General features: G+C 41.0%; 77 protein-coding genes, 1 tRNA gene and 5 pseudogenes (1 of these 83 cut by a window edge). 48 read left to right on the plus strand and 35 right to left on the minus strand.

Annotated features, from left to right (window positions below; all coding sequences use genetic code 11):
* Nucleotides 1-899: 899 nt before the first annotated feature.
* A complete protein-coding gene (locus AB5935_RS00845; RefSeq protein ID WP_007831847.1) occupies nucleotides 900-1,100 on the minus strand; it encodes a hypothetical protein in 201 nt (66 codons plus the stop codon).
* Nucleotides 1,101-1,260: 160 nt separating this feature from the next.
* Nucleotides 1,261-2,934, minus strand: coding sequence for a long-chain fatty acid--CoA ligase (locus AB5935_RS00850; RefSeq protein ID WP_007839880.1), 1,674 nt, complete (start codon nucleotides 2,932-2,934; stop codon nucleotides 1,261-1,263).
* 105 nt (nucleotides 2,935-3,039) lie between these two features.
* On the opposite strand from AB5935_RS00850, the gene mtaB reads away from it, so the two are divergent.
* From mtaB to AB5935_RS00865, 3 genes are all read left to right on the plus strand, one after another.
* Entirely contained in the window at nucleotides 3,040-4,356 is a 1,317-nt protein-coding gene (gene mtaB / locus AB5935_RS00855; RefSeq protein ID WP_368327310.1) for a tRNA (N(6)-L-threonylcarbamoyladenosine(37)-C(2))-methylthiotransferase MtaB, read from the plus strand.
* Nucleotides 4,357-4,362: 6 nt separating this feature from the next.
* A complete protein-coding gene (locus AB5935_RS00860; RefSeq protein WP_007831850.1) occupies nucleotides 4,363-5,388 on the plus strand; it encodes a glycosyltransferase family 2 protein in 1,026 nt (341 codons plus the stop codon).
* An 86-nt stretch (nucleotides 5,389-5,474) separates the two neighbouring features.
* On the plus strand, nucleotides 5,475-6,356 hold the full coding sequence (locus AB5935_RS00865) for an SPL family radical SAM protein (protein ID WP_007839884.1): 882 nt from the start codon (nucleotides 5,475-5,477) through the stop codon (nucleotides 6,354-6,356).
* Between the two features lie 147 nt (nucleotides 6,357-6,503).
* Here AB5935_RS00865 and folB read toward each other — a convergent pair whose 3' ends face one another.
* Entirely contained in the window at nucleotides 6,504-6,872 is a 369-nt protein-coding gene (folB, locus tag AB5935_RS00870; RefSeq protein WP_007831854.1) for a dihydroneopterin aldolase, read from the minus strand.
* Nucleotides 6,873-7,033: 161 nt separating this feature from the next.
* Here folB and AB5935_RS00875 point away from each other — a divergent pair, with 161 nt between their 5' ends.
* Nucleotides 7,034-10,006, plus strand: a complete 2,973-nt coding sequence (locus tag AB5935_RS00875) for an AsmA-like C-terminal region-containing protein (protein ID WP_038612483.1) — start codon at nucleotides 7,034-7,036, stop codon at nucleotides 10,004-10,006.
* 91 nt (nucleotides 10,007-10,097) lie between these two features.
* Here the strand turns inward: AB5935_RS00875 and AB5935_RS00880 are convergent, their stop codons facing one another.
* A complete protein-coding gene (locus AB5935_RS00880; RefSeq protein WP_007839895.1) occupies nucleotides 10,098-12,644 on the minus strand; it encodes an adenosylcobalamin-dependent ribonucleoside-diphosphate reductase in 2,547 nt (848 codons plus the stop codon).
* Nucleotides 12,645-12,987: 343 nt separating this feature from the next.
* Between AB5935_RS00880 and AB5935_RS00885 the strand changes: the two genes are divergently transcribed.
* Nucleotides 12,988-13,728 carry an NADPH-dependent oxidoreductase gene (locus AB5935_RS00885; RefSeq protein WP_007831862.1) on the plus strand — a complete coding sequence of 247 codons (741 nt, stop codon included), beginning with the start codon at nucleotides 12,988-12,990 and terminating at the stop codon, nucleotides 13,726-13,728.
* An 88-nt stretch (nucleotides 13,729-13,816) separates the two neighbouring features.
* On the opposite strand, the gene dnaA is transcribed toward AB5935_RS00885, so the two are convergent.
* The 3 genes from dnaA to AB5935_RS00900 form a co-directional block, all read right to left on the minus strand.
* Nucleotides 13,817-15,223, minus strand: a complete 1,407-nt coding sequence (gene dnaA / locus AB5935_RS00890) for a chromosomal replication initiator protein DnaA (RefSeq protein WP_007839898.1) — start codon at nucleotides 15,221-15,223, stop codon at nucleotides 13,817-13,819.
* A gap of 337 nt (nucleotides 15,224-15,560) precedes the next feature.
* Nucleotides 15,561-16,448 (minus strand): MlaD family protein, encoded by an 888-nt coding sequence (locus tag AB5935_RS00895; protein WP_007839900.1) that lies wholly within the window; start codon nucleotides 16,446-16,448, stop codon nucleotides 15,561-15,563.
* A gap of 19 nt (nucleotides 16,449-16,467) precedes the next feature.
* Nucleotides 16,468-17,697: an N-acetylmuramoyl-L-alanine amidase gene (locus tag AB5935_RS00900; RefSeq protein ID WP_007846174.1), complete on the minus strand. Its 1,230-nt coding sequence runs from the start codon at nucleotides 17,695-17,697 to the stop codon at nucleotides 16,468-16,470.
* A 156-nt stretch (nucleotides 17,698-17,853) separates the two neighbouring features.
* Here AB5935_RS00900 and AB5935_RS00905 point away from each other — a divergent pair, with 156 nt between their 5' ends.
* A complete protein-coding gene (locus tag AB5935_RS00905; RefSeq protein WP_007839904.1) occupies nucleotides 17,854-18,813 on the plus strand; it encodes a transporter in 960 nt (319 codons plus the stop codon).
* Nucleotides 18,814-18,904: 91 nt separating this feature from the next.
* Here AB5935_RS00905 and AB5935_RS00910 read toward each other — a convergent pair.
* The 5 genes and pseudogenes from AB5935_RS00910 to AB5935_RS00925 all read right to left on the minus strand — a co-directional run.
* A pseudogene (locus AB5935_RS00910) lies at nucleotides 18,905-20,013 on the minus strand (MalY/PatB family protein); the annotation flags it as partial.
* A gap of 16 nt (nucleotides 20,014-20,029) precedes the next feature.
* Nucleotides 20,030-21,085, minus strand: coding sequence for an alpha/beta hydrolase (locus AB5935_RS00915; protein ID WP_007831946.1), 1,056 nt, complete (start codon nucleotides 21,083-21,085; stop codon nucleotides 20,030-20,032).
* Between the two features lie 117 nt (nucleotides 21,086-21,202).
* The gene (locus AB5935_RS28400; protein ID WP_117543152.1) at nucleotides 21,203-21,436 is read right to left on the minus strand and encodes a multidrug transporter; all 234 of its coding nucleotides are present in this window, start codon (nucleotides 21,434-21,436) and stop codon (nucleotides 21,203-21,205) included.
* 68 nt (nucleotides 21,437-21,504) lie between these two features.
* Entirely contained in the window at nucleotides 21,505-21,759 is a 255-nt protein-coding gene (locus AB5935_RS28405; protein ID WP_373873994.1) for an MATE family efflux transporter, read from the minus strand.
* Between the two features lie 473 nt (nucleotides 21,760-22,232).
* Complete coding sequence (locus AB5935_RS00925) at nucleotides 22,233-23,102, minus strand: alpha/beta hydrolase (RefSeq protein WP_007831950.1); 870 nt, start codon at nucleotides 23,100-23,102, stop codon at nucleotides 22,233-22,235.
* 266 nt (nucleotides 23,103-23,368) lie between these two features.
* Between AB5935_RS00925 and AB5935_RS00930 the strand changes: the two genes are divergently transcribed.
* Complete coding sequence (locus AB5935_RS00930) at nucleotides 23,369-25,036, plus strand: hypothetical protein (protein ID WP_008672072.1); 1,668 nt, start codon at nucleotides 23,369-23,371, stop codon at nucleotides 25,034-25,036.
* A gap of 911 nt (nucleotides 25,037-25,947) precedes the next feature.
* On the opposite strand, the gene AB5935_RS00935 is transcribed toward AB5935_RS00930, so the two are convergent.
* On the minus strand, nucleotides 25,948-28,161 hold the full coding sequence (locus tag AB5935_RS00935; protein WP_038610641.1) for a DUF262 domain-containing protein: 2,214 nt from the start codon (nucleotides 28,159-28,161) through the stop codon (nucleotides 25,948-25,950).
* On the minus strand, nucleotides 28,127-29,944 hold the full coding sequence (locus tag AB5935_RS00940; protein WP_007853725.1) for a DUF262 domain-containing protein: 1,818 nt from the start codon (nucleotides 29,942-29,944) through the stop codon (nucleotides 28,127-28,129). Before AB5935_RS00940 ends, AB5935_RS00935 begins: the two co-directional genes overlap by 35 nt.
* A 697-nt stretch (nucleotides 29,945-30,641) precedes the next feature.
* Between AB5935_RS00940 and AB5935_RS00945 the strand changes: the two are divergent.
* Together AB5935_RS00945 and AB5935_RS00950 are read left to right on the plus strand one after the other, a co-directional pair.
* Nucleotides 30,642-30,961, plus strand: a pseudogene (locus tag AB5935_RS00945) (helix-turn-helix domain-containing protein).
* Between the two features lie 3 nt (nucleotides 30,962-30,964).
* A pseudogene (locus AB5935_RS00950) lies at nucleotides 30,965-31,333 on the plus strand (type II toxin-antitoxin system HipA family toxin); the annotation flags it as partial.
* A 43-nt stretch (nucleotides 31,334-31,376) separates the two neighbouring features.
* Here the strand turns inward: AB5935_RS00950 and AB5935_RS00955 are convergent.
* Nucleotides 31,377-31,769 carry a YdeI/OmpD-associated family protein gene (locus AB5935_RS00955; protein WP_038610639.1) on the minus strand — a complete coding sequence of 131 codons (393 nt, stop codon included), beginning with the start codon at nucleotides 31,767-31,769 and terminating at the stop codon, nucleotides 31,377-31,379.
* 23 nt (nucleotides 31,770-31,792) lie between these two features.
* Entirely contained in the window at nucleotides 31,793-32,620 is an 828-nt protein-coding gene (locus AB5935_RS00960) for a GIY-YIG nuclease family protein (protein ID WP_007831972.1), read from the minus strand.
* A gap of 123 nt (nucleotides 32,621-32,743) precedes the next feature.
* On the opposite strand from AB5935_RS00960, the gene AB5935_RS00965 reads away from it, so the two are divergent.
* The 5 genes from AB5935_RS00965 to AB5935_RS00985 all read left to right on the plus strand — a co-directional run bounded on the left by AB5935_RS00965 (nucleotide 32,744) and on the right by AB5935_RS00985 (nucleotide 39,773).
* Entirely contained in the window at nucleotides 32,744-32,953 is a 210-nt protein-coding gene (locus tag AB5935_RS00965; RefSeq protein ID WP_007831974.1) for a helix-turn-helix domain-containing protein, read from the plus strand.
* A gap of 90 nt (nucleotides 32,954-33,043) precedes the next feature.
* Nucleotides 33,044-35,746, plus strand: a complete 2,703-nt coding sequence (locus AB5935_RS00970) for a DEAD/DEAH box helicase family protein (RefSeq protein ID WP_038610637.1) — start codon at nucleotides 33,044-33,046, stop codon at nucleotides 35,744-35,746.
* 4 nt (nucleotides 35,747-35,750) lie between these two features.
* Entirely contained in the window at nucleotides 35,751-37,169 is a 1,419-nt protein-coding gene (locus AB5935_RS00975) for an N-6 DNA methylase (protein ID WP_368327311.1), read from the plus strand.
* Between the two features lie 3 nt (nucleotides 37,170-37,172).
* Entirely contained in the window at nucleotides 37,173-38,303 is a 1,131-nt protein-coding gene (locus AB5935_RS00980) for a YhcG family protein (RefSeq protein ID WP_038610632.1), read from the plus strand.
* Nucleotides 38,304-38,348: 45 nt separating this feature from the next.
* On the plus strand, nucleotides 38,349-39,773 hold the full coding sequence (locus AB5935_RS00985) for a restriction endonuclease subunit S (protein WP_195302114.1): 1,425 nt from the start codon (nucleotides 38,349-38,351) through the stop codon (nucleotides 39,771-39,773).
* Here AB5935_RS00985 and AB5935_RS00990 read toward each other — a convergent pair.
* A complete protein-coding gene (locus AB5935_RS00990) occupies nucleotides 39,768-40,346 on the minus strand; it encodes a restriction endonuclease subunit S (RefSeq protein ID WP_038610626.1) in 579 nt (192 codons plus the stop codon). The two genes, AB5935_RS00985 and AB5935_RS00990, sit on opposite strands and share 6 nt — an antisense overlap.
* Before the next feature lie 36 nt (nucleotides 40,347-40,382).
* Between AB5935_RS00990 and AB5935_RS00995 the strand changes: the two genes are divergently transcribed.
* Nucleotides 40,383-41,186, plus strand: a complete 804-nt coding sequence (locus tag AB5935_RS00995; RefSeq protein ID WP_007839924.1) for a tyrosine-type recombinase/integrase — start codon at nucleotides 40,383-40,385, stop codon at nucleotides 41,184-41,186.
* A gap of 30 nt (nucleotides 41,187-41,216) precedes the next feature.
* Here the strand turns inward: AB5935_RS00995 and AB5935_RS01000 are convergent, their stop codons facing one another.
* Nucleotides 41,217-42,632: a restriction endonuclease subunit S gene (locus AB5935_RS01000; protein WP_134771370.1), complete on the minus strand. Its 1,416-nt coding sequence runs from the start codon at nucleotides 42,630-42,632 to the stop codon at nucleotides 41,217-41,219.
* A gap of 89 nt (nucleotides 42,633-42,721) precedes the next feature.
* Between AB5935_RS01000 and AB5935_RS28410 the strand changes: the two are divergent.
* From AB5935_RS28410 to AB5935_RS01030, 7 genes and pseudogenes are all read left to right on the plus strand, one after another.
* Nucleotides 42,722-42,838: pseudogene (locus AB5935_RS28410) on the plus strand (sugar O-acetyltransferase); the annotation flags it as partial.
* A gap of 1,673 nt (nucleotides 42,839-44,511) precedes the next feature.
* Nucleotides 44,512-47,343 carry a fimbrillin family protein gene (locus AB5935_RS01005; protein ID WP_038610623.1) on the plus strand — a complete coding sequence of 944 codons (2,832 nt, stop codon included), beginning with the start codon at nucleotides 44,512-44,514 and terminating at the stop codon, nucleotides 47,341-47,343.
* Nucleotides 47,344-47,455: 112 nt separating this feature from the next.
* Complete coding sequence (locus AB5935_RS01010) at nucleotides 47,456-47,725, plus strand: PqqD family protein (protein WP_007831996.1); 270 nt, start codon at nucleotides 47,456-47,458, stop codon at nucleotides 47,723-47,725.
* Between the two features lie 7 nt (nucleotides 47,726-47,732).
* Nucleotides 47,733-48,848, plus strand: a complete 1,116-nt coding sequence (locus AB5935_RS01015) for a nucleotidyltransferase family protein (RefSeq protein WP_007831998.1) — start codon at nucleotides 47,733-47,735, stop codon at nucleotides 48,846-48,848.
* 7 nt (nucleotides 48,849-48,855) lie between these two features.
* Nucleotides 48,856-50,508 carry an ABC transporter ATP-binding protein gene (locus tag AB5935_RS01020; protein WP_007831999.1) on the plus strand — a complete coding sequence of 551 codons (1,653 nt, stop codon included), beginning with the start codon at nucleotides 48,856-48,858 and terminating at the stop codon, nucleotides 50,506-50,508.
* Nucleotides 50,492-51,406 (plus strand): hypothetical protein, encoded by a 915-nt coding sequence (locus AB5935_RS01025; RefSeq protein ID WP_007846231.1) that lies wholly within the window; start codon nucleotides 50,492-50,494, stop codon nucleotides 51,404-51,406. The genes AB5935_RS01020 and AB5935_RS01025 overlap by 17 nt, the downstream gene beginning before the upstream one ends.
* A complete protein-coding gene (locus tag AB5935_RS01030; protein ID WP_007846233.1) occupies nucleotides 51,375-51,842 on the plus strand; it encodes a S26 family signal peptidase in 468 nt (155 codons plus the stop codon). The genes AB5935_RS01025 and AB5935_RS01030 overlap by 32 nt, the downstream gene beginning before the upstream one ends.
* Nucleotides 51,843-51,869: 27 nt before the next feature.
* On the opposite strand, the gene AB5935_RS01035 is transcribed toward AB5935_RS01030, so the two are convergent.
* Complete coding sequence (locus tag AB5935_RS01035; protein WP_007832006.1) at nucleotides 51,870-53,030, minus strand: exo-beta-N-acetylmuramidase NamZ domain-containing protein; 1,161 nt, start codon at nucleotides 53,028-53,030, stop codon at nucleotides 51,870-51,872.
* A 53-nt stretch (nucleotides 53,031-53,083) separates the two neighbouring features.
* On the opposite strand from AB5935_RS01035, the gene AB5935_RS01040 reads away from it, so the two are divergent.
* Nucleotides 53,084-53,620: an HD domain-containing protein gene (locus tag AB5935_RS01040; protein WP_007832008.1), complete on the plus strand. Its 537-nt coding sequence runs from the start codon at nucleotides 53,084-53,086 to the stop codon at nucleotides 53,618-53,620.
* Between the two features lie 90 nt (nucleotides 53,621-53,710).
* Nucleotides 53,711-56,446: a putative LPS assembly protein LptD gene (locus AB5935_RS01045; protein WP_007846236.1), complete on the plus strand. Its 2,736-nt coding sequence runs from the start codon at nucleotides 53,711-53,713 to the stop codon at nucleotides 56,444-56,446.
* A gap of 88 nt (nucleotides 56,447-56,534) precedes the next feature.
* On the opposite strand, the gene AB5935_RS01050 is transcribed toward AB5935_RS01045, so the two are convergent.
* Together AB5935_RS01050 and asnA are read right to left on the minus strand one after the other, a co-directional pair.
* Nucleotides 56,535-57,197: a uracil-DNA glycosylase gene (locus AB5935_RS01050; RefSeq protein WP_007839956.1), complete on the minus strand. Its 663-nt coding sequence runs from the start codon at nucleotides 57,195-57,197 to the stop codon at nucleotides 56,535-56,537.
* Nucleotides 57,198-57,312: 115 nt separating this feature from the next.
* Nucleotides 57,313-58,353 (minus strand): aspartate--ammonia ligase, encoded by a 1,041-nt coding sequence (asnA, locus tag AB5935_RS01055; protein ID WP_007832012.1) that lies wholly within the window; start codon nucleotides 58,351-58,353, stop codon nucleotides 57,313-57,315.
* Nucleotides 58,354-58,555: 202 nt separating this feature from the next.
* Between asnA and AB5935_RS01060 the strand changes: the two genes are divergently transcribed.
* From AB5935_RS01060 to nagA, 14 genes are all read left to right on the plus strand, one after another.
* Nucleotides 58,556-58,627 (plus strand) — tRNA-Arg (locus AB5935_RS01060).
* A gap of 310 nt (nucleotides 58,628-58,937) precedes the next feature.
* Entirely contained in the window at nucleotides 58,938-62,213 is a 3,276-nt protein-coding gene (locus AB5935_RS01065) for a SusC/RagA family TonB-linked outer membrane protein (protein WP_038610619.1), read from the plus strand.
* 19 nt (nucleotides 62,214-62,232) lie between these two features.
* On the plus strand, nucleotides 62,233-63,735 hold the full coding sequence (nanU, locus tag AB5935_RS01070; RefSeq protein ID WP_007839964.1) for a SusD family outer membrane lipoprotein NanU: 1,503 nt from the start codon (nucleotides 62,233-62,235) through the stop codon (nucleotides 63,733-63,735).
* A gap of 132 nt (nucleotides 63,736-63,867) precedes the next feature.
* Nucleotides 63,868-65,508 carry a sialidase family protein gene (locus tag AB5935_RS01075; RefSeq protein ID WP_007832015.1) on the plus strand — a complete coding sequence of 547 codons (1,641 nt, stop codon included), beginning with the start codon at nucleotides 63,868-63,870 and terminating at the stop codon, nucleotides 65,506-65,508.
* A gap of 3 nt (nucleotides 65,509-65,511) precedes the next feature.
* Nucleotides 65,512-67,518 (plus strand): family 20 glycosylhydrolase, encoded by a 2,007-nt coding sequence (locus tag AB5935_RS01080; protein ID WP_007846241.1) that lies wholly within the window; start codon nucleotides 65,512-65,514, stop codon nucleotides 67,516-67,518.
* 1 nt (nucleotide 67,519) lies between these two features.
* A complete protein-coding gene (locus AB5935_RS01085) occupies nucleotides 67,520-68,185 on the plus strand; it encodes a GDSL-type esterase/lipase family protein (RefSeq protein WP_007832017.1) in 666 nt (221 codons plus the stop codon).
* Nucleotides 68,182-70,245: a GDSL-type esterase/lipase family protein gene (locus tag AB5935_RS01090; protein ID WP_038610616.1), complete on the plus strand. Its 2,064-nt coding sequence runs from the start codon at nucleotides 68,182-68,184 to the stop codon at nucleotides 70,243-70,245. Before AB5935_RS01085 ends, AB5935_RS01090 begins: the two co-directional genes overlap by 4 nt.
* Nucleotides 70,246-70,271: 26 nt before the next feature.
* Nucleotides 70,272-72,839: a beta-mannosidase gene (locus AB5935_RS01095; protein WP_007832019.1), complete on the plus strand. Its 2,568-nt coding sequence runs from the start codon at nucleotides 70,272-70,274 to the stop codon at nucleotides 72,837-72,839.
* A gap of 16 nt (nucleotides 72,840-72,855) precedes the next feature.
* Nucleotides 72,856-75,180, plus strand: a complete 2,325-nt coding sequence (locus tag AB5935_RS01100) for a family 20 glycosylhydrolase (protein WP_038610613.1) — start codon at nucleotides 72,856-72,858, stop codon at nucleotides 75,178-75,180.
* Nucleotides 75,181-75,274: 94 nt separating this feature from the next.
* Nucleotides 75,275-76,402: a cyclically-permuted mutarotase family protein gene (locus tag AB5935_RS01105; protein ID WP_007832021.1), complete on the plus strand. Its 1,128-nt coding sequence runs from the start codon at nucleotides 75,275-75,277 to the stop codon at nucleotides 76,400-76,402.
* Nucleotides 76,399-78,453, plus strand: coding sequence for a family 20 glycosylhydrolase (locus AB5935_RS01110; protein WP_007846244.1), 2,055 nt, complete (start codon nucleotides 76,399-76,401; stop codon nucleotides 78,451-78,453). Before AB5935_RS01105 ends, AB5935_RS01110 begins: the two co-directional genes overlap by 4 nt.
* 26 nt (nucleotides 78,454-78,479) lie before the next feature.
* Nucleotides 78,480-80,732, plus strand: a complete 2,253-nt coding sequence (locus AB5935_RS01115) for a GH92 family glycosyl hydrolase (protein WP_038610610.1) — start codon at nucleotides 78,480-78,482, stop codon at nucleotides 80,730-80,732.
* Nucleotides 80,733-80,734: 2 nt separating this feature from the next.
* Nucleotides 80,735-83,239 carry a beta-galactosidase GalB gene (gene galB / locus AB5935_RS01120; RefSeq protein ID WP_038610607.1) on the plus strand — a complete coding sequence of 835 codons (2,505 nt, stop codon included), beginning with the start codon at nucleotides 80,735-80,737 and terminating at the stop codon, nucleotides 83,237-83,239.
* Between the two features lie 174 nt (nucleotides 83,240-83,413).
* Nucleotides 83,414-84,577, plus strand: coding sequence for an N-acetylglucosamine-6-phosphate deacetylase (nagA, locus tag AB5935_RS01125; protein WP_008672042.1), 1,164 nt, complete (start codon nucleotides 83,414-83,416; stop codon nucleotides 84,575-84,577).
* Nucleotides 84,578-84,661: 84 nt separating this feature from the next.
* Here the strand turns inward: nagA and AB5935_RS01130 are convergent, their stop codons facing one another.
* Together AB5935_RS01130 and AB5935_RS01135 are read right to left on the minus strand one after the other, a co-directional pair.
* Nucleotides 84,662-85,348, minus strand: coding sequence for a response regulator transcription factor (locus tag AB5935_RS01130; protein WP_038608128.1), 687 nt, complete (start codon nucleotides 85,346-85,348; stop codon nucleotides 84,662-84,664).
* A 28-nt stretch (nucleotides 85,349-85,376) separates the two neighbouring features.
* On the minus strand, nucleotides 85,377-86,810 hold the full coding sequence (locus AB5935_RS01135; protein ID WP_038610604.1) for a sensor histidine kinase: 1,434 nt from the start codon (nucleotides 86,808-86,810) through the stop codon (nucleotides 85,377-85,379).
* A 171-nt stretch (nucleotides 86,811-86,981) separates the two neighbouring features.
* Here AB5935_RS01135 and AB5935_RS01140 point away from each other — a divergent pair, with 171 nt between their 5' ends.
* Together AB5935_RS01140 and AB5935_RS01145 are read left to right on the plus strand one after the other, a co-directional pair.
* Nucleotides 86,982-87,848, plus strand: coding sequence for a GLPGLI family protein (locus AB5935_RS01140; protein ID WP_038610601.1), 867 nt, complete (start codon nucleotides 86,982-86,984; stop codon nucleotides 87,846-87,848).
* Nucleotides 87,849-87,852: 4 nt separating this feature from the next.
* Nucleotides 87,853-90,513, plus strand: coding sequence for a carboxypeptidase-like regulatory domain-containing protein (locus AB5935_RS01145; protein ID WP_038610598.1), 2,661 nt, complete (start codon nucleotides 87,853-87,855; stop codon nucleotides 90,511-90,513).
* Nucleotides 90,514-90,571: 58 nt separating this feature from the next.
* Here the strand turns inward: AB5935_RS01145 and AB5935_RS01150 are convergent, their stop codons facing one another.
* The 4 genes from AB5935_RS01150 to AB5935_RS01165 all read right to left on the minus strand — a co-directional run bounded on the left by AB5935_RS01150 (nucleotide 90,572) and on the right by AB5935_RS01165 (nucleotide 93,369).
* A complete protein-coding gene (locus tag AB5935_RS01150; RefSeq protein ID WP_007832030.1) occupies nucleotides 90,572-91,249 on the minus strand; it encodes an ATP-binding cassette domain-containing protein in 678 nt (225 codons plus the stop codon).
* Nucleotides 91,246-92,175, minus strand: a complete 930-nt coding sequence (locus AB5935_RS01155) for a hypothetical protein (RefSeq protein ID WP_038610595.1) — start codon at nucleotides 92,173-92,175, stop codon at nucleotides 91,246-91,248. Before AB5935_RS01155 ends, AB5935_RS01150 begins: the two co-directional genes overlap by 4 nt.
* A gap of 77 nt (nucleotides 92,176-92,252) precedes the next feature.
* The gene (locus AB5935_RS01160) at nucleotides 92,253-92,393 is read right to left on the minus strand and encodes a hypothetical protein (protein ID WP_007832035.1); all 141 of its coding nucleotides are present in this window, start codon (nucleotides 92,391-92,393) and stop codon (nucleotides 92,253-92,255) included.
* A 301-nt stretch (nucleotides 92,394-92,694) separates the two neighbouring features.
* A complete protein-coding gene (locus AB5935_RS01165) occupies nucleotides 92,695-93,369 on the minus strand; it encodes a hypothetical protein (protein WP_038612477.1) in 675 nt (224 codons plus the stop codon).
* 351 nt (nucleotides 93,370-93,720) lie between these two features.
* Here AB5935_RS01165 and AB5935_RS28415 point away from each other — a divergent pair, with 351 nt between their 5' ends.
* Nucleotides 93,721-93,840, plus strand: a complete 120-nt coding sequence (locus AB5935_RS28415) for a hypothetical protein (RefSeq protein ID WP_007832045.1) — start codon at nucleotides 93,721-93,723, stop codon at nucleotides 93,838-93,840.
* Between the two features lie 43 nt (nucleotides 93,841-93,883).
* Complete coding sequence (locus tag AB5935_RS01170; RefSeq protein ID WP_323755032.1) at nucleotides 93,884-94,510, plus strand: HU family DNA-binding protein; 627 nt, start codon at nucleotides 93,884-93,886, stop codon at nucleotides 94,508-94,510.
* A 271-nt stretch (nucleotides 94,511-94,781) separates the two neighbouring features.
* On the opposite strand, the gene AB5935_RS01175 is transcribed toward AB5935_RS01170, so the two are convergent.
* Genes AB5935_RS01175 through AB5935_RS01185 form a run of 3 tightly spaced genes read right to left on the minus strand, consistent with a single transcriptional unit; the run spans nucleotide 94,782 to nucleotide 100,386 of the window.
* The gene (locus AB5935_RS01175) at nucleotides 94,782-96,161 is read right to left on the minus strand and encodes a TolC family protein (RefSeq protein WP_032940612.1); all 1,380 of its coding nucleotides are present in this window, start codon (nucleotides 96,159-96,161) and stop codon (nucleotides 94,782-94,784) included.
* 32 nt (nucleotides 96,162-96,193) lie between these two features.
* Nucleotides 96,194-99,319, minus strand: coding sequence for an efflux RND transporter permease subunit (locus AB5935_RS01180; protein WP_038610592.1), 3,126 nt, complete (start codon nucleotides 99,317-99,319; stop codon nucleotides 96,194-96,196).
* A complete protein-coding gene (locus AB5935_RS01185; RefSeq protein WP_038610589.1) occupies nucleotides 99,319-100,386 on the minus strand; it encodes an efflux RND transporter periplasmic adaptor subunit in 1,068 nt (355 codons plus the stop codon). The genes AB5935_RS01180 and AB5935_RS01185 overlap by 1 nt, the downstream gene beginning before the upstream one ends.
* A gap of 163 nt (nucleotides 100,387-100,549) precedes the next feature.
* Between AB5935_RS01185 and AB5935_RS01190 the strand changes: the two genes are divergently transcribed.
* Nucleotides 100,550-101,428 (plus strand): helix-turn-helix domain-containing protein, encoded by an 879-nt coding sequence (locus AB5935_RS01190; protein ID WP_038610586.1) that lies wholly within the window; start codon nucleotides 100,550-100,552, stop codon nucleotides 101,426-101,428.
* Between the two features lie 65 nt (nucleotides 101,429-101,493).
* Nucleotides 101,494-102,258, plus strand: a complete 765-nt coding sequence (locus AB5935_RS01195; RefSeq protein ID WP_038612475.1) for a TIGR02757 family protein — start codon at nucleotides 101,494-101,496, stop codon at nucleotides 102,256-102,258.
* Between the two features lie 175 nt (nucleotides 102,259-102,433).
* On the opposite strand, the gene AB5935_RS01200 is transcribed toward AB5935_RS01195, so the two are convergent.
* From AB5935_RS01200 to AB5935_RS01220, 5 genes and pseudogenes are all read right to left on the minus strand, one after another.
* Nucleotides 102,434-104,422: a glucosamine-6-phosphate deaminase gene (locus tag AB5935_RS01200; protein ID WP_038610583.1), complete on the minus strand. Its 1,989-nt coding sequence runs from the start codon at nucleotides 104,420-104,422 to the stop codon at nucleotides 102,434-102,436.
* A gap of 3 nt (nucleotides 104,423-104,425) precedes the next feature.
* Nucleotides 104,426-105,217, minus strand: coding sequence for a glucosamine-6-phosphate deaminase (nagB, locus tag AB5935_RS01205; protein WP_007840041.1), 792 nt, complete (start codon nucleotides 105,215-105,217; stop codon nucleotides 104,426-104,428).
* A gap of 46 nt (nucleotides 105,218-105,263) precedes the next feature.
* Entirely contained in the window at nucleotides 105,264-106,499 is a 1,236-nt protein-coding gene (locus AB5935_RS01210; RefSeq protein WP_007832066.1) for an MFS transporter, read from the minus strand.
* An 18-nt stretch (nucleotides 106,500-106,517) separates the two neighbouring features.
* Nucleotides 106,518-107,713: pseudogene (locus tag AB5935_RS01215) on the minus strand (AGE family epimerase/isomerase).
* A gap of 12 nt (nucleotides 107,714-107,725) precedes the next feature.
* The gene (locus AB5935_RS01220; RefSeq protein ID WP_005839718.1) at nucleotides 107,726-108,640 is read right to left on the minus strand and encodes a dihydrodipicolinate synthase family protein; all 915 of its coding nucleotides are present in this window, start codon (nucleotides 108,638-108,640) and stop codon (nucleotides 107,726-107,728) included.
* A gap of 305 nt (nucleotides 108,641-108,945) precedes the next feature.
* Between AB5935_RS01220 and AB5935_RS01225 the strand changes: the two genes are divergently transcribed.
* The 4 genes from AB5935_RS01225 to AB5935_RS01240 all read left to right on the plus strand — a co-directional run.
* On the plus strand, nucleotides 108,946-110,151 hold the full coding sequence (locus AB5935_RS01225) for an ROK family transcriptional regulator (RefSeq protein WP_005851321.1): 1,206 nt from the start codon (nucleotides 108,946-108,948) through the stop codon (nucleotides 110,149-110,151).
* A 114-nt stretch (nucleotides 110,152-110,265) separates the two neighbouring features.
* Entirely contained in the window at nucleotides 110,266-110,901 is a 636-nt protein-coding gene (locus AB5935_RS01230; RefSeq protein WP_007840043.1) for an RNA polymerase sigma factor, read from the plus strand.
* Between the two features lie 207 nt (nucleotides 110,902-111,108).
* The gene (locus AB5935_RS01235; RefSeq protein WP_007832075.1) at nucleotides 111,109-112,191 is read left to right on the plus strand and encodes a FecR family protein; all 1,083 of its coding nucleotides are present in this window, start codon (nucleotides 111,109-111,111) and stop codon (nucleotides 112,189-112,191) included.
* 148 nt (nucleotides 112,192-112,339) lie between these two features.
* Nucleotides 112,340-115,343, plus strand: partial view of a TonB-dependent receptor gene (locus AB5935_RS01240; RefSeq protein ID WP_368327312.1) — the 5' portion only. Its footprint extends 734 nt past the window's final position; the window shows 3,004 of its 3,738 coding nt (coding positions 1-3,004); it begins with the start codon at nucleotides 112,340-112,342; its stop codon lies beyond the right edge, outside the window.

Consider the following 115,343-nt stretch of genomic DNA (forward strand, 5'->3'; position numbering starts at 1 on the left):
AAAGTATAATGATGCTGAAAAAGCCCGGTTCGTAAGAGCCGGGCTTTTTCTTTTTAATATGTTTGATTTATTAATTCAATCGTTTCTTTTATAATTTTTTGAGGAGTGGTAAAAGGATTTTCGTCAAAAGTGTTTGGCATAGTGAGGATCAGTTGTTTGATATCATATTCTTGTATCCTAGCTACCCATATTTTATAAATATTGTTATAATTTTTATGAATATTATAAATGGTTAGGTGAGAGAAGTAGCGGGTTATATAATCTTGTTTGTATTTATAATAGTCTTTGTTGTCCTCAGTTATTTTTCTACATCCTTTTATAGGTTTGTAAAAGTTTTGAAATGAACTCTTTGTCAGGTATCTGTTGCATCAATGCTGAACTTTTCAGTACTTCTAGCACATCTTCCGAATATTCACAATCTTTTACGCAAAAGGAGAATTGGCATTGTTTTTTAAAATAGAAGCTTTAGTTGTTTGAAGTGAATCCTGTTTTACGTTAGCAATCGGAAGAAACTGATTTCATTTAAATACGCGACTTCGGTCTGATTGATACTTTTCAAATTTTCTTCTAATTCCATTTTTATCATTTGCATACTTTCTTTTATCTGCTTTTCTTGTGAGGAATTGCTTATGAAATCAGTTCGGCAAGAGTGATAAATACTCCAGTGATAACAATAGATAATTCACGGAAATAGTTTCCCAACTTCCAGTTTTGAAGTGTTTCTTTTAGATTTGTCTTTTTCATATCCTGTTTTTGTTTGTGGTTTGAGAAACAAAAGTAGATAATTTGTATTGCAAAACGATGGAATATTGGCAGAAAAGGGAGGAGTAAAGACATAAAAAAAGTCTGTTGCGCTTTCGCACGGCAGACTTTCAATTCTCTCTAGAGTTCGTACTGAATCATTCAGCTTTAGTAGAGTCACAGCAAGCAGCTGTAGAGTCACAAGCAGCTGAATCTGCTACAACTTCTTCTACAACAGCAGCTTCTTCTACTACTGCAACTGAATCAGTTGCTTCTGTGTTGTTGTTAGCAGCTTTGTTTCCGCAAGATGCGAAAGATACAGCTGCGAAGGCTACGAACAAAAATACTAATTTTTTCATTTTCTTTGCTTTTTAAATCTGTAATACTAATGTTGCTTTCTTAAAACGATGCAAAGGTATACACTTTTTCAATACGTTGTACCAAAAAGAACAACTTTTTTTCTAGTTTTTTATGTTATACAACCTATTTTGCTGATTAGTAGCATGTTTTATAACATATTTATTCTTCAGTAATGCTGTTATATAAGAATCGTTTGATGCTTTTTTTGGGAGTTTTTTCGAACTCTGTAGGATAAAGTTGTATTTTACTCACTTGTTCATAATTTCCTACCAGTTTATTCAGATTCTTCAAGTTTTCATCCATTACTGTTTTTAGGTTTTCGGGGGTATTGAGTCCCAGACTGTCCAGACTTTCATAATCAGGATATACTAAAGCTACCAGTTTCTTGTTGCGCTCTATGATTAAACTTTCTAGAACGAATGGCATATTATTTAGTTTGGATTCTATCTCTTCAGGAAAAATATTCTGTCCATTAGAACTCAGAAGCATGGTTTTACTACGGCCTCTTATATAAATGAATCCGTTAGCATCTATTGTACCTAAATCGCCTGTTTTCAACCAACCATCTTCGGTAAATACCTCACGGGTAGCTTCTTCATTCTTATAATAACCTTTCATTACGTTTTCACCACATACCTGTATTTCTCCAGTAATGTTATAGGGATCATCCGAGTCGATACGGACTTTCATGATATCCAGTATCTTTCCGGCAGAACCAGGTATAAATTCATTCCATGGAGCATAACTGATCAGTGGGGCACATTCGGTCATTCCGTAACCGATGGTGAACGGAAATTTTATTTTGTAGAAAAAATCGGTGACTTCCGGGTTCATGGCAGCTCCACCGATAATGACTTCTTTAAAACGTCCGCCTAATGCGTCAATCAGTTTTTTGCGAATTTGTGCATAAATCTGGTTGTCTAGTAAAGGTATGTTAAGCGCCCATTTCATGCTGCGTTTGTTAATGAGCGGCTGAATTACATTCTTATAAATTTTTTCTATAACCAATGGTACTGTAATAATAAGGTTGGGTCTTACTTCCTCAAAAGCTTTCATCAATATTTTGGGAGAAGGTGTCTTTCCTAATAAGGTGACATGTGTACCGACAGCAGTAGCGGTTAGAAAATCAAAAGCACATCCGTATGCATGGGCCAAGGGAAGGAAGGAAAGTACTTTTTCTCCTTTCTTTAAAAGTTCTGTACGGATACCAAAGGTAACGTTTCCTGCCAGATTATTGCCCGTAATCATTACTCCTTTACTGAATCCGGTAGTTCCTGAAGTATAATTCAGTAACATGACCTTCTCGTTGGAGAGTTCTGTGTAATTGATATTTTCCTTATAGAAGCCTTTGGGGAAGTTCTTTCTCATAGCTGCATCAATATTCTTCATGAATTTTTGGACGGTTTCACCGTCACGTTGATGCAGGCATCTGAAATCCGTTAGAGAAAATACAGCGCGTAATCCACTTAATGCCTCTTCTTCCAAATTTTCCCAAATATTATCGCTGGTAAACAGAAATGTGGATTCAGAATGATTTACAATATGATGGACATCATTTGGCTTGAAGTCTTGTAAAATAGGAACTACAATAGCTCCGTATGTAACAGTTGCCAAATAAGCGATACACCAACGGGAGGTATTCTTACCTATAATAGATATTTTATCGCCACGGCGCAGGCTGCAATATTGGAATAATAAGTGTATCTTAGCTATTTCTTCCGCTACTTGTCCGTATGTAAACGTGGTATCTTCACCATAATCTGTGTAACAGGGCAGATCCCAGTTTTCTTTGAAGCTATTCTCATATAGCTTGATAAAGTTTTCTTTTATCATTGCACAATTTTTGATGTAATGTGCAAAAATAAGCATAATTATTGGTATTCTAAAGAATTTAAGCAGAATAATATGTACCTTTGCTCGCTAATTAGATAAAAAGGTATGATTGATACGATAATTTTCCAGGATAAAACGGCTGTTTATTATACATTAGGCTGCAAATTAAACTTTTCAGAAACTTCAACCATCGGTAAAACACTGAAAGAAGCAGGTATACGTACAGCACGTAAGGGTGAGAAAGCTGATATTTGTGTTATTAATACTTGCTCTGTGACCGAGGTTGCGGATAAGAAATGCCGTCAAGCCATTCATCGTTTGGTTAAACAGCATCCGGGTGCCTATGTAGTAGTGACGGGATGCTATGCCCAGTTAAAACCTGACCAGGTGGCTAATATAGAAGGTGTGGATGTTGTTTTGGGAGCTGAACAAAAAGGAGAGTTGATGAATTATCTCGGAAATTTGGAAAAGCATCCTCAAGGTGAGGCGATTACGACAGCTGCAAAAGACATACGTAGTTTTTCACCTTCGTGTTCTAGAGGTGACCGTACTCGTTATTTTCTGAAAGTGCAGGATGGTTGCGATTATTTCTGCTTTTATTGTACAATTCCGTTTGCTCGTGGGCGTAGCCGTAACGGACGTATTGAAGAGATTGTGGAACAGGCACGGCAGGCTGCTGCTGAGGGAGGAAAAGAAATTGTTATTACTGGGGTGAATATTGGAGACTTCGGAAAGACAACCGGTGAAAGTTTCTTTGATCTGGTAAAGGCTTTAGATCAGGTGGCAGGGATTGAACGTTATCGTATCTCGTCTATTGAACCCAACTTGTTAACGGATGAAATAATAGAATATGTGTCACGTTCACGTGCATTCATGCCGCATTTTCATATTCCTTTGCAGTCGGGCAGCGATGATGTGCTGAAATTGATGAGACGTCGATATGATACCGCATTGTTTGCTTCCAAGATACGCAAAATTAGGGAGGTCATGCCGAATGCGTTTATTGGCGTGGATGTAATTGTGGGAACACGTGGTGAAACAGAGGAATATTTTGAAGATGCTTATCATTTTATTGAAGGGCTTGATGTGACGCAGTTACATGTTTTCACTTATTCGGAGCGTCCCGGTACGCAGGCCTTGAAAATAGAGTATGTAGTGAGTCCTGAGGAGAAACATCGCCGTAGTCAGAGATTGTTGGTTTTATCTGATGAGAAGACAAAGGCGTTCTATACCTCTCATATAGGAAAAGAAGCTTGGGTATTAATGGAAAAATCTAAGGTTGGCACTCCTATGCATGGATTTACTGATAATTATATCCGGGTGGAGATGGACCACGATGATCAATTGGATAATCAGTTGATTCGTGTAAGAATGGGAGGCTTTAATGAAGAGGGTACAGCGTTGAAGGGTGTTTTAGTCTGAAAAGAAATGAAAAGGGTGTCTGTTGTCATATTGAATTGGAATGGGGTAGATATGCTCCGTAAGTTTATGCCTTCTGTTATAGATAATTCAGTAGGAGAGGGGATTGAAATTTGTGTGGCTGATAATGCGTCCTCTGATGGGTCGCTTGAAATGCTTCGTACTGAATTTCCTGTAGTCCGTTTGATTGAGTTGGATCGAAATTATGGCTTTGCCGAAGGATATAACCGGGCTTTGGCGCAAGTTGATGCAGAATATGTAGTTTTACTGAATAGCGATGTGGAGGTTACTTCGCATTGGTTGGAACCTTTGTTGGATTATATGGATACCCATTCCGGAACAGTTGCCTGTCAACCTAAACTGTTAAGTTGGCATAATAAGGAATATTTCGAATATGCCGGAGCGTCGGGGGGATTTATTGATCGATATGGATATCCTTTTTGCAGAGGGCGTATTTTTGATGTTGTTGAAAAGGACTGCGGACAGTATGATACGGTAACGGAGGTGATGTGGGTAACGGGGGCCGCTCTTTTTATCCGGTTGGCTGATTATCGTGAAGTTGGAGGGTTGGATGATCATTTTTTTGCTCACATGGAAGAAATTGACTTGTGTTGGCGTTTGCGCAGCCGGGGAAAAAAGCTTGTCTGTATTCCGCAAAGTGTGGTATATCACGTAGGAGGGGCTACGTTGAAAAAAGAAAATCCGAGAAAGACTTTTCTGAATTTCAGAAATAATCTGTTGATGCTTTATAAGAATTTGCCGGATAAGGAGTTAGAACATGTACTTTTTATACGTGGTATACTGGATAGAGTAGCTGCCCTTGTTTTTTATCTGAAAAAGGATAGAGCGAATGCGCGTGCTGTAATGCAGGCGAGGAGAGAATTTGAGGATATAAGATATTCTTTTGCTGCTTCTCGTATAGAAAATATAATGAAGTCTACAGATGAAATGATCCCGGAACGGACTCATTTTAGTATTCTTATGAAATATTATTTGTTGGGTAAAAAACATTTCTCTCAGTTGAAACTTTTTTAAATTGCTTCTCTTTATATTTCTTTTTATAGCATTATTCCCGTATCTTTGTTTGGTGAAATTGGATCAAAAAAGAAAAGGAGCTGTAAATGAATGTTCATGAGGTGAAATCTATTGAAACAAAGTCTATTCTGTCACGTTTGAAAAGTAAAGATAATTATTGGGGTATTGCTTATAACATGAATTTGTATAGAGGGTGCCAACATGGTTGCATTTATTGTGATACACGTAGTTGTTGCTATGGTATTGGTGATATTTCTCATATTTCTGTAAAGAAGAATGCTTTGGAATTACTGGATCATGAACTGGGAACGAAACGTGGAAAAGCGACCATTGGTACAGGCTCAATGAACGATCCTTATATGCCGTTGGAAAAACAGATGAAGCTGACTGGAGGTGCGTTGGAACTTATTGCCAAACATCGTTTTCCTGTTCATGTGATAACAAAGAGTAGTCTTGTGACTCGTGATGCCGATTTATTGCAGGATATAGGGCGCACTTATGCTGCCGTTAGTTTTACTATCACTACAGCGGATGACGAGATGGCGCGAAAACTGGAGCCTAACGCACCGACCTCTTCCGAGCGTTTTAAGGCGATGAAGATATTGTCCGATCGGGGTATATATACAGGAGTGGCATTGATGCCTGTTTTGCCTTTTATAAATGATTCTATAGAAGATATTGAGGAAATAGTGGAGAAGGCTGCCGAAGCGGGAGCGTCCTATGTGCTTCCTTTGTTTGGGGTAACTTTAAGACGGGGCTCCCGTGATTATTTTTATGATAAGGTAGAGCAGATTTTTCCAAAGATGGCCAAGCGATATAAAACTTATTTTGAAGACCGTTCTGAATGCACTTCTCCTAATGCACCCTATTTGAATGAGGTCTTTTATCGCAGAATAGAAACATTAGGAATCAGTGCTACCATGAAATTCTATCATTCTGAAGGAAGAAAACAACTTTCTTTATTTTAGTAAGTAGAGCCATGAACATTGTCTGCATATTCATTATTATTGGTTTGTGTTGTTATTTGCATGATAGTATATTTGCGTTTTAAGAGGTAGGCATACAATAGGGTAAATTTTTAATTAAATGACTGGATGTTTGTCAGATAATTTTTTTCATCGTGTATAATGTACTTCTACTCCAACATTTCTGCAATCACTTCCCATAGGCGGATTTTCTTTTGATAACCGGATGATTATTTCCTGAATAGTTGGAAATTCACTAAATAGTCTTTGCCCTATGCGTTCACAGACATGTTCTAAAAGTTTGGATGAAGCTTTCATTTCTTTTTTGACAACTGCATATATATCAGCATAACTTACGGTACCTTTCAGTTCGTCTGTTTGTGCTGCATGGGTGAAATCAGTTCTTAGTTTTAAATCAATTATAAAATTAGCTCCTACTATTGTTTCTTGTGGATCGACTCCGTGGTGAGCGAAAAACTTGGCACCTTCCAAATAAATATACATAGATGTTGCTTTCATATTTTTTCAGTTTGAAAAACAAAAGTAGAACTTTCACTTCATATCTCAAAATTAAAAATTATTGTTCTTGTTTTCTTTTTTATCTGTTTTATTGGTCTATTTTATAGTATTAACACGAAATAGAGTCGATGGCATGGGTGTTTTCATTAATTTCGCATAATATGGAAAGAAGGATTCGTAAATTAATAAGGGTAAGTGCCATTACAGTGGGAGCCTTGCTGTTTACTGCGTTTGTGGTAGTGGCTTTTGTGATTAACTATGTATTTACATCAGATAAATTAACTCCAGTAGTGTTGAATGTTGCTAATCGTTTACTGGATGCTGATTTGAAGATAGAAAGAGTCGAATTGACTTTCTTTTCTACTTTTCCTCAATTTGGGTTAAAAGTTGATGAAGGTTTTTTGGTTTCTAAGGTCTTGAACGATAGTCTTCCACAAAAAACTGATTCTTTATTGGCATTTAAAGAATGTGTGTTGACAGTAAATCCTTTGGATTATTTTTTGAAAAATAAGATTAGTGTCCATAATCTATCTTTGAAGAATGTTGCTGTTTATGCTTATCGAAATAAAACAGGTAAGGCAAATTGGGAGATTGTGAAAACTTCTTCGGATACATTGGCTGTGGAAAAAGATACTATTCCACAAAATAAATTTGATAGCGAGATAGATATCCGTCAGGTTGAATTAGAACATGTCAATTTGATTTTTGACGATCGTAATATAGAGGTTTATTCACGTATAGATGATGCTGATTTGCGCCTAAAACTGGCGTTGACAAAAGGAGCTTCTTCATTGGGAGTAGAATTTGAAAATAAAAATATTCTTTTTTGGCAGCAAGGTGAATTATTGATTAATAAAGTAGCCGTTTTCTTGCAGACTGATATTGAGGTAGACAGGTCTACGGCATTGTGGACATTGAAAAATACAGGGTTGACTATAAATGGTATCCGGATGGATGTAAACGGTGAATTAAGACGTGATACAGTTACAAAAACGGTGGGTATGAACTTGAAATATGGATTACATGCACCTTCCATGGAAACCGTTATGAATATGATTCCCGAGGCTTATGTGAAACGTGGACAAATTTCGGCAAAAGGTGAGGTTAAAGTTAATGGAACATTGGAAGGTAATTATGGAAACAAGCAGCTTCCGGCGATATCATTGAATATAAAGATAAATGATGCATCCGCCCGATATGAAGGACTTCCTTATGGTATTGATAATTTTACGGCTGATTTTGAATCGTATATTGATTTGATGCGTCGCAACCCTTCTTTTTTGAACTTGAAAATTCTTCATTTTGAGGGAGTACATACTAAGATTCTAGCAGATGCGAAAGTGGAGGATTTATTGATAGATCCATTTATAACGCTTCATACTGAATCTACTGTTGACCTGGATGCTTTAGCTAAAACCTTTCCTTTGCAGGAAAGTGTAACTATCCGCGGTAAATTAGATGCGGGTTTAAACTTAAAATGCCGTCTCTCTTCTTTGAAAAAACAGGATATTGGGCGTATCAGGTTAGGTGGAAGATTGGCTTTAAAGGATTTTGAATTAAAAGATACTGCAAAGAATTTTAATTTTTTAGGTAATGCCGATTTAAAATTCAGTGATAGTGAAACTTTGCAAGCTGAATTGGAAATCAGAGAAATACTATTGAATAGTAGGAAATTATCTTCAGAGATAGATCGGATGAAAGCGAAGGTTGTTTCAACCAATCCTCAAGATACCACAAAGATTGTTACTTTACAATGTGAATTGGAAATGAATAAATTGCGTGCGAATATAGGAGATTCGCTCAAAATATATAGTGGCAAGACTACTGGAACTGGCGAACTTGCTCCGAAGGAACAAAATCCGGCGATGCCGATGATTAATTTTTCCATGCGTACGGATTCTCTTTTCTTTAATGCTAACGAAACGAAATTAGCATTAGGCGTGGCAGGCATAAAAGTGAAATTAGAAAAGAAAAATGATTCGTTATGGACACCTCGGGGGATTATCGGTTTTGATAGGTTGTTGGTACGTGCTCCTGAATTTGGTTTACCTCTGCGAGTACGTAAGACAGCTGTAACAATAGATGGTCCGAGAATAACATTAAGAAATGCTTCTTTGAAAATAGGGCATTCAGATATGGTTGCTACCGGGGAGGTAATAGGATTATATCGTGCGATGGCTAAAAATGAAATTTTAAAAGCGCGTTTAGCAATATCTTCTGAGATGATTGATTGTAACCAATTGATTAATTCATTCTCTTTATCTGAAGATTCAGCATCTGTGGCGGTGACAAATACAGTGCCTCCAACAGAAATGAAGCTGTTTGTGTTGCCGGGTAATTTGGATTTTGAATTACAGACAGATTTGAAAAAAGTAGTGTTTGAACAGGTGGAATTTGAAGATGTGTGTGGAAAGGTGGATTTGAAAAATCGTACATTACATTTAAGGAATTTGGGAATGCGTGCATTAGACGCTGATATGAAGGCCGTTATGGTATACCGTGCGGATTCAGTCAGAGGAGGATATACAGGCTTTGACTTTAAAATTAGGGATATAAATATAGCTAAGCTGGTAGATTTTATACCTTCAATGGATACCATTGTACCTATGTTGAGATCTTTTAAAGGAAGGGTTCAGTTTGATGTGGCTGCAGAGGCACGTCTGGATTCAAATATGAATATTCGTATACCTACTTTACGTTCGGCCATGCATATAAAAGGGGACAGCTTAGTATTGATGGATGGTGAAACCTTTGCCGAAATATCAAAGATGTTGATGTTCAAAAATAAAAAGAAGAATGTATTTGATAATATTTCGGTTAATATAGTTGTCAATGACGGTAGTGTTCTTGTTTATCCATTTCAAGTGTCTATAGATCGTTATAAAGCTGCTATAGGGGGAGAGCAAGGGTTGGATATGAATTTTAAATATCATATATCCATTTTGAAGTCACCCTTGCCCTTTAAGGCCGGAGTGAATATTTCCGGTAATCTGGATAAGATGAAAATACGCGTAGGTAAAGCTAAATATAAAGATGATGTGACTCCTGCTGCCATTCATAAAGTAGATAGTACGCGTATGGATTTGGGAAGGCGTATTGTGGAACGGTTTCACCGTATTGTAGGGGTGAGATAGAAAAAGAATTTACTTGGTTTATATAAAAAGCTCCTTCATGACTTTCGTGAAGGAGCTTTTCTTTTGTGTTGTTACATTATATAATAAACCATTATCCACATCTTGATGTGCCACAAGTCTTGCAGATCAAGCATCCTTCTTGATATACGAGAGTTTCGTTGCCGCAATTGGGACATTTTTGTCCTTCAGCACTAGTACCATCTGTTACATATTTTTTCAGTGCTCGTTCTACACCGTTTTTCCATGTGTTAATGTTTTCACTGTCAAGTTGCAGAGAATCTACCAGTTTGATAACACGATCAATAGGCATCCTCCAACGAAGTACACCCGAAATTAATTTTGCATAGTTCCAATATTCCTTGTTGAACTTTTCGGACAAACCTTCAATGGTTGTTTTATATCCACGTTTGTTTTCGAACTGGAAATCATATCGTTTGTTGCCTTCTTCATCAATGTTTTTGATGATGCGTCCGGTAGTGACTGATTTGGGCAATGAAATACCTTCTTCATCATCTTGCAGACCAGTAAAGATCTCGTATGGATGTCCATCCAACAAGCCTACAAATGCGACCCATTTTTCTTTGTTGTTTTGGAAGCGTACTACTTCCGCTTCCAGTACTTTGGGGCGCACTTCTACTACCGTAGGTGGTTTGCAAGGAGGAAGTTCTTCTTTTTTGTCTTTCTTGTCCTTTTTGGTAGAAAGTAAAACTCCAGAGCGAGAGCCATCACGATAAACGGTACATCCTTTACATCCTGAACGCCATGCCTCTACATACAAGCGGTTTACCAATGCTTCATCTACGTCATTGGGCAAATTGATAGTTACACTGATTGAATGGTCAACCCATTTTTGGATGCGTCCTTGCATTTTTACTTTCATCAGCCAGTCTACATCATTTGATGTGGCTTTATAATAAGGTGACTTTTCTACCAATTCATCAATCTCTTCTTGCGTATAACGCTTGGTGGGATCGTAACCGTTTACTGTCATCCATTCCACAAATTTATGGTGGAATACAATATATTCCTCAAATGCATCTCCTGTTTCATCTACAAAATCTACATGAGTCTGAGGATCATTCGGATTGACTTTTCTTCTACGTTTGTATACCGGCATAAATACCGGCTCTATGCCAGAAGTTGTTTGGGTCATTAGGCTGGTAGTTCCAGTGGGGGCTATGGTCAAGCAGGCAATATTACGTCGTCCGTATTTTTTCATCTCCTCATATAAATTAGGATCAGCTTCTTTTAAACGGTTGATAAACGGATTATTTTTTTCTCGTTCACTGTCATAGATAGCGAATGCTCCACGTTCTTTCGCCATGTTAACAGATGAACGATAGGCTTCCAGAGCGATTGTTTTATGTACTTGTTCAGAAAACTCTGTTGCGTCTTCTGTTCCGTAGCGTAACCCCATAGCGGCAAGCATATCCCCTTCAGCTGTGATACCGACACCTGTACGTCTGCCCTGTCCGCTCTTTTTATAAATCTTTTCCCATAAATGTTTCTCTGCTTCTTTTACTTCCTCACTTTCAGGATCGGAATCGATTTTAGCTATGATCTTCTCGATTTTTTCTAGTTCCAAGTCAATAATGTCATCCATAATGCGCTGGGCCAATGCTACATGCTTTTTGAACAAGTCGAAATCAAAGTAAGCATCCCTTGTATAAGGGTTTACTACATATGAGTATAAGTTGATAGCTAATAAACGACAAGAATCGTAGGGACACAGAGGAATTTCACCACAAGGATTGGTAGAAACTGTACGATACCCTAAGTCGGCATAACAGTCTGGCACGGATTCACGTATAATGGTGTCCCAGAATAATACACCGGGTTCAGCAGACTTCCATGCATTATGGACAATCTTTTTCCATAAAGCAGATGCGTCAATTTCTTTTGTGAAAACAGGTTGATCGGAATCTACCGGATATTGCTGTTTGTAAGGAGTGCCATTTACAGCTGCCTGCATAAATGCATCATCTAGTTTCACGGATACATTAGCACCGGTTACTTTGCCTTCGGTCATTTTGGCGTCAATAAATGCCTCCGAGTCTGGATGTTTGATGGATACGCTTAACATTAAAGCACCACGACGCCCGTCTTGTGCTACTTCACGTGTTGAATTGGAATAGCGTTCCATGAAAGGCACCAGTCCGGTTGAGGTCAGTGCTGAATTTTTAACTGGGGAACCTTTAGGTCGTATATGAGATAAATCATGTCCTACGCCACCACGACGTTTCATTAATTGTACTTGTTCTTCATCAATGCGGATTATAGCTCCGTATGAGTCGGCTGCTCCATCAATTCCAATGACAAAGCAGTTCGATAAGGAAGCCACTTGAAAATCGTTCCCGATACCTGTCATGGGACTACCTTGCGGAACAATGTACTTAAAGTGATCCAATAACTCGTAAAGCTGCTGTGCGTTTAACCCGTTCTTATATTTTGCTTCAATGCGGGCTACTTCATTTGCAATGCGCCAATGCATGTCTTCGGGAGACTTTTCGAAAATGTTCCCGAAAGAATCTTTTACTGCATATTTGTTTACCCAAACCCTTGCAGCAAGTTCATCACCTTTGAAGTATTGTAAAGATGCTTCAAAAGCTTCGTCATAGGTGTACGTTTGTTTTTCCACTTTTATTTTTAGATTTACTATAATATCAATAAGTTGTTTTAGTGTAGAAGCCGCAACTCATTATAACAAAAGTTTCGGCAAAGCTATATATGTTTTTTCAATTAACAAAATAAAAAGTAGATAAGTTTTCAACAAATTGAAAGTTATCCAAAAATATTTGTTAATTTATTGATTATCAAAAGATATATGTGTTGGTTTATTTACGGAAGTTTTCTATTTTGAAAATTTCAATGAAGGAAATAAGTGATTGACTAGTTGAAAAGACCAAATTCTTAGCATATATTATTTTGCAAAAAATGAATTATTACTCTTTTCTTTTTTTATCTTTGCAAGAAAAATATATATGGAATCGATAAATAATAGACGGACGATCCGTAAATATAAGCAGGAAGATATTTCTGCTTCTTTGTTAAATGATTTGCTTGAAAAGGCATTCCGTGCTTCTACAATGGGCAATATGCAATTATATAGTGTGATTGTGACCCGTGACAAGCAGATGAAAGAGAGATTGGCACCTGCTCATTTTAATCAACCGATGGTAACAGGTGCTCCGGTTGTACTGACTTTTTGTGCGGATTTTAACCGTTTTAGCAAATGGTGCAGAGGGCGTAAGGCGGTACCGGGTTATGACAATCCCATTTCTTTTCTGAATGCTGCTACGGATGCATTACTTGTGACTCAGAACTTTTGTACATTGGCGGAGGAAAATGGATTAGGTATTTGTTATTTGGGAACAACGATTTATAATCCTGATCAAATTATTGATATTCTTCGGTTGCCGGAATTGGTTATGCCAGTGGCTACTATTACAGTAGGATATCCGGACGAATGTCCTTCACAAGTCGATCGTCTTCCTATAGAGGGTATTTTGCATGAAGAAGTATATCATGATTATACCAAAGAAGATATTGATCGTATCTATAGATATAAAGAGTCACTTCCGGAAAATCATCAGTTTATTAAAGAAAATCATAAAGAAACATTGGCTCAGGTATTTACTGAGGTCAGATACAAGAAGTCGGATAATGAATGCATGTCTGTAACTTTGAAAGAAACCTTGAAGAAACAGGGCTTTGAAAAATGAGTTACCGGAAACTATTAACCTTAAAACTACAGAAGTGCGCAGAGGGAAATAAAGAAAATACCCTTTGCGCACCTCTGTAGTTTTATTTCTATTTTCTTTTGAGAGAAGCTTCAATTTCCTCAATATCCGCTTTAAATGTTTTATCAACCTCCACTTGGTCTTTTACTATTTTACAAGCGTGCAATACGGTTGCATGATCTTTATTACCTATTAATTGACCAATTTTGGAAGAAGAGGAGTCTGTATGTTTTTTGGCCAGATACATAGCTACCTGACGTACTTGTACCACTTCTCTTTTTCTAGTTTTGGTATGGATGGCAGATTCCTCTATCTCGTAATGGTTGCATACTTTCTGTATGATATCTTCCACTGTGACAGGCTTGCTTTCACAACAGCGTACAGCTTTTCGTACAATTCTTTCAGCCAAATCCAAATCAACATCACGCTTGAAGATAATGGATTGTGCCAGAAGTGAATTAATGATGCCCTCTAGTTCACGTACACTTTCATTTACGTTTTCAGCAATATAATTAATTACTGTTTCCGGTATATTCAAACCGTCACGACGTATTTTATTGCGTAAGATATTCTTTCTCAATTCTACATCCGGTTTTTCCAATTCGGCCACTAAGCCCCATTTAAAGCGGGTCAGGAGACGTTCTTCCATACCTTGTAGCATTACCGGTGCGCGGTCAGAAGTCAAAATAAGTTGCTTACCGTTCTGGTGCAGATGGTTAAAGATGTGGAAGAACGTGTTCTGAGTTTTGGTTACTCCTGCGAATTCTTGAATATCATCAATAATCAAAACATCTATGGTTTGATAAAAACTGATGAAATCATTGAAATGATTAGTACGCACAGAGTCGGTATATTGCACCTGAAACAGATGTGCTGATACGTACAATACTCTTTTTTCAGGATATAATTCCTTGATACGAGTACCAATAGCATTAGTCAAGTGAGTTTTACCCACGCCGGACGGTCCATACAAAAACAAAGGGTTGAATGTTTTTGCCGGATTTTTAGCTACAGTTTCCCCTACCGTACGTGAGAACTCATTACTATTTCCTTTTATGAAATTCTCAAAGTTGTAATTTGGATTCAAATGTGGGTCTAAATCCTGCGGAGCTGGTGCCTGCATTGGATTAGGTGCCTTGTTACCATCTCGTATAACTGTTTGTGTGGGTAGTGCTGAAGAGCGTTTGCTTCCCTCCATGTTTACAGTTATATGGTTGGTTTTATCGGTCAAGATACAATACATAAGCTGCGTTCCCTCTCCAATTTCTTTATATAGGGCAGCGCGCAGCAAGTCCACAAACTTTTCTTCTAAAAATTCATAGAAGAATGGGCTGGGGACGCCAATTGTCAGTGCCTTGTCCTCATATTTAAGCGGTACGATAGGCTCAAACCACGTTTTAAAGGTCGTTTCAGGTACGTTGTCTCTGATAATGTTCAGACAACGACCCCATAAAACGACGTGATCGTTTTCAATCATATGAAACATTTATTATAAAAAGCGAAACTTCTACAATGCAAATTTCGAAATGAATTTCTGAAAAAACAAATCGCTTTTTTCTTGCTTTTTATTTTTAAAGAGTAATCTATTTAGTTTCAGTAACTTATAAAAAACTCTATCTAAAGGCTTCTGAAATATTTTTGTTATTTGATAATTGGCTGATTTATAGCTGACTATCTGTCAAAATAGGCTTTTATTTATTTTAAATGAAATAAGTCTACATGGTATTTCTGCCCTATTTGCAGTCATTTACTGAAAAAAGGTAGAAAAATGGTTAAGTAGACTTATTTAGAATCTTTTTAAATTAACAAATCTGTTACTTATCTTTCTTCCCAAACAAAGAGAAATGTACATAACGTTTAGGATGCGCTTTCAAATCCTCCAATAAGGTTGCAGCATTTGCTGTTGTCGCACTCAGATTTTGGTAAAAGGTAGGATCATTGAATAGTAAGCCGATGCTGTTGTCCTTGCGATTGAGTTTTTCTGTCAGCATTTGTACATTATATAAAGTGGAATCTATTTTATTGAATGTTGATGCATAATCAATACCTTTCAAGTTGTCGCTGATAGTAATGAAATTATCAGCAATCGTGTTTAGTTTTCCAGTAAGTTGCGGAAGATCCCTTTGCATTAATATGTTTAATTGACGTGTTGTCGCATCCAGATTGGCTGTCAGTTTTTCTGCGTTGTGTAAGGTTGCACCCAATGCAGGATCAGCTAATATTTTATTTAATGAATGTAGGATAGAATCCATTTTGGGCAGCATCTGCTCTATTTGAGGAACTAGCTTTTCTTCAGCGGCTCCCATGAGTCCCGCATTCGTTTTGCCAGGCAGTGTATCCCCCGGTTGATAGTATTCTGTAGAATTAAAGTTAAGGAGTAAGTTCATCTTTACTGTTCCCAGCATTTCTGTAACCAATTCTCCTGCACTTCCTTTAGGGATACGCATTTCCTTGTCTACTTCCACTTCTACTGTGACATGTCCCGGTTTAGCATAGTTGTAATTGATATTTCTTACTGTACCTACTTTGTAACCATTGGCAAAGACGGGGCTTGATCCGGCTAATCCGTTTATATTGGTATATTCTACATAATAGTAGTTGGCAGATTGGAACATATTTATTCCTTTCAGGTAGTTGATACCAAAGATCAGCATAGCCAATGCAGCGATGCCTATTAATCCTATTTTTACCTCTTTCGTCATTTCAATTGTACCTTTTATATTATCTATTCTTTTTAAATTCTTTGATGGCTTCGTTCACGTTCATTTTCTCTCCGTTTTTGAAAGCGATAATGAAAGCGTCCTTAAATTTAGGAGTAATATTACGTTTCATGCGTAGTATTTTATTATAATCCGTACTTTCTCCGTAAGTATATTTATAAAGTCCTTTTTCGCGGTAATAGCTAACGGGTGATACACCTTTCAGTTGTTTGCTTCCTTTGGGTAATATTTTGTTTGATACCAATATTTGTATTTTAAATACAGGCTTGGCAGATGTTCGGGCTTGGTCGCCTGTGATCTTTTTTTGTGTGGCAGGCACAGGCTTTTTGGTAACTTTGTCAGGTTCCGTTGCAGTGTCTGGTTCCGCAGTTTGTATTTCTATTCTTGATTCTTTCGGTTTGTTTTCTGGTTCCGGCAATTCTTGTCCTTGTACTCTGCTGCGACCGGTGGGGGCATCATGTTCGCGCTTGTAATTGAGGAATGCTTTATAAATGCTGTTAGATAATGCCGTAGTGCCTGCATCGGATAAAAGATATTGTTCTTCATCCGGTGTTGAGATATAACCTAATTCAACCAAAACACTAGGCATGGAAGTGGCGCGTAGAACTAGAAATCCGGCTTGATGTACTCCTTTGTCTATCCGTTTGGCTGTATTCTTGAATTGTTTTTGGATAAGAGTGGCTAATTTTACACTCTTCTCCATATTTTTGTCTTGTACAAATTCAAAAATAATATAGCTTTCGGAAGAATTTGGATTGAATCCGGCATAACGTTGTTCATAATTATCCTCTATCAAAATAACCGAGTTCTCCTTTTTAGCAACTTCCAAATTTTCTTCAGTACGGTGAAGTCCTAACGTATAAGTTTCTGCTCCCCGTACAGTTCTGCTACGGGCTACAGAATTGGTATGTATAGAGATGAATAAGTCGGCCTTAGCATTATTAGCTATTTGTGCACGACGGTCTAAAGGGATAAAGACATCTGTCTTTCGGGTGTATATTACCTTTACGTCATTACAGTTATTTTGGATCAGTTGTCCTACTTTTAAAGCTACGTTCAGATTGATATTTTTTTCTTTTCCACGTCTGCCGATGGCGCCAGGATCATGTCCGCCATGACCGGGATCAATGACGACTATAAAATCCTTTCCCTTTGCCGCCAGGCAGAAACAGGGGAGGACCAGCCACAGGCTACACAACAGGAATATTATTTTAAGTCTATCGGTTTTCATATCAATCAAGTTGCAAATGTAGCGATTTTTAGTGAAAACTCGGCTTTTGTCTTTAAGTTTTGCGTTTTTTATTCGAAACTTGCCACAAAACCCGAAAAATAGACGAGTATTTGGACTAAATTCTTTTATTTTGTATCCCAAAATAAGTATTGAAAGATGGATTTGCTTAAGTTTATGAAGAATTGGACGTTACCTTTAGCTATGCTTGCAGGGGTTATCGGCTATTTTGTTTTTGCCAACTTCACTTTTCTGGAGCCGACAAAGCCATTTATGAATGGGTTGATTTCTTTTCTAACTCCTTCCTTGATTTTTGCCCAATTGTTGCTTACATTCTGTAAAATTGAACCAAAAGAGTTGGTCCCTAGAGTATGGCATGGCTGGTTGTTGGCTATTCAAGCTATTTCTTGTGGTATCATTGCGTTGTTGTTGATATTTTGTCCGATGGACGAATCTTATAAGGAGATATTCGAGGCGGCTATGGTTTGTCTTATTTGTCCTACTGCTACGGCAGCGGCAGTAATTACGGGGAAACTAGGTGGAAGTGCTTCCAGTTTGACTACTTATACATTACTTTCAAATATTTTGGCTGCAATAGCAGTTCCTTTGGTATTTCCATTGGTTGAGCCACATACGGATGTTACTTTTGGTATTGCTTTTCTTAAGATTTTAAGTAAGGTTTTCCCATTGTTGCTTGCGCCGTTTTTTATCGCTTTATTATTCCGTTATTATATCCCTCGATTCCATAAGTTTTTACTGGAATATCATACTTCAGCTTTTTATTTATGGGCGATAGCATTGACCATTGTAATGGGGCAGACTACTCGTTCTTTGGTTAACAGTACAGCTGATGTAACGGTAGAGATGTTGATTGCTTTTGCTGGTTTAGTAACTTGTTGTTTACAATTTTATTTTGGTAAAAGAATTGGTAGTGCATACAATGACCGTATAAGTGCAGGACAGGCATTGGGGCAAAAAAATACTGTACTAGCTATTTGGATGGCGGTTACGTATCTTAATCCTTTATCATCTGTCGGTCCAGGTAGTTATGTGGTGTGGCAAAACATCATCAATAGTTATCAGTTGTGGAAGAAAAGAAAAAATGAGATGAAAAATTAAGTCGCAGCTATTTACTTTGTTATACGTAATGCTTGGTATAGTAAAGTATATAGCTGCGTTCCATTAAAAATGAATTTGCCGTATATATCTCTTAAAGATTTCTTACGAAACCTGCAAAACGCTTCAATCCTTCTGCCAGTGTAGTACGTGGGCAGGCGATGTTCCAGCGCATGAATCCTTTTCCTTCAGTCCCGTACATTGCTCCTGCATTGAGCCATAATCCAGCTTCGTTAACCAATCGCTGTTCGAGTTCCTGCGAGTGTATGCCGAGTCTGTGACAGTCCATCCAAACGAGATAGGTTCCCTCCAATGCCGTGATAGGAAACTCGGGCAGATGCTCCCGACAGAACTCCTGCATATAGAGAAAATTGGCCTGTAAATATTTGATGAGTTGGTTCAGCCACTCTTCCTCTTCGTTGTAAGCTACTTGAGTAGCAATTACACCAAAAGGATTGACATCACATACTTCGTTATCGTTAATGGCCCGATCGATTTTCGCCCGACGGTCAGCATCAGCACATATAATGTTCGCAATCTGTAATCCGGCAATATTGAACGCTTTACTGGGAGATATACAGACGAATGGTGACGGAAATTTTCTGAGATGGAAGCAAACGGTGTGTAACGGTACTCTGGAAAAACCAGTTCGCAATGAATCTCATCCGAAACGACCGTAACATCGTGGCGAATACAAATTTCACCAATACGTACCAATTCTTCACGTTTCCATACTCTTCCGGCAGGATTGTGAGGATTGCACAGCAGCATCACCTTCACTTTCGGATCAGCAGTCTTACACTCTAAATCTTCATAATCGATGGTGAAAGTATTACTTGCAAAGATCAACGGTGATGATACCATTTCACACCCATTGTTACAGATTGAAGAAAAGAAACAATTATAAACCGGAGTCTGCACCAAAACCTTATCTCCCGGAACGGTCAAAGCCTTGATGACTGCCGAGATGGCCGGGACTACGCCTGATGTGTAAATTATCCATGTGCAGTCAATCGTCCAACTGTGACGGCGTGCGAACCAATCTGTAACAGCCTCGTAATAACTGTTGGGCACACGGGTATAACCGAAGATACCGTGTTCCACCCGTCGGCGTAAAGCATTGACGATAGCGGGGGCTGTACGGAAATCCATGTCAGCCACCCACATCGGCAATACATTTTCGCTTTCTGAGCTATCCCATTCTTTTTCTTGAAGTCTTCTATTTTAAGTATTCTTTGAAAAATTCCTCCAGCTTATCGAATGGAATAATGTCTGTCCGGTCATATAAATCCGTATGTACGGCACCGGGAATAATCATCAGTTCTTTATTGTCGCCTTTCAGCTTCTTGAAAGTATCCTCACTAAAATAGCGGGAGTGAGCTTTTTCTCCATGAATGAGCAACACGGCACTGCGGATTTCATCGGCATACGCAAGGATAGGTGCGTTGAGAAATGCAAGATTGGAGGTTTTGTTCCAGCCCAAACCGGAGTTGATGGAACGGGGATAATAACCTCGTTCGGTCTTGTAATAATCGTAATAATCCTTTATGAACTGTGGTGCATCACCGGTAGGCTCCGGGTTCATCACGGTGCGGGGATAAGTGTCGGTACGGTAGTCTTCCGTGCGCTGGGTGTTAAACTCCTGACGTATTTTGTAGCGTGCATCCGCATTGTCTGCGGCATCGAAATAACCGTTTGCTGTACAGCGACTGATGTCGTACATAGTGGAAGCTACCGTTGCCTTGATACGTGTGTCGTTGGCAGCCGCATTGATAGCAAAACCACCCCAACCACAAATGCCAATGATGCCGATTCGTTCGGCATCCACATCCGGACGTGTCGCAAGGTAATCCACCGCCGCCGAGAAGTCTTCGGTGTTGATGTCCGGTGAAGCCACGCTGCGAGGCTGTCCACCGCTTTCACCAGTAAACGAAGGATCGAAAGCAACCGTCAGGAATCCTCGTTCGGCAAGTGTCTGGGCATACAGTCCCGACGACTGTTCCTTTACAGCTCCAAACGGACCGCTGACAGCAATGGCCGGCAGTTTACCTCCGAAAATCGTTTTCGGTGCATACAGGTCGGCGGCGAGCGTGATGCCGTAACGATTTATGAAAGTCACTTTGCTATGGTTCACCTTGTCGCTCTTCGGGAACGTCTTGTCCCATTCCTGTGTCAGATTTAACTGTTCCATATTTTTGTGAGTGTTTTGTGCCGGGCTTTCCGTCAGGCCGAAGAGGCAGAGGAAAGCAGCCATTAAAATAGTTGTACGTTTCATAACCGATGTAATTTAAATTTTTATTGTTTTCTTTATCATAGTGCAAAATTACAGCGGATTACAGGAAAAGCCGGTAGATGGATTACTGATTGTATAACCTCAATTACAGACATTTTTTTACATGTGTCTCATCCAACGTTCTCGCTTCAAGCGGACCAGGAAAATCAGCCCCCTGAAACACAGCTTGATGCACATGGCAACCCATACACTTTTCAGACCTAATGACGGGGCGAGCAAGGCGGCTAATGACAGACGCACCGCCCGGATATTGAAGAAATTCATCAAGCACGGGACAAGCGTATCCGCTGCTCCGACAAAGACACCGTAAGTGATAATCGAGGCTGCAAACATCGGCTCAGCGAACGCTTCGATGCGCAGTGCCATTATGCCCAATTCCCGAATCTCCCCGACGGGGGCATCTAACCGATAATTTGGGGGGCGAACAGATACATGAGTACACCTATAACCCCATAACGGTCATACCATATAAATATGGTAATGCGGGCGAAACTTCGGACCAGTTTCCGGCGATCGGCACCGATACTCTGCCCAACCAGTGTCGTGCAGCATCGGCAATCCCATACTGGGCCTATGCAGAGGCTTTCGGCTGTAATGGCAAATGAATTGGCTGCGATGGCGAAGACGCCCAACGGAGTCACGATAACTGTTGTCATGATTTGCGTACCACAAATGACGATATGCTCTAAACCGGATCGGATTGTGTTATGGCAGTTGTTCCTATAACAAATAAACTTGCAATCATGATGACTGATATACGTTTCATTATCACTTGATTTTATTAAGTTTTGAATTTCAGAATCTTGATGCAAAGATAAATACATGACTGAAAATACAGTGTAGATAAATTACAGATGTTATAACCCTAATGACATGATTTCCGGAAAGAATAGTATAAATCTGTAGCCAAGGTTGATACAATGTCTCAACCTGTTATTCTAGAAAATGATAAGTATAGAGTTTGAAATCTTAAATTGATGTTAAACAGGAAATTAGGCAAGGATTACAGCTACGTAATACCCCGGAATCGAGCGAGTGACTACACTATCAGCATCAGTTATGTTATTTTTATCAATAGTAACCGGAGCGTATTTGCAACAGGTGAGAAACTGAATACTGCAAGAAATTATCATGTTGCCTCTTTGGTTGAAATAGTGCTATGAAATAGAGATTTTAACCCATCGAAAATGGCAGGAAGAGCAATAGTGCCATGCACCTCGTCGGGAAATTTTTTATAAATGACATGCAAATGCTTGTTTTTCATTTCAGGGATGATCTTATTTTTTAAGCTGTCGGCCAATGAAAACTGAATAAGTTTGATTGCAGGACGTTGGCGGGTGGCGAAAGCAACATACAAATGTTTGCCGGAGAAGTCTTTTTGATAAACATTCTTTGCAGCTTGTTGTAGAAAAACTCCTCGGTCCCACCATAAGCTTGGATCTATTGCTATATACGAGTCAAAAGACTCGGGGTGATTTGACAGTGTCTGTAGGGTAAATAAACCTGCGTATGAATGTCCGACAAGAAAGTTTGTACCGTTGGCAGGAACTTTATTTTCCACTTCCAGACGTAGTTCCTCTATCAGAAAGCGATAGAACTGTTCAGCTCCACCACCTGCCGGCTTATCATAGGGACAAATAGTACCATCCCGGCGGGCGGCTGAGCAGGTAGGAGTGAAATCTCTGGTCCGGTCTGTGTTTAAGACAGCAACAACGATGCAAGGAGGTAAATTTGAGGTTTTAGAAGAAGAGAAGAAACGCGTAAAGCCAACCACGGAATGAAAGAAGGAATCTCCATCCAATAGATAAAGAACCGGATAAGCCTTTCCTTTTTCACCTGCTTTGGTCTCAGGTACATAAATCCAATATTTTCTTTCTTCATTCAGTATTTCAGAAAACAATGTATGACGCGTTCCGATATAAATGGAATCTTGTTTTTGTGCGGAGAGCGGGAATATCCATCCTATTTGTATAAACAGTATTATATAAAGTTTCTTCATTTATTCGTTTTTTGGGGTTGCAAAGTTCGATGAAAATGTGGAAATGGACAATCCCTATTTTTAGGTATTTCAGAATATCTCCGATGGAAATTCCCTCTATGTTTTATGATTTTGTGGAGGTGGCACCGGATGCATCGGAAGGAATTGATTGAACCGGATTTTTAAGTAACTTCTTAGGGGAATTCATTAAAATATCCTATCACTTCTAACATTTCCCGATTAATTTTGTATTTTTACAGACATACAAAGATTAACTGTAACAAGATATGATTATTTCTGTCGTCTTAGTATCTATGATGGTGGTTTTCGTAACAGTTTATCATTTTGTTACAAAGCCGAAAAAGCAGCAAGAAAAGATTTATTCGGCGATGACCACCGATGAGCTTATCAGGTTCGTGCAGTCCATGCACTGTGAACTAGTGAAGAGAATTGATGCTGATGCCATTATCATCGGTTTTCAAGGAGGTTATTTTCATTTATTAAGAGAAAAAACAGGTCAGAATATTCAGTTATATTATAAAGATTTCTATGCATGTAGCTATGAACAGTCTAAAAAAATAGTTTTTGACATTAACAACATTAACTGCCGATACACAGCTTGGACTTGCTATTTGCGTAAAAGTCATGAGGACGGAGAAAGTGAGACACCTTTTACGGCTTGTCTGTCTGCCTGTCTGTTCTTGTCGGGCAGTGAAACTCAGTTAAAACAACATTTGCGGGTATTGCTTGAGTCATCTTTTATGATAGCCCGTAGTTTTAAAGAGTTGGCAGAACAATCTGCTTCAATACAAGACGTGTTGGTGAAAAAAGAATTCGAAAATCGTTTAGCTTTGTTAAGACGAAAATTGGAGATTGGACATGGTAAGCTGTTGGAACCTGTCGATGTTTCCCGGCAAGATATGGATCAGATAGAGGATATTCTTTCTCTTTTTGGTACAGTGAAACAGGAAGATATAAAGGGAATGACACTGATTTGCAATGAGCGGATAGAGAGGCGTACCGAATTATTGTCTATTCTTTCTCTTCGGTTGAAAGATGCTGTGATGGATGAAAAAGGACAGGCGGGAAAAGATGCTCTGATCTGTATCACACTTGCTGAAGGGCAGTTGGTGATTGCGTTGGAGAAAGCTGAAGGCAGTAATGAACGATCTCTTTATTATAAGTTGTCGGCTATGCGAACGGACAGAGTGGATGCTTTTTTCGATGAAACCCAAAAAGGCAGAGTATTCAGTAGTATGATTGAGGTTAGATTGACAACGGATCATGATGATTATTGGGAGTTGAAATATATGTTGGACGATGCTAAAGAAAAAGCGGAAAACAAACAGTTTGACGAACTGACGGAGGAACAACAGGCGTTGCTGGCTTATACCGAGCCTACCTTGCAGACTACTATTTATTGGGGGAAGAAATTTTTCAGGCAGCAATGTTATCTTCAGGCGTTGGGGTGTTATCTTTCTATTTTTCGGTATTATCAAGTCCACTGGACGGAATTGCCGGAGCGTGGCAAGGAAGAATATTATGTGATTTGTTATCATATCGGTTTTGTTTATCTCACATTAGGGCATTTTGAAAAGGCTTATTATTATTTGACTAATGCTAAAAGAAATTCATCCATTCATGCGATTCGTGATTTTACCAACTGTCTCGTCGAAATGAAGGATACAGGAGCTCTTGAGTATATTTATTCTATGGTGAGTTTGGTTGGCAGTCAGATAAAGACGTATGGTGATGAAAAGAATACCTTGTTTCCACTTTATCATTTTCTTCGGCGCAGGGCAGCACAAGTATTAGTAAACTTGAAATATTATTCGCAAGCTAGGGAACTGCTCTATCAAATGCTGGGAGAGGAGGAGAATCGTGAGTTTGCGGAACGGGAATTGCAGTATCTTGAGAGTATGGGTGCAAGTGATGATGCGAAGCGGAACGAGTGAGAAGAATGTGAGGAGGTTGAATGAAAGTTTCATGGAATTTCATAATGGGATGTTGCTAGGAGTAAAGCAGAAATGTGGAAAATGTTCTGTAACATGGGCTGCTCTTCATTGAACTCTGTGAAGTTACATTTTGTTTGTATTGATGATAAAGTGTAATCCCTATACCGTCCTTCTGAGCTTTTGATCTGATGGTATCTTGTCAAGTATCCTTGGATGAGTAAAGGTTGTTTATCTTTCTCATCTCTGAAAGAAAAGGTATAGGAGTAGAGTTGTCCGATGCAGCATATTATGCTAATTGATTGTCATTAGTTTACATCAAAAGATAGAAGCCTCTAAAATTTACTTGTTTTTCGCAACAAATTGATGATTTAACGATTTTTTTCATCCTCTTTCTCCAAACAGAGAGAAAAAAGGCAAAACCGTCTTTTCGGCTCCCGACTTTTTGTTGGATCTTCGATCAGAGGGTGAGTACAAGGGTCGGCCAGTCAGCCAGTTGTTTCCGGTTTCTCCTTCGGGACATCCTTGGGTTTCCAGGCTACGATGAAGCTAACAGTTGTGGATTTGATCTAATAACTTTTTGCAAACCAATCGGTGAGTATCTTTTGCATTCGCATCGAGAGCTTGGTTACGGGAAGGTCTGTCTTTTCGGTAAAGAGCTTAAAGCTGCGGTATTGCATAGAAACACCGCTCTGCAGTGCCAACACCTCGTATTTGATTCTCTTGAAGGACCCTAGGCGGTCGCCCCTATGAAGAGAGTTTTATACTTGATTTTTTTTAACCCGATACTCTTGTATGCCGTTGATGTGATTAGTGTTTCCTCTATAGCTCTGCCGTATAAAATAAGCATTCCCTATAGAATTAGGTAAAGTCGCTCTATAATTGAAGAGAGCGACTTTACTTACGATTTAATACTAACCTTCCTGATATATCCAGTAATCATTATCCTTTCTATTATCTTTGAAATATTGAATACGGTCAACGATGTCAATGCCTTCTTTGTTTTGTGGAATGATAAATCTGGCACGCTCTTTATTGTCCTTCAAAGAGTATGATACAAAAGCATTGTTTTCACATCTCAACAGCCCTTTTCTGTAAGAGAGCGCACGGATATCATATCGTTCTACAGAATTTGCTACTGCTTGTCCTTCAATGAGTGCTTGAAGCATACATTGGTAGGCATTAGATGATTCACGCTTTTCAGAGTGCAATGCCACAAGAGCGTATGGTTGTTCATCATACATAGTATATTTGCCATAACGCTCGGGGCGGAAGCATGGATACGCGATATAATAATATCGCCAATCGTATTGACTTTTAGTTTTGCATTCTGTTAGATACGCATCAATTTTTTCTTGTAAGTAAATGTCGTCTATTTCTATATCAATCTCAAGCAGAGAACGTAATGATTTTTTTGTCTTATTAAAATCTGGATTTTTGCCTGTCGGATGAAATAATGCATACCAAGCCTTATTGCCAATTTCATCCTGATTCCCAGAACCAAGTTGAATGCACCAATTATTTATCCTTTGGCTATAATCATACGTTGCTAACATTGCACAGTCAATAATATCGCGAGAGCATCTATCAAAGACATGGATGAATCGCTGATAAAGATGAGTATTCTCATACCCAACAACATCTGTACGACCTTGAAGCAGATAGTGATCCTCCAACTGAAAAAGACCAGCAGAATGCTCGGGATGTTCTTTGGTAAACTGGAGCTTTTGACGCTCCTCTTCCATCTGAATTACATTGAAATTCTGTCTCACGTCATTATCAATCATTATACTATCTGCAATTTCTCCAGAAAGAATAATATTTTCTACCTGACGAAGATTTGCGGGCATACGGTTTCCTGCATCACCATTAGGGGTATCGACAACTTCGTTTCTGGAATTTTTGAGCAGATTCACTACCACACGCAAGCGTCGACGGAAATCCATTTCTTTTATCTTATCATAGTTCATTAAATAGATAAGAAAGGAGTAGAGCATTATTAACCAATAGGTAGTATTTTTACGCAACGCGGCTCCGGTCAATACCCCTTTGAAAATATTGAGATCTGTAATTTGTTGAGATACGACAACTTTTTCGTGTTCATGATAATCTTTTGACAGGTAAGAGTTGAAAAAAATATCAATAGGGTTAAGTATTAATGAATTAGAACGTCGCGCTTTGTTTTGAATATTGACCATGCAATCAAAGGCTTGTTCAAAAAACACTACATTTTTTGGTTGATTCTTATAAAGCCTTTCCAGTAAACTGAAATCATCTTCTAAATCAAATTCTGATGAAGAGCGATCTGACTTATAGACAAGAATAAGGGAAATCACATGGAAAAAGTTTAGAAAACCGCTATCGACGAGATTATACTCATCCCTATAAATCCAAAGTAAATCGGTCCATTCGCGGTCTATCTTAAGGCCAATGCGTTTAGCAGTAGCTTCATCGTCATTTTCAGAACGCATAACCTTTAAGAGTTCTGCCTTAAAATGTTCAAAGTCAGTGAGTGGTTTTCCACGGGAGTTCATCTTGATGTAAATGTCATCGGTTAACTTCATCTCCTCAATATCGCGGAAATAGAAATTAATTTTATCCAATTTGTTCCATAAGTCATTAATATCGGCAAAACGCTTTTGGATTTCATCAAGCATTGTGAGCATTCCTCTAACCGTAGGATCGTTGCTCCATTCCATTGGAAACCATCCCTCATTTTTAATTTCATCACTAAGATGTGTTTTCCATGTAGGTTCGTAGTTAACGAGCTTTATAAGAAAATCTCTCGCGCTATAACGTGTGTTGTATGAAAACCTCGCAAGTCGCTTATCGTTGATGCCCTCTTTTTTATCTGCATACCAATGAAGTAGCCAAAGAGTAGTTAGTCGTTGCTGTCCATCAAGAGGAATCAGCTGACCATTCTGAATATTACCATAAATGAAATCGAGGGTTAAACCATTGTTTATTAATCCAGCATGTATTGCTGATAGAAAACGTTCACGAGTCTTTACTGCATGTGCATCAGATCGGCCTTGTGCATAAGCACGTTGAATCCGTGGTATAGTGATTCCACTTATTCCGTAAGGATTGTTTTCAGAAATCAGATTCTTCAGTGTCGTAGTTTCCATTTGTCAAGTTGGGTATAGTGGTATCGTTATTATCCTGTTTATAGTAAGGTGAAATTTTCTCATTAAGGGCCTCGGCATAATCTCTTCGGTCTGTCTCTCCCCAAAAGAAAAGCGATGGACCCTCTTGAGTATAGTACTTGAAGAATACGTGTTTTGTACAAATTGGAATGTATCTTCCTTCTTTATCATAATTAATGACACGGTGTCTTTTAACATCAAAAACGGAGTTGCTAAGAGCCGCGTTTTGAGATACATCTAGCAGTGCCATATTTGCTAATCCATGCGAGTAGCTATTCTCCTTAACGACATCTTCCTTAGACGTGAATATGATAATTACTTCCTTCTGAATCTCATTAAAGCGTTCACGCACATTCCCTGGATCCTTATCGCTATGAAGTTGTTCAATCAATATCTCCATTTTCTCTATAAGTTCATTATTTACCTCAAAAATAGAACTTTCAGAAGATTTCAAAAGTGCAATATGACTTTCTAGCCATGTAAGAATATCTTTATTCTTTTTAAGGCTTTCGGCATTTTGAGCGTGGATATGCTCCAAACTCCATATAGAATCTTTATGTTTGTCAAATGGGAACCTTCGTTTACCATCGTCCATCAGACGTTCTGTTTCCACATTAAACAAAGTCAATACCTTTTGTAGTTTGTCTTTCCTTGTATCGTATGATAAGCTAAGTAACTCTTCTTTATCTTTAATGCTTATTGATTCTGAAATCATTTTGTCGAGCTCGCTAAGAAATATATCCTTAGCAAGAGGAGTGTTGCCATCATTTTGCCATACGGTATAAATTTTCCTTAGTGGAACTCCTATAGTAATCAGATAACCAATTTTATGGTAAAAGTCATGGTTCGTATACCATTCGCGGAGTGTAAGAAACACATGATAGATGCGACTCCATATCTCAAGAAGCGGATTTTCTGTGGTGGTTTCCGATAGAGACTTTATTTGTCGATCAAAGTAAAAGAATGTACGATACTTTTCACGATCATTCCCTGATTTGTCTACCATCAGATCAAGGATAAGATCTATACGAGTTGGCATTTGATCTCCATCAATATTGGACAAAAAGCCCCAAAATGATGGATTTTGTAGTTCTTGCTCAATCATGTCCCACTGGAGTGAGATTTCCTCCTGTCGTCCTGACATCTTGTCTCGCACACTGTCTTTAAGAAACAAGGCTTTGACAAGTTCCGAGCTTGTCAGTGGAATTTTTCCAATGTTTAGACGCTCAAATAGCTCAATACCATTCTCAGCAGAATCCACTTCGTACCAAATGACGTTTACTGATGATATGAAATATTCATTGAGTTTGGTCAGGTAAGCTGCCATTTCTCGACGCTCACCCTGTGTCTTTTCTGTAAAATATTGCTCTATATATTCGTATGCAGATGCGATAAAATAATAATCTATATTCAGCTCTCTAAGCGAAAGATCAATATTACCAAGAAAGTTTGCTGATTCTTTACGAGTTTCATACTCTAACTTAAAGCTAGGTTCATATAGATCTCCCAGTTTTGCTTCCATATACTTGCAGATGAGGTATATGGTTGTAAGACGTTGCTGCCCGTCAATGAGCTCGAACCTCTCATTGCTTTTCTTTACAACAATTGGTTGTAAGCAATATGGCTTTCCCGCACTTTCATAAATGTCATCGAGAAGGAGTTTTATTTCCTCCGAGGTCCATCTATAACCCCGTTGATAATCGGGGAGGTAGAAAAGGCCCTTGATCTTCCCTACATTTTTTGTATCAAGAATAATGTTTGACATATTGTAGTATCTTAATATAATTTTTTATACAATGTAATATCGTATGCTGACTGATTTTCGCTAGTTTGTATTTAAAAGGTGGAAACTTTACGAAGTTACTTGTTTTTTCGCTAAGAACCGATGTTTTAATGTTTTTTATCGTTTCTCTTCGAACAGAGGGAGAAAGGGTAAAAACTGCCTTCTAGGGCTTCGATAGATCTTGTTCACAAAGATAGGGTATGTCGGAGTTCGTTTTGCCCAAAAGGGTAGTAAAATCGAGGATAGATTCACAGGTATTTTCTGGTTCCCATGCGAGTGTTATGTGTCCTATTCGGAGTTGTATTTTGTTCGATCTTTACACTCGGTTACTCTACGTTTTGCAGCCAAAAGAAAAATGATTGAAGTTATTTCATCATAGTGCAGCCATCTCTTCTCCCTTATTTTGACTTTACTTTATTGAACGTATATAGGAATACGGGGATAAAGTAAAGTTGGTTTTCATTTGAATAGTAAACTAATCTTGAATATATGTTGTAAGGTAATTTTTGTAGAATAGACATTTAATTCGTTTGGAAAAATGTCGTGTAATGGGGATGATTCGTTTGAAAAAGTGTAGAGCCTTTATACTGCTGTGTCTTCTAGTCTTGCGATTTTGTCTGCAATCTATCATTAAATAGATAAAAAGTAATATTTTTGCATATTATATGATAAGTTGATTATGACAAAGAATACAATGGGGATTAAGTTGTCTCGAAAATTGGAGCAGAAGATGTCGGTTGTGGGAGAGCAGATAAAACTGGCTCGATAGCGGAGGAATTTGAGTGTGGCTCAGGTGGCGGAACGGGCACTTGTTCCCCGTTGACTGTGTTCCGAATAGAGAAAGGCGCACCGATGGTAGCAATCGGAATATACTTGCGAGTGCTGTATGTTCTGCAGCTTGATGATGATATTCTGTGGCTGGTCAAAGAAGATAAATTGGGAAAAGCTTTGCAGAATTTGAGTTTGAAGACAAGGGAACGTGCTTCGAAGAAAGAGTAAGCGATGAAGACGCTATATGTATATGCCGATTTTGATTGGATCGAAGAAACAGAACTCGTTGGTGAGTTAGGCTATGAATCTCTTCGTAGCTCGGATTGCTATTGTTTTACTCTCAATGATGGATGTTTTGAAAAAAACACGGAGATTTGTTTCTGAGCGATGATCTGAATAATTATCCGGGACAGCAATATACGCAACCGGAGAAAGATATATTTGGATGTTTCTCGGATGCTTTGCCGGGTCATTGGGGGGCGAACGTTGTTGCTGCGACGTGAGCAGATTGTAGCGATGGAGGAGAAGCGACCGGTACGAAGACTGTTTCCTTTCGACTATTTGATAGGTATCGATGGCTTTTCCCGAATGGGGGCTTTCTATTGTAGAAATGATTTTCCGTTCGGTACGAAGCTCGGCTAAATCAAGGAATGCGGTTTTTCTTCCATAAGAGACCTTTGGGAACTATTTCGTAGGAATAGGCTTTCTCAAAGGCTTGGTGTCCGGCATCTGTCATAAGTCCTCGGTCTTCAAGATTGATACAACGTTCTTTGTTTAACTCAGTCCAATGACTTCCTTTGCGATGAGGTGAAAGCCGCTGTGCAAGGCATCCGTCTGGCAATTTCTTTAGAGTTGAATCAATCCACCTGAAGCACAATGCTTCTTCAACAACTTCAATGTATGGAATACATTCGTATGTGGGCTGTTTAGAGCGTGAAGTTACAACCCAACACGATTTCACCCGATTATGGTTGACCTTCAGCCATTCTCTCAACTCGATGCGGTCTGTGAAGTCTAGTAGATTGATAATTTCCATATTTGCCTCCAACTGATATGTTATTAATCCAACTGTTTTCTATAAACTGAGTCCAATGTATTTCCTTCTTTATCTTTCCATACCAACCAGCCGTTGTTGCTGCTACCAATACAGAAATCTGCGGCAGTACTGGGACTTGAAAAAGTTTTATCTGATGTCAATACCAATATTCCGTTCTCAGTAGAAGTGTAATCTTGAAGCATCTTTTCTCGTTTTTCTTTCCAGTTGAAAGACGGAACCATTGTTTTGGCAACAGTACTTCCTTTTAGGACTGTGAATCCATCGGAACTGTAGAAACCTTTTGCATTGCATCCTCTACCTTTGGTGTAGAATAGATGTTCTTCTTTGGGTTGTGATACTTCAAAAATATTGCAACCGATAAATGATGCCAAAAACTTCACATCTTCGAAAAATTCATTCATTGAGTCCTGTTGATGCTCCGGTAGGTTAGGGGCTTTAGGAATTTGTTTATTATCGCTTAAAACAAAAGCGTTTGCTTTCTTGGCTTCGGCTATAGCTTTATGTTCTAGGTATTGCACATCAACTTTAGTCATATCGGCGTCTTTCGATACAAATATGAGTGCTTTTTGCCAAAACGATTTTTTGCTATCGTGGTCTTTTACACGTTCTTTAAAGTTCTCCGTTTCACCTATATACGCCTGCGGCTTGGTTGATTCATCTTCCCCCAGCAATATATAGAATGCAGGTTTTTGTAACTTCTCTTGTGTATTCAAATAAGAGAGATTAGAACGTGGTACGACAAACATTTGGCAAATTTTGTTGCTAATGAATGCGTATTGAGTTCCTTTTGGGTCTCCATCAATGAGATATGTTGTTACTGTCTTTCCCATAAATATGTCTAAATTCAATTACTTTGAGGTATAACTCATTTAAGAACTGACTTTTCTTAATGCAAATATACACTATTATCGAATATAATTCCCTATATTTGTCTAATAAAATCATATCAAGTAATGAAACTGAATAGAATAAAGACTGTTTTATCCGAAAAAGGTATTTCTCAAACGTGGTTAGCTAAACAGCTAGATAAGAGTTTCAGTATGGTCAATGCCTATGCCTGTAATCGGATTCAGCCTAATTTGGAAACCTTGCAACGGATTGCGGAGATATTACAAGTTGATTTGAAGGATTTGATAACCGATAAAAAAGAAAGGTTACAATAAATTATTTAATACGGTTAGGAGGTTCTGGTTCCTTTTGTAACCTGTTGCAGATGTGCCTATGAACTTCTGATAATATATATTATTAAGAATATGACTCCTGAAGAAAAAGCAAGAATAAAGATAGACCAGTGGTTTGCCGATGCTGGTTGGAAAGTAGTCAACAGGGAGGATTATGAACCTACTTGTACGGCTGTAGCCATAAGAGAAGGTTTATTGAAAGGAAATCTTGAGGCAGATTATTTCCTTTTCATTAATGGAAAAGCAGTAGGGGTACTTGAAGCTAAGCGTGAAGAAACAGACGCTTTTGCCTCCAAAGTATGCGAGCAAGCAGCCTTATACGCAAGAAGTGTTCCGAATATCTATCAGGCATATCAAAAGCCATTGCCTTTTATCTTCACTTCGAATGGTAAGGAACTATATTGCTGTGATTTTCGTGAACAAGATTCTTGTTTCAGGCAGGTCATGAATATCCCTACACCACATGAATTGGTAAAGAGGCTGGGAATTGAAGATGCATTTGCCGGACTCCCTACATTGAAAAAGAAAGGGCTGCGTGATTGCCAATATGAGGCAGTGACAGAACTTGAAAAGAGTTTCCGTGCCGGGCAAAATCGGGCGTTGATGGTTCTTGCCACCGGTGTGGGTAAAACATATACTGCTTGTCTTGCTGCCTACCGGATGCTTTCTTATACACCAATGCGTAGAGTGTTGTTTCTTGTAGACCGAAATAATCTTGGAAAACAAGCAGAAGGAGAATTTGGGACCTTCCGTCTGACAGAGAACGGGGAGGCTTTCAATACTATCTTTACGGTCAATCGCCTTCGCTCGTCTTCTATTCCTTCTGATAGCAATGTCGTTATTTCTACAATACAACGTCTATTCTCATTCTTGAAAGGAGAAACTATTGAGGATAATGATGATGACGAGAATGAACCTATAGAGGAAGTAACCTTGCCTCCTAATCCCAACTTACCGCACGACTATTTTGATATGATTATCATAGACGAGTGCCATCGCTCCATTTATGGGAACTGGCGCAAGGTGCTGGAGTATTTCGATACGGCAAGATTGGTTGGTCTGACCGCAACTCCTATCCCTGAAACAATGGCATTCTTCAATAATAACTGCATTGTTAACTACACATTGGAAAAGAGTATTGTTGATGGCGTGAATGTGGATTGTCGGGTATATAGAATAAAAACGCAAGTCACAGAAACGGGTGGGGCTATATTAGAGGGTGAGAAATTTAAAGAAGAAACAAGATATACAGGTGAGGTTAAGATTGTAAGTAGTAAGGAAACCAAAATCTATACAAATAAAGAACTTAATCGGAGTATTATCAATCCGGCACAGATAAAGTTAGTCCTTTCGACCTATCGGGATGTGGTTTATACGGAATTGTTTAATGACCCGCAACGTGAACCAAATATGGACTTTTTGCCCAAAACATTGATTTTTGCTCTCAATGAAGCTCATGCTACAAATATCGTACAAATAGCTAAAGAGGTGTTTGGACGGACTGATGACCGCTTTGTTCAGAAAATTACCTATTCGGCAGGCGACAGTAACGAACTGATACGCCAATTCCGTAACGACAAGGATTTCCGTATTGCTGTCACCTGTACGTTGGTTGCCACCGGAACAGATGTAAAGCCGCTGGAAGTGGTGATGTTCATGCGTGATGTGGAGTCATTGCCTTTGTATATTCAGATGAAAGGGCGTGGAGTACGTACTATTGGTGATGAGCAACTTCGCAATGTTACCCCGAACGCATTCAGCAAGGATTGTTTTTATTTGGTTGATGCGGTAGGCGTGACGGAACATGCGCAAACAGTGGCACCTATAGATGATGCTCCTACAACAAAGACGATTACTCTAAAGGAGCTATTAGAATGTATTAGTCATGGCTATATTCCTGACGAGTATCTCAAACGGCTTGCTGCAACGCTTGCCCGAATATACAACAAGGCGGATGATCCGCAACGGAAAGAGTTTGTCCGTTTGTCTCATGATGACATGAAGGAACTTTCTGCCAGAATATACGATGCACTGGAGAAAGGCATTCTTCCACCGTTTGTAATCACTGATGAGCCTAACAATGAACGTAAGGGGCTAGTCGCTCCGCTTGCCAATCATGCAGATGCTCGGAAATACCTTCTTATACTTGCAGCCGGATTCGTCAATACATTGATGCCGGGTGAAGATACGCTTATCTCCAAAGGGTTCTCCATTGAGGAAGCAAAAAATACGACAGAGGCTTTTGAAGATTTTTGTAAAAAGTACTATGACGAAATAGAGGCACTGCGCATCATTTACAACAATGAGGGAGAGCCTATAACCTATTCGATGCTAAAGGATTTGGAGAACAGACTTAAAATGGCAAACAATCATTTTACATCCAAACAACTCTGGAACTCTTATGCCATAGTTAACCCTAAAGTGGTAAGGCGTTCCATTACCAAAGAAGAAAGCGATGCATTGACCAATATCATACAACTTGTGCGCTTTGCTTTCCACCAAATCGAACGATTGGATAGCGTAGTTACTACCTCTAAACAGTTTTTCAATCTTTGGTTAGGGCAAAACCAGCGTGAAATAACTGACAAACAGCGAGAGGTTATCAGTCGTATTGTGGATTACATCGCTTCTAACGGAGCTTGTACTATCAGAGATATTCGTGAAGATGATGCTACCCATGCAGCCCAAATGATTAGAGCGTTTGGCAATATGCAGAAGGCGGACGAGGCACTTCATTCACTTTACACATTTGTAGTTTTAAGAAAAGCAGCATAAAGAAATGGTAATAAATAATACAACAGAGCAATCGCTCACCAAAAAAGTATGGAATCTGGCAACCACTCTTGCCGGACAAGGAATTGGATTTACTGATTATATTACCCAACTGACCTATCTTTTATTCTTGAAGATGGATGCCGAAAATGTAGAAATGTTTGGAGAAGAGTCGGCTATTCCAACTGGTTATCAGTGGGCAGATTTGATAGTACTTGATGGCTTGGATTTGGTAAAACAATATGAAGAGACCCTTAAATTGCTTAGTGAGCAGGATAATCTGATAGGTACGATTTATACGAAGGCGCAAAACAAGATAGACAAGCCTGTTTATCTGAAAAAGGTCATCACCATGATTGATGAGGAGCAATGGCTCATTATGGACGGTGATGTGAAAGGAGCTATCTACGAAAGCATTCTTGAAAAGAACGGACAAGACAAGAAAAGCGGGGCAGGACAGTATTTTACTCCTCGTCCACTTATTCAGGCAATGGTAGATTGTATCAATCCGCAAATGGGGGAAACGGTTTGTGACCCGGCTTGTGGAACGGGTGGATTCTTGCTTACAGCTTACGATTATATGAAAGGTCAGTCAGCAAGTAAAGAAAAACGTGATTTCTTGCGTGACAAAGCTTTGCATGGTGTGGATAATACGCCTTTAGTGGTGACGCTTGCTTCCATGAATCTTTATTTGCATGGTATTGGTACAGACCGTAGTCCGATTGTTTGTGAGGATTCTTTGGAAAAAGAACCGTCAACTCTTGTAGATGTGATTCTTGCCAATCCTCCTTTTGGAACTCGTCCGGCTGGATCGGTGGATATTAACCGCCCGGATTTTTATGTAGAGACCAAGAATAACCAGTTAAATTTCCTCCAGCACATGATGCTTATGCTCAAAACGGGAGGACGTGCAGCAGTTGTACTTCCTGATAATGTTCTCTTTGAGGCTGGAGCAGGTGAGACTATTCGTAAACGCTTATTGCAGGATTTTAATTTGCATACTATCTTGCGTTTACCTACAGGTATTTTCTATGCCCAAGGCGTAAAAGCCAACGTGTTGTTTTTCAGCAAAGGACAACCGACCAAGGAAATATGGTTTTACGACTACCGTACAGATATAAAGCATACGCTTGCCACCAATAAACTGGAACGGCATCATTTGGATGATTTTGTTTCTTGCTATAATAATCGAGTAGAGACATACGATGCAGAAAATAATCCGCAAGGTCGTTGGCGTAAATACCCTGTAGATGAAATTCTTGCCAGAGACAAAACAAGTCTTGACATTACTTGGATAAAGCAAGGTGGTGAAGTGGACAACCGTTCATTGGCAGAACTGATGGCTGATATAAAGGATAAAAGCCAAACGATAAGTGCTGCTGTGGTTGAACTTGAAAAGCTGCTTGCGAATATTGAAGAAAATTGAGTTATGGGAAAAGAGATTATCACAAATGATAAAGATATAAACGACCTGTTCTTGAAGGTTGTTAACCTTGTCACGCAGGCAAGGGAACGTGTGGCAACAGCCGTCAATATAGCTGAGGTTTATACTAAGTTCCATATCGGACAATATATAGTAGAATATGAGCAAAAGGGGGAGACAAGAGCCGAATATGGAAAGGCGGTGCTGAAAGAACTCTCCAAACGTCTGACTGATAGGTTGGGAGATGGATGGTCATATTCAACGCTTAAGAATATACGGCAGTTTTATATTGTTTTTTCTAAAGGGCTAACCAGTGGTTGTCCAAAGCCGGGTCAAAAGGCTAACCAGTGGTTAGCCGATTATCCGAAGTCAGAGGAATGTATCTCTGAGCCGACATTCGCTCTCTCATGGTCTCATTATCTTATACTGATGAGGGTGGAAAATCCGGATGCCCGCAGTTTCTATGAAATAGAATGTACTCAACAACAATGGTCTAAAAGACAACTCAGCCGTCAAGTAGGAAGCTGTCTTTATGAGAGATTGGCTTTGAGCCGTAACAAAGATGAAGTAATGCGGTTGGCTAAGGAAGGACAATCTATTGAGAAACCATCAGACATTATCAAGAATCCCATCACATTAGAGTTTCTTGGTCTAAAACCCGATGCAGTTTATTCAGAGTCTAAATTAGAGAATGCCATTATCAACAAGATGCAGCAATTCCTATTAGAACTTGGCAAAGGATTTCTATTTGAAGCAAGGCAGAAAAGGTTCACATTTGATGAGCAGCATTTCTTTGTTGACTTGGTGTTTTACAATCGTTTGCTACAATGCTATGTGCTTATAGATTTGAAGATAGACAAACTAACTCACCAAGACCTTGGGCAGATGCAGATGTATGTCAACTATTACGACCGCTATGTCAAACAAGACTTTGAAAAGCCGACAATTGGTATTCTACTGTGTAAGGAGAAGAACGATGCACTAGTGGAACTTACCTTGCCTAAGGATGCTAACATCTATGCTTCTGCTTATCAACTCTATCTCCCCAACAAGGCTTTATTGCAAGCTAAGGTGAAGGAATGGATTGAAGAGTTTGAAGAAAATGAGGTATTAAAGAAACTGGAAGAACATGAATAGTAATTGTGCAGTTTTGGCTGCACAATTACAAACAGAAATATAACGATGGATACAAAAGCGTTACGTCAAAAGATACTCGACCTTGCGATACATGGAAAACTTGTACCCCAAGATCCCAACGATGAACCAGCATCAGTTCTGCTCGAACGAATCAAGGCTGAAAAAGAACGACTGATAAAAGAAGGCAAAATCAAGCGGAGCAAGAAGTCTGCAAAGACTTCCGATACGCCCCATTATGAGAACGTGCCGTTTGAGGTGCCGGAATCATGGGTGTGGACAACGATTGAAGAAATATGCTCAAAGATAGGTTCTGGTAGCACACCAAGGGGAAGTAACTATTCTGCGAACGGGATTCCATTTTTCCGCTCGCAAAATGTATATAATGACAGACTTGTTTATGATGACATCAAGTATATTTCCGAAGAAGTTCATCAGAAGATGAAAGGCACGGAAGTGCTTGCTAACGACTTGTTGCTGAATATTACTGGTGGTTCATTGGGAAGATGCGCCGTAGTTCCTGCTGATTTTAATTGTGGTAATGTCAGTCAACACGTTTGTATTATGCGTTCTGTTTTAGTTGAGCCTGAATATTTTCATGTGTTAGTTTTATCTTCATACTTCGCTAAATCTATGAAAATTACGGGTAGTGGTCGTGAAGGTTTGCCAAAATACAATTTAGAACAGATGGGGTTTCCTTTGCCACCTTTAACAGAGCAACAACGCATAGTTGCCGAGATTGAACATTGGTTTGCTTTAATTGACCAAATAGAACAAGGCAAAGCCGACTTACAGACCATCATCAAACAAACTAAAAGCAAAATTCTTGATCTTGCTATTCATGGCAAGTTGGTACCACAAGATCCGAATGACGAACCTGCCATAGAACTCTTAAAGCGCATAAATCCCGACTTTACACCTTGTGATAACGGGCATTATACGCAGTTACCTGATGGATGGTGTTATGCAACGATAAAAGAGGTGTTCATTATCAACCCTAAAAATAAGGCTGATGATGATGTTGAAGTGGGGTTTGTTCCGATGGCAAATATTACTGATGGTTACAATAACACTTTTAAATACGAGACGAAACAATGGGGTAAAATTAAAACTGGTTTTACTCATTTCGCAAATGGAGACATTGCAGTTGCGAAAATATCTCCTTGTTTGGAGAATAGGAAATCGGTAGTTCTAAAAGGATTACCAAACGGTATTGGCGTAGGAACAACAGAGCTTCATGTGTTTAGACCTCTATTTCTTGATGTCCAATATGGGCTTTACTTCTTCAAATCAGATTATTTCATAAGCCAATGTGTAGGCTCTTTTAATGGAGTTGTTGGGCAACAAAGAGTAAGTAAAAATATCATCGAAAATATGATTATTGCCATTCCTCCAATAAATGAGCAAAAACGGATTGCTTGTGCCGTTCATAAAATATTTGCTAAATTGGATATGATAATGGAGAGTTTATAAACTCCCCATTATCATATCTAAAGAGGTGAAAATTGTTTCTATTCTGTCAATTATTCGCTTTTGTTCTGAAAGTGGAGGTAAGTGTATAGGCATTGATAAAAATTTATCAAGAATCAGATTGCGCAACCCCGTAGTTTGAGTTTGCATCAATCTCATATCTCCTTTCTGATATTTTGCCAGAATATAATAGTATAGGAATTTACTTAATACTATGTTGTTATTCCTTGTTCTTAATGCCATTGTAAAATTACTGAATGAAAAAACACCACTTTTGCCCTCATAGAGAATTGTTCTTCCAACAGGATTATTATCACTACCACCTGATTTTTCTACAATCAAATCGCCATTTTCCAAATGACGTTTAGCAAAGGTTCGTTGTTCAACATCAATGTACTCTATATTTGAATAATCTAACTTAAAGTCCTTAGTGAAATTTGCATTGCGTATAACCCCCACATTAACAAATGGTTCTTTCTTCCCTTTCCACAATCCATTGATGTTTTCGCATAAATCTTTGAGTGTAACAACGCACCATCCATCAGGTAACTGCGTATAATGCCCGATACGTTCCATTATATTATTACCATATTCATTCTAAATCAATGTAGTATGGTAACAAAATTCAAAAATCATTTGGCAAAGACTAATCTTGCCAAGAACACTGTCACCTCGTATGTGTGGACGGTGCAGTATTTCCTCAATCATTATGGGGAAGTAAACAAAAAGAACCTTTTGGCATATAAGGGGTATTTGGTTGAGAACTTCAAGCCACAGACGGTGAACCTTCGGCTGCAAGGTATCAACAAGTATCTTGAATTTACGAAACAGGAGAAACTGAAAGTGAAGTTCGTAAAAGTGCAGCAAAAGAACTTTTTGGAAAATGTAATTAGCAATGCCGATTACAAATTCCTTAAAACCCAACTTAAAGCTGATGGTTACGATGAGTGGTATTTCATCGTGTGGTTTATGGCTGCTACAGGGGCACGTGTCAGCGAACTACTCCATATCAAAGCAGAACATGTACAAATCGGGCATCTTGACCTATATAGCAAGGGAGGAAAGATACGCCGTTTGTATATCCCGAAAAACTTGCGCACGGAGGCTGCGAAATGGCTCAAAGAAATAGGACTTACTTCTGGCTACATCTTTCTGAATCGGTTTGGACAGCGCATTACCACTCGTGGAATAGCTTCTCAACTCAAACATTTTGCCGAGAAATACGGAATGAACAAGGAGGTTGTTTATCCTCATTCATTCCGTCATCGTTTCGCCAAAAACTTTCTGGATCGTTTTAACGACCTAGCTCTACTTGCTGACCTTATGGGGCATGAGAGCATTGAAACCACTCGTATTTATCTGCGCAGAACTGCCAGCGAACAACAGAAAATTGTTGATAAAGTCGTGAACTGGTAAAGTTACATCAGTCCTTAGAAGTGTATTTGATTACACTTCTAAGGCATTTTGAATGTTATCAAGAACAGAAAACAATTCTTCTATTTTTTGAACGATTCGTTGTTGCTCATTGATAGGAGGAAATGGAAAATATAAATTCTCCAATACACCAATATATAATTCTTTTTGATTTGTACTTCCTGCCAAATTATCTTCTATGTATTGTTGAATAAGTTGAGAAGACATATAAGCAAATACATATTCGGAATTGATTTCTTCATATGTTCTTACAACTGATACATGAGAATCTGGAACCACGAAAGGATATTTGCCCAAATAACTTTCATCAAAAAGTCTGGTTCTTCCAACTGTTCCAGTTCCTGTTGAATTAACAAGTACATCACCTGTTTGTAATTTATATTTTGAGTCCCATTTATTTATTGTAGAAGGGTCTAAAAACCTTGCTTGTTCTAATGAAATACCTCCTTCTTTCAAATTACATTTTTGAGCGAATACAGGATATGTCTTATCGTCTTCCGAATATTTGGGAGATTTTCCTCTAGACAAAAACGAACACAAATCATTCAACTTACACCAATTCCATCCATTTGGAACATCAAACGTATAATGCCCGTTATCACAAGGTGTAAAGTCGGGATTTATGCGCTTTAAGAGTTCTATGGGAGGTTCGTCATTCGGGTCTTGCGGCACAAGTTTGCCATGTATCGCAAGGTCAAGAATTTTGCTCTTGGCTTGTTTTATTACAGTCAGCAAATCACCTTTACCATTCTTGACTATGTCAATTAACGAAATCCACTTATCCATCTCTGCTACAATTCTTCCTTGTTCCTTTAATGGAGGAATAGGTATCATTAATTGCGACAGTTTTTGGGCATTGATGTTAGACTGATTAACAGCATCTGTTTTCACATCATAACACCAATCACGATAATAGCCGCTATTCATTACAGTGTTAAGGTAGTCAGGAGAAATCAATAAAGGTTTAATACGAATAAGATAGCCTGCATATATGGCTGGTTGTTCTTCCTTGTAGATTGCCGTTTTTCCAACCCATTCACTACTATTTGTGCGATTAAACAGTAAATCGTTTTTTTCAAGAGAGTATTGTTCAATATCTTCATCATTCGAAGAATACACTAAATTCGAATAATCTATTGTACCAACATTAGTAATATTCCCCATTCGTAAAACAGCTATTTTACCCACACTTGATGATTTCTCAGAAGTTCCATATTTTAATTCGCATACAATATCATCTAGCCTGCACCACACCCATGATTCCGGCACCTCAAACGGCACGTTCTCATAATGGGGCGTATCGGAAGGAAAAAAGGAGAGAAAAAATCCTCTCCTTAACTCTAAACCATGTATTAGACATTTAAGTTTTTCATCGGCAATCCATAATTGTTTTGGTTGAAAATTTATATGCAGCATATTCACATTCATACTAATCAGCCTTCTTCATTCTAATGGTACAAGTTACATTTGATAAATAGAATAAGAAACAAAGCACTTATTCTGCATTTATCCGATAAATAACCATCGGAAACAATGCTGTCATTGCAGCAGGTTTGATCGTGACAAGAGAGGTTCCGGCAAATACAGTTGTGGGCGGTGTTCCTGTCAGACATATCCGTAATATCAAGGAATAAAGAAAGGAGAAAACAATAGAAAGTTATAAGCAAATATGCCCTCATGCTCTCATTATGCATATAATCAATTGATAATGAGTGTTGAATGAATGATGGTAGCATATTTTAGAAGAAACAATTTGCCCTCATGCTCTCACTGTTTAATTATACTGATTACTATATAATGTGTTTATATTCAATGTGATATAGCTGAATTCGTTTCAAAATCACTCAGATGAGAAAAGAGTCTATTTTGCCGTTTTAGGTGAAGAAAAATGGCATAATGCCTACAAGATCCCTTTTATATACACGAATCTTATCATATTTTGCTAGGAGAAACAACGGTAACTACTGCATTTTAGGGAGTTCTTGATAGTTTATATAGAGATCATTATATGATAATCGGTCATTCATATTGCAGTTCTTTACTATGGGAAATTGCTTAATCACGTTTGTGATTAGACTTAATCACACTTGTGATTAACTTTAGTCACATTTGTGATTAGAGTTAGTCACACTAGTGAGTAAGCAATTGCGAATAATAGAAAGAACAAATAGCAAAGTACGATGAGTAGAACTTGTCAGCATGAAAATGTAATCGGATGTTTGTAAAATAGAGTATACTGTGATGAAAAAGCTCAAAATGCGATGGTTGACAAACTTTTGAATTAAGACTTTGTATGTGTTCATGTTGTTGGATATCAGATAGATATACTCTTTTTGTTTGTTCTGTAGAATGAGGGCATGAGGGCAAAGATACTTTTTGAAATATGCTATTATTATTCGTTTTGTATTAATTATCAATATGTTAACTTCTTAGTGAGAGCATGAGGGCATAATTGCTTATAACTTTCTATTAATATTGGTGTTATGTTGAGTCGATTTATTGTGAAATACAGAAGTGTTTTTAATGCTTGTTGTAGCAATTATTAAAAATAATCGCTAAGAAACGTTTTTCCTATTTAAGAAATTATTATATTTGTACCGACTATTCTACTATGGCGTAGTAGAACGTTATATATTTTAAGAAGCGTTATTGAAATTATCTTCTATCATCAAACTTCGCAACTTTGATAAAGGTCTGAAGATGATAACAACAACGCTCACGTCTGTGTTATATACCTGCCATTACTGTGGCATCTATATACCTAATGGCGTGGGTGGCTGTTGTTTATCTAGACCAAGGCAATGCGAAGGCCCGATGATAAGATAAACAAGATACAGCCCTCACGCTTTTTTTTATTAACCGCCGAACAGAGGAGGGGGAGTTAGGCAAAGTCTTTTGACAAGATAGACTGATCTAACATTTACAGACGTATGAAAACAACACTGCAAGCGGGAATGCGTATCCTTATTTCCCGTTATCTGTCAAGTCGAGGTTGCGGAGACACAGTATATGTCACCGGACCGCCAGGAATCTTCTGCCCACAGACGGCAATTATAGCATCTTTTTATAAAAAATATTCTATGTTACATAATTGGGGCGCATAATGTCTGAACAGAATCATTGAAAAATTATAATCTAAATTTATTGTACGGAAATTATGGAAACAAACAATATGGAAATGTATGAGGCTCCTAAAGTGGAGGTTATCGAAGTAGAAGTGGAAAAAGGATTTGCAGTAAGTGGTGGAACAGAAGACTATGACCAACATCCTTGGTAATTGAAATAAATAATTTAAAAACATACACGTATGAAAAAGATATTGTTCACATCTTTGGCTGTTCTTGGATTAGGAATAACCGGTTGTTCCAATGAAGATTTGGGCGTGGCGAAAAGTGGCGTTGATGAAGTATGTGCCACTATGGGAGATGCTGAATCGCGTACTGCTATGAATGGCAATTCTGTCGTTTGGAGTACAGGTGACGAGATTGGCATTTTTGTAACGAATGGAAGTTCTTCTACATATACTAACACTAATTATTCATTATCCAGTGGAGCCGGGACCAAGTACGCAGGGTTCTCAGGAGTACTGGAAGGTGAGAATCCTGTAAAGAAAGCTGCTTTTTATCCTTATGGCAGCGATGCTTCTTATGATGGAAGTAAAATATCATTAACGTTGAAGGATACCTATAATTATAAGGAAGGAGAAAACAGCAGTGCTCTTATGGCTTGCCAAATAAATGAGAGCGCACAGGATGTCTTGGCATTTAAAAATGCAGGTGCCCTGATGAGCATAACTGTCAATAATATCCCGAAGGACTATACTTGGGCGAAATTGACTTCTATGACCGCTCAAGGAAAAACTACTGTTCCAACCATTGCTGGAAATGCACAAATAGCATTCTCCGAAGGTATCCCTACATTGACAACCATAGGAACATTAAATTCCTCTTCCATAACTATAAACTTTACTGCTGGCAATGACGTGGCCAGTAAAACATTCTATTTCCCGTTGCCTGTAGCCGAGTATCCTGCCTTGGAACTTTCCATTGGTAATGGCTCTACAAGCCAGGTTTTAAAGACAAAAGCTTTAGATGCTAAACGTAACGAACGTTATACCACAACTATAACGTTGGACGAAGTATCCGGAAGTGTACCGACAACAGTTGAAAGTGTATCAGCGGTAGCCGATGCTTTAGCAACAACTAATTCGGTTTCTGTGACTGATGTGGCTCCAACTGAAACCAGTCCTACAGTTTCAATACCGAAAAAAAATACACCGGCAGAAAATGTCAGCATATCCTTTGAAAAGATTTCTACTACTGCTACTGTTGCTATAAAAGAAGCGAGCACTGGCGCTAGTGGTAATTCAGCACCTGAAAACGTGTTGGTATCTGTACCGCAATTAGATACTGCGCCTAAATTTGAGATAGAGCTGCCTTCTTCTACCGTAACTTTGGCTGCCAATGGCGAAACAGCTACTTATGATGAAGTAACGGCAACTACTGCTGCAAATACATTGGTTCTTGATAAAGGGATTACGGTTAATACATTGAAGGTAAAAGCCGGTAATGTAAGAGTGAAGAGTGGTGCCAAAGTAACAGCCATCAGTCGTGAAAGCGGTAACACTTCAACTGTCATTATTTATAAAGAAGAGGGGGCTGAATTACCCAATCTGTCCGGTAATGACGCATTTGAAGTAGTTGATGCTGCCGTAGCCGACTTGCAAAATGTCGCAAAAAATGGTGGAACTTATACTCTTGCCACAGACTTGGCGGGAGATTTTACTATTTCCGCAACAAAGGAAGTTATCATCAATTTGAACGGTCATAAAATTACCAACAAATCTGGCGATACATTTACCGTAAACAAAGATAGTAAACTGACAATCAACGGAAATGGTACAGTGGATAATGTAAGTCATGGGAAGACTTGTATCTATAATAACGGTACAGTAATTCTTAATGACGGAACCTATATTAGAAGTAAGGAAAACGGTCAGAATTCAGAAAGTTCAGGTGGTAACAGCTATTATAATATTCTGAATCATGGCGAGATGACGATTAATCCAAATGTGGAGATATCGCAAAACGGGCATTATTCTTCGATGATAGCCAATGGGTATTATGATTATACCAATACGAATCCGCGAAATGGATATGTAAGTGGTACCAATCATCAGAATCCTTCACTTATCATAAACGGTGGTACATTTGCCGGAGGTCTTAATACCATTAAAAATGATGATGGAGCCCAGCTTGTCATCAACGACGGTACGTTCACCAATATGTCTCAGGCAACCGTACAGAATCATCATGTGGCTGAAATCAAAGGAGGTACATTCAATACGACTGGTTCCGCTCAGTATGTGGTGGATAATGAAGGTCATAATGGTGCAGCCAATGACTTGGGACAGATGACTATCAGTGGTGGTACACTGAATGGCAAGATTTATGTGGTTGGTGCAGGTGCATCGCTGGCTGTTACCGGTGGTACTTTTTCCGATCCGTCCGCACTTTTATACTTAAGCGGTAATGCTAACGTGAAGATACGTTTGAATGGAGACGCTACTTGTAATGGCTTTAAAACGCAAAGTGGACAATCTGTAGAATTGGACTTGAACAACCATGTGCTTACACTTGCTAAACCGACCGTTGGCTCGGCTGGCACAGAAACGAACAGTTGTCAATTGTTGAAAGGTTCTACCGTTACTATGAAAAACGGAACACTGGCAAGTGATAATGATAAAATTATGATTCAGAACTACTGTAATTTGACGTTGGATGCTATGACAGTGAAGGGGCTAAATGCCTTATATGTATTGAGTAACAATTGTGGTAATATTTTGATTAGCAATACTACGATTAATGCCGGAACTGGTGCATATGCATTTGATGTTTGCGGCTATTCAACCTACACTGACGGAGTTAAAGTAACTGTTAAAGGTACTAGTATTATTAATGGTAACGTGGAATTATCAAAAAGTACCGGAAACACCGAACCTATGGAATTGAATATTGAGGGTGGTACTTTTAACGGCAATTTGGTTGTTGATTCATCGATAACAAATGCTTCCTCTATCATTAACGTGACTGGTACTCCTTCTTTTAAAGGAACCGGTTGGGATAGTTATAAAAAATAAGAGAATTATTTGCTATCATGTTATTAGTCATGGCAGAAAGTGATTTGTAATAAAAGAAGGTCGTCCTGTCTCGAAAGGTCGGGCGGCTTTCTTTTTTTAAGATTAGAAGATTATGAAACTTAATCCCCATTTCAAACTCCGCTCCATAGCCGGAGAAATAATAATTGTGAACCAAGGTGTTCCCGATACTGATTTGACCCGTATTATTTCCTTTAATTTTTCCGCTTGCTTACTTTGGAAACGACTTTCGGGAAAGGATTTCACTTTACAAGAGGCAGCCTTGGTGTTGGTGGAATCTTATCATATTCCTCAAGAGCAGGCCGAAAGAGATGTGGTGATTTGGGCAGATGCACTAAAAAAATGTTCAGCCTTACTTGATTGATATAACAATGGATATAATACTCGATAAACCGGAGCAAATGCTATTTGCCTTGCTCCGATCCGCGTTGAACAGCACAAAGCCGGTTAGTGAAATCCTTTTTACCGATATATCTCCTGCCCTTTGGCAGGCGTGTTACAAACTAGCTTGCACTCAGGGAGTGATGGCCTTGGCATGGGACGGAATACAGACCCTGCCGGCCTGTTTGCAACCCCCGAAGGCTTTGAAATTAAACTGGGCGATGGCGGTAGAGAACTATGAAAAACGCTACCGGCGGTACTGCCATACCATAGCCGAACTTTCAGCTTTTTATAAAACGCATGGCATTACCACGGTCCAGTTGAAAGGAGTGGGCCTCTCCACCTATTATCCCATTCCTTCGCACAGGGAAGGGGGAGATATAGACATCTTCACTTATTCGGCAGACCATTCCCGGAAAAGTGATGCCGAGGCCAACCGGCTGGCAGACCGGTTAATGGAAGAAAAAGGAATAGAGGTAGACCTTGAACACTCCGAAAAGCATAGTATGTTTTACTATAAAGGTATTCCGATAGAAAATCATAAAACCTTCATTAATTCGGAAACATACCATATAGCGGTGAAGATGGATAAGCTCCTTCAAGAACTGCTACGACCCGTATCGGCGGAATTGGACGGAAAATACCCCATTTTCATTCCATCTTCCACTTTTAATACTGTATTTCTCGCTTTTCATGCCGCCCAGCATTACGCACGCGGCCTGGCGCTTCATCATCTTTGCGACTGGGCTTGCCTGCTGAATAGATACGGCCTGCATATTCCTGAGGAAGTGACGGATATTCGTTTTAGAAATATGATGCTGGCAATGACTCACCTTTGTAATGATTATTTAGGAACTTCCGTTCCTGTATATGGAGGAGAAGGGTTGGCGGAGGAAATCTTGCGGGAAATCATCCGGCCACCCTATACTAAGTTTGTTCCGGCGAAGAATAAATGGAGTATTCTGGTTTATAAAACCAAACGTATGCTGCATACTCATCGTGCGTGTAACAGCGTGTTGCGCATTTCACTGTGCAAATGGGTTGGAATTTCTATTCTGTTGCATCTGCGCTCTCCCCATACCATCTTCCAAACGGAACGAAAATAGGCGGTTTATGTTGAAAAGAATCTGCCGTTTGTTGTTGCCTGATGAAAGGAAAATGGGGATAAGGGTGGTTTGTGCCGTATTTCTTTGCGCATTACTTGACTTTGCCGGACTCGCTGCCCTGTTGCCTGTCTTGTTTTTTCTGTTGGATGACGGGAGGGATAAAGATGCCGCCCTGTTATTTTGTCTGGTGGCAATAGTCTTTATTTTGGTGAAAAACGCTTTGGTAGCGGGGCTTTCACGTTTTCAAAACCATTTTCTGATGTCTCTTTACCGTCGGCTCAGCTTTTCTCTCTTTACTTCTTACTATCAACGGGGATTATTGTTTATACGCAGCAGGGGGAGTATCCGGCTGGGATATGAGGTAAATTATATTTGTTATGCTTTTTCTTTAAATCTTCTTTCCCCCTTGCTTCGCATGACAGGAGAACTGCTGCTTATTTTATGGGTGACGGCAGCTTTGTTGGTTTACGCTCCGTTGACGGTACTGATGCTGTATATTGCCTTTCTGCCTTTTATGTTGATTTACGGATGGGGGATCAGGAAACCGATGCGCCGTTATGGTGAGCAGGAGCAGCAGGCTCGTCGTGAGCAGTCCCGGCTGGTCACGGAAACGATGAAAGGGTATGCCGAATTGGAACTGAATGCGGCGTTTCCTTTTTTTCAGCAGGCATTCGCCGAGAGGATAAGGAAAATCAGTGAGAGCCGTTTGAAACTGGAAATGATACAGCACCTTCCTTTTTGCCTTTCCGAAATGGCAGTTATATCGGGACTGACCTTGCTCACCGTTTTCGGAACAGGGGATATCAAAGCGCTGGTAGGTGTCTTTGCTGTGGCGGCTTTCCGGCTGTTACCCGCTTTGCGCGGCATCTTAGGTGGTTGGACACAAGTACAGAATGCGGTCTATTCTCTGCGGATTATAGAGGAAGGGTTGGGGGATAAGGGGATAGAAGCAGTTTCTCCATCATGGGGGCAGGAAGCGTTTTCTTTTCAAAAAGAGATACGGATAGAACACCTCACCTATGCTTATCCTGAAAGTAAAGAGGTTCTAAAGGATTTTTGTTGTACTATTCGTAAAGGGGAATATGTAGGTATCTGTGGTGAGAGTGGCGTGGGTAAGTCTACCTTGTTTTATCTGCTTTTGGGATTTGTCACTCCGGATAAAGGCGCTATTCGGATAGATGGCAGGCCGCTTGTCGATGTGCCGAGGCAGGAATGGCATCGCAAGGTGGGATATGTGCAACAGGAAGTGTTTGTGCTGGATGGGACCTTGGCGGAAAATATTGCTTTGGGATGCCGGTTTATAGATAAGGAATGGGTAGCGGAGATAGTGAGGCAGGTGAGATTGGATGCTTGGGTGGATGAATTGCCGCAAGGAATGGATACTCCTTTGGGTGAAGGGGGAGGAAGGCTTTCGGGAGGTCAGAAACAACGGGTAGGCATAGCCCGTGCTTTGTATAAGAAAGCGGAGGTGCTTCTACTGGATGAGGCTACTTCTGCATTGGATAATGAGACTGAACGGGCTGTCAATGAAATGCTTCTCAGTCTGATGAAGGAGTGTAGGGGGCTGACTATTCTTACGATAGCCCATCGGGAAAGCTCATTGGCATATTGTCATCGTGTAATCAGATTAAATGGAAAAGACAATGGATCAAATTTATAAAATAGGTGGCCACTGCTTCGCATTGCCGGACGAAAGGTTGATGGAGGTGGTGGATGGTATCAGCGGTTTCAAGCCTTTTATTTGGCAACCGGATCTGGTTTTGGTAAAAGATGTATACGAGGGTGCTTGGTTGCCGGATTTTACTGTTTGGGAGGGAAACGGTTGGGATTTTCCGGCTTTTCAGAGAAAGTCCTATGGGTTCGGATATGAAGATGTAACCGGTACTTTCGGTGTGAGTGGGGATAGTTTTTTGTTGGAACTGGCTCCGCAGGGAGAACCGTCGCTTTATCTCCGGACGATGGGTGAAACTGGGAAAGGTATCTGTTTATATGGTCATTATTCTCCCCGTCTTTTAAGATTTGCCTTATGGATGGGGTATGGCCTGATGACGGTACGGAAAGATACGGTTGCCTTGCATGGCAGTTGTATTGTTTATAAGGGGAAAGCGGTTCTTTTTTTAGGTGAAAGCGGAACCGGCAAAAGTACCCATACTCGTTTGTGGAGGGAAAATATAGCAGGAAGTAAGTTGCTGAATGATGACAGTCCCATTGTGCGTTATGAAGAGGGGGGCGTGTGGGTATATGGCAGCCCGTGGAGTGGGAAGACTCCTTGTTATAAGGCGGAATGTTATCCGTTGGCCGGATGTGTACGTTTGTCACAAGCACCGTATAATAAGATACGGAGATTGAACACTTTGCAGGCTTATGCAGCTTTGCATCCGTCTGCTCCTCCTGCATTTGCATACGAGGAGGAATTATACAGTGGGGTTTGTAGTCTGTTGGAAAAGATGGTTTCATCCATTCCTGTTTATCATCTGGAGTGTTTGCCCGATGCGGAGGCGGTGAAATTAGTATGTCGTACTTTATATGGAGATGGGTATGAAGCGGATAGCGAATGAATGTTTCTTTGCGTGGGTGGAGTCGGAAATCAAAAGTGGCAGGAGTGTGAAGTTCCGGGTGAAAGGCAATTCCATGATGCCTTTACTGAGAAATGGGAAGGATGAAGTGGTGGTGGGGCCGTATGATAAGGAGGAGTTGAAACTTTTTGATGTCATTCTGTTCCGGCAGACAGACCGGTATGTATTGCATCGGATTATTCAAAAAAGAGGCAGTCGTTATTTGATGCAGGGAGATGGCGTTTGTCGTTTTTATGAGGAATGTGAGGACACGGATATCATCGGGGTGGTGAGAAGGGTATGCAGACCTTCCGGAAAGAAGATTGAAACAGATTCCGCCTGTTGGCGGTTGGAAAGCCGTTTGTGGTTGGGACTTGGTGGATGCAGAGGAATGGTGTTGCGTGTCCTGAATAGATTGGGTTGTTGGCTCCTTTTTTGACGAAAGCCGTCAGCTTGGAAGGAAATATTATTCATAAAGCAGGTATTTCTCTCTCATCTTTTTGTAGGCTTCCAGTTCATTCTGCCATCCTGCACGGATTTCTTCTTCACTGGCTCCTTTCGTGATTTGTTCCCTTACGGTACGGTTCCCTATCAACAGGTCGAACCATTGTGGGCGGGTAAAGAACTTGTCCGCTTTTCCAAGGTCTTGATAAGCTTGATAATAGGTGATGATGTATTTTAAAGAGAATCCTTTCGGGGCGGTGATATGGCGGAGATTATTGCCATAGCAGTATTGGTTTTTATACATCGGATTCTTATCAAAGCCTTCCAAGGCTTCCGGTCTGAAAGAAAAGGAGGAGATGCGGATATCCGGTGAACCGATTACTTGAAAAGGATAAAGAGTACCTCTGCCCACACTGATGGCTGTACCTTCAAACGGGCAGAGTGAAGGATATAAGGCAATTGCTTGGTCGTTGGGCAGGTTGGGAGAGGGCTTTACCGGAAGCGAATAGGGTTGTCCGTGTTTCCAACCTTCTACGGGGATAACGGTCAACGCGCATTTTTTGCCATTGGATAACCAGCCTTCACCATTGATCATTTGAGCCAACTCGCCTACAGTGCAACCGTGTAAAATAGGTATGGGATGCATGCCCACGAAACTTTTCTGATTTTTCTGTCGCACAGGACCGTCCACATAATCGCAAGGATTGGGACGGTCTGTGATGACCAGTTGTTTCCGGTTCTCGGCACAAGCTTCCATTATATACTGCATGGTGCTGATATAGGTATAGAAACGGGCGCCTACATCCTGAATGTCAAACACAATCAGGTCTATATCCTGTAGCTGTGCCGCAGCCGGCTTTTTATTTTTACCGTAAAGGGACAGGATGGGTACTCCTGTACGGGTATCTTTTCCGTTCTTGATGGTTTCTCCGGCATCGGCGTCACCCCGGAAGCCGTGTTCGGGAGCGAATACCTTTTTTATTTGTATATGCGCTGCCAGCAGGGTGTCCAACAGATGAGTTTCTCCTACCCTGGAGGTTTGGTTTACAACCAATGCTACACGCTTCCCTTTTAATATAGGTAAGAGGTGGTCCATCTGTTCGGCTCCGGTAATAACTTTTTGCGCGGTCACGGCGTTGAAAGTAAACAAGAGGCAGCATAGGAAAATGTATTTTGTTTTCATGATATGTGGTGATTATTTTGTAATATTGCACAAAAATAAGAATTTAATTGAGAATGGACGCACTCGCTATCATTAATAAATATTATCCTGAAGATAATGAACTGAAACATATCCTGCTGACGCATAGCCGTTCGGTGGCCGATAAAGCGTTATGGATTGCCGGCAAGCATCCGGAATTGAATCTGGACAAGCAATTTTTGGAAGAAGCGGCAATGCTGCACGATATCGGTATTTTTATGACAGATGCTGATGGTATTTGTTGTTTCGGATCTTATTCTTATATTTGTCATGGATATTTGGGGGCTGATCTGATGCGGAAAGAAGGATTCCCGCGCCATGCGTTGGTCTGTGAGAGACATACGGGGGCAGGTATATCTTTGCAAAGTATTATTGACCAGCAATTGCCCGTTCCTCATCGGGATATGGTTCCGGTATCACTGGAGGAACAGGTTATCTGCTTTGCCGACAAGTTTTTTTCAAAGACACATCTGGACAAGGAAAAAAGCGTGGAGAAGGCGTTAAAGAGTATTTCACGTTATGGGGAAGATGGGATAATCCGTTTTAACCATTGGTGCGAATGTTTCTTGTAAGCCTTAAAAATAAATTAAATATCCGCTAAATAGTTCATTATTGGCGGATAATGCTTAATTTTGCCCCTCAAAAGCGTAAATGATTTGTGAATGACGCCACTAAAACGACATAGATTTATAACATTCCTACTACTATTTGCATGCCTGTTGCTTTCTTTAAGTACGGGTGCTCAACGCAGAAAGCGGAATTCTGCATCCGGCAATGATTCCCTGAAAGTAGATAGTACTTTGGTAGATACGTTGTCTATTGATACGGTTGCACCTAAAAAGAAGCAGCCGTTGGATGCGCCTGTTATTTATGAAGCAAATGACTCTATCGTATTCACTGAGGGCGGATATGCCCATCTGTATGGTGACGGTAAGGTGAACTATGAGAAAATTGAATTGACCTCTGCTGTGATTACAATGAATATGGATAGCAGTACGGTGTATGCCCGTGGTGTTCCCGATTCGGTTGGCGTGGAAAAAGGTACTCCTATCTTTAAAGATGGCGAGACTCCGTACGAGTCAAAAATCATGCGTTATAACTTCAAGTCGAAGAAAGGTTTCATCAATAATATTGTAACTCAGCAAGGTGAAGGGTATGTAACCAGTGAAGAATCAAAGAAAGGTTCCAATGATGAGCTTTATCTGCGTCACGGACGATACACTACGTGTGATAATCACGAACATCCTCACTTTTATCTGAAGCTTTCTATGGCGAAAGTACGTCCCAAGAAGAATGTAGTATTTGGTCCTGCCCAGTTGGTGGTAGAGGATGTGCCGTTGCCTCTTGCTATTCCTTTTGGTTTTTTCCCGTTCAATAGCAGTTATTCGTCAGGATTCATTATGCCTACATACGGTGATGAAATGAATCGTGGTTTCTATTTACGTGATGGTGGATATTATTTTGCTATCAGTGATCGTATGGATTTGAAAGTGCTGGGTGAGATTTTTACAAAGGGCTCATGGGGACTTTCCACGCAGTCCAATTATAATAAAAGGTACAGATATAGTGGTAATTTCAATGCCAGTTATTTGGTAACGAAGACAGGTGAGAAGAATATGCCGGACTATATGGTTACAAAAGACTTCAGAATTGCATGGAGCCACAGACAGGATGCCAAGGCCAGTCCCAACAGTTCTTTTTCGGCTAATGTGAACTTTGCAACCAGTAGTTATGACCAGCGTAACCTGAGTAGTTTGTATAATCCGCAGCAATATTCAAATAATACCAAGACGTCTAGTGTGAGTTATTCGCGTAACTTTCCCGAGATAGGATTGAATTTGTCCAGTACATTCAATATTTCTCAGAATACACGGGACTCTTCTATCAGCGTGACGTTGCCGGACTTGAATATTTCATTGAACCGTATTTATCCGTTCAAGCGTAAGAAGGCGGTAGGTGATGAACGTTGGTACGAAAAAATCTCACTTCAGTATACCGGTCAGGTGACGAACTCTATTAATACCAAGGATAATCTGATTCTGAAGCAAGGATTGAATAAATGGACCAATGGTATGCAGCACAAAATTCCTATCAGTGCTACATTTACCTTATTCAAATATATCAATATCGTGCCTTCTTTTAACTATACCGAGCGTTGGTATATGCGCAAGGTAGAGCAGAGTTATGATCCGTCGGCACCTAATAATGTGCGGAGAGATACAATCAACGGTTTCAACCGTGTGTATAACTATGATTTGAGTTTGCAGGTGAATACCAAGATGTATGGTTTCTACAAACCGTGGAAGAAATTGTTTGGTGACAAGATTGAAATGATCCGTCACGTCTTTACTCCTTCGGTTAGCATGAGTTATGCGCCGGATTTCAGTACGTCTAGGTATGGATATGTGGGAACGTATACTTATACTGATACGGATGGAGAGGTACGTACTCAGACTTATAATCCATATGAAGGTTTGCCTTACTCCTTCTCACCCAGTGGTAAATCCGAGAATTTTACTTTCTCTATAGACAATAATGTGGAAATGAAAGTGAAATCCGATGCGGATACTACCGGAGTGAAGAAAATCAGCTTGATTGACCAGTTGGGGGCCAGCATTTCTTATAATGCAGCAGCTAAAGAGAAGCCGTGGGGAAACTTGAGTATGAATCTGCGTTTGAAACTGACCAAGAGCTATACTTTTAATATGAACGCCCAGTTTGCTACTTATGCTTATGAGTTTGATAAAGATGGTAAGGTAGTGGAAGGTAATCGTACAGAATGGTCATACGGACGTTTCGGTCGTTTTCAGGGGTATAGCGGTTCTTTCTCGTATACATTGAATAATGATTCGTGGAAAAAATGGTTTGGCCCGAAAGATGAAAAGGACAGTAAAGGGGATAAAGACAAGAAGAATGAAAATCTGGATGAGTACAGTGATGATGACAATGAAAACAAGGAGGAAGAAGATAATTCCGGCTTGAGAAAGACAGAGAAGGCGGCTATAGATCCGGATGGCTATATGGCTTTCAAGATGCCATGGTCATTGAGTTTGAGTTATAGTTATAGTATTCGTGAGGACAGAAGTAAGCAGATTAATATTAAGACGATGCGTTATCCTTATTCAATAACCCATTCATTGAATGTTTCCGGTAATGTGAAATTGGGTAGCCGCTGGAATGTGAATTATTCTTCAGGATATGACTTTAATACGAAAGAGATGTCAATGACAACGGTCAATATCAGCCGTGACCTGCATTGTTTCAATATGAGTTGTGGCTTGGTATTTGGTCCCTTTACTTCCTATAACTTCAGTATTCGTGCTAACTCCAGTATGCTGACCGATGCTTTGAAATGGGACCAGCGAAGCAATACGGGTAGTGCAGTGAATTGGTACTAGGAGAAACTGAGAATAAAAAATAAGAAATGGTTGCATGTTGTTATCGGCAACCATTTCTCATTTTTTTATTCTGGTCTTTAATTTATGTCTACCACTCAATCGGTGTTTGCCCGTGTGCTTGCAAGTATTCGTTGGTGCGGCTGAAGTGCTTGTTGCCAAAGAAACCATTATAGGCTGACAGGGGTGACGGATGTGCGGAAGCCAGTACCAGGTGTTTGTTGCGGTCTATGAAGGCTCCTTTTTTCTGTGCATAAGATCCCCATAAGATGAATACAATATTTTCACGTTGTTCTGCCAGTATACGGATGGCGGCATCTGTAAATTCCTCCCAGCCCCGTCGTTGATGAGAGCCTGCTTGATGGGCACGGACTGTCAGTGTGGCATTGAGTAATAATACTCCTTGATTCGCCCAGCGGGTCAGATTGCCTGAAGTGGGGATGGGAGCACCCAAATCGCTTTGTATTTCTTTGAAAATATTTTGTAGGGAAGGGGGAAAAGGTACTCCGTCATTAACGGAAAAGCAGAGTCCGTGCGCCTGGCCGGGACCATGGTAGGGGTCTTGGCCGATAATGACGACTTTCACTTTATCAAACGGGCACAGATTGAAGGCGTTGAATATAAATCTACCCGGTGGGTAAATAGTGGTAGTCTGGTATTCGCTTCTTACAAACTCTGTGAGTTTGATAAAGTAATCTTTTTCAAATTCGGGTGCCAGATGTTGTTTCCAGCTTTCTTCTATTTGTACGTTCATAGGCTTTCTTTTTATTAAAAATGTGCGTTAAAGATAGGGGTTATTTGTAAAAATGACAAATAAAAAGAGGATGACTTTTGTATCACCCTCTTCTTCGATTGCTGATAGATTATAATCAAATAAGTTGCATACCCAATTGAGCGCATTCTTTTCTCATATCTTCGGGCCATATACTGGCTTGGATTTCACCTATATGGGCTTTCTGTAAATAAAGCATACAGAGTCGTGATTGTCCTATACCACCGCCGATACATAAAGGCAGAGTTTCATCCAACAAGCGTTTGTGGAAGTACAATTCTTTACGCTTTTCCTGTCCGCTGAGTGTCAGTTGGCGGAGTAACGCTTCTTTGTCTACACGGATACCCATAGAGGAAAGCTCAACAGAACGGTCTAATATTTTATCCCAAACCAACAAGTCACCATTCAGGCCGGGGAGTCCGGTTTCCGGATTAATTGTGGTGTAGTCATCATAGTCAGGTGCACGCAGATCATGTTCTTTACCGTCACTCAGTTTACATCCTATACCTATAATAAATACAGCACCATATTTTTGCGCAATAGCATGTTCGCGTTCTTTCGGAGTTTTGTCGGGATACATTTGGCAAAGCTCTTCTGAGTGGATGAAATGAATGTCATGTGGCAGGAAGGGTTTGATCTGCGGATACATTTCGCATACCATATATTCTGTGCGGCGCATGGCTGCATAAATACGGGTTACTATTTGTTTCAGGAAATCAACTGTGCGTTGTTCTTTGGTAATTACACGCTCCCAGTCCCACTGGTCTACATATAGTGAGTGGAGATTACCTAATTCCTCATCAGCCCGGATGGCGTTCATGTCGGTATAGATGCCATAACCCGGTTCTATATTGTAATCGGCCAAAGTCAGCCTTTTCCATTTTGCCAATGAATGGACAACTTCGGCCTGTGCGTCTCCCAAGTCTTTAATAGGGAAAGATACCGGCCGTTCGGTTCCGCTCAAGTCATCATTGATACCCATTCCCTTCAATACAAATAGCGGGGCGGTGACACGGCGCAGACGTAATTCTGACGACAAGTTCTGTTGAAAGAACTCTTTTATTTGCTTAATGCCTAACTCTGTTTGTTTTAAATCAAGCAAGGCTTTATAGTTAGCTGGTTTAATTAGGTAACTCATTGTAAAATAGATCTAATTGTTTTAATTGCTTGCAAATATAGAAATTATTTGTGATATTGTTATATATTTGGGTAAAAATATAATCAAATTGATTGTTTTGTTCTTAAATTAATGTGCAAAATATTATTTTGATAGATAAATATCTCAAATTATTAGGAGAAAGACAATATATTTTGTACTTTTGCACGTCCAAGTTTCAGACGCACCCGTAGTTCAATGGATAGAATACCGGATTCCGGTTCCGACGATATGAGTTCGATTCTCATCGGGTGTACAATTCAGTAACCTCTTTGCAAAGAATTGCAAGGAGGTTTTTCTTGTTATATCTTCTCCGTATGAACTTTTTTTTCTTTTTTGAGTTATTCCCTTATGTAACTTTTTAAAATATGCCTTAATATTTAGTTTATTCTAAAAAACAAACACTAATAAAGGATATAGTTCCTTTTATTCCTTGTATATACTAAATATGCGTGCATATATTCGCTGTTGATTTTAAAATTATTTTCTTTTTGAGGTGTTTTAAAACTAACGCTTAATTAAACTTTTTTATTTAAACATTAATTTATCAACCAAATCTGAGATTCATGAAGAAAGCTCTCTTTTTTATCGTATGCCTCTGTTTTGCAATAAACATGATGGCGCAAACAAAAACGATAACGGGGGTAGTGGTAGATGCCACTGGTGAACCTGTTATCGGAGCGAGTGTCCTGGAGGTGGGGACAACAAATGGTACAATAACTGATGTAGACGGTAACTTCACTATCCAAGTACCTGTGGGGGCGAAACTGGATGTAAGTTATATAGGCTACAAAACACAACAAATTGTTGTGGGAGTGCCAAACATCTACAAGGTTGTTTTAAAAGAAGATGCAGAAATGCTGGATGAGGTCGTGGTGACTGGTTATGGAATGAGTCAGAAACGTTCGTTGATGACGAACTCTATTTCGAAGTTGGACGATAAAGTGTTGCAGAATGCGGCTATGAGTAATGCGGCTCAATCCTTGCAGGGGACTGTCAGTGGGCTGCGTGTGACAAATACTTCGGGTAAACCGGGTAGTTCGCCCAATATCGTATTGCGTGGTGGTGCTTCCATAAACAAGAATCTGGAAGGTCCGTTGGTCGTGGTGGATGGCCTTGTGCGTTCTATGGATGATATCAATCCTTCGGATATTGAATCCATACAGGTGTTGAAAGATGCGGCTTCCACAGCTATTTATGGTGCCCGTGCCAATAATGGTGTGATTCTGGTGACAACCAAGAAAGGGGTGGAAGGCAGAACACAGATTACTTACAAGTTCAAAGGCGGTGTGAACTTTGCGCGTGAAGGATATAAATATCTGGATGCCGGTGACTATTTGTATTATCAACGTTTGGGATGGCAGCGTACCAATGGCGGTACAAGTATGGAGAACCAGAAAGGTTTTGGAGTTAACTCCGGAGTGGATCTGGCTTTCATGACAGAGGCCAACAAGCATTTATTGAATGAAGGATGGCAATTTATGGCGGACCCTACAGATCCTGATAAAACTTTGATTTTTAGAAATCATGCCGGTGAACTGCATGACCTGACTTTCCGTAATGCCGCGTTTACCCAAGATCATTATTTGAATCTGTCGGGAGGTAATGACAAAGGAACATTTTCTTCATCTTTGGGATACTATTCAGAAGATGGTCAGATTATTTCCACCAATTATCAGCGTGTGAACGGGACTATCAACGGTTCATACAAGTTGTTGCCCGTTTTGACAGTGAATGCCGGTGGTAGTTTTTCATGGTCTAAGATGCCCGATTTATGGACTTACGATCTGAAAAGCCCTTGGAATGGAGAAACGGGAGAGTATGAGTTGTTCTATCGTACTATGAGTATGTTTCCCACTTGGAACCCGTGGAATGAGGATGGAAGTCCTGCTGCCGGATGGAGTAATCAGGATGGTAATCCTTATTATTGGAAAGATAAGCTGACTCGTTCTACGACGAACCGTAAGACTTCGTTTAATATTGGTTTTGCTTTAGAAATTATTCCGCAGCAATTGTTTCTGAACGGAAACAGCTCTATGTATTATACCGATTATCAGTTTGAATTGTTCGAAAAGAAGTATCAGCAGATAGGTCAGGCTCCTAACACCAATCGTAATGCTTCGCAAACAAATACAAAAGTATTTCAACAACAACATGCATTGACTTTGGAATATAAAAAAGGTTTTAGCGGACATAATATCAATGCTATGCTAGGTGGCGAGTATTTTGATTATCAGTATCAGAACTTGGAGGCGCGTGTCTCCGGTGCTCCTACAGATGATATACCTACTTTGAATGCGGGTACTAATCGTACTTATACTACTTCCATCAAGACCGGTTATCGTATTCTTTCCGGTTTTGCCCGTGTTAATTATGATTATAATTATCGTTATATGGTGTCGGTAGTAGCCCGTTATGACGGTATCTCTAAACTATCTGACAATCGTTGGGGATTCTTTCCGGGTATATCCGCCGGTTGGAATGTGCATGAGGAAGCTTTCTTTAAAGATTCAAAGTTTGCGGAAGTAGTATCCTTGATTAAACCGCGTATCAGCTATGGGTTGAACGGGAATGTAAATGGTATTGGTAACTTTGATGTATATGGTAAATACGGTTCGGTGGGTGCTTATAATGGTAATCTGGGTTATTTGAATACCGGAGTGGTTAATAGTAAATTGCGTTGGGAAAAGAGTCATACGTTTGAACTGGGTCTTGATCTGGGCTTTTTCAATAATCGGGTTCACATGATTATGGACTATTATAACCGTACGACTTCCGATTTGCTGACTGATGTGAATTTGCCGGAATATACGGGATTCCCTTCGTTCAAGACGAATCTGGGTACTATCAGTAACCGTGGCTTTGAATTGGAAGCCAAGGTGAATCTGCTGACAAAGAAGGACTGGTCATGGGATGTCACCGCTAATACTTCGTTTGTGAAGAATATGGTGAAGAAGCTGCCTTTTAATGGGAATGCGAACAACCGTCAGGGGGGTGAGCAGATATGGGATCCAAAATCCAACTCATTGGTTTGGGTAGGCGGTATTCAGGAAGGAAAAAGCTTGGGTGATATCATTGCTTATAAACAAGTGCGTATCTTGCGTGACTGGGATGATGTGAGAAACCATGCCGGTGATTTTGTGGATGAAGTTGCCAACCTGTATGGGCCGAATAAAGCTGCCGAATATGCAGGAAAGCCGGGATGGAAGCCTATTGAGCCTGGAGATGTATTGTGGGATGACAAAAATGGTGATAACATAATAAACTCATACGACCGTCAGGTGGTGGGTAATATCTATCCGAAATGGATCGGTGGTTTTTCTACCACGCTGAACTATAAAAACTGGTCTTTGTATGGTCGTTTTGACTATGCGGTAGGTCATACCATTTACAATGATTTGAAAGCAAGAATCTTGGGGCAGTATAACGGGTCGTTCAATTTGATTACGGATGTCGGAAATTCGTGGTCTGAAAACAATACGGAAACTAGTATTCCTAAATTTTATTGGGCTGACCAGAATGCGAAAAAGAACATTACCCGTTCCAATAATGGTACAACGAATCTGAACAATAATAACTCTACTTTCTATGAAAAGGGGGATTATTTGTGTCTGCGTGAGGTAACCTTGAGTTATAAATTCCCGAAGAATCTTATAAATAAGGTGTTCTTGACCGATGCGTCCGTGTATGTTACGGGACAGAATTTATTCTATATTACCGGATATGACGGAACCTCTCCGGAACCGGTTATGGATATTCAGGCAAATGGTCGTGGTGGTATAGACAATGGACGTTATCCTACACCAAGAACCGTTTTGTTTGGTTTACAATTGTCATTTTAATATGTAAAAAAGAGAAAGTATGAACATAAAAAAGGTAATATTGGCTTTTGCCGCATCGGCTATGTTGGCCGGTGGATGTACTTCGTTGGATATGGACCCGGTGAGCGATATCACTGACTTGAATTACTGGAAAACTCCGGAACAGTTTGATTCATTTGTTTTTGGACTGCATAGTCGCTTCAGAAGCCATTCGTGGAATATGTTTTTGTTGGGTGAGGCAAGAAGTGATGTCTTTGGGGGAACTCCTTTTGGTGGAGAAGCCACCCAGGGGATGGAACGTTTTCCTTATAATACATTGAATGCGGAGAATCCCGGAATCAGCGGATTTGGTGATTTGTATCAGAATATCAATCAGATGAATTTGTTTATCAGCAGGACCCTCCATGCGGATGTTCTGACTGAAAGTGCTAAGAACTATTATTTAGGACAGGTGTATGGATTGCGTGCCTACTATATGTATCAGTTATACCGTTCATGGGGAGATGCCGTGTTTACGGAAGAGCCCAGCTTGGGTTTTGAAGTGGGTAAATTGGCAAAAGCGGCGACTCCGGCTGCCGAAATTTTTGAGCAGGTAAAAAAAGATATAGAATCTTCATTAAGTTATTTTGGGCCTGATTATACCATAAAGGAAAAAAAATCGCTGTGGTCAAAGGCTGCCACATTGATGCTGAAAGCGGATGTATATTTGTGGAGTGCCCATCGTGACGGGGGAGAAGGAGATGCCCGGACAGCAAAGAATGCGTTGGTTGACATACAGAATAATATCAGCCGTAGCAATCTGGACTTGATGGATACTTACCAGGGAGTGTTTGCTTATGATAATAAAGGTAATAAAGAGATTATCTTTACCATTCATAATGAGTTGTTTGAATACAACCTGTGGAATGGAAATAATGATTTGTTTCCGCAGGCGGATTATTTAGGGAAATTCTATAATGCGGATGGTACTTTGATAAATACGTCTGTCGAGAATAATTTCGGTATCATGCGCCTGATGGTGAAATTGGAAAACTTCAAGAAATTTCTGCCGGGAGACACTCGTCGTGACGTTACATTGAAAGATGTATATAATAAGGTGGAAAATGGCGAGTTGGAATTGGTGGGGCTGTATCCGCATAAGTATTGGGGAGTTATGAATGGAAGTACACGGGTGAGATGTGATGATTATCCTATTTATAGATATTCGGATTTGCTATTGATGCTGGCTGAGGCGAAAGTGCTTTTGGGTGAGGATCCGGCTACAGAGATAAACCGGGTGCGTCAGCGTGCGTTTGGTGATGCGTATGATGCTTCAACAGTGGGATTCCCCAATCAGGAAATTGATAAGTATCCGGCGGATGCTGTTCTGCAGGAACGTTTGTTTGAATTTATGCTGGAAGGAAAACGATGGTATGACTTGCGGCGTTTTGGCGATTCGTACGTACTTGACTATACTCCGGCGGAGTCTGCCCGTCTGCTTTGGCCTATCAACCAAGGAGCTCTTACTAATAATCCATTGTTGAAACAGACGGTTGGTTATTAAATTTTTGTCTGATAAGTATCCTTAATTGCATAAAAAGACGGTATTCTTTATGAAATTAATAAAGAAACCGTCTTTTTATTTTCTAATTTCAATAAAAACTTTTATTTTTACACCCGTAAAATTATAAATATTATGAGAAACCCTAGCTTATTACTGCTAATTGTTGTTTTTATATTAGCACCCTTCAAGTTAAGTGCGGCGGCAGATACGGTTGCTGTCCGCGAAACCCGGATTCCTGTGTTGATTGAAAGGCAGGATAATGAGTTGTTTCATTTACGTATAGAGGCTGCTCAAAGTCAGATGCTGAATGAAGTGAAGTTGGACTTCGGCAAAGACGTGAATTTAAATGAAATTGAATCTGTGAAACTTTATTATGGTGGAACTGAAAGCGTGGAGAGGAGAGGAAAGACTTATTTTGCTCCGGTAGATTATATATCTAATAATACTCCGGGAAAAACATTGGCTGCCAATACTTCTTATTCCGTTTTGAAGTCGGAAGTAAAGGCCCCGAAGCGCGAGGTTATATTGAAAGCTGACCAAAAATTGTTTCCGGGAGTGAATTATTTTTGGATTAGCCTGCAAATGAAGCCTATTGCTTCTATCTTGTCTAAAGTGTCGGCAAAAGTGGTGGAAGCTAAGATTGACGGACAGATTGCTCCTTTGAAGATAGTTCGTAAGGCGGATACCCATTATATGGGGGTAGGCGTGCGCCATGCCGGTGATGACGGGGCTGCTGCCTATCGTATTCCCGGGTTGGTCACTTCAAATAAAGGAACCTTGTTGGGGGTATATGATGTACGCTATAATAATAGTGCGGATTTACAGGAGTATGTGGAAATAGGTCTGAGCAGAAGTACGGACGGAGGGCAGACTTGGGAGAAAATGCGCATTCCGATGGCATTTGGTGAATATGATGGTCTGCCTAAAGCACAGAATGGAGTAGGTGATCCTGCCATTTTAGTTGATAAAAAGACAGGAACTATCTGGATTGTTGCTGCCTGGACACATGGTATGGGGAATGGTCGTGCGTGGTGGAATTCACAAACAGGTATGGACCGTAATCATACAGCGCAATTAATGATGGTGAAAAGTGATGATGATGGTAAAACCTGGTCGGAGCCTATGAATATAACAGAACAGGTGAAAGATCCGTCATGGTATTTCTTGCTGCAAGGTCCCGGTAGAGGTATCTCTATGGAAGATGGAACATTGGTCTTTGCCAGTCAGTATATTGGCAGTGATCGTATTCCTAATGCCGGTGTTATATACAGTAAGGATCATGGAAAGACATGGAATATCAGCACATTGGCACGCACTAATACTACTGAATCTCAGGTAGTGGAAGTGGAACCGGGAGTGCTGATGCTGAATATGCGTGATAATCGTGGCGGCAGTCGTGCCGTTTCTACAACTACAGATTTAGGTAAAACGTGGAAAGAACATGAATCTTCACGTACAGCCTTACAGGAACCGGTTTGTATGGCCAGTTTGATTAGTGTTAAAGCTAAAGAGAATGTATTAGGTAAAGACATTCTTTTGTTCTCTAATCCGAATGATACCAAGAACCGTCATAGCATTACCATCAAAGCAAGTCTGGATGGCGGGGTGACTTGGTTGCCCGAGAATCAATTGTTGTTGGATGCCGGTTGGGGTTGGGGATATAGCTGCTTAACTATGATTGACAAGGAAACAGTAGGGATTTTATATGAAAGCAGTGTGGCCCACATGACTTTCCAAGCGATAAAATTGAAAGATATTGTAAAGACCAAATAAATAATGAAACGCTGGTTTTCTAGTTTTATTGGTATGATACTGGTTTGTGCTATAACCATAGCACAAACCAGTATCTCATTACTTCCTAAACCTCAGTTGTGTAAGGATACGGGGAAGAACTTTACTATGGGAAAGGTGAAACTTTCTACTCCGGTATTGAGGCCGGAGTGGGAAGTTTTTATCATGAATGCGGGTGGTGAGATTGTTGAACACTCATCATCGGTGATTGAAGTGGAACTGGTTCCGTCTATTGATGAAGCTAGGTTAAACCGGGATGAAGCCTATCGTCTTTCTGTTTCAAACAAGCGAATAAAGATAGAGGCTGTAACAGAACAGGGTGTGTATTGGGCTATGCAGACACTTCGGCAATTGGAGCAGAAAAAAGGGAAAAGAAGCTCTGTTGCCGGATGTGAGATTGTAGACTGGCCGGCATTCAGGATACGCGGATTTATGCAGGATGTGGGACGCAGTTATATTTCAATGGAAGAATTGAAAAGAGAGATAGAGATTTTATCCCGGTTTAAGATTAATGTATTTCATTGGCATCTTACGGAAAACCAGGCATGGAGATTGGAAAGTAAAATTTTTCCTATGCTGAATGATAGTGTGAATACTATCCGTATGCCGGGTAAATATTATACGCTGGAAGAGGCACGCGATTTGGTGGATTTTTGTAAGAAACATCAGGTGTTGTTGATTCCTGAGATAGATATGCCAGGGCATAGTGCTGCCTTTGTGCGTGCTTTCCGCCATGATATGCAAAGTCCGGAAGGGATGAAAATATTGAAACTGTTACTGGATGAGGTGTGTGAGACATTTGATGTGCCTTATTTACATATAGGTACAGATGAGGTGGAGTTTACCAATCCGCATTTTGTACCCGAAATGGTGGCGTATGTACGCTCAAAAGGGAAAAAAGTAATATCCTGGAATCCGGGCTGGCACTATAAACCGGGGGAAATAGACATGACACATTTGTGGAGTTACCGTGGAAAGGCGCAACCGGGTATTCCTGCTATCGATTCCAAATTTCATTATCTGAATCATTTTGATGTTTTCGGTGATATTGTAGCTTTGTATAACAGCCGTATTTATGATCAGGCAGAAGGCAGTGAGGACATTGCGGGAACTATATTGGCTTTGTGGCACGATCGTTTGATTGACAATGAGTGGAATCTGGTTATTGAAAATGGCTTGTACCCCAATATGCTTGCTATTGCCGAGCGTGCCTGGAGAGGGGGAGGTACGGAATATTTTGACGGACTGGGTACGATACTTCCCCCCGAAGACACGGAAGCATTTAAAGAATTCGCTGATTTTGAAAAGCGTATGTTGTGGCATAAGGAGCATACGTTTAAAGGATATCCTTTCGCCTATGTAAAACAGACTAATGTAAAATGGAATATTACGGATGCTTTTCCTAATGGGGGCGATATGGATAAGGTGTTCCCGCCTGAACAGGAATTAAAGGATATCTATCATTATAACGGGAATACGTATGGTGTACGTCAGGCAATGGGGGCAGGTATTTATTTGCGTCATGTCTGGGGGGATATGGTTCCTGCTTTTTATGCTGATCCTAAGGAAAACCACACGGCTTATGCATATACTTGGGTGTATTCGCCCAAGGATCAGGAGGTGGGACTGTGGGTGGAATTCCAGAATTACAGTCGTTCGGAAATGGATCTGGCGCCATTGCCTGGCAAATGGGATTATAAGGGAAGCCGCATCTGGATTAATGGTTGCGAAATATTACCTCCTGTATGGACTGCTACGCATAAGGTGAAAAGTTATGAAGTACCTTTGGGAAATGAGAATTGCGTAGGAAGATCTCCATTGGCGGTGCATTTAAATAAAGGTTGGAACAAAGTTTTCTTAAAGTTACCTATCGGTAAGTTTAAGATGGCTGAGACGCGTCTTGTGAAATGGATGTTTACCACTGTCTTTGTGACTCCTGACGGAGAAAGGGCGGTAGAAGGATTGATTTATTCACCAGATAAACAAAAATAAAATGAAACGTATTGTCTTATTGTTATTGGGATTATTATTAGCGTTACCCCAGTTTGCTCAGGAACGCAAGTATTCTACTTTTTATGAGCAGAGAGCGACTTTGTTTGAAGAACTTCCGGTTACTTCAAAAGATATTATTTTTTTAGGGAACAGTATTACCAACGGTTGCGAGTGGGCTGAGTTGTTCCAAAATAAGAATGTGAAGAACAGGGGTATCAGTGGAGATATCTGTATGGGGGTATATGACCGTTTGGATCCGATTGTAAAGGGAAAACCGGCAAAGATTTTTTTATTGATCGGTATCAATGATGTTTCTCGGGGAACGTCTGCGGATAAAATTATTTCAGAAATAAGTATGATTGTTCGGAAAATAAAGCAAGAATCTCCAAAAACAAAATTATATTTGCAAAGTGTATTGCCGGTGAATGATTGTTACGGTATGTTTAACGGGCATACATCACGCTGGCAGATGGTAAAACAAATTAATGATTTGTTGGAACCATTGGCGGTAAAGGAAGGAGCTGCCTATATTGATTTGTATAGTCATTTTGTGGAGAAAGAGACAGGCAAGATGAATCCAGTATATACTAATGACGGATTACATTTATTAGGAAAGGGATACTTGCTGTGGCGTGATATTGTAAAACCTTATGTTGACCAAAAATGAAGAAGACATTAATACTGATTTTATGTTTGTTTCTTTGTACCGTTTCATTTGCACGGAAGCGGGTGAAGGTTGCTTGTGTAGGTAATAGCATTACCTATGGCATAGGTGTATCCGATCCTGATAAGGAGTCCTATCCTGCCCGGTTACAGCAAATGCTGGGTGAAGGGTATACGGTGGAGCGTTTTGGAAAGCCGGGAGCTACGTTGCTGAACAAGGGACACCGGCCTTTTATGCAACAGAAAGAGTTTAAGGATGCATTGGCTTTTGCTGGTGATGTAGTGGTTATTCATTTAGGAGTGAATGATACAGATCCGCGTGATTGGCCCAATTACCGTGATTTTTTTATAGCGGATTATCGTGCACTGATTGATTCGTTCAGAGTGGCGAATCCTGAATGTCGTATTTTGATTGCCCGTCTGACTCCGATTGCCGACCGCCATCCGCGGTTTGAGTCCGGCACACGCGACTGGCATGATGAGATTCAGCTGGCTATAGAAACGATAGCGAAATACGCACAAGTACAGTTGATAGATTTTCATGCACCTTTATATCCATATCCTTTTATGTTGCCCGATGCTGTCCATCCCGATAAGGAAGGTGCGGCTGTCTTGGCAAAAACGGTGTATGAAGGCATAACCGGTGATTTTGGCGGTTTGCAAATGCCGGAAATTTATACGGACAATATGGTATTGCAGCATGGACGTCTGCTGACTATTCAGGGAAAAGCGGATGCCGGTGAGAAAGTAACTGTTTCCATAGACAGGCAGCAACTTCAGGCTGTGACGGGAGCAGATGGAAAGTGGGCGGTGGATGTCCGGCCATTGAAGGCGGGCGGTCCATATACACTGACTGTTTCTACAGAAAAACGGAAACTGGTCTATGAAAATGTGTTGGCGGGAGAAGTGTGGCTCTGTTCCGGACAATCGAATATGGAGTTTTATCTGAATTGGAGTGCGACTGCCGCACAAGATGTTCCTCAAGCTGCAAATAGCAATATCCGTTTTTATGATATGAAAGCCCGTTGGCGTACGGATGCGGTGGAGTGGGATGCTTCGGTACTCGATTCATTGAATCATCTGCAATATTATAAGGATACACGGTGGACAGTTTGTTCGCCTGAAACAGCCGGTAATTTTTCGGCGGTGGCTTACTATTTCGGAAAGAAATTGCAGGATAGTTTGCAAGTCCCTGTAGGACTGATTTGCAATGCCATTGGCGGATCTCCTACTGAAGCATGGATAGACCGTAGTACATTGGAATATCGTTTTCCGGCTATTTTACGTAATTGGATGCAGAATGATTTTATCCAAGACTGGGTGCGTGGGCGTGCTGCCTTGAATGTAAAGAAGTCTTTCAATAAATTGCAACGCCATCCTTATGAGCCTTGTTATTTGTATGAATCGGGTATCCGTCCTTTGGAACAGTTTCCGGTCAAAGGCTTTATTTGGTATCAGGGTGAGTCTAATGCCCATAATCGGGAGACTCATGAAAAGTTGTTCAGATTGTTGGTGGAAAGTTGGCGCAAGAATTGGGGGGATGCGGAACTTCCATTCTGTTTTGTCCAATTGTCCAGTATAGACCGTCCGTCATGGACTTGGTTCCGTGATAGCCAGCGTCGTTTGATGGCGGAGATTCCTCATACCGGTATGGCTGTCAGTTCAGATAGGGGAGACTCATTGGACGTACACCCCAAACAGAAAAGAGAAGTCGGTGAACGGTTGGCTGCATGGGCTTTGAATAAAACATACGGATATAAAAATGTCATTCCTTCGGGACCGCTTTATAAATCAGTCGTATTTAGTGGAGGTGCGGCTTATATTTCTTTTGATTATGCGGAGAAGTTGTCCACTTCGGATGGGAAACCGGTTCGTACATTCGAAGTGGCAGGTGATGATGGATTATTTTATCCGGCACAGGCTGTTGTTGAAAACGGTAAAATAAAAGTATGGAGTGATAAGGTGAAAGAGCCGGAAACGGTTCGTTACGGATGGCAGCCATTTACCCGTGCCAATCTGGTAAATGGCGCCGGTTTGCCTGCTTCCACATTCCGGGCTGAATAGTATATAAATTAATAAAGATAGGTAAGATGAAGAAAACATTAAAAGTTTTGATGATGTTAGGATGCTTTCCGATGATGCTCAGTGCAAAGGAGTATAAGAAGTCAGAGAGTCTGAGTCTTGATAAGGGATGGGAGTTCGCCCAGGTCGGCCGGAATGAATGGTTGCCGGCTACGGTGCCCGGAACGGTACATCAGGATTTGATTTCTCATAATAAACTGCCCAATCCATTTTATGGGATGAATGAGCAAAAAGTGCAGTGGGTGGAGAATGAGGACTGGGTCTATAAAACTACTTTTAATGTGACAGATGAGCAACTCTCGCGGGATGCTGCCTTGTTGATTTTGGAAGGATTGGATACGTATGCAGATATTTACCTGAACGGCTCTTTGTTGGAACGTACGGACAATATGTTTGTCGGCTATACTCTTCCGGTAAAAGAGGTGTTGCGGAAGGGAGAAAACCATTTGCAGATTCTGTTTCATTCACCTGTCAAGCAAACGTTGCCCCAATGGGAAACCAATGGCTTTGATTATCCTGCTGATAATGACCATAGTGATAAGCGGGTCAGTATCTATAGCCGTAAAGCGCCTTACAGTTATGGCTGGGATTGGGGAATCCGCTTGGTAACCAGTGGTATCTGGCGGCCTGTGACACTGACTTTTTATGATGTGGCACGCATTGATGATTACTATGTACGTCAGGCTTCGGTAACAAAAGATCTGGCGAAAGTTGAAAACCTCCTGACTGTAAACAGTGTTTCTGCAACTCCTCAGAAAGCGGAAGTAACCGTTGCTTATTCTTATAAGGAGGGTGAAAAGGTAACCGAACAGAAAGAGGTGACATTGCAGCCAGGAACAAACCATATTCTTCTTCCCATAGAGATACGGCAGCCTCATTTATGGATGCCTAATGGTTGGGGGGAACCTGCATTGTATGACTTTGAAGCCGTAATAAAGGTGGATGGTAAAGTGATAGCTTCTCAAAAAGAGCGTATCGGACTCCGTACAATAAAGGTGGTGAAAGAAAAAGACGATCAGGGAGAATCCTTCTATTTTGTAGTCAATGGTGAACCGATGTTTGCCAAAGGCGCGAATTTTATTCCGGATGATGCTTTGCTGCCTAACATTACTGAAGAACGTTACCGCCAGTTGTTCAAGGATGTGAAAGATGCCAATATGAATATGATTCGTGTATGGGGTGGAGGGATTTATGAGGATGATGCTTTTTACCAGGCGGCGGATGAGAATGGAATTTTAGTTTGGCAGGATTTTATTTTTGCCTGCACTACTTATCCGTCCGATCCTGCTTTTATGAAACGGGTAGAGGCCGAGGCGGAATATAATATCAAGCGTTTACGGAACCATGCCAGTCTGGCTATGTGGTGTGGAAATAATGAAATTTATGAAGGTATGCGTTACTGGGGATGGGATAAGAAATACACTGATCCCGGTATTATGGAAGGAATGAAGCAGGGTTATGACAAACTTTTCCGTGAGTTGTTGCCTCGTAAAGTAGCTGAACTTGATCCGGACCGTTTCTATATGCATGGTTCTCCGTACGAGGCCAATTGGGGACGTCCCGAAAGCTGGAAGATTGCCGACAGCCATAATTGGGGTATCTGGTATGGTCAGAAACCGTTTGAAAGTCTGGATACGGAAATTCCGCGTTTTATGAGTGAGTTTGGTTTTCAGGCATTTCCTGAAATGAAGACGATTGCTACTTTTGCCTCACCGGAAGATTATGCATTGGAATCGGAGGTGATGAATGCTCATCAAAAAGCCACTATCGGTAATTTCCTCATCAAGAAGACTATGGGACTGTATTATAAAGTACCTGAAGATTTCGATCAGTTGGTTTATATGGGTTTGGTTTTGCAGGGGGTAGGAGTGCGCCAGGGTTTGGAAGCCCATCGTCGTAACCGTCCCTATTGTATGGGGACTTTATATTGGCAGCTGAATGACAGCTGGCCGGTCGTTTCCTGGTCGAGCATTGATTATTATGGCAATTGGAAAGCGTTGCATTATCAGGCAAAAAGAGCTTTTGCTCCGGTATTGGTAGATGCTGTCAAGGAAGGGGAGGATTTGAATATTTATGTTATGTCGGACAAGCTGGAAGCGGATAAAGAGGTGACTTTATTGTTGCGTGTGATGGATTTTAATGGAAAAGTTCTGACTAAAAAGAGTATCAAGGGCGAGGTTCCGGCCAATGCTTCCACCTTATATTATAAGGAACCTTATGCGGGTATAACAACAAGTCCTCAAAATACTTTTCTTCTAATGACATTAAAAAACAAGAAAGGTGAGGTTTTATCCGAAGAAATTTATTACTTTAACCACGCAAAAGATCAGGAGCTACCGAAGACCGAGATCCGCTATAAAGTGAAGCCGATGGATGGAAAATATGAAGTGACTCTGTCTGCCAGACAGCTGGCCAGGGATGTGTTCATAGAGATTCCTGTTCAAGGTGCGAAATTTACTGATAACTTCTTTGACTTGTTGCCGGGACAGACAAAGAAAGTGATTATTACTTCAGATAAACTGAAGAAGAATGAAAAGGTTGATATAACTATCAAGCAATTAAGTGATACTAACTAATCAATTAATATCTATTATGAAAACTTTAATGGGCCTTGCAGGGCTGACAATGGCAGGTTTTATGCTTTTATCCTGTAACACAGAAGTAAAAGAAGCAAATTATCAGATAATTCCGTTACCGCAGGAAATTTCGGTAATGGATCAGGCTGCTCCGTTCATTTTGTCAAATGGAACTAAGATAATGTATCCGGAAGGCAATGAAAAGATGCAAAGGAATGCTGAATTTCTGGCAAGTTATATCAAAGATCTTACCGGAAAGTCATTGGCTGTACAAGCTGGCACAGATGGCAAGGGGATAATCCTGCAATTGGGTGGAAATGCTAAAAATCCTGAAGGATACCAGTTGAAGGTAACCAGCGACCAAGTGGTTATTTCCGGACCTACGGAAGCCGGAGTATTTTATGGCATCCAGACTTTGCGTAAATCTATTCCGGTGGCACAAGGAGTGGATATCGCTTTACCGGCGGTTGAAATCAATGACTATCCTCGTTTCTCTTACCGTGGTGCTCATTTGGATGTTTCCCGTCATTTCTTCCCGGTTGATTCGGTAAAGCGTTTTATAGATATGTTGGCTTTACATAATATGAATCGTTTTCATTGGCATCTTACAGATGATCAAGGTTGGAGAATTGAAATCAAAGGTCTTCCTGAATTGACGGAAGTGGGTTCTAAGAGAACGGAAACCGTTATCGGTCATAACTCGGGAAAATATGATGGAAAGCCTTATGGTGGCTTCTTCACACAGGAAGAAGCAAAAGAAATTGTAGCTTATGCTGCCGAACGTCATATCACGGTTATTCCTGAAATAGATTTGCCGGGGCACATGCAAGCGGCATTGACTGCATATCCTAACTTAGGCTGTACAGGTGGTCCGTACGAAGTATGGAAAATCTGGGGAGTATCGGAAGATGTGCTTTGTGCAGGAAATGATGAAACCTTGAAATTCATAGATGATGTATTGGGAGAAATTATTCAGATTTTCCCGTCAGAATATATTCATGTGGGTGGTGATGAATGTCCTAAAGTGCGTTGGACAAAATGTCCAAAGTGCCAGGATCGTATCAAAGCTTTAGGTATTAAGGCTGACAAGAACCACACGGCAGAGGAAAAATTACAGAGCTTCATTATCAATCATGCGGAAAAATACTTGAATGACCACGGACGTCAGATTATTGGCTGGGATGAAATTCTGGAAGGTGGGTTGGCTCCTAATGCTACTGTCATGTCATGGCGTGGTGAAGGTGGCGGTATTGAGGCTGCCAAGCAGAAGCATGATGTTATTATGTCACCGAATACTTATTTGTATTTTGACTATTATCAGAGCAAGGATGTGGAACAGGAACCGGAAGCCATTGGCGGTTACTTACCTTTAGAACGTGTGTATAGTTATGAACCTATGCCGGCATCACTGACACCGGAGGAACAGAAATATATTAAAGGTGTACAGGCTAATTTGTGGACTGAGTATATTCCTACATTTAGTCAGGTGGAATATATGGAATTACCACGTATGGCCGCTTTGGCAGATATTCAATGGACAAATCCTGAACATAAGGATTATCAGGATTTCTTGCAGCGTTTGGTACGTATGGTGAAGATATATGATGTATATCAGTATAATTATGCCAAGCACGTGTTTGATGTGACTGCCCGGTTTGAGCCTAATGCGGAAACTGGTACGGTGGATGTTACTTTGTCTACTGTAGACAACTGTCCGGTATATTATACATTGGATGGCACAGATCCCACTACCGCTTCACAGCTTTATACAGAACCGGTGAAGATCAATACAAATTGTACGTTTAAGGCTATGGCTGTCCGTCCTACAGGCAATAGTCGTATTGTGAAAGAAGACATTGCGTTCAGCAAATCGACTTCAAAGAAAATAACAGCTCTACAACCTGTGAACAAGCAATATGAATTTGCCGGTATCTCTACCTTGGTGGATGGTTTGAAAGGAAATAGAAATTATAAGACAGGACGTTGGATTGCTTTTTATAAGAATGATATGGAAGCCGTGATTGATTTCGGGCAGCCGGCTGATTTCAGCAAAGTGACACTTACTACAAATGTGGAGAAGGGTGACTGGATATTTGACGCGCGTTCCATCAGTGTCGCTGTTTCAGAAGACGGTGAGAATTTCAAGCAAGTAGCTTCAGAAGAATATCCTGCAATGACTTTGGATAATCCAAACCAATTATATGAACATGTATTGAGCTTTGAACCTGTGAAAGCACGTTATCTGAAAGTATTGGCAAAGCCGGAATACAATATTCCTTCTTGGCATGGAGGTAAAGGAAATCCTGCTTTTCTGTTTGTAGATGAAATTACTGTAGATTAATTGTAAAATCAGTGCTGGTGTTGCGTAGCGTTTGTCCTAAAAGATAGCTGCGCAACACTGCTTGTAAAGAATTTGTAAACTTCACCATGAAAACATGATCAGGAAAATAATATATGGCATTTATGCGATAATAGGCATGATGGTAGTGACTGCTTGTAGCAGCCGGCCGGATGTTTATGAAATATCTCTTGAGAAAATGCAGGGATTTCCTACGGAGGATGCTGGTTTTCTTAAGGGAGTTTCTGCATTATATGCGGGAGTGATTGATGGAAATTTATTAATAGCCGGAGGTTGTAATTTTCCCGATACACCGGCGGCCGATGGCGGGAAAAAAGTCTTTTACCCAGATGTATATATAACCTCTTTGTCAAATGATACGGCTTTTGAGTGGAAAAAAATAGGCCAACTGCCTCAGGCAGCAGCTTATGGAGTCACTATTTCTACTGAAAAAGGGTTAATTTGTGTTGGAGGAGCTACAGCAACCCATAGCCTGTCTGATGTTTTTCTTTTATCTTTGCAAAAAGACGTTTTGAAAAAGGATACGTTACCATCCTTACCTGCAACTATAGATAATATGGCAGGTGCATTAGTAGGACATTCACTATATATTGTCGGGGGAAATGTAAATGGCATTCCGTCCTCGGCCATGTACATGCTTGATCTGTTGGATTTGTCTGGAGGATGGAAAAAAGAAACAGATATTCCGGGTGAACCCAGAGTACAACCTGTTTGCGTGGCGCAAGACGGAAAACTTTATATATGGGGTGGCTTTGCCCCGGCTATTGAAGGGCACCAGGCTTCTTTATCGGTAGATGGATATATGTATTCTCCGGAAACGAAAGAATGGTCATCGGTTGCCACTCCGTGTGATGCAGAAGGTAATGAGATCTCTTTAGGTGGTGGAATGGGAACCTCTTTTGGCGAGGGGATGATATTGTGTGCCGGAGGAGTTGATAAGGATATATTCTTAAAGGCTCTCCAAGGTATTTATGCGGGAAAAGAATATTTGTCACATCCTGTAGAGTGGTATCGGTTTAACAGAAATCTGCTGCTCTATCATCCACAGACGAATAAATGGACTACATTAGGCGAATATGAGCAAGGTGCGCGTGCCGGAGCTGTAATAGTTTCTCAGGACGGATTCCATTACATTATTAATGGAGAACTGAAACCGGGCATTCGTACCAATGAAATTAATAGAATTAAAGAAAATAGAAGATGAGAAAATTGATTATATTGGCAGGAGCTGCATTGGGCTTGTTGTTTGCAAGTTGCACAAAGGAAGAGCAACGCACACTTTCTGTTATTCCTGCACCATTGAAGGTGGAATTGCAACAGGGAGTGTTTCCTCTGAATCCGGAAACAGGATTGTATATAGATGCGTCCGAAGGAGATAAAAAGATTTTGAAGGATTATTTGGCGGCTTCTTTCATGAAGCTGAAACCGGTAGCGGCAGAAGAGGGACATACTATTGTCTTGAAGCAAGTGGCTCAATTGCCGGAGGTAAACTCTTCCGAGGGGTATGTTCTGACGGTAACTCCTGATCAGGTACTTATTCGTGCGACTTCCGGAGCAGGACTATTCTATGGAGTTCAGACTATGCTGCAAATGGCTGATGAAAAAGGATTGCCGGTAGGAATCATTACAGACGAGCCCCGTTTTGCTTATCGTGGCTTTATGATGGATGTTTCCCGTCATTTTTTCAACAAGGAATTTATAAAAAAGCAGATGGATGCTTTGGCATATTATAAATTGAACCGTTTGCATCTGCATCTTACTGACGCTGCGGGCTGGCGTATTGAAATAAAAAAATATCCCCGTCTGACAGAATTTGCGGCATGGCGTGAGTTTCCTACATGGAAAGAATGGTGGAATAACGGACGACGGTATGAAGAAGAAGGTAGTAAAGATGCTCACGGAGGTTATTATACTCAAGATGATATCCGTGAACTGGTGGCATACGCTCAGGAACGTTTTATTACTGTTATTCCTGAGATAGAGATGCCTGCACATTCGGAAGAAGTACTGACTGCTTATCCCGAGTTGTCTTGTACACACGAACCTTACAAACAAGCCGATTTCTGTGTCGGTAATGAAAAGACTTTTGAGTTTCTGGAAAATGTGCTGACAGAGGTGATGGAACTTTTCCCGTCCGAATATATTCATATAGGAGGGGATGAGGCCGGTAAAGCCTCATGGCCCACTTGCAAACTGTGCCAGGCACGTATGAAAAAAGAGGGCTTGAAAGATGTGAACGAGTTACAGAGTTATCTGATTCATCGTATCGAGGTCTTTTTGAATGCCCACGGACGTAAATTATTGGGTTGGGATGAAATATTGGAAGGTGGTTTGGCGCCTAATGCTACTGTCATGTCATGGCGTGGCACGGAAGGGGGAATGAAAGCGGTTGATTCCGGCCACATGGCTATTATGAGTCCGGGTGAGTTCTGCTATTTTGATTCTTATCAGGATGCTCCTGATTCCCAGCCGGAAGCAATAGGAGGGTATCTGCCTTTGGCCAAAGTTTATTCATTTAATCCTGTACCCGATACTTTGAGTGCGGATAAAGTCCAGTTAGTGTATGGAGTACAAGCTAATTTATTCACAGAATATATTCCGACTCCGGAACATGCGGAAATGATGATTTATCCTCGTATTCTTGCGTTGGCGGAAGTTGCTTGGAGTGATCCTTCTGTGAAGAACTATGATGATTTTCATGCTCGCGCATTGAAAGAGGTAGAGGCATTGAAAGCTGAAGGATACCATCCTTTCGATTTGAAAAATGAGATAGGAAATCGTCCGGGAGCGGATCAGCCCATACAACACTTGGCAGTAGGTAAGAAAGTGACTTACGGACCGGATGCCGCTTATTATCCCGGCTATTCGGCTGGTGGTGATAGTGCCTTGGTAGATGGGGTGATTGGAGGCTGGACTTATGGTGACAAGCGCTGGCAAGGTTTCATAGACAAAAAAAGAATGGATGTGACCATTGATATGGAAAAAGAAACAGAAATTCATTCTGTTGGAGCAGACTTTATGCAGGTGTGTGGACCTGAAGTCTTTATGCCTTCAGAAGTAATCATTTCCGTTTCTAATGATGGTAAGGAGTTTACGGAACTGAAGCGCATGGAACACAAAGTAGTGAAGGATGACAAGGTGACTTTCACCAACTTTGGTTGGGAAGGAAATGCCAAAGCACGTTACATACGTTATCAGGCATCTTCGGGTGAATTCGGAGGTTTCTTGTTTACAGATGAAATTGTAGTGAAATAATAGAACCTATATAAACAACAAATAGCATGAAGAAACAAATTTTGTTATCGGCTGTTCTGATTTGTATCTCAGTTTTTTCTGCGGCAGCACAGAAAGAGCCGGTAGATTATGTAAACCCTTTTGTGGGTACTACTAATTACGGTACGACAAATCCCGGAGCATTAACTCCTCATGGAATGATGTCGGTGACTCCTTTCAATGTGATGGGAGTTCCCGAAGGGGATAAGGATAAAGATAAGCAATGGTGGTCCACTCCATACGAATTCAATAATAAATATCTTACCGGTTTTGCGCACGTTAACCTTAGCGGGGTAGGCTGTCCGGAATTGGGGTCATTGTTATTGATGCCTACCACCGGCAAACTGGATGTGGATTATCATAATTATGGAAGTTTCTATCAAGGTGAGACTGCAAATCCGGGTTATTATACCAATATACTGGATAAATACAATGTGAAATGTGAACTGACTGCCACCCCACGTACCAGTATGGCACGCTTTACTTTTCCTGCCGGACAAAGCAATATCTTGTTGAATCTGGGAGAGGGATTGACCAATGAGAGTGGTGCTACCGTTCGTTTTGTAAACGACCGTGAGATTGAAGGTACCAAGTTGTTGGGAACTTTCTGTTACAATCCTCAGGCAGTATTTCCCATCTATTTTGTAATGCGTATCAACAAAGTACCGGCAAAACGCGGTTATTGGAAAATGATGCGTCCGATGGGTGTGGAGGCGCAATGGGACGATACAGCCGGTAAATACAAACTCTATACTGCTTATACAAAAGAAATAAGCGGAGATGATATAGGAGTGTGGTTTACTTACGATACTACGGCGGAAGAAGTGATTGAGGTCAGTATGGGCGTATCTTTTGTCAGCATTGAGAATGCTCGTCTGAATTTGGAAAAAGAACAGCCTTTCGGCACAACATTCGACAAACTGCGTGCGGAGGCCCGTAAGAGATGGAACGATGATCTTTCCCGTATCAAGGTAGAAGGTGGCACGGAAGAACAAAAGGGAGTATTCTATACCGCTATGTATCATACCATGATTCATCCTAATATTTTGCAGGATGTAAGCGGACAATATCCACAAATGGAGGGAGACAAGATTCTGACCACCAACCGTAACCGTTATACGGTGTTCTCATTGTGGGATACTTATCGTAACTACCATCAGTTGATGACTTTGGTCTATCCGGAACGTCAGATGGATATGATACATACTATGATGGGTATGTATAAGGAACACGGATGGTTCCCGAAATGGGAATTATATGGTCGTGAAACATTGACTATGGAAGGTGACCCCTCTATTCCTGTTCTGGTAGACAGTTGGATGAAGGGATTGCAAGACTTTGACATTGACGAAGCTTATAAGGGAATGTATAAGTCGGCCACTACTCCGGGCAAGGATAATCTGATGCGTCCGGATAATGACGATTATATGTCCAAAGGGTATGTGCCGATGGAAAGCCAGTATGACAACTCGGTTTCTCATGCTTTGGAATATTATGTTGCCGACTATGCGCTGTCCACTTTGGCAGAGGCTCTAGGTAAAAAGGAAGATGCGAAACTGTTCCGCAAACGTTCTATGGGGTATAAGAATTATTATAGCAAGGATTTCGGAACTTTGCGTCCTATCACCAAGGAAGGTAAGTTCTATGAACCGTTTGACCCGAAAGAAGGAGCGAATTTTGCACCTAGTCCCGGTTTCCACGAAGGTAACGCATGGAATTACACTTTCTTTGTTCCTCATGATATCAATGGACTGGTGAAACTGATGGGAGGTGATAAGAAATTTGTCGATAAGCTGCAAAGCGTGTTCGATGAAGGAAATTATGATCCGGCTAATGAACCCGATATAGCTTATCCTTACCTGTTCAGTCGTTTCAAGGGTGAAGAATGGCGTACACAGAAATTGGTGAAGGAATTGCTGGCTAAGTATTTCACAACTAAGCCGGATGGAATTCCTGGCAATGATGATACGGGTACGATGTCTGCATGGGCTATATTCAGTATGATGGGATTCTATCCGGATTGTCCGGGTGTGCCCGAATATACATTGACTACTCCTACTTTTGATAAAGTGACCGTTCAGCTTGATCCTAACTATTGGGGCAAGAAAGAATTGGTTATCAAGAAAGAAGGACAAGGGGATTATATAAAGGAAATCAGACTGGGCAATAAGAAAATTAATAAATATTTGATTTCGCATGATGATTTGATCAAGGCAGGTGAAATTACTTTTATAGTAACAGAAAATCCTAATAAGAAATAACTATGAATACGAAACGATTTTTGTGTGCTGCGTTAGGAGCTGTTTGTTGTTTTGCTTTTATGCAAGCGCAGGTACGTACAGAGCAGACTTTCGAAAAAGGGTGGAAATTTACGCGTGAAGATAATGCGGAATTTGCCAATCCCGGTTATAATGACAGTAAATGGCAGAACGTCACCGTTCCTCATGATTGGGCGATTTATGGTCCGTTCAGTATCAATAACGACAAGCAGGAAATGGCTATCACTCAGGATGGACAGACAGAGGCTCTGGAACATGCCGGCCGTACCGGAGGCCTTCCATTTGTAGGAACCGGATGGTATCGCCTGAACTTTGGTGCTCCCGGTTTTGAAAAAGGCAAGAAGGCTACTTTGATATTTGACGGAGCAATGAGCCATGCCCGTGTCTATGTGAACGGGCAGGAGGCAGGCTATTGGCCATACGGTTATAATTCCTTTTATGTGGATGCGACCCCTTATCTGAAACCGGGTGAGAAGAACGAGCTGGCAGTCCGTTTGGAAAACGAGCCTGAATCATCACGTTGGTATCCGGGGGCCGGTTTGTACCGCAATGTTCATCTGGTAATCAATGAAGATGCGCATATCCCGACATGGGGGACGTATGCTACCACTCCCGTGGTGACAGACAAATATGCAAAAGTGTCTTTGAAAACTTCTTTGGTTAGTCCCGAAGGAGCCAATAAGGATAATTACCGTATTGTGACGCAGATTAAGGATAAAAACGGCAAAGTGGTTGCTACCGGGGAAAACAAGTTAAGTGTTTTTGACAATACTTTGTTTGAACAGGAGTTTGCAGTAGCCAATCCTGAGTTGTGGAGTCCTGAAACTCCGGTTCTTTATACGGCTGAATCCAAAGTATATGAAGGGAATACCTTGAAAGACGAATATACCACTCGTTTTGGTATCCGTACCTTGGAGATTATCCCCGACAAGGGTTTCTTTCTGAATGGAAAATTGACCAAATTCAAAGGAGTATGTAACCATCATGACTTGGGCCCGTTGGGAGGTGCTGTAAATGATGCCGCTATCCGTCGTCAGATTCGTATTCTGAAAGATATGGGCTGTAATGCAATCCGTACTTCTCATAATATGCCGGCTCCCGAACTGGTGGAGGCTTGTGACGAGATGGGTATGATGGTGATGGCGGAATCCTTTGACGAATGGAAATCGGCAAAGATGGCCAATGGATATCATAAAGTATTTGATGAATGGGTGGATAAGGATTTGACGAATCTGATTCGTCACTATCGTAATAACCCAAGTATTGTGATGTGGTGTACAGGTAATGAAGTACCTGATCAGTGGAGCGGCAGTAACGGTCCGAAACTCTCGCGTATGTTGCAGGATATTTGCCATCGTGAAGACCCCACCCGCCCTGTAACACAAGGTATGGATGCGCCCGATGCCGTGGTAAACAATAATATGGCTGCCGTTATGGATGTGGCCGGTTTCAATTATCGTCCCCATAAATATCCTGAAAACTATAAGAAGTTGCCTCAGCAGATTATTTTAGGTAGTGAAACAGCTTCTACAGTAAGTTCGCGTGGTGTCTATAAATTCCCCGTTGTCCGTCAGGCTATGAAGAAATATGACGATCATCAGTCTTCTTCTTACGATGTGGAACATTGTGGTTGGTCCAATTTGCCGGAAGACGACTGGATTTGGCACGAGGATAACGCATGGGGGATCGGAGAGTTCGTATGGACGGGCTTCGATTATCTGGGCGAACCGACTCCTTATTATACTGACTGGCCCAGCCATTCTTCTTTGTTCGGTATAATCGACTTGGCCGGATTGCCCAAAGACCGTTACTATTTGTACCGCAGCCATTGGAACAAAGATGAAGAGACACTGCACATCCTTCCTCATTGGACATGGCCGGGACGTGAAGGAGAAGTGACCCCGATCTTTGTCTATACCAATTATCCGTCTGCAGAAGTGTTTATCAATGGCAAGAGCCAGGGTAAGCGTACCAAGGATTTGACTGTAACGGCTGAAAATAGTGCGGATTCTGCTTCCATAGCAGATTTCAAGCGCCAGAAACGCTACCGTTTGATGTGGATGGATACAAAGTATGAGCCGGGAACCGTGAAAGTGGTTGCATACAATGAGAAAGGAGATGCTGTAGCCGAAAAGGAAATCCATACGGCAGGTAAGCCCGACCATATAGAATTGGTTGCAGATCGCAATGAAATAAAGGCTGATGGCAAGGACTTGTCATTTGTCACGGTGAGAGTGGTGGATAAAGAAGGTAACCTTTGTCCCGATGCGCAACATCTCATCAAGTATGCTGTAAAAGGTGCGGGAACCTATCGTGCCGGTGCAAACGGAGACCCCACTTCATTGGAACTTTTCCATGTTCCGCAAATGAAAGTGTTTAACGGAATGATGACTGCTGTTGTGCAAAGCACCGATAAACCGGGAGAAATTACACTGACCGCAACAGGTAAAGGACTTAAATCAGGTAGGCTAGTTTTAATAAGTAAGTAAAAAGATTTGTTTCAATTTCCACTATCTGTGCCCCGCTTGATTTTATTAAGCGGGGCTTATTTATTAAAAAAGTTAGAAAATAATTGGGGAAATCTGTTTCAGAAAGTGAAAAAGTTGCTATTTTTGTTGGCGAATTTAATATGCCAATTAAAAATCCTAACTTATCATAGTATCATGTTGACCCAAATCATTAACGCAAAGATTCTTACCCCACAGGGCTGGTTGAAGGACGGGTCTGTCCTTATGCGCGACAATAAGATTTTAGAAGTTACCAATTGTGATTTAGCTGTTATCGGAGCCGAGCTGATTGACGCTAAAGGTATGTATGTTGTTCCCGGTGGTGTGGAAATCCATTGTCATGGTGGTGGTGGCGGTGATTTTATGGAAGGTACGGAAGAGGCTTTCCGTACAGCCATTAATGCTCACATGAAACATGGTACTACCAGTATTTTTCCAACATTGTCTTCTTCTACCGTACCGATGATTGAGGCGGCTGCCGAAACTTGTACCAAGTTGATGGCGGAACCGGACAGTCCGGTATTGGGATTGCACCTGGAAGGTCATTATCTGAACATCAAGATGGCTGGTGGACAAATGCCTGAGAATATTAAAGATCCGGACCCTAATGAGTATATTCCTATTGTAGAGAAATGGAATTGTATCAAGCGTTGGGATGCAGCTCCCGAATTGCCGGGGGCTATGCAGTTCGGAAAATACATTACGGGAAAAGGGATTGTGGCATCTGTGGCCCATACTCAGGCTGAATATGAAGACATTCGTTCTGCATGGGATTCAGGTTATACGCTGGCCACGCATTTCTATAATGCAATGCCCGGTTTTCACAAGCGTCGTGAGTATAAATATGAAGGAACAGTAGAGAGTATTTATCTGATAGACGATATGAATGTGGAAGTGGTGGCCGATGGCATTCATGTACCACCTACCATTTTACGGTTGGTTTATAAGATAAAGGGTGTAGAACGTGCTTGTGTCATTACAGATGCTTTGGCATGTGCGGCCAGTGACAGTAACGTGGCTTTCGATCCTCGTGTCATCATAGAGGATGGTGTGTGCAAACTGGCAGACCGTTCAGCATTGGCAGGCAGTGTGGCCACCATGGACCGTTTGATCCGTACCTTGGTGCAGAAGGCGGAAATTCCTTTGGAGGATGCTGTCCGTATGGCTTCCGAAACTCCTTCGAAATTTATGGGAGTATATGACCGTAAAGGTTCCTTGCAGAAAGGAAAAGATGCCGATATCTTGATTCTTGACCAGGATTTGAACATCCGTGCCGTATGGGCGATGGGCAAGCTGGTCGAAGGAACTTGTACATTATAAAAAAGAGTGCTTTCAGCAATTTGATACTCTTTATAGTTCGTCATTCTGAATGAAATGAAGAATGACGAACTATAAAGAGTTTTCTTATCCTTTTTCTATGTGTAACACATATCCTTTCTTCATCAGTGATTCTATCTTCACACTGGAGTCATTGCGCAACGCTTTTCGTAAATAGGTTATTTGTACATTCAATGCCAGCGAATTGGCATAGGATGAAGCTCCCCATACATGTTTCAACAGTATTTCCCGATCTACGGGAACATGGAGGTTTTTAGCTAATATTCGGAGTATCTCAGCCTGTCGGGAAGTAATCAGTACCTTGTTATTTCCTGTCCTTATTTCATTGGTGGTATAGTTGAATGTACTTTTCCCGAATGTATAGCTTTCTGTTTCAATTCTGTTGTCTACACATTGAAACCGTTCACGGATACGTGCCAACAGCTCTTCGGGATAAAAAGGTTTTGCTAGATAATCATTGGCCTGCAGATCAAAACCTTTCAGACGGTCGGCTTTATCGCTACGGTCTGAAAGAAAGAAAATAAGTACCTGATGATTTTGTTTCCGTATTTTTGCCGCTACCTCAAAGCCGTTCAGTTCGGGCATATTGATATCAAGCAATACCAAATCGGGCTTTATTAAGGGAAATTGCTGTAAAGCAATGTTTCCGTTCCCTGCGTAAGTAACTTCATAGCCTTCTGCTTCCAAAAAACGTTTTAAGAGCATGGAGTATTTTAAATCATCATCTGCGAAAAGTATTTTGATTGTTTTCATCTTATATGAATTTGAATTGTTGAAATGATTATTGAGGTAATACAATACTGAAAGTCGTTCCTTTACCCGGCTGGCTGGTCAAGGATACGTATCCGTGGTGTGCTTCGGTGAGAAGTTTTACGTAACTTAGCCCTAGTCCGATACCCGGTATATTTCGGTCTGGTATATGGCTGCCGCGATAAAACTTATCAAAAACCTTGCTTTGCTCTGCTGGCGGAATTCCAATTCCGTTATCTGTTATTTGTATAGTAAGGGTGTGTCCTTTCTGTATACAGGATAAATCAATCCGGACTTCTTTACCGGAGTACTTGATGGCGTTCTCTATCAGGTTGCTGATGATGTTGGCAATATGTACCGGGTCGGCGATGACCAAAGTGGATTCCATTTTATAGTGCGGATGAACCGTAACCTGTTTATCGGCAGGTATATTGGTAAGCCGGATTAATTTATTTACGGTTTCCCGTAAATCAAAAGTACGGATGTGGAGAGGCGTGTGTTCATAGTCAGCCCGTGTCATATCCCTTACTTTGGCTAGGTAGGCAGAAAGATTGTCCAGTTCAAACATGGAATCCTTTACTACTTCATCCATTGCTCTTTCGTCTGTACGCATGGACTTGTTGTTGAGAAAGGCAATACACATTTTCAAGGTTTGTACGGGGCGTTTCAGTTCATGTATCATGGTATTTACAAAGCTTTTTCTCATTTCGTCTATTTTCCGTTGTTTCAAAATGGTCTTGATCTGGTAGATAAGGCAGAATACCAAGAGCAGAACTAATATCAGGCTACCCAACAGCTGCCATGCCATTTGTTGGAGAAGGGAGGGGAAAGGTATCTGTATGGATGCCGTCAATGCCTGTTTAAGTAAAGGATTATAAGGATAAACAATATACATTTCAGGTTTGAACAATCGGGTGGAAGAGGTATAGCTTCCATGCCACAGGATAGAATCAGTCTGCATCAGTCTGATATTTGTCAGTTTTATCTGGTTGGCTTGTAATAGTGAATCAAAATTTTCAGCTCGAAAGGGGTGGGTCATCTCGGCTCTATAACGTGTGGCTGCATCAAATAGAATTTCATTGGAAATGTTCTCTACCCGAAAACTGTCGCGGACTATAACACTTTCCTCATTCAACAATGCATTCTGTTTTATCAATGAATCCAGATTATTAATTTCACTTTTTTGTCTATAAAAACTAATGACACAGGTTGTTTTGCCGTTTTGGTTCACCGAATCCGGCATTTCTATTTTGTAGCTCAGTGTATATTTGTGGTTGTTAGTCCGTTTGTCATAGCGTGTATTCATTTCTTCTTTTTCCAGTTGCAGTATTTGTTTATGCAGTTCCTGCATGAACGTTCTCGTTGAATAGCAATATTGGTGGTGAAGCCAATAGCCTTGACCGCCTATTATCAGTATAGCTGTAATGATAGTCAGTATCCATACTGTTTTTATTCTTTTTTCCATCTTTTCTTTTTTTCGTTAAAGCAAAGGTACGGGCTATCCTTAGATATGCAATGTACACGAGGGTTGTTTTTTCATCGGCGTAATATTTCAGTAATAATTTTGTGGTATCGGGAAGGAGAGAAGGACCTAGCTTTGCAGTATAAAATTCATCACTTAAAAACAATTCGGATTATGAAAAAGAAACTGGCAAACCTGTTATTTTTGGCAATCATGGCATTGCCGGCTACGGCGCAGATAACCATTCTCGCTATGGATGATGTGAAGAAAAGCGAACCCATAGATGAATTGGTTTTCCGTGCCCAGTATGAGTTGAAGATGGTAGAGGACACAACTAAGGCCGACCGTCAGCCCAATTCGGAAACGATGATGCTGGAAGTGGGAAAGAAATGTTCGCAATTTTATAGTTACACTACTTATCTTCGGGATTCTACTTTGATCGCCGACTATGCTAATAAAGTGTCCCAAGATGTCTTGCAGCAACATGCCAAGGCTTATGGAAACGGGCGTATTACATATCGGATTTATAAGAACTATCCTACGGGAAAGGTGACAACGCTTGACCGGTTGGCTACCAGTAATTTCCGTTGCGAGGAAAAGAATGAAAAACCGGTATGGACCTTATTACCCGATACGGCTACTATTCTGACTTATCATTGCCGGAAAGCAACTGGTCACTTCCGGGGAAGAAGTTATACGGCATGGTTCACGATGGAAATTCCTGTAAGTGAAGGGCCTTGGAAACTTTGTGGATTGCCAGGTCTCATCATAAAGGCTGAGGATGACCGCCGACATTATTCATTTGAATGTACAGGTATCGAGCAATTCCGTGGACCGAAACCACTTCTTTTCAATGGAAAAGGTTTTGAATCCATCAGTCGTAGAGATTTGAATAAGGTATATGAGCGTTATGCCAAGGACCCGGTAGGCTTTATCACTTCTACAGCCCCCAATGTAAAATTGACGATAAAAGATGAGCAAGGTAACACGTTGAAAAACTTTGAGTTACCTTATAATCCGATAGAATTATCTGAAAAATAACAAGATGAAAACAGCAATCATTCTCTCTTTGTTGAGCTTTTTGCTTCATATTCACACAAACGCACAAAACACGATAAAGGGACGGGTAACGGACAAAGTTACCCGTCAGCCTTTGGAATCCGCTACCGTCACTTTGCAACAGGGAGGGGATGGCAATATCATCAACTATACTTTGACAGATGCTGACGGACGTTTTCAACTTTCCTCTTCATCCTTGAAAGACAGGACAATAACGGTATTTTATATGGGTTACAGGAAAAAGACCATACCGGTACTTATCAGTCGTCCGTTAACTATCGAACTGGAGCAGGAAACTGTCTTGCTGAAAGAAGTACAGATTCGTCCGGGGCGCGTATGGGGAAGGCAGGATACCTTGAAATATGACCTCACCCGTTTTACATCTTCCAAAGATCGGAATGTAAGTGATGTGTTGAAAAAACTTCCCGGCATCAATGTGGAAGAGAATGGAACTATAAAATATAATGGAAAAGTGATCAGTAATCTCTATGTGGAAGGTATGGATGTGAGTGGCGGTCGTTATAATCAAATTAATAATAATCTGAAAGCGGATGCCGTACAGGCAGCGGAGGTCATTGAAGGACACCAACCCATTAAGTCCTTGCGTGGCAAGACCTTTACGGATGACGTTGCCTTGAATTTGAAATTGAAACCCGAAGTCCGTTCCCAATGGATTTATACCGTTATGGCAGGGGGAGGTTATGGAGAGAAAGCACTTTACGACGCTTCGTTCAATGTACTGCAATTGAGTCGTAACCGGCAGACTGTCTATACTTACAAGGCAAATAATATAGGCCGGAATCTGTTTTCCGACCAACAGAAACTGGCATCCGGCAATAGCTTTGACCGGGTGACGGACAGCAATCCTCCCATTTTTCTTCCTTTACCCGAACCGGCCATGCCCTTGTCGCAAAAAAGGCTGTTATTCAATGAAACGCATACAGCCTCTGCCAACCGCCTGTACCGATTGGATGAAGAAAAGCAATTACGATTTCAGTTAGGGTATATTCATGACCGCACAACCCGGCAATATGGAAGTGAGGAAATCTATTATTTTGCACAAGATACGGTGCATACGGCTACCAACCGGCATGACCGTTTAAAAACCGATTGTCTGAATGGTGAAGTAAATTATGAAGATAATGCTGCAAGTCGGTACACTCGTGAGAATTTTTCGTTTGCAGGAACATGGAAATCAGGAGTTTCGGATATAACGGGTGATAATGTTATTTTCCAAAAGATAAAAAATTCACAATGGGAATTGAAGAATTATTTCAACCAACTTTACACCAAAGAAAAATACACCTGGGGAATCCGGTCGTATATCCGTTACACCCATCTTCCTGCTTTACTGACAGTGATTCACCGCAACCTGCCCGTGTCATCTGCCGATAACAGACTGATTGCCACCTGCATCCACCGTAGGGACGAATTGAATTTGCCTGATAACATCAACGAAAACACATATCGAACTGTCACCGGACAGACATATGAATCTATCCCTATGGAATATGAAGAAATGAACATCGACAATGCCTACACGGATAATGCCCTTTATGGGATGCGGAAAAAGAATGGAGTGAATTACCAGCTTACAGGTGGTTTTCGTGGCGAACTTTCTTCGGTGAGACAGGAGAATAGTTACTCTGCTCCTCGTTATTCCTTCTATACTATTCCCCGTATAGAATGGGAGAGGACTGATTTTTTACTCACCGCTGCTGCCACTGTCTGGTGGAATCGTCTTCCAAAGCAATCTTATTCCCGTTTTTATGCCGCTCCCTCCCTTTATTTTCGCTATAAGTTTAGTCCCCGTTGGAAAATGTCCTTATCAGGCAGCCTGGACGAGAGTGAAGGAGGAATACAGGATATCTATCCTTTCCATTATCGTGAAGATTATCGTACTGTGGTGAAACACACGGGAAAAGTAGCTGTAACCGTCCGGCAACTTTATACCTGCTATCTGGAATACAAAAATACTGTCAAGGAATTTTTCTGGACTTTATCAGCTTCCTATTCCCACAATCGTTATAATCTGATGGCAGAACGTAATTATAAGGACGGTAATTTTTATCTTTCGTCTGTGGAAAGAAATCATTCCTCTTATAGTTACGCCTTGAATACCATAGGGTCGAAAGGGGTATATGACTGGAATTTGAAGACTTCTCTGGAACTGACTTTAGCACGCAATGAAGGTAAACAGTTGAATGAAAATATCGTTCAGAATTACAGGTATGACTATCTGCGCGTCGAACCTAAAATTGTGTGGGCCCCTTCTGCACTTTTTGAGGTTGAATACAAAGCGACGGTCAGTTGTGGGGGTTCCGGAATAGGAAAGGATACCCGTTTAGACCCTTTATGGGATGTAGCTCAACGGCTGACTCTCAGTTTGGGATTTCATGATACGGACTTCCGGTTATCCGGAGAGCATTTTTATAATGATTTAAGCAAGGACCAGCATCTGAATACTTGGCTTGCAGATGTTTCATTGATACATAAATCCGGAAAATGGAGGTTTACCGCTTCTGCTATGAATCTGTTTAATAAGGAACAATATCGTTATACTCTTTATTCTGCTGTGCAGAATTATACTTCTTGGGTAAAACTTCGTCCCCGCGAATTTATGGTATCTGTGCAATATCAGTGGTGAAAAAGAATTGGGATGGAGTTAAACTTGTAGCTTTCATGTAAGGACAGTGCTGTGTGTTTTACTGAAAGTATGAGGTGGACTGTATCTTTTTAGTGTTGCATAATATATCCTCTTCTATCTCTTCTGTTGTTTCTTCATGGTATTCTTTGTAGATAACCCCTTCATTCAGATAGTGGATAATATCACATATTTCCCTTAACGAGGCAATGAGATGTGATGAAATTATCACCGTCTTTTCTTTTGCTTTCAGTTGCCGGATGAGTCTTTTCATCAGGATACACCCCTTCAAGTCCACCCCATTGAACGGCTCGTCAAGAATAAATACGTCATTTTCTTGCAATAATAATGCCATAAATCCCAGTTTCTTTTTCATTCCGGTAGAATATTCGGCAGCATACCTGTCAAGGGGCAGTTGGAAAATTTCATTTAAATGTTGAATGGTGAGTGTACTGACCGGCAGACCTTTGGCCTTCATACAGAATTCCAAGTATTCAAGACCCGTGATTTGGGAATAAAAGAAGTTGGATGCAGACAGATAACCTGCTTTTAAAGTTTTGCTTTTGGTTATGCTTCCAGTATAATCATAGATTCCCGTCATGCAGTTGAATAAAGTAGTCTTTCCGGCACCATTCTCACCCACCAAACCATATATTTTTCCAGGGTGATATTCTAAATGAATCCCGTTTAATACTTTGACTTTACCGAATTTTTTATGTAAATCATTCACTTCTATCATAGTAATCTTTTTAAATGTTTGCGTGTCTGGCAGCTCAACAATGTGGTAAGAGCCATGCCGGGTATTAAAAGAAACGGAACAAAAAGAGAACCTAAATAAAAAGGCATCAATATACTTAATTGCACAATAAACAGCAATAGGGGGGATGGGATGATATGGCGCAACATACTGATGCCAATGGCATAAATCAAGGTGGCGATATAATAAGATAAGAAAAAGAGGATTTCATCTTGGTCATAGGTAGATGCTATAAGTGCTAAGCCGAAAGGAATGGAGGTGATGAAAACATTCCATGCGATACTTTTCGATTGGAAACGGCATAAAGTCTTGAAATTTTTGAAATGAAGAAGATATCCGGTGTCCATTGGTTGCAGATAGCCTGACGCCTGTATCAATCCCCATAGAACGACACACACTTTGTCTATTTTTATATTTCCGTGTACGGTTCCTGCTATGGAAAAAAGCAAGAGTAGGGCATATATCCAGAAAGATTGGCGGAACATCCGTATATATTCATAACTTCCTTTGTAGAGAAAAGGTAAGCGGATAGGTTTGTGTTCCAGCTTAATTTCTTTCAGGAAAGGCAATAACGTGGCGAACAGCCATAAACCGATAGCTTCTGTAAATCGCCCTTTTATCATTTCCATTCCCGCAAATGGCAATGTGATTAAAGTATACTCTTTGATCAGGAAGACTGGAAGATGGGACGTTAAAGTGTGTAGAAACTCTTTATCTTTTCTATAATTATGATAGCTGGCCAATAAGAGAACGCATACCACAGGAATGATGAAACGGTTTTCTGCCAAGAACAATATCATGATGGCAGCCACCGTTAAGATGGTAAGGAAGACTATTCTGAAGATGCCCAGTTCTATGACTATCCTTCCAAAATTTTTTAAACGAAGCAGCAGATACAGCTGAAACATAAAGTGCTTTTTTATTCTAGTTGAGGGTACAAAGGAATAAAATATCCGGTTAAGTACCCTCATAATGGAGTGAAAAATTATTCTTTATGCTCCTCTTTCAGTTCTGCCAACTCTTTGTTCACCCGTGTCAGCTCTTTAATTCTGTCAGATACATAATGGAAGAGGAAATAGTCAGTCAGAATAGCCATCAGCATCAAGATAGATATGGTCAATACCATCCACCATTGATGGTAATTATAAAAAAATACACCGAGGAATATGGTAACAATTGGGTATCCTGTAATATAGCCCCAATGAAATAACTTTTTGTATTGGAGTACATTCTTTATTTTTTTCCAGTTTTATAATTCCGATAAAGTTTAGAGCCAAAACATAAAGCAAGATTCCAAAGGTTAGTCGGCAGAAAGGGGAGAAAGTTACACCTTTGTGCTATAAAAATCTTTGTATTGAAAGTAGGTATTACAGGTCTGTTCTTTCAAATGTAATGATTTAGTAATTTTCTTAATGTAGCAGGCAGGATTACTTTTTGCGGACGTTAAAGCATTTGTCGAAAAAGTCTTTTTTGTTTTTCCCGTAAACATTAGTGTCAAGTCCTTTCCATGTCTCAGGAAATATCTTTTTAGCGAGTTCCACCTCTTCTTTAAGAACCGCAATATTATCAGTCATCAATGCCATGTTCAGTGCGCGGTTAATGCGGAAACTGGCATACTTGAGGCTGTCTGTAGCATATTCTTTTATGAGGATGGCATAGGCGGAATCGGCAGACCGATAATTTTTTTGGGCGGTAAGGCTGTCTCCGAAATAATCTTCAAACATCGCTTTCATTGACCATAAGTCGGCACTGAGGGTGGATTGTTTTTCGGCTTGCCGGAGTACAGATAGAATCTCACGGTACTTTTTGCACGCTGATAAATAACTAATTCTTCCCACATACACTTTTATATTGGTAGGGTCAATGGCTAACGCGCTGTCCAGTTTGGCCCATATTTCCTTGTCGTTTATAGAGATATGTTCACTGTCATTATTAAAGAAGAAAGTGCTGTCCAAAGAAGGAGACCATAGGTTTCCCGCTTCTGCTACCAGACGGTTGGCTTCTTGGGTGTGGAAGTTTTCTTCTGTAGTTACGGGGGTGGAATGGTGTTTGCATGAAGCTGTAAGAGTTAATAATAAGCCAAGTAAAATGGTGGTTTTCATCAGTCTGTGTATTATGGGTATTAGTTTGTTGCCAACACAAAAATACGATAAAAAAGTGATATGTGGCAAAAAGGCAGTAAGAGTTTTGTTGCAAGTGTCGATTTTGCGCATAGGACTTCTTTTTCTAACTCATATATATCAAATATATTTTCAGATGATTGGTTATAACGGTTCTGTTTATATCAGACAATGTTTTCATTGCTTTCCGTGTACATCAAATCACTTCGTATCCTTTTGTTTATTCATTCTATTTTTTACGAAGGGGCCAACTACCTGATTATTTTTCTCCTTAATCCATCTTTTCCGTTATATTAAGCCTTTTTCCCCTAAAGATTAAGTACTTTTGTCCAGATGTGTTCTATCTCCATAGGTTGCGGAGTTGACTCCATAAGCTTTGGAGATAACTCCATAGCCTTTGGAGTTAAGTCCAAAGCTTATGGAGATAGAATACAAAAGGAAGAGAACCCTTAACCATAGAGCAGAAAGGGCTTACGGATACAGATCAAATCTTTTAATGATGGATATAAAATATGATTTCAAGGCCAACCCTTTCAAGGAAAAGGACGGCAAGCCGGTGCTTTATCCGGCGGTAGTGGTGAAGGAAACGATTACTACCGATCACATTGTGAAGGAGTTGTCCAAGCACAGCGCATATTCGGCGGGCTGTGTGGTGGGAGTGCTACAGGAGGTGGCCGATATGGTTGTATCCCATTTGCGGCAAGGGAAAAATGTGCGGCTGGACGGACTGGGTACGTTCTCTCTTGCCTTGTCCTCGCGTGAGGTGACAGACCGGAAAGAGATACGTGCGGCATCCGTGAGGATAAAGAAAGTGAACTTCCGTCCGGTACCGGAGTTAGTCAAGAGGGTACGTCAGGATACGGATATCCTTCGTGCCGAGTTCGGCTTCCTGCCTACGGGGAAGAAGTATACTAAAGAGGAGCGTTGGAAATTGCTGGAAGCTTATTTGAAGGAACACGGTTCCATTACACGTCTGGTTTATTCGGAATGCTTGGGGATGGCGCGCACCACGGCTGCTTATGAGCTGAAGGGTTGGTACGAAGAGAAGAGATTGGACAAAGAGGGAAAGCACTCTCATGCGGTGTATGTGCTGCGCAAGCAGGAAAGTGTTCCCGAAGTTTAGTCTTATCCGTTTGGGAATAAAAAGAGAAGGAAGGTGGTTATACAAGAAAGGGTGGTAGCAGTGGTAGCACTTTTTAAAACTCGGGGTTCTTCTTCATTTTGGGGGCAACACTTCACTACCAAAGTTCGACCAATAAAGACATTCGAATGAATCTTCGAAAATAGAGAATAATATATCCCCGAATACAATCTAATAGCCGATGAATAAAGGGATATGAATAAATCACTTGCCCCCAAAATGAAGAAGAACCAAAAACTCAGGGTAGAGACTTTTACAGTTTGTCATGTAAAGTCCCGGCTGCTTTCAGATAAGCCACATAGTTCAGGTAAAGTTGGAAACGGGCATCCACTTGGGTTTCGTATGCCTGTTGCCATAGTGCTTGGGCTTCCAGATGGTCTGAAAGAGTTTCCAGCCCTACTTCGTACTGGCTTTTGCTGACGCGTCGGTTCTCTTCCGCCTGCCGCAGGGAACGGTCGGCAAGTTCGCTTTCCAGTTTCGCTTCGTCCAAATTGTTGGCGGCCTGGGTCAGTTCCAGTAGCATTTGCTCGTTCAGATTTTGCTGTTGCAGACGGGTTTGTTCCAGTTTGGCTTTGGCTGCACGTACCTTGTTGCTGCGTTCGCCGAAATGGAAAAGGGGAATACTTACGTTCAACAGGACAGAGAAACTGGCATTATCCAGAAAATTCTTTTCGTTCAGTTCCAAACCGTGTACATAGTCGTATGAACCTTTGATGCCTACTTTGGGAAGCAGTTCGCTGCGGTTTAACTTGACTTGTTGGCGGGCGATGGCCACTTGTTTGTCCAGTATACCGTATTCCGGACGACGGGTGATATCTAGTACCTGTAATTCCATTTCCTGTTCTATTTCCGGGAAATCTCCGGAAATGAGGATCTCCGTGGTCAGCGGTTTTCCTATCAGGTGGCAGAGGTTCATGGTAGCCAGGCGGAGAGCATTCTCGGCTTTGCGTATGCCCAGTTCACTTTCATTCAGTTTCACTTGCACTTTCAGCACATCGTTCTGAGGTTTCAGTCCGTGCTTGTAGGCACTCTCCACGTTCTTTTGCAATTCGGCCAATACGGCATGGTATGTGTCGGCCACTGTTTTCATCTCTTTCGCTTTCACTACCAGAGCGTATGCCTGGTCTGTTTTCAGAATGACTTCTGTGGCGGTCAGGGTTTCGTTCATCTGTGCCATTTCTTTACCTAACAGGGACATTTTGTAGGCGGCGCGGATTTTACCGCCCATATAGAGGGGTTGTTCTAATTGTATGCCACCCATGTAGACCCATCCTATCTTGTAATCCAGGTTGATACCGGGAAAATAGGCGAAACCTGAGGGTTGTCCCGGATTAAACTGTCCGGTGGCGTCGGGCAGAAAGACGGGCAGGTTGCCTCCGGCTATGCCATAACTGCCGTCGGCATTGCTGTAAAGTCCCGTTCCACTAGCTGTCAGATTGGGGAAGAAGTTCCCCTTGTAACTCTTGGCTGTGTAGTGGGCGCTTTCCGTTTGTTTTACAGAAGCCGCCATCTCCTTATTGTATTTCAATGCCATTTCACGGCATTCTTTCAGACTCAGTGTTTCCTGTGCCTGTGCCGGGGCGACAAGATGCCATAACAGAAAACAGAAGGGGATTATCATTGTTTTTTTCATTTGTTCTTGTTTTTGTATGTCAGTGAAATAAATCAATCGTTTCTTATTTTGAAGAACAAGGCGTATAATATAGGGATAAAGAGCAGCGTAATCAGCGTGCTGCACAGCAATCCGCCCATGATAGCTGCCGCCAGTGAGCCGAACATGGCATCGGACAGCAAGGGAATCATACCCAGAATGGTGGTCAGCGAAGCCATCATAACAGGACGAAGACGGCTTTGGGAACTGTCTATCAATGCGGTAACAGGTTCTATCCCTTTACTGATTTGAAGGGTGATTTCATCCATCAGTACAATTCCGTTCTTTATCAACATGCCGATAAGACCCAAGGTTCCTACGATGGCCACGAAGTTGAATACCTTCCCCGTGAGCAGCATCACTGCTACCACTCCTACAAAAATCATCGGGATACAGCAGAAGATGATGATAGGCTTGCGGTAGTCCTTGAATAGCATTATCAGGATGGTAATCATCAGAATGATGGCCAACGGGAAGTTCTGGAACAGGTATTTCATGGACTGGTCGCTGGCTATCTTCTCACCTTGCCACACCAGTGAATATCCTTCGGGTAGTTGTATCTTCTCTATACGTTCTGCAATGGCAAGACGTGCTTTTTCCGTTTCTATGCCCGGTGCGGGCGAACACTGTACACGCTGGCTTCTCTGACCGTTGTAACGGGGAACTACCGGGTCTTCCCATCGGATATCAATTCCTTTGCTGATTTGCTTCAGCGGAGTACTTCCCATGATGCTTTCCACCAAATCTTCTTTCGAAAGCGTGCCGGCTTTCAGTTTCACCATGGTTTCTTCGTTCAGCAGTCCGTTCAACGAGGGCAGTGACGAGAAGACTTGTGCATTGCCTAAATCTTCTATGGGTTCTCCTTTTTCGTCAAGGCATTTCAGATAGATATTGTTTTTGTGGATGCCTTCGTAGAAAGAGCCGATGGGAATTCCTCCGGTAGCTGTGAGCAGGGAAAGGCTGACATCATTGCGGCTCAGGCCGAGGGCACGGGCAGACGGCTGGTCATATTCGATGGTCAGTACAGGAATCTGAGGTTCCCAGTCGGTGGTGATAAGGCAGACTTCCGGTGTATTTTCCATGATGGTACGGGCGCTGTCTGCCAGTTGGTGCAGAACGGCAGGGTCGGGGCCCAGGAATTGCGCTTCTATGGGATATTTCTTGAACATCAGATTGTATCTTTTCAATTTGATGTATGCGTCCGGATAGGCTTGGGAGAGGTAAGCTTGGATTTCATCTATATGTTCTACCAAGGTTTCCGGTGAGGTGAAATCGATAATCAGTTCGCCATACGAAAGCGATGGGTTGGCAACGCTCCGCACCAGGTTATAGCGTCCGGGCGTACCGCCTATGGAGGTGGTGACGTGGGTTATTTCCTTGCGTCCTTTCAGATAGGTTTCTATTTCTTTCAAATCTTGTGCCACACGAGTGTGGTTGTTTCCTTCCGGCAGTTTGTATTCCATGTAAAGCTGGTCGTAAACCATGTCGGGGAAAAAGCCCTGACGCATGTATGGATAGCCGAAAGCGGAAAGTAGCAACAGGCCAATCATGGTGAATACAAAACTCCACCGGTGGGCCAGACCGAACCGCAGTGCCGAACGGAGACCGGCATAGATTTTACCTTTGTACACACGCTTTCCGGTACTGCCGGTATCTATGGCAGGATGTAGTCTGCGGTCGGCCATCAGCGGTACGTGAATCAGTGCCAATACCCAGCTCAACAGCAGGGAAACGGCAAGTACGATGAAAAGGTCGCGCGTGTAGACTCCTGCGGTGTCGGGGGACATGTAGATAGGTAGAAAGGCGATAATGGCTATCAAGGTGGCTCCTAAAAGAGGCATAGCTGTCTGTCGCCCGATAGCAGTCATGGCTTCCATTCGTTTTTTTCCGGCTTTCAAGTCTACCAGTATGCCGTCTATGATGACGATAGCATTGTCTACCAACATGCCCATTGCCAGTACAAAAGCAGCCAATGATACGCGTTGCATCGTTCCACCTGCCGAATAAAGGAACAGGAAAGAACCGAATACGGTGATGATCAGGCTGATACCTATGATAAGGCCGCTCTTGAATCCCATTGCTATCATCAGTATCAGTACTACGATGATGACGGATTCTATCAGGTTGATGACAAAGGTTCCCAAAGAGCTGCCTACCCGTTCGGGCTGATAGAAGATTTTGTGGCATTCCACTCCGGCGGGCAGACGTCCGGTTTTGAGTTCGACCAACTTGCTTTCTACGGCATGGCCTACTTTTATAATGTCCGAGCCACTGGAGGCGGCGATGAGTATACCGAGAGCACGTTCATGGTCATAAAACATTTCATTGCGTGTGGGATCCTCGTAGTCTTTTTCTATGCGGGCGATGTCGCTCAGGCGAAGCTGGTCGTCATCATGTCCCTGGATCAGCATTTTTCCAATATCTTCTACGGTTTTGAATTTATCGTTTACTGTGACTCGGATACGGTTGTCACCATTTTCATAATATCCTGTATAGGTGGTTTTGTTCTGTCCGTTCAGTGTGGCGAGAACTTCGGCAGGTTTAACACCGAGGTTTGCCATACGGTCTTGCAGCAGGGAGATGTTGATACATTCGGAACGTTTGCCGTAGAGTTCCACACGGTCCACGCCTTCCAGTTCGTTCACTTCCCGTTTCACCAGTTCGGCATAGTCGGACAGTTCACGGTCGGACAGTCCGTCGCCTGTCAGGGCATAGAACATACCATATACGTTTCCGAAATCATCCTTGACTATCGGGGTGGTGGCTCCTTCGGGCAACAGGGCGTGGGCGTCGCTTACTTTGCGGCGCAGCATGTCCCAGCATTGTTCCACTTCGTCGTCCGGCACGGTGCTCAGCAGTTCTATCTGTATCAGGGATAAGTCGTTGTATGAATAACTTTCTATATTGTCTATGTTGCCCATGGTGCGGATGTTCTTTTCGAGCACGTCCGTTACTTCCAGTTCTACCTGGTGGGCGGAAGCACCCGGATAGGTGGTGACTACCATGGCAAGCTTTACTTTTATTTCGGGGTCTTCCAGCTTGCTCATCTGATAGCAGGAGTAGGCTCCGCCGAACAGCAGAACCGCTATCAGGAAATAAATCAGATTCCTGTTACGGAATGCCCATTTGCTGATATCCATTATAATAATCCTCCTATATTTGTGTTAGTGACAAGTGGTAAAGGTTTTACAGTTTCTCCATCCTCGATGTGATGTACTCCCGAGGATACAATCAGCTCTCCTGGTTTCAGCTGTTCGGCAGTGATGAGGCTGTGTCCGTTGTTCAGTAAACGTAGCATGGATATTTCCTGTTTGTGCACTGTGTTGTCCGATGGGTTGAAGACGAATACATACGCTTTGCCTTCTTTTTGCAGGATGGCGCCGGTAGGGACAGAGAGAGTGTTCGTCTGTTCTGTACGGTAAGAGATGGTGACCATGGTGTTCATTCCGGGAGAGGGGACAGCCGGCGTTCCGGGTACTACTTGCAGGCGCATGGTGTATAATTGGTTTGCATTGGCTTTCGGGGTGACACTGATTAGTTTCAGCGGATAGGTTTCGCCCGGATAGATGTCAAACGTACAGTGATAATTGTCGAACTGGTCCCGGCGGATGTATTCGGCCGCAGGAAGGTTTATTTCTACTTCGGGAGTCCCACTGCTGATCATGGATAGGACGGGCATTCCGGCTCCGATGGTTTCGTGAGCTTCAAACAGGCGTTTTTGGACGTACCCGTTGAAGGGGGCGTAGAGCCGTGTATAAGCCAGTTGGTCTTTGTGATGTTTGTACTTGGCAGTGATTTGTTTGAGTCCGTATACAGCTTTGTCATTGGCGTTGGGGGTGGTTCCGTTGTCTTTGTAAAGGGCCATGACTCTTTCCGCTTCCGCTTTTATTTGCTGGTATTCTGCTTCAGTAGCATCCAGTTGTACTTGATAGTCGGTGGGGTCCAGTTCGGCCAGTAATTGTCCCTCCTGCACACGGGTGCCGTCTTTTACATGTATTTTGCTGATGGTTCCGCTTACCCGGAAGGCAAGGCTGATATCTTGTGCGGCTTTTACCTTTCCCGGAAATTGCAAGAACGTTTGCTTGTCGGCAGAAACGATCGTGTCTATTTTTACTGTCTGATAGCCTTTGGCTTTCTGGGTACGCTGTGTGCAGGAACTCAGTAGAATCAAGGAAATACCTGTTAGAATAAGATAAATTTGTTTCATATATCATGCTATTGGTTTTCTGATGCAAAGTTATCCCGAAGCAAGAGGATAGAAAAGGTTGATATGAATGATAAATTGTCCGATTTGTATATTTTCTAGTAGATATATAGCTGAAAAGTTTGCGATTTGTATTTATTTTGCAGTGAATGAATAAAAGAGATAGATGGTCGGACAACAGATGCCTTTTCAGTTTACAGTGCTTTCGAGCAGTGATCCGCATACTTTTAAAGACGGACAGATTATTTCTACATTTAATAAATGTGGCTTTTTCTTTTGCCGGAGGGGAAATGTGGAGGTTTCACTGGAAGATAAGCTTTTTCAGATAAAGCCCGGTGATGTGTATATTTACATGGCTTCTACCTTGGTGCATCTGCTTCATAAGAGCGAGGATGCGGATGGAGTGATGGTAGAAGTGGATTTGGATTATCTCATTCCTATTGTTAATAAGGTGATTAATGTGGAAAACCAGCTTTTTATGCGGAACCATCCTTGTATATCACTTTCTGATAGGCAACGTATCCATTTGGAGTATCTGTTGGATAATTTGCAGGAAAGGATAGGGGCGGAGGACGTACTGGAAGTGAATTTGCAACAACAACGCCTGACTTTAGAGTTGATTAAGTCAATGGGACAGACTTTTTGCTATGAAATATTGAATATGTATTTCGCTAACCAACCCATGCAGCCTTTGCCACAGAATAAGAAGGATGTGATCTTCCAGAATTTCATGCTGGCTCTTTTCCGTTTGTATAGGAAAGAGCGTGATGTTGCCTATTATGCGAAGATGCAGCACATTACTCCACGTTATTTTTCTACGATCATTAAGGAGAAGTCGGGGAATAGTGCCTTGCAATGGATTGTGCAAATGGTGATTACCGAGGCGAAACAATTGCTTGAAGGATCGGATTTGAGTATCAAGGAGATTGCGAACCAGCTGAACTTTCCTACGCAGTCTTTCTTTGGAAAGTATTTTAAGCAATATGTGGGGATTTCACCTAAAGAATATAGAAAAGGCAAGTTGAGGATTAAGGATGGAATTTGATTTCTGAAAATGCAATCTATTTTATTTTAATGTACCTTTGTGTACAAATCATAAACGTTTTATTTATGACCCGAAAGAAAGAACAAGAGCAATTTATATCTTATATTACAGAACGGCAAACCCATGAGGGCCAGATGGCTGTTGCTGATTTTTTGCGGAAATATGCTGTCCGGTATCATAACTCTGATTTCATTTCCTCTGATCCGGTGCAGTTTCCGCATCGTTATCATTCTAAGGCGGATATTGAAATCAGTGCTTTTCTTACTGCTTTTCTTAGTTTCGGAGCCCGCCCTCAGATACTGAAGGCAGCAGAACGACTGGATTCTATAATGAACCGGCAGCCTTTGCAGTATGTGTTGTCTGGAAACTGGAAAATAGATTTCTGTGGTGAGGAGTCGTTCTATCGGACGGTTTCAAAAAATAAGATGGCACAATTGTTTTATTGGCTGCATACTATATATAATAGGTATGAGAGTATGGAGGATGCTCTTCTTTGCGAAACGGATGGAACTCCGATGCAACGTCTTTGTCGTTTGTTGGGAGTGTCGGATAAGGCGCCGCAAAAGAAATTGAATATGTTCCTGCGCTGGATGATCCGTCGCGATTCGGAAGTGGATTTTGGAATCTGGAGGAATTTTTCTCCATGTGAGTTGATTATCCCTTTGGATACGCATGTCAGTGAGATGGCTTTCAGATTGGAGCTGACCCGAAGTAAATCTTATACGCTGAATAATGCGAGAACTATTACTGCGGCTTTGGCTGAGGTTTTTCCCGAAGACCCTTGTCTGGGGGATTTTGCTTTGTTTGGCTATGGGATTAATGAATTATGAAATGTAGTTGGGGGTGTGTTTCTCGAAACAGGTAGCTGTGGTGAGGATGATTATCGGATATCGTTTGAGATAAGTGGAAATCTAAAAATAATCCCCGAAGGATATCACATCCATCGGGGATTTTCGGTTTTTTGGTTAAAGGTTAGTATAAAATTAGGTTAGGTTGTTTCTTAAATTATAGGGGTACGTATTCCACAAAGGCCTCCATTGCTTCATAACATGCCAAACCAAGTTGGTCATACAAAGCGGCTGTACCCCGATTGCGGTCTTCACTTCTTTGCCAGAACAGACGTTCGTCATTGCCCAGGAACGGTGCGCTTTCCATCTGAGACTGATGCTTTAAGATGGAGTTACGTTTAGCACGCAGTTCTTCAGGACTGAACGGTACGGCCATTTCAATGTTTTCAATTTCCCATTCCGCCCATGCGCCACGATACATCCAAATGCGACAGTCTTTCAACCATTCGGCACCGGCTTCTTTCTCGATGTCAATAGCGGCAAGCACTGCGTCTGTGCAGACACGATGGGTTCCGTGCGGGTCAGCCAAGTCACCGGCTACATAAATCTGATGGGGCTTTACTTCACGTAATAACTGCAAAACAATTTCTACATCGGCTTCACTGATGGGATTCTTTTCAATCTTGCCGGTTTCATAGAAAGGCAGATCGAGGAAATGAACACGGTTCAGTGGAATTTGATTGTAAGTGCTTGCGGTACGGGCTTCTCCACGGCGAATCAATCCTTTGATGGTCAGAATATCACGGCTGTCCATATCGCCTTCTTTCTTAGCGGCAAGGAATTTCTTGATTTCAGCATATTTGTTTTTGATGGTTTCGTTGGAGTTTTCATCAAAAAGCTGGTTGAAACCGTTGATGAAGTGCATGAAACGTACTACTTCTTCATCGCCTACGGCAATGTTTCCGGAAGTTTCGTATGCTACGTGTACCTCATGACCTTGCTGAACCAGACGGCGTAAAGTTCCACCCATTGAGATTACATCGTCATCCGGATGCGGAGAGAAAGCAACCACACGTTTTGGAAATGGTTTCGCACGTTCGGGGCGATAGGTGTCGTCTGCATTCGGCTTGCCGCCGGGCCATCCGGTGATGGTGTGCTGCAGATCATTGAATATTTTGATATTTACGTTGTAAGCAGAACCGTAAAGTGCCAACAGTTCGCTCAATCCGTTTTCATTATAATCTTTATTGGTGAGCTTCAGAATCGGCTTTTTAACACGCATACATAACCATACGATGGCACTGCGGATTAGTTTGTCGTTCCATTCACAGTTGGTAACCAGCCACGGACGTTGGATACGGGTAAGGTGAGAAGCTGCAGCCAGATCTATGCAAACATTTGCATTGTTGTGCATTTGGAGATAAGAAGCGGGTAAGGTGTCACTTACTTTGTCTTCCACCGCTTTCTTGATGATATCGGCTTTGTCATCTCCCCATGCCAGCAAATAGATTTTCCGGGCAGCCATAATAGTTGCCACTCCCATGGTGATGGAGCAGGGAGGAAGATTGTCTACTCCTAAGTTGTGTGCAGCTTCAGCACGCGAGGTTGAGTCAATCAAAATCAGTCGGGTAGGAGAGCTCAAGCTTGATCCCGGTTCGTTCATGGCAATATTGCCTTCACGACCAATGCCCATTAATACGATATCTATACCGCCAAAAGTTTGGATACGTTGTTCGTACAGGCGGCAGTATTCGATAACAGCTTCCTGCGGAATCGTTCCGTCGATGGTGAATACATTTTGTTTGTCAATATCGATTTGGCTGAGGAATAAATCGTTCAGTTGTGAGAAACTGCTTCCCGCCCCTTCGGAAGCCAAGGGGTAATATTCATATAAATTGAAAATTACTACGTTACGGAAACTTAGTCCTTCATCTTTATGTTTACGGACCAGTTCGGCATAAAGCGGACGTAATGAAGCACCGGTTCCGGCACCAATCACGCAGAACTTTCCTTCGCGCTGACGTTCCTGAATTTTTGCCGTAATTTCATTGGCTATTTGTTGTACGCCTTCTTCCATCGTTTCATAGATGTCGGTAGGCACTTTTTCGCAGCGGGTTAAGACAGAACGTTCCACCGCATTTTCGGGTTTATAATATTTCGGAGATACTCTGTTCAGAGAAATCTGCGAACTTAGGTTTGTTCTCATAAATTACAAATTAGCTTTTTCGATGTCTTTGAAATATTTGTAAGTACCGACTTTCAGTTCGTCTGTAGCGGCTTCGTCACAAACAATGATGCCATGTTGGTGCATCTGTAATGCGCTGATAGTCCACATTTGTGTGATACCACCTTCAACGGCATGTTGCAAAGCGCGTGCTTTGTTGTGTCCGTTGCAGATAATCAGAACTTCTTTAGCTGAAAGGACAGTCCCTACACCTACTGTTAACGCAGTTTTAGGTACTTTGTTCACGTCATTGTCAAAAAAACGTGAGTTGGCAATGATTGTATCTGTAGTCAATGTTTTGATACGTGTGCGTGAAGACAAAGATGAACCCGGTTCGTTGAATGCGATATGTCCGTCGGGACCGATACCTCCCATAAACAGGTCGATGCCTCCGATTTCGGCTATTTGCTTTTCGTAGTTGGCGCATTCTGCTTCCAGGTCTTCGGCATTTCCGTTTAGTATATGTACATTTTCTTTCTTTATATCAATGTGGTTAAAAAAGTTTTTCCACATAAATGTATGGTAGCTTTCAGGATGATCTTCAGGTAAGCCTACATATTCGTCCATATTGAAAGTAACGACATTCTGGAAAGATACTTTTCCCTGCTTGTTCAGTTCTATCAGTGCCTTGTACATGCCCAGCGGTGAAGATCCTGTAGGACAACCTAAAACAAAAGGTTTTTCAGGAGTCGGATTTGCCGCATTGATTTTACTAGCTACATAGTTTGCCGCCCATTGTGACAGCGCTTGGTAATCAGGTTCGATAATTACTCTCATGGTTCTTTCTTTTTTTAAGTTTTAAGTGTTAAGTTAACTATACGGGTTATTCCATATTATCCGTTTTAGGACGGAGGAATGTCAACTGTACGACCAATGCTATTGCAACAATGATGGCCAACATGGCAAATCCCAGTCCCAACTTACCTCCGTCTGTCCACTTTCCCAAGACTTCGGTAATGGCTGCTCCCGCAAACACGCCTGTCATATTCATGATACCATAGGCGGTAGCACGGTGTTTGGATGATACGAACTGGCATAGAATCGGCATATTGTTGGCATCGAAGATACCATAACCGATACCGAATAATAATCCAGCTCCCACAACGGCTACGAAACTATGGCCGAACCCTAGTAAAAGCAGGGATGGAATAGTAAGTCCCAAGCCGATGGCACCCGTGTACACACGTCCTTTTATATTTCTTTGCACCCACTTATCGGATAAGGTTCCACCAATAATTACACCAATGAACGAGGATAGTGCGATGGTGATAGTCGACATGGGGCCGGCTTGTGACATCGGTATATTCAGGTTCTCGGCGAACAAGGTAGGTAACCAGTTTTTGGTTGCCCATCCCGGTAAACTGGGGGCTGCGAAATATAGCAGAATCACCCAGAATGCAATATTACTGAAAAGTAATGATAATCCCTTCAATAAATTGCTTTTTTCTTTACCGGAAGGTGAATTTATTTGTTCAATTTGTATTCTATCCTTCTTTTCATGTAGAAAAAGCATCAAAATTACGGCGTATGCAATGCCGGCGATGCCGAACCAATGAAAGGTTGTATGCCAGGAAAAAGCGGCGGCTACTGTAGCGCCGAAACCTCCGATGGCCTGCCCGGTGTAGAGCCCGGTCATGTGAATACCGATAGCTAATGAACGTGACTTATCGGAGTGATAGTCGGCGATCAGTGATAATCCGGCAGGAATATAGAGCGCTTCGCTGATTCCCATCAAGGCGCGAAGGAAAAAGACTTCATTATAAGTGTCGGCTATTCCCATCAGATAAGTGACGGCCGACCATACAAACAAACTGCCAACAATAAGCCATTTGCGGTTCATGCGGTCGCCCACCATTCCGGCTATAGGGCTCATACAGCCATATATCCAAAGAAAAACTCCCATCAGTCGCCCAAAATTGGCAGCTGATTGAAGCTCGGTGATATCCACCGCCATGGCATCTCTCATTGTGGATAGCATTTGCCGGTCCATGTAATTCAACAGGGCGACACCCCATAATAATCCTACTACAACCCAAGGATAAATTTTACTGTTTTTCATGCTAATAGATAAAGGGCTTTATAAATGTGATTTTTTGTTGTCGAGTATTTCCTTGCACAATGTATAGCCCTTGATCATCATTCTTGGAATGTGGAACGGGCCTTTGAATAGGTTACCCTTGGCCATTTGTGCAGGCGTGCCGTCACGATGGAGATATCCAAACCATTCTCCACACTCTTTATCAGGAAAATGGGCGTATGTCCAATCGCTGATTTGTTTGTGCATGTCAAGGTATTTTTCATTTCCGGTTGCTAAATATGCATACAAAGTAGCGATGACAGCCTCTGTCTGAGGCCACCAGAATTTCATGTCTTGGGAATAATCCTGTGGCGGAAGGTTCTTGCAGTCTTTGAAGTTGATGATACCTCCGAATTCTTTGTCCCATCCCCACTCCCAAGACCAGTCGAGGATAGTGAGGGCCAGTTCTGTAATGTCTTTGTCCCAGTTACGGTATTTGGCTTCTTCCAGCAGAAACCAGGCTGTCTCAATACAATGTCCCGGATTGATGGTGCGGCCCATGTTGCTGTCAATGAATTCTCCGTTGGGACCTACTGTTTCAAGCAAAGCCTTGAATTCAGGATGCATGAAGTCTTTACGTAGCTGGTCAATGGAGGCGTCAATCTGTCCATTGAAGCTTTCGTCCTGAATAGCCTGACGGATACGTGATGCCACATTAATCAGAATCATGGTAATGGAATGTCCTTTCATCGGGAGGGTATCCAGATATTTGGGAGCCAGTATGCCTGGTGTTTCCATAAAATACTGCATCCGTTTGAACAAGTCTAATGCTTTTACAGCATACGTCTGGTCACCGGATGCGATGGCATATTCCGACATGGCGATGGCTGCGAATGACTCCGAAAAAATATAACGGCGTTTGCGCAAAGGAGTGCCTTCGGCAGTCACTTCGAAATACATACGTCCGTCAGAGTCAAAACAATGCGCTTCTATAAAGTCTATTGTACTTTTGGCTGCCGCCAGCCATGCTTCGTTCTTTTCTATATTATTATATGCATAGGAACAGATAAAAGCAAATCTTCCTTGGAACCACACTGATTTGGTGGTGTCCATCAAGCTGCCGTCTCGGTCAACGCAGGTATAAATACCCCATTGACCTTGTCCAGCCCGTATTTCAGCCAAAACGGCATGATATTGGTGGTCAGATCTGTTTTGTATGATTCCGACCATTCTTTTATATAGTCTATTGAAAACATCGTGGTTCAGGTTTATTTGTTACATCTTTCGAAGAAATTGATTGCTTCCAGTTCGGCTTTCATGGCAGCTTCTTCCTCATCTGTCATGTTCTGGAACGGAGTCCGGTTCTTTCCTAAATCCAGCCCGATCAGTTTCATGATGCGTTTACCGCCAACGATGTTTCCACGATAGTGACAGATGACATTGATAACTTCCTGTGCGAAATTCTGGCGTTCGCGTGCCAGTTCCAGATCACCGGCTTTCCATGCTTCGATAATACCTGTGAGTTCTTTGCCGTTATAGTTGGTTGTTCCACCGATACCGCCCTGTGCACCGCCCATAGCCAGACAAGGAAGGATCGTTTCATCCTGGCCGTGCAACATGTCAAATTTGCCATTTTTATATAAACGGCATTGGTTGTATTCATACAGGCTTTCGAAAGTATATTTGATACCGGCGAAATTAGGAATGCGACCGTCTACGGCTTCCAAGAATGCTACCATTGAGAGGAATGCTCCGTTGAAAGCTGGGATGTGATAAAAATAGAAAGGAAGTGCAGGAGCGCCGCATGCTATTTCTTCGCAGTATTTCACCAATTCTTCAATGCGTCCTACTTTGGGGAAAGGAGGTGCCATTGCTCCGATACCCCATGCTCCGATTTTCTGAGCGTGTTCTGCCAGACGTTTGCTTGATTTTACACAAGTGCTTCCTACATGGACAATGACTTTGAATCCTTCGGGTGCTACTTCCATCCAGCGTTCAGCCAGTTTCATGCGTTCGTCTTCTGTCAGCATATAGCCTTCTCCGGAAGAACCATTGATAAATACGCCTTGAAGTCCGTTTCTAACCAATAGTTGGCAATAGGCTTCAATAGGTTCATAATTTACTTCTCCGTTCTCATAAAATGGGGTAAAAGGTGCATCAATTAATCCGTGAATCTTTTCCATAGCCTTTAATTTATTTGAAATGAATATTTTATATTACTTAATCATGTTGCGTGCAAATATATAAATGATTTATGAAAACAACAAGTAAAAACTAAATTTATTTATTAATAATCACTCTTTTAATAAATAGAAAGATGAATAAACGACTAGGAAATATTATTTAAATGTATCTGGAAAGTGGGATTGTTACAAAAAATGATAATTTGCTTACATCTTCTAAAATATTTTTTGAAAATTCTCTTTAAATGTGATTTGATTTCATAAAAAAATAACTATATTTGTGGACATTAACGGAATATTTTATTATGGGTGAGAATTTGTTGAAAGAAATTGAAAAGGGCTCAAAGATGGCTGTGATGAAGAAGAAAATCATTACCCATTATATTTATAATGGAAGCTCTACGATTACTGATTTAGCAAGAGAGATGGATTTAAGTGTGCCTACAGTTACAAAATTCATCGATGAAATGTGTGAGGAAGGTTACATTAACGACTATGGAAAGCTGGAAACCAGTGGGGGAAGACATCCCAGTTTGTATGGTTTGAATGCAGATTCCGGGTATTTTGTAGGTGTTGAAGTGCGTCAGTTTTCCATTAACTTAGGGTTGATAAATTTTAAAGGAGATGTAGTTCAGCTAAAAATGAATGTTCCTTTTAAAGCGAAGAATACCCCTGAGAGTTTAGACGAATTGTGTAAGTTGATTAAACATTTTCTTCAAAAAGTCAGTGTTGAGAAAGATAAGATATTAAATATTAATGTAAATCTTTCCGGGCGTGTGAATCCGGATTTGGGATATAGTTACAGTATATTCAATTTTGATGAGCGCCCGTTGACGGATGTCATATCAGAAAAGGTGGGTGGTTATCGTGTTTCTATTGACAACGACACCCGTGCTATGATTTACGGTGAGTATATGCAAGGTGTTGTGAAAGGTGAGAAGAATATCATCTTTATCAATGTCAGTTGGGGATTGGGTATGGGAATTATCATTGATGGAAAGATTTATAAAGGAAAATCCGGTTTCTCTGGCGAATTCGGGCATAATTTTGGATATGAGAATGAGATTATCTGCCATTGTGGGAAAAAAGGATGCATAGAAACGGAAGTTTCGGGGGCTGCTTTGCATCGTATTCTGTTGGAACATATTAATAATGGTGAGAACTCTATTATCTCCAATACCAAGAAAAATTTGGAAGATTTGACCTTGGATGATATCATTGATGCGGTAAATAAGGAAGATTTGCTGTGTATTGAACTGGTGGAAGAAATTGGAGTGAAATTAGGCCGCCATGTAGCGGGACTTATTAATATATTCAATCCGGAGCTAGTCATTATTGGTGGTGCATTGTCACGTACAGGTGATTATTTGACACAACCCATCACTACAGCTATTCGAAAATATACACTGAACTTGATGAACCGTGATTCTGTTATTGTAGAATCTAAATTGAAAGAAAGAGCCGGGATTATCGGTGCCTGTATGTTGTCGCGCAGTAAACTGTTTGAATAATATGTAGGTATTATAAAGTAAGGGATGAGTCCATTACATGATTCATCTCTTATATTGCCTTCTTGTTAAGTTTAACTCTGAGCAAGCTCAATAAGTTTTTAAGGAGCTAGTATTATGGTTGATAGAACACATGATGAAACTAAACTTTGGGAATCTTTCATTAAAGGAGAAACGGCGGCATTTGAAGAAGTTTATCGACGCTATTATTCGTTATTGTATTCCTATGGAATTCGTATGGTAGGTGACAGAGAGCTGGTTGCCGATACCATACAGAATCTGTTCGTCAAGTTGATTTTAAATTGTAGGAATTTGCATTATACTGATAATGTAAAGGCGTATTTGCTTTGTTCTTTTAGAAATAAATTGCTGGATGCGTTTCAGTCTTTACGTCCAATGGAAGTGATTGAAGAATGCCATGAGTTTTTTCCGATGGGTGAAGAAATAATAAATTCTTTATTTAAGAAAGATGATGTGGATGTGAAGAATGAAAGGAGGCTGGCTAAGGCAATTTCACGTCTTTCTGGTCGTCAGCGTGAAATTCTGTATTTATATTATGTAAAGGAATTGAGCCATCAGGAAATATCCGCTATCTTAGGTATGAATCCTCAATCAAGCAAGAATCTTTTGTCGCGTACATTGGCACGTTTGCGTGAATTCTTTTTCTCTGTTTCAACCATTTGGATTTTCAGTATCTTGGTGCATTGTGTTCATGTGCCTGTGCGTAGTGTTTGGGCTTTTCACTTCTCTTGATTTAGCGAGTAGTTAATTGTTGTTGTTTTATCATTTGGGCATGTTTTCATGAAGTGATATTTGTGTGATGAATAAGTTTTTTTATTTGTCATATAAGGTTTATCTATTGGTCTTACGAAGACTCATGCAAAGAAAAGTGTGATTTCTTTTCTTTTTTATGAGTACCTTTTTTATCGGGTGCCGTTTTCTTAATAAAAAGGTATTTCGATGAAAAATAAAAAAACAATATATAATTCAGATGAATTTCGTAAAACAGTTCGATGCCTGACTGAGAAGATTCGGGAAGCAGATGAATTGGAATTTGTTGATGTGGAAAAATCTTTTCAGGACGTGATGAAACGAGTAGAAAGGGAAAAGAGGGTTTCCTACAGACGTCATATTTATAGGTGGTCTTTGTCGATAGCGGCAGCGATTGGTTTGATTTTAGCTATGAACTGGTGGAGTACCAATGCTGATGAGGGTACGGAGCTTGATATAGCATTGCTGAATGACACGACTTCCATTTGCGGTGATGAGGTGATTCTGATAACAGATAACCAAGCTATGAATCTGAAAAATGATGCTTCTTTAAAATATGATACTTTAGGAAGTTCGAATATTCAGCAGTATGCATTAAATACTAAAATATCCCAGGCTTCATCTGTAAAGAATGAAATGCACCAGATAATGGTTCCTAATGGGAAAAGAGCTGATATTACTTTTTCTGATGGTACTAGAATTTATATAAATTCAGGTAGTAAAGTGATATATCCGGATATTTTTGAAGAACAGAAACGTGAAATCCTGGTAGAGGGGGAGGTTTATCTGGATGTAGCCAAAAGGAAGGATTGCCCATTTGTTGTCAAAACAAGAGAGTTTGATATACGCGTACTGGGTACTTCGTTTAATGTCTGTGCCTATAGGGAAGATGAGGCTTCATCTGTTGTTTTAGTACATGGAAGCGTGGAAGTAACTACTGAGAATAAGAGCAAAGTAAGATTAGCACCTAATCAATTGGTGGATATTAAAGGTAATAAAACGCAGGTACGTAAGGTTGATGTGTCCGAATACATCAGTTGGAAGGATAATTTATTGCTGCTTCATCAAAGACCCGTAGGAGATGTTTTGAAGAAACTTGAGCGGTATTATGGGTGTAAAATACGGTATGATGCGGAGATTACTACCTTGTCATTGTCAGGAAAACTGGATCTTCAAACAGACATTACCGATGTTATGGATAATTTATGTCTTTCATTATCATTGCATTATACAATAAATGATAAAGATGAAATCTATGTGAGCCTTAAATGAGAATTGTTGAACCTTAAAACACTTTAGCCTATGGAATAAAAGAAGAATGTAAAAAAAAGAAAACCAGACAGTATTTGCCGTACTATCTGGTCACTGAATCGTTGTTTAATTATTTACCTTGAAATAAATAGAAAAAACAATCAAATATATGAAAAAATACACGAATAGAATAAAACTCATGCCTAAATTCACAAAATGTATGAGTTTAGCCATGATTTTAACATTTACAAGTTATGAAGAGGCTTTTGCGGAAATGAGTTATGCGGAACAAACTAGCTTTACCGTTTCTATGGAGAACCAGACTTTGAAGAGTGTGATTAATTGGGTAGAAAAGAATAGTCAATTTATTTTTATATATCGTACAGATATTGATTTGTCTCGTCGTGTCAATGTGGATGTACGGAATAAAACAATAGAGGAGGTACTGAAACAAATGTTTGCCGGTACTGATTTGGAATATCATATCCGTGACAGACAAGTAATAATTCGTAAGGCCATTTCTAGAGAAGAAACGCCTCCCATTGTTATGCAACAAGAGAAAGTGACTGTCAAAGGTATAGTGACCGATGCCAAAGGAGAAGCAATTATTGGGGCTAATATTATAGAGAAAGGTACTACCAATGGTACCATAACTGATATAGACGGCCAGTTTACGTTAATGGTAAGTGAAAAAGCGTCTTTGGTCTTTTCTTATATCGGTTATCTGACTCAAGAAATGGTTGTAGGGAAAAAGCCGTTTTTGAATGTTCAACTGCAGGAAGACAATAAGACTTTGGATGAAGTGGTGATAACAGGTTATGGGGGCACACAACTTCGTTCCAAGATGACTAATTCTATTGCTAAAGTTGATAATTCTACTTTAAGTACGGGTGTCCATACTAATCCGGCGCAAGCACTGTCTGGTGCAGTGGCAGGATTAAGGGTGCAGCAAACTAGTGGTAATCCGAATTCCACTCCTACTTTGGTACTTCGTGGTGGTACCAATCTGGATGGTAGCGGTTCACCTTTGGTTATTATCGATGGTGCTGTACGCGAGTCGTTGAGTGATGTGAATCCGGAGGATATCGAGTCTTTGGAGGTCATGAAAGATGCTGGTGCTACAGCTATTTACGGTGCGCGTGCTTCCAATGGTGTAATTCTTGTTACTACTAAAAGAGGTTCGGAAGGACATACGGAAATAAATTTGAGTGCGAAAGTCGGTTTCAATTTTTTCCATAGCCAGTATGAGTTTTTGAATGCTCATGATTATTTGTATTATATGCGTTCAGCATTTTATCGGTCTTCGCATATATGGCAGGATAAATCGGGCGCTTGGCATGGATTTGCCAGTGATGCGACTTTATCCGGAACACAGCCTTACGGAACAGGAAACAGATATTTTGATGAAAAAGGGAATGTACTTAATGGCAATAAGGACAATACAGCCGTATGGGGTGTTATGAATTATACAGATGATCTGGCTTTCCTGTTAAAACAAGGTTGGCAGACAATGGATGACCCGGTGAATCCGGGACAAAAATTGATTTATTGTGATAATCAGCTGAAAGATTATAATATCAAATCTCCGGCTATTACTCAGGATTATAACTTGAGCGTATCCGGCGGCAATGATAAGGGACATTATTATGCAAGCCTAGGCTATAATCGCAGCGAAGGAAATGCGATGAACAACTGGTATCACCGTTTGAATTTCACGATCAATGCAGATTATAAAATTAAGCCTTGGCTTACTTCTAATTCTTCTTTGACATTTACCGATGCAAAATGGGACGATGGTGGTGCAGGATATGCCGGTGAAGGTGATTTTTTCAGTACTACCTTGTCCGTTCCTCCTACATTCCGTGTGAAAAGTCCGGATGGCGATTGGTTGGCAGGCCCTGCCGTGGCTTCTTATGCCCGTGGCTGGACCACAGTGAAAGTGTATGAGGATGCATTGAACTATGATAATAATACAGACAAGTTTAATTTGAGTCAGTCTTTTACCTTTAATATAATGAAAGGGTTGACATTCAAGACCACAGGAACTTGGTTTTATTTTGATGACAGCAGAGAGTTCTTCAAAGGGGACTATATTGTAGCTACAGGACCGGTGTATGACACTAATCATAGTACTTCCAACAAGCATGAACGACTTTTGGACCAGACTTACAATGGAATCTTGAATTATCAGACTACATTCCGGCAAGATCATTCTATAGATGCGATGGCAGGCGTAGAATATTATGACTCATACAAGAAAGGTTTTTCGGCGTCCGGTTATGGATCTCCATTATCTGATTTTCAGGATTTGAATTATACTTCGACTGCTGCCGGAGTGCGGCAAATAGATTCCTGGCATTACAGACAACGCATTCTTTCATTCTTTGGTAGAGTGAATTATGATTATAAGTCCAAGTATTTGCTGAGCCTTGTTTTACGTCGCGATGGATACTCCAAGCTGCCAAAAGATAACCGTTGGGGAACCTTTCCCGGTATATCAGCCGGTTGGGTATTGAGTAGAGAGAATTTTATGGAGTCTTGTAGCAATGTACTTTCTTATGCTAAAATTCGTGCTAGTTACGGTGCCAATGGAAATGTGTCTGGTGTACTGGATGCTAATGGTAATGTAGTGACAGGACTTGATTATTATACGGTTCAAGGCTCTTATGGTATTATGAAAGATAAAGATGGTAAAATAGTACCCAACTATAATGGCAAAGTTCCTTTGATGATAAACGATTTGCCTAATCCCACCATGAGATGGGAAAAATCGTACACATTCGAGACAGGTTTCGATATTGGTTTTCTGAATAACAAATATATCTTGAACTTCACCTATTATAATAGACGTACACAGGATAAATTTGCAGAAATCACCCTGCCTTCCCATAGCGGAGTTTCTTCTTTCCTTTCTAACAATGGAGAAGTACAAAACCAAGGTATGGAGTTAGAACTGACTGCCAATGTTTTGCGTGCCAAAGATTGGAAATTTACAGTTAGTATGAATACCGCTTATAATAAGAATAAGATTATCTCATTACCGTACAATGGATTGCCGAATAATATGCAGGATGCCTATCAGGTTTATACGGGACGCAAGCTGGCAGATGGTACCTATGAAAGACAATGGGTGGGTGGTTATCAGGAAGGACAGGAATATGGTGTGATTTACG

It is taken from the genome of Phocaeicola sp. RTP21198st1_B8_RTP21198_201120, from assembly GCF_040929485.1.
Classification (GTDB): domain Bacteria; phylum Bacteroidota; class Bacteroidia; order Bacteroidales; family Bacteroidaceae; genus Phocaeicola; species Phocaeicola dorei.

What these genes read in the sequence shown, in the direction of transcription:
- AB5935_RS00845 (WP_007831847.1), bottom strand. Translation starts at nt 1,100, where the DNA reads ATGAAAAAATTAGTATTTTTGTTCGTAGCCTTCGCAGCTGTATCTTTC.
- AB5935_RS00900 (WP_007846174.1), bottom strand. Translation starts at nt 17,697, where the DNA reads ATGAAAACCGATAGACTTAAAATAATATTCCTGTTGTGTAGCCTGTGG.
- AB5935_RS01040 (WP_007832008.1), top strand. Translation starts at nt 53,084, where the DNA reads ATGGACGCACTCGCTATCATTAATAAATATTATCCTGAAGATAATGAA.
- folB (WP_007831854.1), bottom strand. Translation starts at nt 6,872, where the DNA reads ATGAAAGCAACATCTATGTATATTTATTTGGAAGGTGCCAAGTTTTTC.
- AB5935_RS01180 (WP_038610592.1), bottom strand. Translation starts at nt 99,319, where the DNA reads ATGGATATCAGCAAATGGGCATTCCGTAACAGGAATCTGATTTATTTC.
- AB5935_RS01190 (WP_038610586.1), top strand. Translation starts at nt 100,550, where the DNA reads ATGGTCGGACAACAGATGCCTTTTCAGTTTACAGTGCTTTCGAGCAGT.
- dnaA (WP_007839898.1), bottom strand. Translation starts at nt 15,223, where the DNA reads ATGATTGAAAACGATCACGTCGTTTTATGGGGTCGTTGTCTGAACATT.
- AB5935_RS01100 (WP_038610613.1), top strand. Translation starts at nt 72,856, where the DNA reads ATGAAAACTTTAATGGGCCTTGCAGGGCTGACAATGGCAGGTTTTATG.
- nanU (WP_007839964.1), top strand. Translation starts at nt 62,233, where the DNA reads ATGAACATAAAAAAGGTAATATTGGCTTTTGCCGCATCGGCTATGTTG.
- mtaB (WP_368327310.1), top strand. Translation starts at nt 3,040, where the DNA reads ATGATTGATACGATAATTTTCCAGGATAAAACGGCTGTTTATTATACA.
- AB5935_RS01045 (WP_007846236.1), top strand. Translation starts at nt 53,711, where the DNA reads ATGACGCCACTAAAACGACATAGATTTATAACATTCCTACTACTATTT.
- AB5935_RS01020 (WP_007831999.1), top strand. Translation starts at nt 48,856, where the DNA reads ATGTTGAAAAGAATCTGCCGTTTGTTGTTGCCTGATGAAAGGAAAATG.
- AB5935_RS01145 (WP_038610598.1), top strand. Translation starts at nt 87,853, where the DNA reads ATGAAAACAGCAATCATTCTCTCTTTGTTGAGCTTTTTGCTTCATATT.
- AB5935_RS01210 (WP_007832066.1), bottom strand. Translation starts at nt 106,499, where the DNA reads ATGAAAAACAGTAAAATTTATCCTTGGGTTGTAGTAGGATTATTATGG.
- AB5935_RS00930 (WP_008672072.1), top strand. Translation starts at nt 23,369, where the DNA reads ATGATTATTTCTGTCGTCTTAGTATCTATGATGGTGGTTTTCGTAACA.
- AB5935_RS00935 (WP_038610641.1), bottom strand. Translation starts at nt 28,161, where the DNA reads ATGGAAACTACGACACTGAAGAATCTGATTTCTGAAAACAATCCTTAC.
- AB5935_RS01165 (WP_038612477.1), bottom strand. Translation starts at nt 93,369, where the DNA reads ATGAAAACCACCATTTTACTTGGCTTATTATTAACTCTTACAGCTTCA.
- AB5935_RS01030 (WP_007846233.1), top strand. Translation starts at nt 51,375, where the DNA reads ATGGAGATGGGTATGAAGCGGATAGCGAATGAATGTTTCTTTGCGTGG.
- AB5935_RS01170 (WP_323755032.1), top strand. Translation starts at nt 93,884, where the DNA reads ATGATGGATATAAAATATGATTTCAAGGCCAACCCTTTCAAGGAAAAG.
- AB5935_RS01010 (WP_007831996.1), top strand. Translation starts at nt 47,456, where the DNA reads ATGAAACTTAATCCCCATTTCAAACTCCGCTCCATAGCCGGAGAAATA.
- AB5935_RS01150 (WP_007832030.1), bottom strand. Translation starts at nt 91,249, where the DNA reads ATGATAGAAGTGAATGATTTACATAAAAAATTCGGTAAAGTCAAAGTA.
- AB5935_RS00895 (WP_007839900.1), bottom strand. Translation starts at nt 16,448, where the DNA reads ATGACGAAAGAGGTAAAAATAGGATTAATAGGCATCGCTGCATTGGCT.
- AB5935_RS00940 (WP_007853725.1), bottom strand. Translation starts at nt 29,944, where the DNA reads ATGTCAAACATTATTCTTGATACAAAAAATGTAGGGAAGATCAAGGGC.
- AB5935_RS28405 (WP_373873994.1), bottom strand. Translation starts at nt 21,759, where the DNA reads ATGACAACAGTTATCGTGACTCCGTTGGGCGTCTTCGCCATCGCAGCC.
- AB5935_RS28415 (WP_007832045.1), top strand. Translation starts at nt 93,721, where the DNA reads ATGTGTTCTATCTCCATAGGTTGCGGAGTTGACTCCATAAGCTTTGGA.
- AB5935_RS01005 (WP_038610623.1), top strand. Translation starts at nt 44,512, where the DNA reads ATGAAAAAGATATTGTTCACATCTTTGGCTGTTCTTGGATTAGGAATA.
- AB5935_RS01085 (WP_007832017.1), top strand. Translation starts at nt 67,520, where the DNA reads ATGAAACGTATTGTCTTATTGTTATTGGGATTATTATTAGCGTTACCC.
- AB5935_RS01235 (WP_007832075.1), top strand. Translation starts at nt 111,109, where the DNA reads ATGAAAAATAAAAAAACAATATATAATTCAGATGAATTTCGTAAAACA.
- AB5935_RS00860 (WP_007831850.1), top strand. Translation starts at nt 4,363, where the DNA reads ATGAAAAGGGTGTCTGTTGTCATATTGAATTGGAATGGGGTAGATATG.
- nagA (WP_008672042.1), top strand. Translation starts at nt 83,414, where the DNA reads ATGTTGACCCAAATCATTAACGCAAAGATTCTTACCCCACAGGGCTGG.
- AB5935_RS01135 (WP_038610604.1), bottom strand. Translation starts at nt 86,810, where the DNA reads ATGGAAAAAAGAATAAAAACAGTATGGATACTGACTATCATTACAGCT.
- AB5935_RS01200 (WP_038610583.1), bottom strand. Translation starts at nt 104,422, where the DNA reads ATGAGAACAAACCTAAGTTCGCAGATTTCTCTGAACAGAGTATCTCCG.
- AB5935_RS00965 (WP_007831974.1), top strand. Translation starts at nt 32,744, where the DNA reads ATGAAACTGAATAGAATAAAGACTGTTTTATCCGAAAAAGGTATTTCT.
- AB5935_RS01105 (WP_007832021.1), top strand. Translation starts at nt 75,275, where the DNA reads ATGATCAGGAAAATAATATATGGCATTTATGCGATAATAGGCATGATG.
- AB5935_RS00885 (WP_007831862.1), top strand. Translation starts at nt 12,988, where the DNA reads ATGGAATCGATAAATAATAGACGGACGATCCGTAAATATAAGCAGGAA.
- AB5935_RS00980 (WP_038610632.1), top strand. Translation starts at nt 37,173, where the DNA reads ATGGGAAAAGAGATTATCACAAATGATAAAGATATAAACGACCTGTTC.
- AB5935_RS01130 (WP_038608128.1), bottom strand. Translation starts at nt 85,348, where the DNA reads ATGAAAACAATCAAAATACTTTTCGCAGATGATGATTTAAAATACTCC.
- AB5935_RS00875 (WP_038612483.1), top strand. Translation starts at nt 7,034, where the DNA reads ATGGAAAGAAGGATTCGTAAATTAATAAGGGTAAGTGCCATTACAGTG.
- AB5935_RS00990 (WP_038610626.1), bottom strand. Translation starts at nt 40,346, where the DNA reads ATGGAACGTATCGGGCATTATACGCAGTTACCTGATGGATGGTGCGTT.
- AB5935_RS00970 (WP_038610637.1), top strand. Translation starts at nt 33,044, where the DNA reads ATGACTCCTGAAGAAAAAGCAAGAATAAAGATAGACCAGTGGTTTGCC.
- AB5935_RS01220 (WP_005839718.1), bottom strand. Translation starts at nt 108,640, where the DNA reads ATGGAAAAGATTCACGGATTAATTGATGCACCTTTTACCCCATTTTAT.
- AB5935_RS01115 (WP_038610610.1), top strand. Translation starts at nt 78,480, where the DNA reads ATGAAGAAACAAATTTTGTTATCGGCTGTTCTGATTTGTATCTCAGTT.
- AB5935_RS01090 (WP_038610616.1), top strand. Translation starts at nt 68,182, where the DNA reads ATGAAGAAGACATTAATACTGATTTTATGTTTGTTTCTTTGTACCGTT.
- AB5935_RS01140 (WP_038610601.1), top strand. Translation starts at nt 86,982, where the DNA reads ATGAAAAAGAAACTGGCAAACCTGTTATTTTTGGCAATCATGGCATTG.
- nagB (WP_007840041.1), bottom strand. Translation starts at nt 105,217, where the DNA reads ATGAGAGTAATTATCGAACCTGATTACCAAGCGCTGTCACAATGGGCG.
- AB5935_RS01225 (WP_005851321.1), top strand. Translation starts at nt 108,946, where the DNA reads ATGGGTGAGAATTTGTTGAAAGAAATTGAAAAGGGCTCAAAGATGGCT.
- AB5935_RS00955 (WP_038610639.1), bottom strand. Translation starts at nt 31,769, where the DNA reads ATGGAAATTATCAATCTACTAGACTTCACAGACCGCATCGAGTTGAGA.
- AB5935_RS01025 (WP_007846231.1), top strand. Translation starts at nt 50,492, where the DNA reads ATGGATCAAATTTATAAAATAGGTGGCCACTGCTTCGCATTGCCGGAC.
- AB5935_RS00985 (WP_195302114.1), top strand. Translation starts at nt 38,349, where the DNA reads ATGGATACAAAAGCGTTACGTCAAAAGATACTCGACCTTGCGATACAT.
- AB5935_RS01095 (WP_007832019.1), top strand. Translation starts at nt 70,272, where the DNA reads ATGAAGAAAACATTAAAAGTTTTGATGATGTTAGGATGCTTTCCGATG.
- AB5935_RS01185 (WP_038610589.1), bottom strand. Translation starts at nt 100,386, where the DNA reads ATGAAACAAATTTATCTTATTCTAACAGGTATTTCCTTGATTCTACTG.
- AB5935_RS00865 (WP_007839884.1), top strand. Translation starts at nt 5,475, where the DNA reads ATGAATGTTCATGAGGTGAAATCTATTGAAACAAAGTCTATTCTGTCA.
- AB5935_RS01175 (WP_032940612.1), bottom strand. Translation starts at nt 96,161, where the DNA reads ATGAAAAAAACAATGATAATCCCCTTCTGTTTTCTGTTATGGCATCTT.
- AB5935_RS00850 (WP_007839880.1), bottom strand. Translation starts at nt 2,934, where the DNA reads ATGATAAAAGAAAACTTTATCAAGCTATATGAGAATAGCTTCAAAGAA.
- AB5935_RS01195 (WP_038612475.1), top strand. Translation starts at nt 101,494, where the DNA reads ATGACCCGAAAGAAAGAACAAGAGCAATTTATATCTTATATTACAGAA.
- AB5935_RS00995 (WP_007839924.1), top strand. Translation starts at nt 40,383, where the DNA reads ATGGTAACAAAATTCAAAAATCATTTGGCAAAGACTAATCTTGCCAAG.
- AB5935_RS28400 (WP_117543152.1), bottom strand. Translation starts at nt 21,436, where the DNA reads ATGTTTGCAGCCTCGATTATCACTTACGGTGTCTTTGTCGGAGCAGCG.
- AB5935_RS01080 (WP_007846241.1), top strand. Translation starts at nt 65,512, where the DNA reads ATGAAACGCTGGTTTTCTAGTTTTATTGGTATGATACTGGTTTGTGCT.
- AB5935_RS01065 (WP_038610619.1), top strand. Translation starts at nt 58,938, where the DNA reads ATGAAGAAAGCTCTCTTTTTTATCGTATGCCTCTGTTTTGCAATAAAC.
- AB5935_RS01110 (WP_007846244.1), top strand. Translation starts at nt 76,399, where the DNA reads ATGAGAAAATTGATTATATTGGCAGGAGCTGCATTGGGCTTGTTGTTT.
- AB5935_RS01155 (WP_038610595.1), bottom strand. Translation starts at nt 92,175, where the DNA reads ATGTTTCAGCTGTATCTGCTGCTTCGTTTAAAAAATTTTGGAAGGATA.
- AB5935_RS00925 (WP_007831950.1), bottom strand. Translation starts at nt 23,102, where the DNA reads ATGAAGAAACTTTATATAATACTGTTTATACAAATAGGATGGATATTC.
- AB5935_RS01160 (WP_007832035.1), bottom strand. Translation starts at nt 92,393, where the DNA reads ATGGTATTGACCATATCTATCTTGATGCTGATGGCTATTCTGACTGAC.
- asnA (WP_007832012.1), bottom strand. Translation starts at nt 58,353, where the DNA reads ATGAGTTACCTAATTAAACCAGCTAACTATAAAGCCTTGCTTGATTTA.
- AB5935_RS00915 (WP_007831946.1), bottom strand. Translation starts at nt 21,085, where the DNA reads ATGAAACGTACAACTATTTTAATGGCTGCTTTCCTCTGCCTCTTCGGC.
- AB5935_RS01035 (WP_007832006.1), bottom strand. Translation starts at nt 53,030, where the DNA reads ATGAAAACAAAATACATTTTCCTATGCTGCCTCTTGTTTACTTTCAAC.
- AB5935_RS00975 (WP_368327311.1), top strand. Translation starts at nt 35,751, where the DNA reads ATGGTAATAAATAATACAACAGAGCAATCGCTCACCAAAAAAGTATGG.
- AB5935_RS01015 (WP_007831998.1), top strand. Translation starts at nt 47,733, where the DNA reads ATGGATATAATACTCGATAAACCGGAGCAAATGCTATTTGCCTTGCTC.
- AB5935_RS01230 (WP_007840043.1), top strand. Translation starts at nt 110,266, where the DNA reads ATGGTTGATAGAACACATGATGAAACTAAACTTTGGGAATCTTTCATT.
- AB5935_RS00905 (WP_007839904.1), top strand. Translation starts at nt 17,854, where the DNA reads ATGGATTTGCTTAAGTTTATGAAGAATTGGACGTTACCTTTAGCTATG.
- AB5935_RS01000 (WP_134771370.1), bottom strand. Translation starts at nt 42,632, where the DNA reads ATGAATGTGAATATGCTGCATATAAATTTTCAACCAAAACAATTATGG.
- AB5935_RS00960 (WP_007831972.1), bottom strand. Translation starts at nt 32,620, where the DNA reads ATGGGAAAGACAGTAACAACATATCTCATTGATGGAGACCCAAAAGGA.
- AB5935_RS01075 (WP_007832015.1), top strand. Translation starts at nt 63,868, where the DNA reads ATGAGAAACCCTAGCTTATTACTGCTAATTGTTGTTTTTATATTAGCA.
- galB (WP_038610607.1), top strand. Translation starts at nt 80,735, where the DNA reads ATGAATACGAAACGATTTTTGTGTGCTGCGTTAGGAGCTGTTTGTTGT.
- AB5935_RS01050 (WP_007839956.1), bottom strand. Translation starts at nt 57,197, where the DNA reads ATGAACGTACAAATAGAAGAAAGCTGGAAACAACATCTGGCACCCGAA.